This is a genomic window from Amycolatopsis solani (assembly GCF_033441515.1).
Lineage (GTDB): Bacteria > Actinomycetota > Actinomycetes > Mycobacteriales > Pseudonocardiaceae > Amycolatopsis > Amycolatopsis solani.
The window spans coordinates 1,422,451-1,537,793 of record NZ_JAWQJT010000002.1; the positions used below are offsets into that span (position 1 = coordinate 1,422,451).

Genomic DNA, 115,343 nt, shown 5'->3' on the forward strand with positions numbered 1-115,343 from the left:
AACTCCTTGTTCAGCGCGTCGGTCAGCGTGGTGGGCGCGGAGCCCGTCATCAGCCAGACCGTGACGTCGCCGGTGATCTGCGCGGGAGCACCGCTCGACGAAGCGGCCGTGTCCGAGCCGCTGGAACCCGCGCAGCCCGCGGTCGCGAGGGTGAGTGCGGCGGCGCCCGCCGCCAGCTTGAGCCAGCGTTTCACTCGATGCCGTCCTTTCGATACCCGGCCGCCACGGCCAGGCTCCCCAAATGGTGTAGACCAATGTTGGGGTTAGAGTGGTACGTACCACAGGCCCTGTCAAGGCGGTTGCCGGAACGTTGTAAACCCACCGGGGACTCTGACGGGGAGTAGCCGGACGGTCACCGGACGGCCTACACGGGCGGCGGAAGTCGTCCGAATAGGAAGATGTCCGGGCCGTTTTTCACCGCGAGGGAGCCGGAAATCCCGGCACGCGCGTTCCGGGGCGCGACGAAAACCGCCCTGGGAAAGGACTCCCGGGGCGGCGGTCTCGATCAGGCCGGCGTTTTCGCCGGTGGCACGGCGTGTCGGCGGGCGCGGTGCGCGGCCATCCGCACCGGCGCGTTGACCACGCCGAAGCCGCGGTAACCGCCGATCCGCTGGACCACCTCGAAGAACACCCGGGCGCCGGCCAGCGCCGTGTAGAAGTGCAGGAACTCGCCGTGCTCGTCACGGTCGTAGAGGACCGAGTGCGCCCGCAGCGCCGCCAGCCGCTCGGGCGGCAGGTCGAGGCGCGCGTCGAGGTCGTCGTAGTAGTTGCCGGGGATCTCCAGCAGCGGCGCGCCCGCGGCCCGCATCGCCGCGGCCGCCGCCGGCGCGTCCGCACAGGCGAACGCCACGTGCTGCGGTTCGGGGACGGCGGGCGCCCATTCGCCGCGGCGGACCAGGGCGCTGTCCAGCGTCAACCGGACGTCCCCCGCCACGACCGCGCGGCTGCGCACGAGGCCGAAGGGCGCCGCGAACTCGGCCACCGGCGACGGCACCAGCCCGAACACCGACCGGTAGAACAGCGCGGCCTCGTCGAAGTGGTCGAAGGGCTGGGTGAGGGCCACGTGATCGATTCCGAGGATCCCCGCGCCGCCCGCCGTTTCGCCGGTCGGGGCGAAGTCGTCGCGCCAGTCTTCGCCGCAGAGGAAGACCTGCGTGCCGTCCGGGGCCGCGACCGACGCCAGGTCCGCCTCGCGCGGGCCGCGCACGCGCGGCAGGACCGGGGCGAGCAGCGCTTCCGCCCGGCGGGCCGAGCGGGCCGGATCGGTGCTGGCCAGCGCCACCGCCCCGACGGCGCCGTGCGCCGCACCGCCTTCGTTGACCACCACCCGGGCTTCGCCCTGCTCCCACAGCTCGACCGGCTTGGTCCGGTGGACGCCGGTGCGCGCGAATCCGAGCGAAGCCAGGATCCGCCCCGCGCCCGGGTCGGTGACGACCTCGGCGAACGCGTGGCCGGTCAGCGCCGGCGCGGCCGGCACGTCCAGGACGCCGAGGGACTCCTTGAGCGCCAGCAGCGACCGCAGCGCGTCCACCGCGGCCGGCCGCGGGTCGGCCTGGCGGAACACGTCGTTGAAGACCTCCAGCGACAGCGGCCCGCGGTAGCCCGCGGCGAGCACGTGCCCGGTGAACGCCGTGAGGTCGAAGTCGCCCTGGCCGGGGAAGAGGCGGTGGTGGCGGCTCCACGGCAGGACGTCCATCGGCAGCTTCGGCGCGTCCGCGAGCTGCAGGAAGAAGATCTTCTCGCCGGGGATCGCGCGGATCGGCGCCGGGTCGTGGCCCTTCGAGAGGATGTGGAAGCTGTCGAGGCAGACGCCGAGCGCGGGGTGGGCGGCGCGGCGCACGATCCGCCACGCGTGTTCGTACCCGCTGACGTGCTTTCCCCAGGCCAGAGCTTCGTAGGCGACGCGCATCCCGCGCTCGCCCGCCAGCTCGGCCAGCGCGTGCAGCTGCTCGGCGGCCAGTTCGTCGTCGTCGATCGCGGCGGGTGAGACCGAAGAGCAGACCAGTACGGTGGCGGTGCCGAGCTCGGCCATGACGTCGAACTTGCGCGCCGCGCGGCGCAGGTTGGCCGCGTGCTGCTGCGGCGGGACGGCTTCGAAGTCGCGCAACGGCTGGTAGAGGTCGATCGACAGGCCGAGATCGGCGCAGCGGCGGCGGATTTCCGCCGGGCTCGACGGGGAGACGAGCAGGTCGTTTTCGAACAGCTCGACGCCGTCGAACCCGGCCGCGGCGGCCGCGGAGAGCTTGTCTTCGAGGGTGCCGGAGAGGCAGACGGTGGCGATCGCGGTGCGCGGTTCAGGCGGCACGGGCGGCCTCCCCTTCGAGGGCGTCGAAGTGACGCAGCATCCGCGCCGGGTCCGGTTCGACGCCGGTGAAGAGCCGGAACGACTCCGCGGCCTGCAGCACGACCATGCCGCCGCCGTGCAGCACGCGGCAGCCGCGGGCGCGGGCTTCGGCCAGCAGCGCGGTCTCCAGCGGCCGGTAGACGATGTCGGCCACCCACAGGTCCGGGCGCAGCAGCGCGGCCGGGACCGGCGAGCCGGGGTGCGCGGCCATCCCGGTCGGCGTGGCGTGCACCAGCCCGTCGGCGCGTTCGACCGCGCTCAGGTCACCGGTCTCCGCGCGGCCGGCGCCGAACCGGCGGCGGAGCGCCTCGACGAGCTTCGCGCTCCGGGCGGCGTCGACGTCGTGCACGGTGAGGCGCCCGGTGCCCAGCGAGAGCAGCGCGTGCGCGACCGCGGCCCCCGCTCCCCCGGCGCCGAGCAGGACGACGTCGTCCAGCCGGACGTCCGGCAGGCCGCGCGAAAGGCTGCGAGCGAAGCCGGTGGCGTCGGTGTTGTGGCCGACGGCGCGGCCCCGCTCGAAGACGACGGTGTTGACCGCGCCTAGCGCTTCGGCTTCCGGCGACAGGGCGTCGAGGTGCGCCAGGACCAGCTGCTTGGCCGGGTGGGTCACGTTGAGCCCGTCGAACCCGGCCACGCGGGCCGCTTCGAGGACGTCGGCGACCGGGCGGCGCACGACGTCGAGGTCGAGCAGGCGGTAGACGTAGCGGAGGCCGAGCTCGTCGGCCTCGCGTTCGTGCAGTGCCGGGCTGGCGGACGGCCCGATGCCCGTGCCGACGAGTCCGATCAGGTAGCTGGTCACGCGCGTCGCCCTCCGGATTAATGTACGAACTAGTACGTTCACGGTAGCGCGGCGTGCGCCCCAGCGGAAGGGCTGGGCTAGAGTGGGGCCGTTGACCTGCAGGGAGAGGAGCCCGGTGGCCGCACCATCGTCGGAGGCCGAGCGGCAGCGCGACAAGGAACGGACGCGCGCCGACATCCTCGCGGTGGCCACGCGGGAGTTCGCGGACAAGGGCTACACCGGCGCCCGGGTCGACGAGATCGCTGCCCGCACCAGCACGACCAAGCGGATGATCTACTACTACTTCGGCGGCAAGGAGCAGCTCTACCTCGCCGTGCTCGAACAGGCGTACTCGACGATCCGCAAGCTGGAAGCCCAGCTCGACGTCGACCACCTGGACCCGGAAGAAGCCCTGCGGCAGCTGGCCGGCCTGACGTTCGACCACCACGAGGCCAACCCGGACTTCATCCGGCTGGTCAGCATCGAGAACATCCACCGCGCCGAGCACCTGGCGCAGTCGCGGATCCTGGCCGGCCTGGCCGACCCCGCCCTCGGCGGCATCACCCGCATCCTCGAGCGCGGCCGCGCGTCGGGCCGGTTCCGCGCGGACGCCGACCCGCTCGACATCCACATGCTGATCAGCTCGTTCTGCGTGTTCCGGCTGGCGAACCGCCACACGTTCCAGGCGATCTTCGGCCGCGACATGCTGGACGCTTCGCGGCGCGAGCACTACCGGACCATGCTCGGCGACCTGGTGATCGACTACCTGACCGCTTGAGCGGACCAGCCTTCAGCCATCTTGCCCCGCGGGCTCGAGCAGGGGCGGCCCGCGCACCGGGCGACGCCGCCGTGGTCGCGAATGACTCATTCGGGACCGCCAAGGCCGCGAATGAGTCATTCGCGACCTTCGGGGCCCCGCCGAGGCGACGACGGACCGCACCGAACCGCCTCTTGACACCCGGGCCACGGTCTCGCACTCTCTATTAACTAACTAGACCGTACATTGCTTCCGCCGACTCTGAGCAACGAAGCACGGACGTCAGGAGCTCATCCCCGTGACCGGATCGATGCCCCGCAAGGCGGCGCTGGCCGCCTGGATCGGCAGCGCGCTCGAGTACTACGACTTCTTCATCTACGGCACCGCCGCCGCGCTGGTGTTCAACAAGGTGTTCTTCCCCGCCTCCTCCCCCGCCACCGGCACCCTGCTGGCGCTGGCCACGTTCGGCGTCGGGTACCTCGCCCGGCCGGTCGGCGCCTTCATCCTCGGGCACGTCGGCGACCGGTTCGGCCGCAAGCGCGTCCTGGTCTTCACCCTCCTGCTGATGGGCGTGGCCACGTTCTGCGTCGGCTGCCTGCCGACCTACGCGAGCGTCGGCGTCCTGGCTCCGGTGCTGCTCGTGATCCTGCGCCTGCTGCAGGGACTTTCGGCGGCCGGCGAGCAGGCGGGCGCGAACTCGATGTCGCTCGAACACGCCCCCGAGGGGCGCCGCGCGTACTTCACCAGCTTCACCCTCAGCGGCACGCAAGCCGGGCAGATCCTGGCCACCGCGATCTTCCTCCCGGTCGCCGCGCTCCCCCAGGCGCAGCTGCTGACGTGGGGCTGGCGGGTGCCGTTCTGGTGCAGCGCGCTGGTCGTGGTCGTCGGCTTCGTGATCCGCCGCAAGCTCGACGAGACGCCGGTGTTCGAGCGCACCGAGGTCGCGAAGCTCCCGGTCGCGCTGTTGTTCCGGCACCACTGGGTGGACGTCCTGCGGGTGGTCGTCGCGGCGACGATCGCTTCGGTGAGCACGATCTTCACCGTCTACGCGCTCAGCTACGCGGTCAACACGATCGGCCTCGCGCGCACCCCGATGCTGTGGGTGGGCGTGCTCGCCAACGTCGTCGCGCTGGCCGCGATCCCGCTGCTGGCCCGGCTCGCCGACCGCGTCGGGCGGAAGCCGGTGTTCATCGCCGGCTGCCTGGCCTGCGGGGTGCTGATCTTCCCGTACCTGTGGTCGATTTCGATCGGCTCGTACGCGCTGCTGTTCGTGCTCGGCATCGTGCTCTTCGGCGTCGCGTACTCCGGGGTCAACGGCGTCTGGCCGTCCCTCTACGGCGAGATGTTCAGCGCCCGCGTCCGCCTCTCGGGCATGGCGATCGGCACCCAGATCGGCTTCGCGGTCGCGGGCTTCGCCCCGAGCGTGGTGGCGGCGATCGGCTCGGGCAAGGAGGACTGGCTGGGCGTCGCGATCTTCACGGCCGCGGTCTGCCTGGTCGCGGCCGGCGCCGCGGCCACGGCGCGGGAGACCTACCGGGTGCCGACCGCCCAGCTGGGCGGCAAGGAGACCACCACGCCGTCACCGTCCACAGTGGTCGCCTCCACTGTGGACGGCTGACGGCGCGCCCGGCTGCAGCGGCCGGCGCCCGCACCGCGGTCCAGAACTCCGCGCCGACGGTCGCGAGGCCGCCGGGTTCCACACCCGCCCGGAGGCCTCGGACCTCGGCCGTACACGAGTTGCTGACCTCCAGCACGCCACCCCGCCGTCGGACCGAACGCGGTCACCAGACCGAACTCGAGCCGGTCGCCGTCACGCGGCGGGTGACCTTGCCACGGAGCCGGGCGCCGCCCGCGCCCTTCGCGACGTACCGAGGCGTGTGGCAGCGACGACTCGGATCGAAGGCAACTTCCATCGCCCGACCAGTCACGATTCCGCCGCACGGCCAACCGCGCACCGGCGCCACCGAGGGCCTCGAGGAAGGGCTGCGCGGCGGGCCGCCGGTATCGAGAACGGGCGAACCCGCTCACACATTCGATGCCAGCTCCCGGACTACGCACCTTCGTCGTACTCGGACCAAGGCGGGACGCGGCCGTTCCCGTTTCGCAGGAAGCTGTGCGGCTCGAGCAGCAGCGACTGGATCCGGGGGAAGAGGTTCGTCAGCGGCGTGCGGCAGCGGGCGTCCCAGGCCCACAGCCAGTCGACCATGTCGTCCACGGAGTTCAGCACCCGATCCTCCGGGCCGCCGTTGTCGAAGCGGGCGTGGAACCGCTGCGCCGCACCGTGGTCGCCGAGCTGCCGGAAGTACTCGTCCGCCTTTCCCATCACCATCACGAAGACTCGCTCGACCAGGTTGACGACGTTCTCCGAGGTGGCCGGCACACCCGTCTCGGTCAGCAGGTCGAGAAAGAAGCCCGGGTACAGGACCGGAACCGCCCGGGCGCTCGGTGCGGTCGTGGCGGCGGTGACCGGTGACCCTTTCCGGGCCAGCTTCTCGAGCGACTCACCCACCGAGTAGGCGACGCCGGGCCGCTGGAACTTCACGACGGTTCCGGGCCCTTCGACCACCAGGTAGTACGAGCCGGTCTGGGTCGGCCGCACGTCTACATCACGGATCTCCTCCGGTGTGACGGACCGGTGCAGCACCCGTCCGCCCTTGCGGGTGACGAGCAACCGGCGGTCGGTCACGACGAGGATGTAGGTCGCTGTGAAGTCCTCCACGGCGATGAGCTGGACGGTCTCGCCTTCCTGGAGATACGACCTGATCTCGTGCTGGCCCTTGGCGACCATCCGGCGGTGGTGTGACGCATCACCGACCAACGCCGCACGGAAGTCCTCCGACAACGATTCTCCGCCTCCGAAGAGTCCCACGACCATTCTCCTTCCCTTGGACAAGACAGCAAACCTCTGGTCAGTCGACGTTTCGGCAAGAGCTGTTACGATCACGGGGTCACGATTCCGGGACGACGGGAGGCTTGTGACCGTGCAAACTCGACCGGAAATCCTCTGGGGTCGCCGGGACCGGGTGCGGATCTCGTTCAGTGTCCTGCTCCGCCTCGCCGACGACGACCGTTTCGTGCTGTTCGACTCTCCCAAACGCCCAGGCGCTTTCGGACCGCCGGGCGGGGTCGTCAAATTCTTCCCGCCTGCCGGAAGAATTCTGGATGACCTCGGTTTCCAGCCCGAGCGCACCGGTTCCACGCCGCGAAAACTCAAAGCGGACCTTCGTGGCACCCTCCCCGCCGGTGCGTTGCGGCGATTCCGGACGTGGTTCGCCTCCGGCACGTACCGGGAGACAGCGGACGAGTGCCTGCGCCGCGAACTGCGCGAAGAACTCGCCGAGGTCGGCATCCAAGGCCTGGACCGCGCCGTTTCGGAATTGGAGTTCACCTCCGTGCGCACTGTGCGAGAGGGTCCGCACTCCGTGCCGGGAAAGAATTACCGGCAGCTGCGAGGGTTCGACATCCGCGATCTGGCGATGACGAATTCCGCCGCACAGCGCCTGAGCAGGGAGTTGACCGGAGCGGGTGAAGACGACGAGTACCCCGGCGTGCTGCTGGCCGGCTTCGACGACATCGCACACGGCAGGCTCGAGCGCGCCCTGATCGCCCCGCAGAGCGCATTCCTCACCGGTCCGTCGCGGCTCACGCCGGACCTGCCGCCGCTCCGATGACCCGATCCGAGAGCCGCTCCGCCGAGTTGCGGACCCCCTCCCGCAAACGCGCCCTCGGCGAGGTACGGCTCGGCCTGCCTTCCGCTCACGTGGCTGAACCGGACGAGCTGACCTCCGAAGTGCCCGCAGGTTCGGGACTGGTGGAGATCCGCCAGAAGTTCACCCTGGCGCTTTCCTGGCACCGCGCGCGGATCGCCGCTGCGTACCTGATCACGGAGTTCTCCGATCCGCGGGTACGGGTGCGGGAGCTCTCGGGTGTGACGACCGGTCCCGCCACGGAGATGGCCGTCTCGGAACTGCCGCAAGGCTGCGGGTGGCTCGTGGGCGATCCGCTCGGAGTGGCCGCAGCGGCTCAGGCCGGTGAAACCAAGGTCAAGCTGTGGGTACCCCGGGACCTCGCCGAGCTGACCGGTGTCAACCGGCTCGACAGCACGATCCTGCGCCCGGCCTGGAGCCGTCGGCGGCTTCACGCGGGCACCAGCCCGGTCCCGTTCTCGGTCGCACTGCCACCCGGGTGGGCGCAGCGACCGTTGCCCCAGCCGCAGCCGGTCAGCAGCCGGAGGCCGGCGGTGCGCCTCTGCATGGCCGCCGACACCGAGCACTACGGACGGTTCACGACAGGAGAAGCAGCGCGGTCGCAGGAACGGCTTGTGGAGGTTCTGGCCAAGGCACGCCGCAACGCCGGGATAGCCGAGCCGGATGTCGACCTCCAGCCCTCCGGCGATGGCCAGTTCGCCATCCTGCCGACAGGCCTCGACGAGACGACCGTCATCCCCCGGCTCGTCGACGGCGTTCGCGCCGCGCTGGCGACCGTCAACGCCGACCTGAGCGACCGGGCGCGGCTGCGGCTCCGAGTCGCGCTGCACCGAGGGCACGTCGCCCCCGGGGTGAACGGCTGGGTCGGTGCCGTGACGGTCGGCGTGCACCGGCTGCTCGACTGCGAGCCGGTGCGCAGCAGGCTCGCCCGGGATCGTGCCTCCGACGTCGCACTGATCGTTTCGGACGTGCTCTTCAACGACGTCATCGTCGCCGGCACCGAAGGTCTCGACCCGGCGGATTTCGAACCGGTCGAAGCGGTCCTGCCGGACAAGGACTTCGCCGAACGCGCGTGGGTGCTGGTGCCGCGACGCTGACCCGCTCACGGTTTTTGGTAGAGCACCGGGACGTACCGACTGTGCGGGCGCTCGTCGTCCAGCGCCATCGCGTTCCGGCCCTTCACGAACGCGCGCTCGATCGGCAGCCCGGCGGCCAACGCCTGGTAGAACCCGACGCTGAAGAGCGTCGCCGACTCGTCACCCACCCAACTGCGCATGCCGATGACGTAGCTGATGTGCTCGGCGAGCGCCTCGGCCAGCTGCGCGCTGTGGCAGGCGTTGACGATCACGCATTCCACGATCGCCGAGACGTCTTCGAACACCGCTGCCAGGCCCGGGACCGACCACGGCCGGCTCTCACCGCCCGCGCCCTGGCCCAGGAACCGGCCGTCGTCGTTGCCGTGCCCCGACATATGCACGATCCGCGGCGAAAAGTCGAGCAGTGCCTGGGTCAGATCCGGCGCACGCAGCGCACCCCGTTCGTGGATCACGAACCGATCCCGGTAAACGCCGCCACGGAGCGCGTTGCGCACGTCCCGCAGTTCCTCCTCCAAGCCCACGCGCTGACTGTCGGTCGGGTTCGCGGCCAGGAACAGGATTTCCACGCCCCCGGACTGTTCTTGCCCCAGGTGTCCCACCGCGATCGTACGGCGTACCTTGCGCTCGATCCGCCCGCCGGGCCCGCCCGCGCACACCGCCGTGAGGTGCACGGGCACGGCCCGTCCCGGTTCTCTGGCGAGGATGTGGAATTCGAACGGCTCGCGCTCACCAGGCGGGAGGTGACCGAGCGGGACTACGACGCCCTTCGGGTCGACGGAGAACGGCCCTTCGAGTCCGAGCCGTCCCCAGGTGATGGTCGCGGCTCCGGTGTTCACGATCTCGCCTTTGATGCTGTCCCATTCCCCGCACGCGACGCGCGCCGTGGACAGTTCGATCTCGAAGTTCGGCGGCGCCGACGGCGGAACCACCACGGGCGCCGCCACTTCGAGCACCGCCTCGAAATCGGTGATGCGGTGCCCCTCCCCGAATTCGTCGCGGAACGAGAAGTTCGTACTGGTCGCCGCCCAGGAGCCCGGACGCAGCGGCCGAACCTTGACCGTGGCCGTCCACTCGGCACCGGCTTCGAGCCGCGGCACCGCGAACTCCTTGTTCCCGCGCAAAGCCGGAACCTGGGCCGGCAGGCGCAGCACGAAGTGGATGTTCGTGCACATCCGCAGTCCGTCGTTGCGCAGCCGCACGACGATGGTGGCGTCCTCGTCGACGTGGAGCGCGGTCGCGGTGACTTCGGCGCGGATCACCGCGACGCCCAATCCATCAGCGGGGCCCGGGCGTGGTGCGCCCGACGACAGCTTTCGCAGTGGATCGCGATCCGATCCGTGGGGATGAGTCCGTCGGAGTCGGTCGCCGCGAAGGCATCGTCGACGACGGCCAGCTGATGCTGCCGGCAAAGCCGCTTGCCGCAGTGGTGACAGACGGCGTCGATCACCACGTTCCCCTCGTCGTCTTCCCTGACGTTGCAGTCACTGCACTCCCAGGCCATCTCACTCCTCCCAGTCCTGCGTGCCGCCGTACCCTTTGTCCAGCTCGGCGATCTCGGTGTCTATGTGTGCGATGAAATCGCGGCAGGCCTCTTCCGAGATTCGTCGGTCCAGCAGCGCGTCCTCGACCTTTTCCCGGCGCTTCTTCAGGTCCTGGATTCGCACATCCGAGGCGGCGTCCGCCGGCCCGGTCCCGCGTCGGACGTACCCACGACCCGACCGCCGCTCGCGCTGCTGCTGCAGCGTCTCCGTAACGATGCCCTGGAGCCCGTACCAGACGGACTCGATTTCGTCCTCCATCTCCTTGCTGGCGAACGCGCCTTTGACGTTGAGCCGCACCTTGGTGCTCCCCGCCTCGGCACGGATGTCGCTGCCGTAGACCTCTTCACCGGTGAGGACGATGTGGAAGTCCACCGGGTAGACGCCGTGGTAGCGGCGGCCGGCGATGTCCCAAGCCCGGTTGACGAGGTCGGCGCGGCCGCGATCGCGCGGGGGGTTCTCGATGACGCGCTTCACGTAGTAGTCATCCCCGCTCATCGCATCCGTCAGGGCGATGAGCGTCTCGTGATCCGGGATCACGCCGGGGAACTCGTACGTCTCGGGGATCCGCACGGGGTCGTCCTTGCGCGGGTCCGGCACGACCCGGACGTCTTGGTACCGGACGCCGCTCAGGCTCAGCTCGACATCCGCGGTGACCTCGGTCTTGACGTCGCTGTGCGCACCGCCGCGCCGCCGTCCGCCGAGCGGCTCGAACACGTCGATCCCCTCCACCCCGGACAGCGCCCCGCGGAACGAGACGACCAGTGATCCCTTGATCACGTCGGTGAGCCTGATCTGCTCTTCGAAGTGGACGGCGAACGTCAACCGGCGTTCTTCCTGGTGGAGGGAAACCTGCTTCCATTCGATGAGCCGGCGACCGGTGGCCGGGTCCACCCGGCCACCGACCGTCGCACCCTCGACGTACTCGACGTTGCCCCAGGCTGCCGGCACCTGCAGGGTCAAGCGTTCGACACGATCGGCGTCGAGGCTCGACTCGGCCGACGGCCAGTTGCCCAGCCACTGCAGGTCCAGCTGGAGGGTGCGTTGATCGGACTCCGGCATCAACGCCGGAGTGAGCCACAGGGGAATCTCGCTGCGACCCGGCACCCCGGTGACCCGATGTCCCCACCGAAGCTGCCACTTCGCGCTGACCGGACCGTCTTCGGAGGCCAAGAACGGTTGCGCCCCGACGACGTCTGCCAGCGGGACGACCGGACCGCCACCCACCCGATCGGTGAACTCGAGCCCGGCCGGACCGCGAAGCACCAAGTAGCCCGCTGAGAACCGGACGTCTTCGCGGTCGATCACCCGGAACTTCCGGCAGTACTCGCGAAGCCGGTCTTGATCCGGACGGCCGAACGTCATCTCCGCCTTGATGTGGCCGTCGACCGGCGTCACCGACGTCCGGTAGGTGCCGTTCGCCTCGAGGACGAGTTCACCGCGCAGGACCTCCCGCATTTCGATCGAGTCGATGCTCGGCACGACCGGCAGCGACGGCCGATCGCGCTGCGCGGCTCGTTCGCGACGGCGATCCTCGTACCGGATCAGTCCGGCAGCGCCGGCGCTCCCGGCCATGAGGATCACTCCGGCGAGCGGGAGCAGGAACAGCACCGCCAGGCCCGCGGCGGCGATGCACCCCACCACGTAATACAACTCCCGCAGCGATACCCGCACGACGTGGTCGTGCTCAGCGCAGTGGTGCGGCTGGGTCCTCGACAGCCCCAGCCCCTCGAATTCGCTCGTTCCCATCGGTCTGTGGGCATGGCGCCCGCACAGCGGTCGCCCGCAGTGGTGGCAAACAGCGGAAATCTTGGCCGAGCCACAGCTGTGGCAGCGAACGCGGGGAGCGCGCTCGCGGAGTTCATAGGGCATGTCGGTGGCACTCCTCGTCGAGTTCCCGGCTCACCGCAGCGCGCGGATCCGGTCGAACCGGTCGCGGACCGCAGCGTGGAGCGCGTTCATTTCCCGGGTGACTGCCCGGCTCGCGCGCGGCAGTTCGCCATACATGAAAACCTTCAGCTCTCCACTGGGCAGCTTGCTCGTGTACGAGTGGCCGCCCGGCTTGTGCACTGTGCGCTCGGTTTCGTGGTTGCTCCCCTCGACGAAGATGATCAAATTCATGGTCTCCGGCCCCTCGGTCCGCTTGGCGCGCCCCTGCCACCGCCGTACGCCGCCTTCTCCCGGCTTCTCGGTGAACGCGACGTCGAATCCCCGGTCGTTCAGCGCGTTCTCGATGTCGGCGATCCGGGCTGCCTCCGGGATGACCTCGTCGAAGTGCAGGTGCTGATGCGGTTTGAGCTTCCGTCTCGCGAAGGCTTCGCCCAGGATCACGTGGACTCGCGAGGTCAGCCGGCTGCACTCACGGTGGCTCTCTTCGGTCAACCGTCCGAGGCTGTCGAAGAGCCGGCTCCGCATGCCCGAAAGCAGGTAGTCCGGGATTTCGATCTCGACGGTGCCGTCGAGGCTGGGCTGTCGGTACAGCTCGCCGGGCTGGCGGATGGAAACCACCATGTCGTCGCTCACGAAGCGCAGCTCGTCGTCGCGTCGCTGGTTGTCGCGGTCCGCCTTCATGGGTACGTTCCGCCACTCGATGGTCCGATCGACCGGGTTGTAGATGATGGGCCGGTTCTCACTGCTCACACCACGCTGTTCGACCTGCAGCACGTGCAGCGAAGTGATCGTGGGCCAGTCCAGGGAGATCCTGTCGACCACCGGCTCCGGCACTGTCCGGCCGCCTTGCCAAGGGATGATCAGCGTCACACGTACCCGCAGCCACAGGTAGGGACGGAAGTTCGGCTGCTGCGAAACGTGGACGAAGTCCGGCGAGTCCTGCGTCGTGATAGTGCCGCCGGCCGTGTCCGGGTCGAGCAGGTCGATCCGGACGTTCACCGGCTCGACCTCGAGCAAGTCACGCCGGGGCCGGTACTCGTGCCAGATCACCCCGGCCTCGCGGTCTCGGCGCAGCTCGCGGCCCCCGCCCGGCGCGTCGGCACCGGTGACCGGTACTTCGATCGGCAAGGCCCCGTAACTGTCGTCGAGGCCCAAGACCTCACCCAGGTCGGTGTGCTGGTGCCCGCTGAAGGCGAGATGGCCGATCACCGCGCTCCGGGGCAGCCTTCCACCTGCTTCAAGGACGGGCTCGACGTCGGCACAGGCTTGCCGGGTGAAGTGGTCGGCGCCGTCGAAAGGCACCACGATCTCGATCCGTCCGGTCGGCGCGCCGACCGGACGGATCGACGGGTTACGAGAAATCTCCTGCTCGAACTGGTGGCTTTCGGTCACGGTGACCTGCTCCGGATGCGCCCTGGCGAACAACCGGTCGCCGCTCGCCGGGCCGGCGCGCCCGGTGGCGAGCGCGCTGACCACGGTGCGGAACTTTCGGCGGAACAGGTCGCGAGGATTCGGCATGTGCGCTCTCTTCGGACGGCTCTTTCGAGCAGCTTCACGCGGAGATGACGGGCGTGGCTCACCCGGAGGCGGGGTTCAGGTGTCCTCCCAATGGCGGTCGCGGCAGCGGCAGAAGACTGACGTGGATCACTCTGTGACAGATCGCGACGACCGACGCCGTACTAGTACGGGATTCCGCCCGGAAGTTCCCCGAATCGGCGGAGGCCGGGAAGATCGATGATCAATACGCGCCGGTAGTGGCGCCCGAGCACCCCTTCCGACTCGAGCCTGCGGAACGCCTTCTCGACCGTGCTCAGCCCAGTGCCCGCCATCGACGCGATCTCGGGCTGTGACAACGGAACCCCGACCTCCCACCCCGCGGCGGTGGTCGAGCCGTGCTGCTGGACGATGTCGAGCAGCACCCGCACCACGCGGATCGGCGCCGGGCACACGACGTAGTCGACGCTCCTGCGGTCCGCGGACCGCAGCCGCTCACTGAGCATCCGGGCAACCGCGAGGCACGTCTCGGCATTGCGGGCGAGGAAGTCGGCGAGCTCCGTGCTGCGGATGATCCGGGCCTGCACAGCCGAGCAGGTGATGACGTGCGCCGATCGTGGGCGATGCTCCAGGGTCGCCATCTCCCCCAGCAGGTCGCCCGGGCCACGCACCGCGATCACGACATCGCGGCCGCGCTCGGTGTCCACGACGACCTTGACGGCTCCGTGGAGGACCAGCAGCGAGTACCGAGCCGCGTCGCCCTGCCGGATGATGCGCTGCTGTGCCGGGTAGCTGACCGGGGTTCCCAGATCGAGCAGGGCGTCGGCGTCCCGCCGGCGAAGCCGGCCGAGGAGGGACCGTGGCGGCCAAGGCGGGGTCTTCACGGGACGTGACTGTGCCTGGCTCCGGCGTGGCGAACCCCGTGCAAGAACGGGATTGCCGGGCTCAGTCCGGCAGGCCCGCGAGAAGGCGCAGCCGCGGCAGGTCGAGGATCGTCATCTTCCGGTAGCCCGTCTCGAGCACCGACCTGCGCCGCAACTCGGTCAGCGACTTGTGGACGGTGGGCTCGGCGGCGCCGATCAAGGCCGCCAGCTCAGGTTGCGAGAGCGGGAACCCGATCTCCCAGCCACGCGTGGTCCGCGTCCCGTGAGACCGCGCCAGCGTGACCAGGACGCGAGCAACCCGGACCGGGACGTCGTACCCGCTGAAATCGATCCGCCGTTCGGTGGCCCATCGCAACTTCGCCGCCACGGAGCGGCTGACCGCGACGCCTGCATCGGGGTGGTCCCGCAGGAACGCCTGGAAAACGGCTTGGGTCATGACCCGGGTGTTCACCAAGCCGACCGCGGTGACGGTGGCCGAGCGCGGCGCGCTGTCCAGCCCGGCCAGCTCTCCGATCAGTTCACCGGGCAAGCGAACGGCGAGCAGCGCCCGGCCCCCGTCCGCGGTGTTCGCCGTCACCTTCACGCAACCGGACAAGAGCAGGATGACGTATGTCGTCAGCTCACCTTCGAAGACGAGGACCTCTCCGGGCCGGAACCGGCGTTCGACCCCGACCCCGAGCAATGCCTGGACCGTCGCCGCCGGCAGCGCGGCGAAAAGGCCCGGACCGGCCGGTGTCGTGTCCACTTCCGTCACCTCCCGCTCCGGCCACCCCAACAGGACCAGCCGGGCGATCACCAGGACCGCTACCCGTTCGGCGTAGCGCTAGTCCGGGAGCAAGGCACCGTGTCGGGTCTCCATCTCAACCACCAGCTCCTGGATGAGGGAGCGCTGTCCGGCCGAGAGCGCCGCATCGGCCAGCCGCTCTTTCAGCCACAACGCGATGGCACCGGGTTCGCGCAGGTGCGCGGGCGTCGCGGGACCGGGGACCCAGTCGCGCAGCGTGTTCTTGGCCGCGGCGTCCAGTCGTCCACCGTCGCCCGGCGCGGCTTCGACCACCGCGATCCAATCGCCGAGGTAGCCCAGGGCGATCGCCTTCCCCGCCGCGACGCTGGGGTGCAGGCCGACGGGGTCCACCCCTGCCAAGATCCGGCGTGCGGCGTCGCCGTTTTCGCTCTGCCGGGCGAGCTGCCCGTAGGCAGCCAGGATCTCGGCCAGGGGTGCGAGCTCGAGCAGACCGTACTGGCCCGAGAGAACCGTCGACGCCGACTCACCCAAGCTGCGGTCGGAGACGTACTCGACGATCTCCGGCAACCCTTCAGCCAATCCGGCCGAGCACAGAGCCAACGAACGAACGGCCGGTTCGTCGCTTCGGTCCGTCAGCAGGAACCGATGAGCCGCATCGCCGAGTTCTACGTGGTCGCCGGGGCCGCCGTCGAGGGCTGTGCAGGCGGCGGCCACTTCGGCGATCGCCCGGCCCTCTCCCTGCGCCAGCAAGGCGTCCAACTCGTCACCGCCGGGACGGGTGTGCGCCAGCATCGTGATCCACGGCCAGCACAGGCGAGCCTGGATCCCGCGTTCCCGAAGCCTGCGTGCGGCATCCCTGCTGACCCGGAACCCGATGGCCGGGTCGGCCTGCACCAGGGCATGCGCCAAGGCCGCGAGGCCTTCCATCCGGCCCCCGTCGTCCTGCTCGGCGAGCTGCTCGACCAGTCTGGACGCGTGTCCGACCGCCTCCGGGGATCTCACGGCTGCCGCGGCGATCAGCAACACCGCGATGCGTGAGCTGCTGTCGGCGACGAACACCAGTTCGTCGCGCAGCCGCGGGTGGTCGGCCAAGATCCGGTAAGCCAAGGTGTTGGCCGCTCCCGTGTCGAACTGCGCGAGACGCCGCACCGCGCTCAGGTCGACCGGGACATCGAGGGTGTCCCCGATCCGGTCGGCGACCTCGTACCGGATGCCGTAGGAGAACAGGCGTGGCACCAACGAGGCCAGGTCGTCGAGCCGTTCCAGCAGGCTGAGCCGTTCGGCCCGCGCCGCCTGGATCCGGTCATCCACTGACAGCTTGGGAAGCGTCCGCTCCACTTCCTCCAGACGTTCCGAGACCAGCACGGGGCGTCGAGCGCGAAGACTTCGGGGCAGCACGACGTGCAAATACGACAAGGCGTCGTCCGCTGCCTGGGCCACGCGGTGGTCGACTCCACCGGCAAGAGCGGCGAGCAGTGGATCGAGTCCTGGCAGCCGCCGGATCTTGACGATCCTTATCGCCTCGAGGAGGACATCTCGGGGCCCGTTCGCGTCGAGGATCCGGCCGAGCAGATCCTGAAGCCAGTCGGCCGGCAGCGAGATGTCAGCCGTTGTCGACGGCAACGGCTTGGTCAGCACGTCCAGCGCTGCGCAGATCAGGGCAGGCGACACTGTTCGGGAGGTGAACCACCGCGTGAGCCGCCACAGCGCATCGGGCGTTCCCAGCACCCTGAGCGCTCCGACGGCGCTCAGGCTCGCGAAGCGTCCTTGAGCGCGGTCGGCGAGGATGGCTGACTGGGTGCGGACGAACTCGGCGCAGTACGGCAGCGCGGGCCGCAGAGCCAGGAGGCGGGCGGCGAACCGCGGGTCACCACCAGCCACAGCGCGGACGACGAGGTCGACCACTGCGTCCGGTACTTCGGGCAGCAGGGCGGCCATGAGGGACACCGGCCGCCAGGCGAAGCTTCGGGCACGTTCACGCAGGACGTCCTCGGAAGCCTGCGTCAGGGAACTCGCCGCGAAGAAGTCACGCTCGATGCCCTGGGTGAACAAGACCTTCTCGCCATCGCGCCGGACCACGCCGCGTGCGAGGAACTCGTCGATCCCCGCCGGCGGAGGCACCGGTCCGCCGATGTCGATGCTCGCTTCCGCGGCTTCGACGAGACTGGACGTGTCGAGTCCGACCAGCCGGGCGTTGAAATAGTCGTGGTAGACCTCCGCGAGGCGAACCGTGTTCCTTCCGCTCTCGACGACGTCGAGGTACATCTTCAACAGGCCAGGGGTGGCGCCGCCGAGGGCGTTGAGTTCGCGCCTCAGGCGAGAATAGTCCCTGACGGGCAGCATCCTCGTCCCACGGAGCAGGCGCATCGAAAGACGTGGTGCCCAGGCACCGAGCTGCACGACTTCGAACCCGGCTCGGTCCGCCCGGTCCTGATTCCGGGACGCGATCACCAGCGGCGTGCGTGGAAACCGGTCATGCAGTTCGGCGAGGCGGTGGAACAAGTGTCCCCGCTCGGCCGGCGGGACGTCATCCTCCCCGTCGACCAGCAGCCGGACCGCGCCGAGTACGAGGGCTTCCCTCGCCACGCCCAGGCCATCCGCTCCCCCGGCGAGAATGCGGCGCGCCTCGATGAGCCGGGGCAACCGACGGGTGGTCGTCCCGTCTTCGGGACGGACGACGTCCATCGCGGACCGGTAGGCAAACTCCCGGAGCATGTGCGTCTTCCCGCTGCCCGCGCCGCCCACCAGGACGAACGACTCCGGCAGTTTCGCGGGGACGACGTCGACGAACTCGTCGTGCTCTCGCGACAGTTCGATCACGGCTTCGCGAGCCTCTGCCGAGAAGTGCCTGGTCACGTAACGGTCACGCAGCTCACGGAGATCCACGTCATCCGCCGGCCGGTTCGTGCGGTCGGCAGCGGACACCAGCCCGGCGATGACGTCGACGACGTCCCGCTCAGCCGGATCGGCGAAGCCGGCCACTCCCTCGAGCACATCGCCCGGATCCGGCCAGTAGGCGAACGGGTCGTCGTCCGCGAGCCATTCGGTCGCCACCGCCGCCGCGGCGTGCACCGCGCGGAGCTTGGCCGCGGTCTGGACCTCCCCGTCCCACTTCGCGGTCCGGTAAGCGGCGAAATGGAGCTGCGCCAGGTAGTCGCGCCACGCGACCACATCCGGCGGGTACGAACGAGCCGCGCTCGACCGGATCTTCGCCATGATCCGGAAGGCGACTTGTGCCCGCCCCTCGAGTAGATCCGCGAGCCGCTCGTCCGCCTCGGGTTCGTGCAGCCGGGCCGCCAGCGCCAGCAGCCGTTGCACCCGGACGAGCTCGTTGTAGGGCAGCTCCGCGAAGACGTCACGGATGAGGCTAGTCTCCAGCCACGCGGCGTCGGCGAACACCGGGTGCTCGTCGGTCGTCCTGGCGAAGTCGATCAGAACCGGTCGGCCATCCACGCACATGACGTTGCGTGCGTTCAGATCACCGTGCACGACGCCGCGGACCCTGCCGAGCTCGGGATCGGTCAACACGCGCAGTAGCCCGCGCGCCGGGTCGGCCGTGCGGGTGCCATCGGCCACGACCGCACCCCCCACCCGCTCGACGCGCTCGAAAGCCTGGTCGAACCGTGCGCGGCGGTCGGCGAACCTGGTGGTGACAACCGTACCGGCGATCGGGCCTTCGCCCGGTGGGCGCTGCACGACCCGCACCGCGGAATGAGCCGGGTCGGCCAGCCGGATCGGACTGCCTGGCGTGAAGCCCTCGCCGCCGAGGGATGACTGGAGGACATCCTCCGGGTAGGACAGCTGCGCGGTCACGGGGCCGGGCTCGACCACCAGGTCAGGTCCGAGCGCCGGGTTGAGGTCGCGCAGGCTTCGTTCGGCTCGCACCACCTGCCGGTTGTGGAAGGGCGTCGCCATCGCCGCGAACAGCGCCATGATCAGTTCCTGGGCGAGCACCAGCTCGTCCGCCCCGCCGTCGAACGCGGTCCCCACGACGTCCTCGAGGGTGATCGCGGGCACCTCCGACCGACCGGCGTAATCCTCGACGTGCGCGTAGACGACCGCCTCCGTTTCACCGGCCGGTTCACCGTCCCCGCCCGCGCCGTCCGTCACCTCTTGAATGGGCGCGCACACCGCGGCCGGGTAATCGCCGAGGAAACGGCGGAAGTTCGCGAACTCGCCGGCCATCTCGGCGGGGGGCCCGATTTTCACGACGCGCTGACGACGTTCGGAACCCGACCGCAAAACGACGTCGAGAACCAGGGCACCACTGCGGCCACCACCGATGACCCGACGTATCCTGACCGATTCCACCGGGCCGTGCCAGCCGTCCCGGGAAGTCGCGATCCGCAGTACGGCATCGTAGATCTTTCCCCTGGCACCGTCGGGAAACGGGAAGTCCCCGGGAACGATCTCGGGAATCAAGGACATCGACACCTCCCCGTGTGGTGTGCCACCTTACACAACGAAGAACCGTCGTACCCACGATCGGAGCCGAAGTGTCCGAAGAGCACAACCGCAAACTGTGGGCCGATATCTGCATCCGCCTGCCGCGGATCCGCGACGAGGCGAACGTGGTGCAGGAACGCGGCCGTTACGAGGAGCTGCTCGCGGACACGCGCGCGGGTCTCGACGCCTTGGCCGGCTGGAACGCACTGACGCAGAAGATCGACCGACTGCTGCGGAATGAGCGCACCCAGGTGATCCGCGAGGGCGACGCGACGGCCGGGAAGACGCCCACGTGGCTACGCGGACAATTCCGCATCGCGCACCGGTGCCCGCTCGGCCATTGCGGTCGCCGTGTCGTGGCCCCGCGCGGCAACGCTCCCCGGTGCGCCCTCTTCGAGACCGAGATGGAGCCCGACGACTCGTAGCGCGATGCTCCATCCGAGTGAGCCGGACCGGAGTCCGTTGCATCGCCGCGAGACCGAGCGACTGCCAGCCGCGAATGCCTCAGCGAATCGAGGAGCCCAGTGCCGGACAACGCCGAACCCGTCGATCCCATCGAAGAACTGATCCAGGCCCACCGCGCCACGGGTGACATCGAGCCTCTCCTCCGCGCGTGCGAAGAGGTCCGCGCGATGATCAGCGTGACTCCGCCGTCCGTTCTCCGCAACGTCCTGCACAACCAACTCAGCCGTGCGCTGCGGGATCTGGCGGCGGCAACCGCCGGCACGGCCCTGCTCGAGGAGGCCATCGCGGCGGCGCGAAAAGCCGTCGGCGGCGAGCCGCCCGACGATCCGTGGCGCTACGTCTACCTGAACAACCTCGCACAAGCTCTCGGCGACCGGTTCGACCGGACGTCGAACCTCGAGCACCTCGACGAAAGCGAACGGGCTTACCGAAAGGCACTGGAGGAAGTACCCGAAGCGGACACCCACGGACTCGCCACCATCCGAAGTGGGCTCGCGACGATCCTCACGCACCGGTACGACCACACCGGCGACCCCGGCGACATCGCCACAGCCATCGACCTCTGCCGTCCGACTGCTGCGATGGGGGAACCTCGCAGTTCGCACGAACTCGCCTCGCTGCTCGGCGCCTGGTTCGACCTCGAAGCCGACCCGTCCGTGCTCAGTGAGGCGATCGCAGCCGCCGAGCACGCCACGCGGGCCACGGACGAACCGGGTCTGAAGGTCATGGCGCTCACCACCCTCGGTGAACTCCGCACCAAGGCAGCGATCGCGCTCGACCAGCCGGGTGCGCTCGACCGTGCCGTTGCAGAGCTCACCGAGGCCGTCCGGCTCACCCCGAGCGGCAGCGTCCACCACCTCGGCCGGCTGACCGCCCTCACCAACACGCGTCACGAACAGTTCCGACGCACTGGCGACCGGGCACTGCTGGAGGACGTGACCGCACGATTCACCGAGATCCTCGACCGCACACCCGCCGGCGACGTCAACCTCCCCGGGCGAGAAACCAATCTCGCGCTCGCCCTGCTCGACCAGTTCCGGTACTTCGGGATCACCTCCGCGCTGGACTCGGCGTCGGGACACCTCCACCGAGCCCGCAGCCTGATACCACCGCACGACCCGTTCCGGCCGATGCTGCTGTCCATCCTGGGGTCGGTCTACCTCGACACGGCCAACGGGCTCGCCGGGAAAGACGAACGCGAGTGCGTGGACGAAGCGATCGCGACCCTACGCCAAGCGCTTTCGGTTGCGACGGCGCGGTTCTCGACGCGAGGTTTGCTGGTCAACACCCTGGCCGTCGCCCTCCGGCGGCACCCCGACCAGGTGGTCCGGGCCGAAGCCGAGCCGTGCTGTCGCGCCTGGCTGGCCACGGCGAGGCCGACCGATCCCGGCTACGACCTGGTGCGTTCGACGCTCGCAGCCGCGCTGCTCGACCGGCTCAGGACCGCGCCTGACCGTCCGGCGCTCGAGGAAGCCGAGCACCTGGCCCGCGCGCTCGCGATAGGGCCGGCCAGCGACCACCGGGTACCCGTCACAAACCAGCTCACCTTGGCACATCTGCTGAAGATCCGCGCCGAACAGTTCGGCACACCGGCCGCCCGCGCCGAAGCGGTGTCAGTCCTGCACGCAGTGGTGAACGCGCCCATGCCCCCGGACGAACGCGTCCGCGCCTACGCCACGCTCGGCGAGCTCCTCGCCGGCCACGACTGGTCCGGCTCCTGCCATGTCTACGCAACGGCGGTCGAGCTCCTCGCCCGAATGGTGCCGCGTACGTGGCGGCACGCCGACCGCGAGCACGGACTCAGCCGCTTCTTCGCGCTCGCCTCGGATGCCGCTGCCGCCGCGCTGTCCGCCGATGACCCGCACCTCGCCGTCGAACTCCTCGAGCGGGGCCGCGGGATCCTGCTCGGCGAGGCCCACGCCGACCCGGCCGCCCTCGAACGGTTGACCGCACGGCACCCTGGACTAGCGCAACGACTCAGAGAGGTCGATGCCCGGATCTCGGCACTCCGGGCGAGTTCAGAGTCGCCGGTCACACACGCCGAGCTCCTGCTGCGTCGCAGGCTGGAGGCCGAAGAGTCGGCGGTTCTCGCCGAAATCCGGGCCCAGCCGGGGTTCGAGCGGTTCCACCAGGGCCCTTCGTGCGCTGAGCTCCTTGCGCGGATGCCGGGCCCGGTCGTCATCGTGAACGCGTGCAAACACCGTGCCGACGCGCTCCTGCTGGCCGACGGCGTGCTCACGATCGTGCCCCTGCCCCGGCTGCGCCACGAGCATCTCGTCGACCAGACCGCTCGGTTCCTTCAGCACCGGGACCGGTTCGTCCTGGGTCCCGGACTCGCCGCGGTCGACGAAGCCACGGTGGACCTCCGGGTCCGCTCGCTGCACAACATCCTCGGCTGGCTCTGGGAGAGCGTGGCGGCGCCGGTGCTGGGCGCCCTCGGGCCACGGCGGCGCGTGTGGTGGTGCCCGACCGGACTGGTGACGCTGCTTCCGATCCACGCAGCGGGCAGGTATCGGAGAACCACCGATGACGAACTGCCGGAAGCAGTACTGGACTACGTGGTGCCGTCGTACGTGCCGACGCTGCGCTCGCTGCTGGCGCCCGAGGCACCTCCGGGAAACCAGCGGGTGCTGGCGGTGGGGGTCGGCGAAACACCGGGACAGGTACCGCTGGGGGCCGCGACCGGTGAGGCCCGGGCTGCGGCCGCTGCCCTCCAGGACAGCACCCTGCTTCTCGACGCCGAGGCGACGCGCCCCCGGCTGCTGGCCGAGCTGCCGCGGCACACCTGGTTCCACTTCGCCGGGCACGGTTGGCAGGACACCTACAGCTTCGAGAGCGCGTGCCTGGTCAGCCACGACCACGCCAGCACCGGTGGCCTTACCTTCGCCGACCTTCGTGCCGCTCGGCCCGCCCGGGCTCACTTGGCGTACCTCAGCGCCTGCCAATCGGCATCGGGACGGCTGGTGTTGCCCGACGAAGCGGTGCACCTCGCCGGAGCGATGCTGGCCGCGGGTTTCGATCGGGTCGTGGCCGCGAACTGGAAGGTGCGCGACAGCGTCGCGAAGAGGGTCGCGGAGCTCTTCTACCGATTCATCGTGGACCCGGTACCCACGGCCGGCCGGGCCGCGGAAGCGCTGCACGCGGCGGTGCAGCTCACGCGAAAGGAGCTCGCCAGGGACTTGGACGGCGCCGACCGCGATCTCGCGGTGCTCCTGTGGGGTGCCTTCGCGCACTTCGGCCGCTAGATGGGCAATCGCGGCAATGCCACTCGACGACGAGAAGAAGAAATGTGGCCGGCGTGGCAGGTTCGTGCGGGACGACAGGGTGAACGCGATCGCGAATCCCTTGACGGGGTCTCACGATCGTCGGCTGGGGCGGTTCTGCCAGGAGATGCACGAAGGCGACCTGATCGTGATGCCGTTGAAGAGCGTGCGGCAGTTCGCGGTCGTCGAGGTCACCGGCCCGTAACTGCACCGGTCGAGCTGGTGCCGGACGTCCAGCGCGCCCGGCCAGCTCGCTGGATCCGGACACAGCAGGGTGAACCGCCACGACGCCGCCGACCGGATCGGCCGGGTCGCCGCGGGGATCCCGGGCCGGCTGGCGACATTCCTCGGCGAACGTCGATCCCGACGCGACCCGGGCCGACCTCTAGGAAGCCGTCGCCAGTGGCGGCCTGGCCAAGCTCACCGTCCGTGAGCTCCTGGCGAAATGGGGCTACCGGCGCCGGACTGTCACCGTGCAGTCGGATCTGGCCGACCGCTGCGTGTCCACCAGGCCGCCGTTCACGATGGCACGGATGGACACCGTGGTCGAGCTGGTGCAGTCGCGGGAGAACCGGGCAGCGCCGCCGACGCCCGAACCGGAGAGCGCCGGCTGGGACGCCTTCTACGACCTGCCTGCCAGATGGTTGGTCCGGGCCCTGCTTCCGGAAGAGCACGGCATCGAGACGGTCACGACCGGTAAACCGCTCGCGGCCGCGGTCGCGATCATGCTCGCCAAGAACTACTCCCAGCTGCCGGTCGTCGACGAGGCGGGAAACTACGCCTTCGCGGTCAGCTGACCTCGTGCGTCAGTTCGGCACGCTCGCTACGTCCGGATCTCCGAGGCCCCGGCCACCTTCGCCCCCTCGGCTGGCCGTTCGACGAGACATTCCTCAGACTGCTCGAGGAAGCGCGCCGCATCCGCAACGAGTTCATGCACTTCTCCGGCGAGGAGGTCCCGGAGCAGGACCTCCTCGCCATCGAAGGTTTCTGCGCAACGATGAAGGCTGTCGAGCAGTTCGCGCTGAGGCCAGGGCGGGTGGAGGCGTCAGACCTTCGGTGCCGAACCGTCCGGCGTCTTCACCCGCTCCAGCAGCAGTTGCGCCACGTCGCGGACGTCGACGTTCTCCGCCTTCTGCTCGCTCTGGCGCTGGACCAGGCCGTCCGTCAGCATCACGCGGCAGAACGGGCAGCCGGTCACGATGGTCTCCGCGTCGGTCGCGATCGCTTCGTCCACGCGCTCCAGGTTGATGCGCTTGCCGATCTGCTCCTCCATCCACATGCGCGCGCCGCCCGCGCCGCAGCAGAGGGCGCGGTCCGCGTGGCGCGGCATTTCCGTGAGCTGGGCGCCGGCCGCGCCGACCAGGTCGCGGGGCGGGGTGTAGACCTTGTTGTGGCGGCCCAGGTAGCACGGGTCGTGGTAGGTGACGCGCGGGCCGTCCTCGACGCCCTTCACCGGCGTCAGCTGACCGCCGCGGACGAGGCGGTTGAGCAGCTGCGTGTGGTGCACGACCTCGTAGTGGCCGTACAGCTGCGGGTACTCGCGGCTGAGCGTGTTGAGGCAGTGCGGGCACGTGGTGACGATCTTGCGCAGCCGCGGCTCGCGGCCCTCGAACACGGCGTTGAGCGTCTCGGCCGTCTGCTGGGCCATCATCTGGAACAGGAACTCGTTGCCCGCGCGGCGGGCCGGGTCACCGGTGCAGGACTCCTCGTTCCCGAGCACGACGTAGTTCACGCCGGCGATGTTCAGCAGCTCGGCCGTGGCGCGGACGGTCTTGCGCGCCTGGTCGTCGAACGCGCCCGCGCAGCCGACCCAGAAGACGTACTCGACGTCTTCGCCCAGCTCCCCGTCGAACACCGGGACGTCGAAGCCGAGGTCCTTCGTCCACGCGAGCCGCTCGGAGTTGTTCTGGCCCCAGGGGTTGCCCTTGGTTTCCAGGTTCTTGAACAGCCCGCCCAGCTCGGTCGGGAACGCCGATTCGATCATCACCTGGTAGCGGCGCATGTCGACGATGTGGTCGACGTGCTCGATGTCCACCGGGCACTGCTCGACGCACGCGCCGCACGTGGTGCACGACCAGAGCACGTCGGGGTCGATGACGCCGCCGTCGGCCTCCGGGCCGACCAGCGGGCGCGCCTCCTCGTGCTCGGTGCCGGCGAGGATGTAGGGCGCCTCCTCGAAGAGGTTGTCGCGCAGGTTCATGATGAGCAGCTTGGGCGACAACGGCTTCCCGGTGTTCCACGCCGGGCACTGCGACTGGCAGCGGCCGCACTCGGTGCACGTGGCGAAGTCGAGCATGCCCTTCCACGTGAAGTCGCCGATCTTGCCGCGGCCGAACGTGTCGTCTTCGCCCGGGTCTTCGAAGTCGATCGCGACGCCGCCGGACTCCATCGGCAGCAGCGGGCCGAGCGCGTCCGGCAGCCGCTTCGCCGAGACGTTGATCGGCGCGACGAAGATGTGCAGGTGCTTGGAGTAGAGCACGATCGACAGGAAGACGAGCATCACGCCGATGTGCAGCAGCAGGCCGACGGTCTCCAGCACCTCCGTCGTCGAATGCCCGAGCGGTTCCAGCAGGTTCCCGACGCCGAGGGAGACGTAGGCGCCGTTGTCGTACGGGAAGTTGCCGGACGCCGAGGAGGCACCGCGGAAGAAGAACATCGTCCACACGACGTTGAAGATCATGACGAGGATCAGCCAGGCGCCGCCGGTGTGCGAGCCGTAGAAGCGCGACGCGCGGTCCTTGCGGGCGGGGGCGTTGCGGATCCGGATGATCGTGAACACGCCGAGCGAGACGGCCACCGCGACCGCGATGAAGTCCTGGAGGAAGCCGAGCACCGCCCAGTGCCCGATCCACGGGATCGCGAACTTCTCGTCGAACAGGGCGCCGTAAGCCTCGAGGTAGACCGAGGCCAGGATGACGAAGCCCCAGAAGGTGAAGAAGTGCGCGGCGCCGGGCACCGACCACTTCAGCAGCTTGCGCTGGCCGAACACCTCGCGCACCTGCGCGAGGAGGCGGGCGCCCAGCTCGTTCGACCGCTTGGCGTCGGGCTGGCCCGCCTTGATCAGCTGGTACAGGAAGGCCACGCGCTTCCCGGCGACGGCGAGGCCGACGACGGTCATGAGCAGGCCGAGGATGAGACGAACGAGCACGAGTCCTCCGCGTCGTGATGGAAGGACCGGCTCAGTGCGAGCCGGTGTAGTACCGGCACGCTTTGCACGCGTACCGCATCTTCGCGACCCGCCAGTGTTTCCGGTACAGATCGAGGTCGGCCGACCGGCGGACGCCGAGGCGCTGATAGCGCCCCGGCCGCCGCCGTCCGGTTTCGTACTGCTCGGTCGCGCGGCCGAGGTGGGCGCGCCGCAGCACGCACCCCCGCGTCCCGCAGCGGCCGAGCGCGCCGCGGCAGAAACGGTGCAACAGCACGAGGTCGCCGGTCACTTCTTCGACGACGCCGTAGCCGGGGTGGTCGCCCGGCCCGGTGAGCCGCACCGGCAGCCCGCAGTACGCGCAGGTGAGCGTGCACGAGAGGCAGCCGGTGAGGTGCCGGATCCGCAGTTCGCGCCGGTCTTCGGAGCCGGGTCCACGGACGCGCGACGCCATAGAGCCTCCCGGAACGACTGTGATCGGCACCACTGTCTGCTACTGGAGGGTAATGAGGAGATCACTTCGTGCGACAGGACCATTCGGCCCAGTTGTGCTGCGCTGTACGGCGTAAAGGATGACCTTACTGTCCGTAGAACGGACGCTTCACACCGCGGATCGTACGTTCGGCCCTGCTGCGGCGTACGTGTCCCGCGCCACAATCCGGGCATGAGCTTCCACCCGGTCCCCTACCGCCCCGCCCGGCTGCCCGACGACGAAGCCCTTGCCAGGGCCGCCGCGCTGCGGCAGCGGATGGAGGCCCGGCGTTCGGTCCGGATGTTCTCCGCCGACCCGGTACCCGAGCGAGCGGTGCTGGACGCGATCGCGGTCGCGTCCACCGCGCCGAGCGGGGCGCACCAGCAGCCGTGGACGTTCGTCCTCGTCACCGATCCCGAGGTGCGCCGCCGGCTGCGCGAAGCCGCCGAAGAGGAGGAGCGCATCTCCTACGGCGGCCGGCTCGGCGAGGCGTGGCTCGACGCGCTGCGCCCGCTCGGCACGGACGCGGTGAAGCCGCACCTGACCGACGCGCCGTACCTGATCGTCGTGTTCCAGCAACGGTTCGCCCTCGACGAGGACGGCGGCGTCCGCAAGCACTACTACGTCGACGAGTCGGTGGGCATCGCGGTCGGCATGCTGCTGACGGCGTTGCAGGTGGCCGGGCTGGCGGCGCTGACCCACACACCGTCGCCGATGCGCTTCCTGGGCGAGCTGCTCGGCCGCCCCCGCAACGAAAAGGCGTTCGCGGTGATCCCGGTCGGCTACCCGGCCGACGACTGCGTGGTGCCGGACCTGCGGCGAAAGTCCCTCGACGAAGTGCTCGTGCGGATCTAGAGCGTGGGGAGCTCGGTGAACGCCGGGCCCGAAAAGCGGTCCGCGCCGCGCTCTCGCCACCAGTCCGCCTGCTCCGCGTTCTCCACGCCCGCGACGCCGACCTGGGCGCCCGCCCGGTGCGCCGCTTCGATCAGCGCCGTCAGCGAAGGCTCGACCAGCGGGTGCGTGCGGCGGGCCACCAACGCCGGTGCCAGGCGGACCGTGCGGGCCGGGAACTCCGTCAGGCAGGTGACGTCGCCGACGCCGTGCAGTTCCGCCAGGACGCCGATTTCGGCCAGCACCTTGAGGTTGTCGGCCGCGTCGCCGGATTCGGCGAGCAGTGCCGCGGCCGGGAAGCCGGGGCGGATGGCGGCCGGTGCCAGTCCGGTCGACTCCAGGACGCCGCGGACCTCGCCGACCAGTTCCGGGTCGGCCGCCTGCTGCGGTGTGAGTTCGACGGTCAGCGGCAGTTCGCTCCCGGACCCGAGCAGCCGCTCGGCCGCCGTGCGCAGGAGCCACGTGCCCAGCGGCAGGGCCAGCCCGGTCTCCGTCGCCAGCCGCACGCACGTTTCGTGGGCCAGCTGCCCTTCGGACGGGTGGTTCCACTGCAGCCGCGCCTCGACGCCCTGCACGGCACCGCCGGCCGCGGACACCAGTGGCCGGTAGCAGACCTCGACGTCGCCGTTCTCCCACGCGCCCGCCATCCCCGCGGCCAGGCCGAAGTCGTGCCGGTCGCGGCGGTCCAGCTCCCGGTCGAACAGGCCCCACTGGCTGCCCGCGCGCTGCACGCGGCGCAGCGTCAGGTCCGACGCGCGCAGCAGCTCCACCGGCGTGATGTCGCGCGGCGGCCGGTGGACGACGCCGATCGCGGCCGACACCGCCACCCCGCGCTGCCCGTCGACGTACTCCGGCTCCGCGAGTTCGTGGGTGACGCGGCGGACCAGCGTCAGCACGCCCGGCGTCCCCGCCGCGTTCTGCACCAGCACGCCGAATTCGTCGCCGCCGAGCCGGGCGACGAGCGCCTTCTCCTCGTCGAAGATCGTCTTGAGCTTCGCCGCGACCCCGCGCAGCACGCGGTCGCCGAGCTCCTGGCCGAGCCCGCCGTTGATCTGGGAGAAGCCGTCGAGGTCGAGGTGGAACAGCGTGACCCCGCGGGACTGGTCGGCGTCGCGGAGCAGGGTTTCCAGGCGGGTGCTGAAGAACTGGCGGTTCGGCAGCCCGGTCAGGACGTCGTGCAGGGCCTGGTGGGACAGCCGCCGCTGCAGCAGCGAGACCTCGGTGTCGTCGTCGACGATGGTGATCAGCTGCCGGGGCGCGCCGACGGCGTCGCGGATCACCGACGCCGCGAACGTGGCCCACATCGGCTCGCCGTCCTTGCCGACCAGCCGCCGCCCGGTGCGCAGCCGGTGCAGCTTGCCCGCCACCAGTTCGCGGTAGCCGTCCCGCAGCTGCTCGACGTCTTCGGGGTGCACCAGGTCGAACAGGCTCAGCGCGCCGATCTCGGCCGGCGTGCGGTTGAGCGTCTTGGCCAGCGCCGCGTTGGCCCGCAGCACGCGGCCGTCCAGTTCGGTGAGGGCGACGCCGCTGGCCGAGCCGGCGAACACCTCCTCGAACTGCGCGCGCGTGATGACCTGCTTCTGCCGCGTCTCCTGCTCCACCTTCAGCAGCGCGCGGCTCAGGCCTTCCTGGCGCTTCTGGATGTCCTCGCGCAGCATCTCGCCGTAGCCCGAGCTGAGCGCGCCGAGCACCAGCACGACCCGCTCGGCGAGCCCTTCGACGTGGTGCAGTTCCGGCTCGCGCAGCAGCGCCTTGCCGAGCACTTCGAGGCTGCGGCGCAGGCTGTCGGTGCCGACGCACCGCAGCTCGACGAGCTTGCCGCCCGCGGTCGCGGCCGCGTCGAGGTCCGGCGGATCGCTGACGACGGCGTCGAAGACCGTCGCGACCAGGACACCCAGTTCGCGCTCGATCTCCTCCGGCGTGTGCGGCAGGTACGCCGTGGTGCTGATCAGATAGCCCCATTTGCGCGCGAGAGTGCCGAGCCGCCGCGCCGCTCGTTCGGCGGACGGCTTCTTCCGCGGGTGTTCGCCACGGGGTCGGGGAGCAGTCACGTCAGCCTGTCCTGGGTTCCACGCACGCACTCCGGTCGGTCAGCCGATTTATCTTGGCCCGAAATGGCGTCCGGCGCACGAAACAGCATTCATCCAATCGAGTGATAACCCTGCGGAGCGATCCCCAGGTCGCCCTGCAGCCACGATCGGGTGGCATCCCGATAATCCGCCGCGTTTTCGTGCAACGCAACGGAATGACCCGCGCCCGGGAGGACGTACATCGACAGCTTCGACGGGTCGGCGTAATACGGCGCCTCCTGCGCCCGCACCACATCCGTATGGGTGCAGTCACGCACCGCGAGCAGGCCGCAGAAAAGGACGTCCTTTTCCCCCACCACCTGCAAAACCGGTACGGAAATTCCCTTCGTCGCCGGCAGCACGATCCCGAACACCGCGACGGTGCCCATCCCGGGCACCGAAACCTGGTCCTTGGTGGCTTCGTCCGCCGCGATGACGGCCGGGTCGGCGTCCCCGGCCGCGTAGAACAGCCCGGCTCGCGCGCCCGGCCTCGTCGTGAAGTACAACGGATCGCTGCCGAGCTTGCCGAGCTGACCGTCGAGCAGGGCCGGCTGCAGGCCGAGTGCCGCGCCGAGCGCGAGCACCGGCAGGGCCGGCAGGTGCGTGATGCCGGTGAGGACGACGCCGTCGACGTCGTGGTAGGTCGACGCCTCCACGGCGACGACGCCGGACCCCACCGAGTGGCCGACGATGACCACCTTCGCGAACGGCGTCCCGCCCACGCGCCCGGCGCGCAGGTGCCCGACGACATCGTGCATCGACTCGGCCGCGGCCCACACCGAAAGCGGCAGGCTCAGCGGGTGGCTGCTGCGCCCGGCGCCGAGCTGGTCCGCGGCGAACGTCGCGTAGCCGTGGGCGGCCATGTCCCGCTGGTAGGAGTACCGCTGCGGTTCGTAGGGCAGGTCCCAGTACGCGCTGTTGTACGTCCCGCCGTGCACGAGCAGCTGGACGGTGTCCGGCGCCTCGCCGGCGGGCAGGCACAGCCGGCCGTGCAGGGTCGCGGGCGCGCCCGGCACCAGCGGCGGCAGGCCCGGGCCGGAGACCGGCAGATCCGTGTCGGTGCAGGAGATCGCGGCGGCCTCCGCCGGCACCGCGGCGGTCAGCGAGGCGAGCAGGACCCCGCAGGCGAACAACGCGGACGTCAGCTTGCTGATCCGACCAAAAGCAGGCCGCCCCGCGGGCGGCACGTGACCGTTGCTACGCAAGTCATTCGGCCGTGACTGTGGTCGGATTTGAAACAAACGGCACCGAAATCGGCAGTCTCACGCCGTACTCCTCCGGGTGGGGCGGGCTGTTCGGACCCGAGAACACTACACCCGGTAGTGGAACGGGTACCGTCAGGTCCGCGGCACCAGCGTCATCGGCAGGCGGTTCGGCTGCATCGTCGCCTTGAGCTGCGCGTACACCTTCTTGCCCGGCACCGGCACCAGGCGCCAGCGCGCCCCGATCGTCGCGGCGACGATGCCGATCTCCGTCGGCGCGAACACGTGCCCAGGGCACAGCCGGGCCCCCGCACCGAACGGGATGTACGCGCCCTTCGGCAGTTCCGCGGTGTGCCCCGGCGTCCAGCGGTCCGGGTCGAACCGGTCCGGGTCCGGGAACCACCGCGGGTCCCGGTGCAGCGTGTGCTGGCTGACCGCGACCTCGGTGCCCGCCGGGATCCGGACGCCGCCGAGCTCGACGTCTTCGCGGGCGCGGCGCATGAGGATCAGCGGCGGGGTGCGGCGGACGATCTCGTTGACGATCTGGTGCGTGTAGACCAGGTCCGGGAGGTCTTCGAAGCGGGCGGCGCGGCCGCCGAGGACTTCGTCGACTTCGGCGTGGAAGCGGCGCTCGACGTCCGGGTGCTGCCCGAGCTCGTGGAAGAACCAGGCCAGCGCGACGGCGGTGGTTTCCGCGCCGGTGGTGAGGATCGTGATGACCTCGTCGTGCACCTGGCGGTCGGACATGCCCTCGCCGGTGTCCTCGTCGCGGGCCAGCAGCAGCATCGAGAGCAGGTCGCCGTGGTCCGCGCCCTGTTCCCGCGCGGCGACGACGGTTTCGCCGATGACGTCCCGCAGGCGGGCGGCCGCGGCGTCGAACCTGCGGTTCGGCGGGATGGGCAGGCGCTCCACGAACTTCGGCGAGAACGCCCGGATCAGCACGTACTTGAGCATCACCGGGATCGAGCGCTGGATTTCCGACAGCGCGTCGTCGCCGAGCGCGGTCGAGAACAGCGTCTGCCCGGCGATGGTCAGCACGAGGTCCTGCATGCGCTGGTCGAACTCGACGACTTCGCCGGGCTGCCAGGAGCTCGTGAGCTCGTCGGCCAGCTTGGTCATCGTGTTCTCGGCGTAGCCCGCGATCCGGGCGCGGCCGAACGCGGGCATGACGAGGCGGCGCTGGCGGCGGTTCAGCTCCCCGTTGGAGGTGGCCAGCCCGTCGCCGAAGAGCGGGCGCATCTTGTCGAAGACCAAGCCCTTGTCGAACTTGTCGGCGTCGGTGGCGAGCACCTGCCAGGCCAGCTCGGGCGTGGTGACCACGTGGACCGGCAGCGGGCCCAGGTGGAGTTTGACGACTTCTCCGTGCGCAGGCAGGGAAGTGAAGAGTTTCAGCGGGTCGCGCAGCAGGGGCACGGTGTGCCCGAGCACGGGCCAGCGGCCGGGCACGTTCGTCATGGCCTCGTCTCCTCGTGACCGCGTCACCTTAGCGGGAGACGCGGGCCGGGAGCACGGCCGAGGGGCTAGACTCCGGCGCTCGGAGAGTCCGCGAGGGTGGGAGGTCCCGTGACCGGGGAACTGAGCTGGGTACCGCCGGAGATCGACACCTCGGTGCCGAACCCGGCCCGGGTGTACGACTTCTGGCTCGACGGCGACCACAACTTCGCCGCGGACCGCGCCCTCGGCGAGCAGATCCTCCGGATCATGCCGGGCGTCCGCGACGCGGCCCGCCTCAACCGGGCGTTCCTCCGCCGCGCGGCGCGCTACCTGGTCGGCCAGGGCGTACGCCAGTTCCTCGACATCGGCTCCGGCATCCCGACGGTGGGCAACCTGCACGAGATCGTCCAGCAGGCCGACCCGTCGTGCCGCGTGGTGTACGTCGACCGGGAGGCCGTCGCGGTCGCCCACAGCGAGTTGCTGCTGCAGGACAACGACAACTGCCTGGTCCTCCAGGCGGATCTGCGCGACGTCAACGACATCTTCGACGGCGCGGGCAAGCTGCTGGACCTCGACGAGCCGGTCGGCCTGTTCATGTTGCTGCTGCTGCACTTCGTCCCCGACTCGTGGGACCCGGTGAGCATCCTGGCCCGCTACCGCGACCGGCTCGCCCCGGGCAGCTTCCTGGCCGTCACGCACGTCGCGGCGGACTCGGAGTCCCAGCGCCTCGACGAAGCGGTCGAGGTGTACAAGAGCAACCAGGACCAGCAGAACCAGCCGGTCCCCCGCACCCACGACGAGGTCCTCGCCTTCTTCGACGGCTTCGAGGTGGTGGACCCGGGCGTGGTCGGCTGCGCGATGTGGAAGCCGGAGGGTGCCGGCGACATGTCCGACGACCCGGCGATCAACGCCCTGCCGTACGCCGGGGTGGGCCGGAAACCCTGATCACCGCAGGGAGAACGTCGCCAGGTTCACCGGGCCGTCGAACGTGAGGTAGACGTCGTGGCGGCCGGTCACCCCGGCCAGTGCCGCCGTCACCGTCGTGTAGGCGTACCGGTCCCCCGTGGACGGCACCGGTGCCGTGCCGAGGATCCGGCCGGTCGGCGAATCGAGGCGGACCGTGACGCGGGAAGACTCCACTGTGGACACCGATGCCGAGAACCGCGCCGGGGCGTTCAAGGCGGCGTCGCGGTACACCACCCAGCTCCCCGCCACGGCCGCCACCGAAGTGCCGGCCGTCTTGGCCGTGTCCGTCAGCGTGGTCCCCGAGTAGTCGTCGAAGTTCTCCGCTGGGGTCGGCCGGCTCAGGTCACGGGGCCGCGGCTGCTCCCCCGGCACGAACACCCGCTGCGCCGGGGAAAGGTCGACGGCGTTGCGGCCCACCGAGAACTCGCGCACCCCGGCCGCCACCACGGACCGTCCGCGAGAGGCGTCCCAGGCCGCCAGGTCCGCCACCGGGACCTCGAACCGGACCGTGCGGGTCTGGTGCGGGGAAAGCGTCACGCGCTCGAAGTCCCGTAGCCGCTGCGCGCCGGAATCCTTCGAGTACAGCTGGACGACGTCCGTCCCCGCGCGCGCACCGGTGTTCGTCACGTCCACGCTCACGTGGACCGAGGAGCCGGCGAGTGAAGCACGCGCCGGGCCGTACCGGAAACTCGTGTAGCTCAGCCCGTACCCGAACGGGTACAACGGCTTCCCGCGGTAGTACTGGTACGTCATCCCGGTCTTCGCGATGTCGTAGTCGAGGATGCTCGGCAGCCCGGCATCCGAGGCGTACCACGTCTGCGTCAGCCGCCCGCTCGGGTCGACGTCGCCGAAGAGCACGTCGGCCACCGCGTGGCCGGTTTCCTGGCCGGCGTGGCTCGTCCACACGATGCCCGGCACGGACAGCGTGTCCCAGCCGGTCGTCGGGTAGCTGTTCTCCACCACGACCACGGTGTGCGGGTTGACCTTCGCGACCGCCTCGATCAGCGCGCGCTGGGCCGGGGCGAGTTCGGTGCTCGTCCGGTCGTTCGCTTCGCGGCCGTTGATGAACGGCATGCTGCCCACCACGACGACGGCCGTGTCCGCGCCGCGGGCCGCCTCGACCGCCGACGAGATGCCGCTGCGCAGCACGTCGCGGCCGAACTTCGTGGCGTGCGCGGCGTCCGGGGCGGCGATCGTCAGGATCCCGTCGGCGCCGACGACGGCGAACCGGTTCGGGCCGAACCACGGCTCGGTCACCTCGTTGCCCGCGTATTCCAGCACGTAGCTGCCGTCGGGCTGCGGGTCGAGCTTCAGCTGCTGCGGCACGAACCAGCCCGACGGCTGGGCGGCGTCGTTCACCAGCGCGCCACCCGAGTAGCTCAGGAACTTGCCGTTCGCGGCGGCACGCAGGGTGTTCTTGCCCGCGCCCCAGTCGTAGACGTCGAAGGACTCCGCGGTGCCCGCGACCGTCCCGCCCGCGGTCACCTTGCCCGCCGTCGCGGGCGCCGTCAGGTACCGGCCCGTGGCGAGGTCCTTCAGCGCGATCCGGTCGACGCCTTCGGACGAGGCGACCGGGGCGCCGGGCCGCTCGGCGATGCCCTGCTTCGGCGTCACGCGGTACGGCATCGCGCCGCTGTACCAGTCTTCGTACAGCGTGTCCGACAGCGGGCCGACGACCGCGACCTGGCCGGCGTCGCTCAGCGGCAGCGCGGTGCCGGTGTTGCGCAGCAGGACGACCTGTTCGCCGGCGGCCTTGCGCGCGAGCGCCTGGTGTGACGGCGAGTTGATCACCGCGGGGGTGATCTTCGCGTACGGGTTGCGGCCCGGCGGGTCGAACTCGCCGAGGCGGAACCGCAGCGAAAGCAGGTGGCGGTCGGCCTTCTCGACGTCGGCCATGGTCAGCAGCCCGCGGTCCAGCGCTTCGTCGACCGCGGCGACGGTGATCGAGCCGTTGGTGTCGTTGTCGGTGAAGCTGTCGAGACCCGCCTTGAGCGCAGCCGCGGCCGCTTCGGCCTTGGTGGGGTAGTACTTCTCGGAGTTGACCAGGTTGGACGGTGCGCCGGCGTCGCTGACGACGGCGATGTCCTGGGGCGCCCACTTCCGCAGTACGCCGCCGAGGTCCGGGCTGACCGTGTTCGGGCGCCCGTTGACCAGGTTGTACGACGGCATGACGGCGTTGGCCGCCCCGGCGGCCAGGGGGATCTTGAACGCCTGCTCGTCGTAGTCGTGCCGGATCTTCGGCGGCACCGAAGAATTGCTGGTGTCGCGGCTGACCTCGTTGTTGTAGGCCAGGTAGTGCTTCAACGTCGGGGCGGCCTGCAGGTAGCGCGGGTCGTCACCCTGGATGCCGCGGCCGTACGCGGTCGCGAGCTCGCCGGTCAGGTGCGGGTCTTCGGAGTAGCCCTCTTCGTTGCGACCCCAGCGCGGGTCGCGCAGCAGGTTGACCACCGGCGCCCACAGGTTGAGGCCCCACAGCGTCGGGTTGCGCGCGTTGAAGCCGCGCGCCTCCTGCCCGACCGCCGAGCCGACCTGCTCGACCAGCGCCGGGTCCCACGTCGAAGCGAGGCCGATCGCCTGCGGGAACACGGTCCCGTCCGCTTTGACGACCGCGCCGTTGTCGTCGTAGTCCGTCGACCACGCCACGCCGTGCAGGGCTTCGGTGCCGGTCTTGAACACGCCGATGCCGAGCCGCGGGATCGCGGGCTGGTACTGGTGCAGCAGCGAGATCTTCTCGTCCGCGGTCAGCCGGGACAGCAGGTCGCCGATCCGCGCGGCCACCGGCAGCGCCGGGTCGCGGAACGGGAGCGGGGGTGCCGCGAGCGCCGGCGACGGGGCCAGCAGGAGGGTCGCGGTCACCACCGGGACGAGGGCGCGGCGGAACGGGGACGGGCGCACGGACGGCCTCCGGTTTCGTCGAATCGATTCGACGGCGCGGCGCGGAACATTCGCGTCGAGGGTGGGGATGCGGACGACTATTACAGCCGGGCCAACGGGAGGTCAAGAGTTGCTGGGTGCGCTCCCAGCGTCGCCTTGTGACCGGGCGGAACTGCGCTCTGAGCTGGGGGAAGAACCGTCATCAGCGGCGTTCGACAATTTCGACGAACACCGCCGCCGTCGAATGGGAATCGAATTGCCGGGAATCGCGAATCACGCTTGTGTTTCCGCCGGGTGTCACTTACCTTCATGCCATCGTCGATGCGCTTCGACAATGATCTCCCGCCCCGTCCCCAGGAGGCCGCCCGTGGTCACGATCAACGACGTCGCCTCCGCGGCCGGGGTGGCCCCCAGCACGGTGTCGTACGTGATCAGCGGCAAGCGCTCGATCTCGCCGAAGACCCGGCGGCTGGTCGAGGACAGCATCCGCAAGCTCGGCTACCACCCGCACGCCGGGGCGCGGGCGCTCGCCAGCAGCAAGACGAACGTACTCGCGCTGGTCGTCCCGCTGCGCACCGACCTCAACGTCGCCGTGGTGATGGAGTTCGTCGCCTCGGCGGTCACCGCGGCCCGCGCGCACGACCACGACCTGCTGCTGCTCACCAAGGACGAGGGTCCCGCCGCGCTGCAGCGGGTGGCGTCCTCGGCGATCGCCGACGCGCTGATGGTGATGGACGTCGAAGCCGCCGACCCGCGGGTGCCGATGCTGCTCGCGCTCGACCTGCCGGTGGTGCTCATCGGCGTGCCCGACCACCCGGCCGGGCTGAGCTGCGTCGACCTCGACTTCACCGCCGCCGCCTCGGCGTGCGTCGCGCACCTGGCCGACCTCGGGCACCGCTCGATCGGGCTGATCGGCCCCTCCCCCGCCGTCTACCGGCGCGGGACCAGCTACGCGACCCGGTTCCTGCGCGGGTTCGACGACGCGGCGAAGACGCGTGACGTGCGGGCGGCGAACCGGCCGTGCGCCCACTCCTACGAAGCGGTGAGCGCCTGCCTGGACGACCTGCTCACCGCCGACCCGGACCTGACCGGCCTGGTCGTGCACAACGAAGCCGTCCTGCCCGGCCTGCTGGCGGACCTGCGCCACCGCGGCCTGCGCGTGCCCGAGGACATCTCGGTCATCGCCGTCTGCCCGGACAGCATGGCCGAGCAGCACGCCGTCGCGCTGACCAACGTCGCCATCCCGGCCGAGGAGGTCGGCACCCAGGCGGTCGAGATGACCATGCGCCGGCTCGCCGGCCACGCCACCCCGGAGGTCCGGCTGCTCGGGCCTCGCCTCACCCGGCGCGAAAGCACCGCCGCGCCCCGCGTCTGACCGGTTCTGCTCCACCGAAGGAGAATCGCCATGTCGTCAGTCCGTCGCGCCCTCATGCTGACCGCCGGTGCCCTGCTCCTGGCCGCGTGCAGCCCGAGCGCCCCGGCCGGCAGTCCGGCCGGGGCCCAGCCCGCCGGCTCGATCACCGAACTCGACTACTACGCCGACGAGCAGGGATCGGCGGCGTGGCAGAAGATCCTCGACACGTGCGCGGCCCAGACCGGGGTCAAGATCGAACGGCAGAAGGTGCCGACCAGCCAGATGCTGCCGAAGGTCCTGCAGGGCGCGAGCTCGAAGACGCTGCCGGACCTGCTGTTCACCGACAACCCGACGCTGCAGCAGGTCGCCGCGACCGGCGCGCTGACGCCGCTGAGCGACTACGGCATCACGACCGACGGCTACTACGAGAGCATCGTCAAGGCCGGGACCTACCAGGGCAAGGTGTACGGCGTGGCCCCCGGCGTCAACGGGCTGGCGCTGATCTACAACAAGGACCTGCTCGCCGCCGCGGGCGTCCAGCCGCCGAAGACCTGGGACGAGCTCAAGGCCGCCGCGGCCAAGCTGACCAAGGACGGCAAGTACGGGCTCGCCTTCTCCGCCATCCCGTCCGAAGAGGGCACCTGGCAGTTCCTGCCGTTCTTCTGGAGCAACGGCGCCGAACTGTCCCAAGTGGACTCGGAGCCGGCGGTGAAAGCGCTTCAGTACGTCACCGACCTGGTGAACTCCGGGTCGGCGTCGAAGTCCGTGGTGACGTGGAACCAGAACGACGTCGCCGACCAGTTCGTCGCGGGCAACGCGGCGATGATGGTCAACGGGTCGTGGAACCTCGCCCGGCTCGATGAACAGCAGGCGCTGCACTACGGCGTCGTGCCGATCCCGGTGCCGGAGGCGGGCGCCAAGCCGGTGGTCGCCCTCGGCGGCGAGGTCGGCGCCGTCCCGGTCACGAGCGGGCCCACCCAGCAGGCCGCGGGCAAGGTGCTCTCCTGCGTCCTCTCGGAGCCGACCATGCTCGAGTGGAGCAAGGCGCACGCGTACATCCCGTCGAAGACGGCCACCGCGGCCAAGTTCGGCGCGGAGCAGCCCGCCATGCAGGCGTTCGTCGACGAGGTCGGCACCGCCCGCTCCCGCACCGCCGAACTCGGCGAGAAGTACCCGAAGGTCTCGCAGGCACTGGCCGACGCCCTCCAGGTGGCCCTCACCGGCAAGCTGCCCGCCGACCAGGCCCTCAAGGCCGCGCAACAGGCGAGCGGGTCGTGACCCTGGTCGCCCCGGCGGTCACGGCGTCCCCGCGCGCCGGCCGGAAACCCCGGCGGGAGAACCGGTTCGCCGCGTGGCTGTTCCTGCTCCCCGCGCTCGCCTACGTCGTCGTGTTCTTCGGCTACCCGCTGGCCGCGAACGTCGTGATGAGCACGCAGGACTACACGGTGAAGTCCTTCTACACCGGCGAAGCGCCGTTCGTCGGCCTCGCCAACTACGCGGCCGTGTTCGGCAACCCGCTGTTCTCGACGGCGGTGCTGAACACGGTCCTGTTCACCGCCGGGTCGCTGGTCTTCCAGTTCGGCATCGGCCTGGCGCTCGCGGTGTTCTTCAGCGGCCGTTTCCTCGGCAGCGCGCTGCTGCGGTCGCTGCTCTTGCTGCCGTGGCTGCTGCCCCTGGTGGTCAGCGGCGCGATCTGGCGGTGGATGTTCGACCAGGACCACGGCGTGCTCAACGCGGCGCTGCGGCTCGTGGGTTTCGACGCGGTGCCGTGGCTGAGCAGCACGGGCTGGGCGCTGCCGGCGGTGATCCTCACCAACATCTGGATCGGCATCCCGTTCAACCTGGTCATCCTGCACGGCGGCCTGCGCGCGATCCCCGCGTCGCTCTACGAAGCCGCGGCGCTGGACGGCGCGGGCGCGTGGCAGCGGTTCCGGCACCTGACCTGGCCGCTGCTGCGGCCGGTCACCGGGATCGTGCTCATGCTCGGGCTGGTCTACACGATCAAGGTGTTCGACGTGATCATGGTCGTCACCGGCGGCGGGCCGGCCAACGCGACCCAGACGCTCACGACGTGGTCCTACCGGCTGAGCTTCGGGGACTTCGCGTTCGGCCAGGGCGCCGCGGTCGGCAACGTCCTCATCCTGGTGGCGACGCTGTTCGGGCTGCTCTACCTGCGCTCGGCGAAGGCGACGCTGGCCGAGGCGGCGGCGTGAAAGCCCGGACGGTGGCCGGCGTCCTGATCGTCGCGGTGCTGCTGTTCCCGCTGTACTGGATGGTCAACGCGTCCCTGCAGCCCAGCGGCGCGCTGCTGCGCCCGGACCCGGCGTTCTTCCCGGCCGGGGGCACCCTGGACGGCTACCGGAAGGCCCTCGCGTCGCAGGGGCCGAACCTCCTCTCCAGCGTGGTCGTCGCGCTCGGCACGGTGCTCGTGTCGCTGGTGGTCGCGGCACCCGCGTCGTACGCGCTGGCCCAGCTCAAGGTCCGCGGCGGGCCGGCGCTGGTGTTCGTGCTGCTCATCGTGCAGCTGATCCCCGGTATCGTGATGGCCAACGCGCTCTACACCGTGTTCGGCAACCTGGGGCTGATCGACAGCTACCTCGGGCTGGTGCTCGCGGACTCGACCGCGACCATCCCGTTCGCCGTGCTCCTGTTGCGGGCCTTCATGATCTCGGTTCCGCGAGAACTCACCGATGCGTCCAGAGTGGACGGAGCCGGGTACTGGCGGACCTTCCGGTCGATCATCCTGCCCGTCAGCCGCAACGCCCTCGTCACCGCCGGGCTGTTCTCGTTCCTGTTCGCCTGGGCCGATTTCCTCTTCGCCGTCACCCTCACCACCGGCCGGTCGTTCGAGCCCATCACCGTGGGGATCTACCGGTTCGTCGGCAACCAGTCCGCCGACTGGAACGGGATCATGGCCACCGCCGTGCTCGCCGCGATCCCCGCGGCGGTCCTGCTCGTCGTCGCCCAGCGGTACGTCGTCGCCGGGCTGACCAGCGGCGCCGTCAAAGACTAAGGAGTGCGCTTGATCGCCACGACCGAAGACGGCCGCTCGCTGGAAGTCCGCGTGCGGCACGAGGTGCTGCGCGTCGAGCCGTGGGGCGACGGGAGCCTGCGCGTGCGCGCCGGGCGCCACCGGATCCTCGACGACGTGCCGGGCGCGCTGCTGCCCGCGAAGCCGTCCGCCGCGACGGCCTCGGCCGACGGCCGCTCCGGCCGGGTGGTCAACGGCGCGCTCACCGCGCTCGTGGCGATCGCCGACACCGACACCGGGATCGACGCGCAGCTGCGGTTCGTCCGCACGGACACCGGCGAGGAGCTGCTTTCCGAGCAGCGCGCGCACTTCTGGTGGCCCGGCGCGCGGCTGTTCATGCCGTCCCGCAACGGGTACGGCCGGCTCGAACAGCGGTTCACCGCCTACGACGACGAGCGCGTCTACGGTCTCGGCCAGCACACGCACGGGCGGCTCGACCAGAAGGGCCTCGTGCTCGATCTGGTGCAGCGCAACGCCGAGGTGTCGGTGCCGTTCCTGCTGTCCAGCCGCGGCTACGGGTTCCTGTGGAACAGCCCGGCCGTCGGGCGGGTCGAGCTGGCCGCCAACGGCACCCGCTGGGTCGCCGACGACGCCCGCCAGCTCGACTACTGGATCACCACCGGTGACGGCCCGCGCCAGATCCTGAGCCACTACGCCGACGCGACCGGGCACGCGCCGATGCTGCCCGGGTGGGCGGCCGGGTTCTGGCAGTCGAAACTCCGCTACGGCACCCAGGAGGAACTCCTGGGCGTGGCACGCGAGTACCACGCGCGGGGGCTGCCGCTGTCGGTGATCGTCGCGGACTTCTTCCATTGGACGCACCTCGGCGACTGGCGGTTCGACCCGGCCGAGTGGCCGGACCCGGCCGGGATGATCCGCGAGCTGGACGAACTCGGCGTCAAGCTGATGGTGTCGGTGTGGCCGTCGGTGAGCCCGCTGTCGGAGAACTACCGGGAGCTGCACGAACAAGGCCTGCTGGTCGCCGCCGAGAGCGGGGTGCCGGCGCACGCGCCCTGGAAGGACAAGGGGTTCGACGCCGAGCTGCCGGTCGCCTTCTACGACGCGACCAACCCGGCGGCGCGGCGGTTCGTCTGGGCGAAGGTCAAGGAGAACTACTACGACCTCGGCGTGCGCGCGTGGTGGCTGGACGGCGACGAGCCGGAGATCCAGCCCGGCCACCCGCACAACCTCGGCTTCCACGCCGGTCCGGGCGCGGAGGTCTTCAACCTCTACCCGCAGGCGAACGCGCAGGCGTTCCACGACGGCATCCGTGCCGAGGGCGACGACGAGGTGGTGCTGCTGTCCCGCTCGGCGTGGGCGGGCAGCCAGCGGTTCGGGGCCGCGCTCTGGTCGGGCGACGTCGCGGCGACTTGGGCGTCGCTGCGGGCGCAAGTGCGGGCGGGGCTGAACGTGGCGCTGGCCGGGATCCCCTGGTGGACCACGGACATCGGCGGCTTCCACGGCGGCGACCCGGCGTCGCCGGAGTACCGGGAGCTGATGGTGCGCTGGTTCCAGTACGGCGTGTGCTGCCCGCTGTTCCGCCTGCACGGCTTCCGCGACCCGCGCCCGCCGTTCGGTCCGGCGATGACCGGCGGGCCCAACGAGGTCTGGTCCTACGGCGACGCGGCTTACGCGGCGATCACGGCGTCCCTGCGGCTGCGGGAACGGCTGCGGCCGTACCTGATGGCCCAGATGCGGGTGGCGCACGAGCAGGGCATCCCGCCGATGCGGCCGCTGTTCGTCGACTTCCCCGCCGACCCGGCGTGCTGGACGGCCGAGGACTCCTTCCTGCTGGGCCCGGACCTGCTGGTCGCGCCGGTGCTCGAGCCCGGGGCCACCGCGCGGGAGGTGTACCTGCCCGACGGTGCCGGGTGGACGGACGCCGTGACCGGAAACCGTTACGCAGGCGGGATTTCCGTCGATGCACCCGCTCCCCCGGACCGGATCCCGCTGTTCCTGCGCGACGACGCCCAGCTGCCGATCCTCGGGTGATTCAGGGCCGCACGGCGTCCGCGACGAGGTCCAGCAGCCGCCCGATCCGCTCCGGCTCGTGCCCGGTCGAGAGGAAGGCGCCCAGCAGCAGGAAGGTCACGTCCTCGGGGTCGGCGCCGGCGCGCAGGGTGCCCGCCTCGGCGCCGGCTTCGAGGATCGCGCCGATCGCCGCCGCGATGCGCCGCCGGGTCTCGGCCGTGACGATGCGCCCGGTCCCCAGGCTGACGCGGAGGGTGTCGGCCATGCTCAGCTTGGTGGCGAAGAAGGCGGCGTAGCGGTCCATCCACGCGCGCAGCGCCACCGCGGGCGGGTGCTGCTCGAGCAGGGCCGGAGCGCTGGCGGTGACGTCGTCGAGCTCGGCCGCGTAGACGGCTTCGACGAGCGCCTCGCGGGTCGGGAAGTGCCGGTAGAGCGTCCCGATGCCGACGCCGGCCTCGCGGGCGATGGTCTCGAGCGCGACGGCGCCGTCGGTGGCGAACGCGGCGCGCGCGACCTCGACGAGCTTGTCGCGGTTGCGGCGCGCGTCGGCGCGCACCGGGCGCCCGGTTTCGGACGAAGGCAAAGCGGAGGTCCCTCCGTTTGTGCTACGGTCGGTTTAGCGGAGGCTCCTCCGCTTCACCATCATCGCACGAAAGCGGGACAACCATGACTTCCAGTCAGCTCGCCGGCCGCACCGTCTCCCGCGTCGGGTTCGGCGCGATGCAGCTCGAACGCCTCCACGAGGACCGCGCCGCGGCCGTCGCCCTGCTGCGCCGGGCCCTGGACCTGGGCGTCGACCACATCGACACGGCCGAGTTCTACGGCGACGGCTTCGTCAACGACGTCATCCGCGAAGCCGCCGGCGACGACGTCCTGGTGGCCACCAAGGTCGGCGCCACCCCCGACTCCGGCGGCCCGATCCCGCTCCGCCTCGCGCAGCGGCCCGAGGAGCTGCGGGCGAGCGTCGAGGACAACCTCCGCAGCCTCGGCACCGACCGGCTCGCACTGGTCAACCTGCGCCGCGCGGAACTCCGCCCGGGCCTGCTGGCCGAGGGCGACCAGCTGGTCGACGTCGACGACCAGCTGGCGGTGCTGACGGAGCTGCGCGACGAAGGCAAGATCGGCGCGATCGGGCTCAGCAGCGTCGGCCTCGACACGTTCCGCCGTGCCCTGCCGGCCGGCATCGCGTGCGTGCAGAACGCCTACAGCCTGGTCACCCGCGACGACGAGGAGATGCTGGCGCTGTGCCTCGCGCAGGACATCGCGTGGGTCCCGTTCTTCCCGCTGGGCGGGGCGTTCCCGGGCGTGCCGAAGGTGACGGACGAGCCCGCGGTCCAGGCCGCGGCGTCCGCCTTGGGGGTGACGCCGGCGCAGGTCGGGCTGGCGTGGCTGCTGCACCACGCGCCGAACGTCCACCTGATCCCGGGCACGGCGAGCGCGGCGCACCTGGAGGCGAACATCGCGGCGGGTTCGGTGGCCCTGGACGCGAAGACGCTGGCGGCGCTGGACGCGGTGCCGTCCCGCTCGATGGACGTCTCCCTCGCCTGACGACCGCCCCCGCCCGGGTGCCGGCAAAGGGGTGGGCGCGGCCGCCCGGGGGTCGCCGAGGTCGCGAATGACTCATTCGGGACCTCGGTGGTCCCCAATGAGTCATTCGCGACGCTCGGCTCAGGTCCGGGAGGGGCGGGATCGGACTCGCCCACCAAGCGGCCGGCGGATGCGCCCCAATGTGGCATTGGGTGCGCTGGACGCACCGAACGCCACATTGGGTGCGTCCAGCGCACCGAACGCCACATTGGGTGCGTCCGGGCCCGGAACACCAGACCCAGTGGCCACATCGATCGCAGCTGCCCGCCCCGCTCCGGGCCCTGGCGGCGTCAGCGCACGAGGGCGTCGTGGCCCAGGAGGTCGCCGAAGACCGAGACCGCGCGGTCGACCGCGTCGTCGTCGACGCCCGCGTGGGTGACCGCGCGGATGCGGTCGTGGCCCAGTTCCTCCACCCGGATGCCGCGGCGCCGGGCCGCCTCGATCAGGGTGCGGGTCGTGTAGCGGTCGTCGCGGACCTTGAAGAACACCATGTTCGTCAGCGGCGGGCCCGGGTCCAGCCGGACGCCCGGGATGCGGGACAGGCCGCGGGCCAGGCGCGCCGCGCGGGCGTGGTCGTCGGCCAGGCGCTCGGTCATCTCCGTCAGGGCCACGATGCCGCAGGCGGCGATCATGCCGGCCTGGCGCATGCCGCCGCCGAGCATCTTGCGCATGCGGCGGGCCGCCGCGATCGTCACGCGGTCGCCGACCAGTACCGAGCCGATCGGCGCGCACAGGCCCTTCGACAGGCAGATCTGCACGGTGTCGGCGTGCTTGGCCACCTCCGCCGCGCTGACGCCGAGCGCGACCGCCGCGTTGAACAGGCGGGCGCCGTCGAGGTGCAGGGCGACGCCGTGGGAGCGGATCAGCCGGGACACCTCGCTCAAGTAGTCCAGCTGCAGGGGCAGCCCGCCGCAGCGGTTCTGCGGGGTCTCCAGGCTGAGCACCGCGGGCGGCGCGATCTGCGGGTCGCTGCGGTCGACCGCGCACGCCTCGGCGATCGCCGCCGGGTCGATCGTGCCGTCGGGCAGGTTCGGCAGCGGGTCGTAGACGATGCCGCCGCACAGCGACGCGCCGCCGGCTTCGTAGACGTACACGTCGGATTCGTGCCCGACGATCGCCTTGCCGCCCCGCGGGCAGTGCGCCAGCAGCGCGGTCAGGTTGGCCATCGTGCCGCTCGGCATCAGGCAGCCGGCCTGCTTGCCGAGCAGTTCGGCGGAGAGCTGCTCCAGCCGGTCCACGGTCGGGTCCTCGCCGTAGACGTCGTCGCCGAGCGGGGCGCGCGCGGCGGCTTCGAGCATCGTGGGCGTGGGCAGGGTGAAGGTGTCGCTGCGGAGTTCGACGTGCGCGCCCTGCGCGGCGGTGGTTTCCGGGCGCAGCGTCGCGAGGTCGTCGGCGAAAGTGGTCACAACAGGCTCCTTGCGGGTCAGCGGGTGAGGGTTCGGACGGCGTCGTCGAGGCCGATTTCGGCCTGGCTCCAGCGCCAGCGGCGTTCGTCGGCCGCGGCGCGGATCCGGGCGAACGCGGTTTCGGCTTCGGTGACGGCGGCGAGCACGGACTCGCGGGCCGGGCCGCCGCCGTAGGCCGCGTGCTGCGCGACTTCGGCCGGGTCGAGCGCGGCCAGGACGTGCGGCGGCTGCCCGGCGAGCCGGACGCGGGCGACCTCGTGCAGCGGCCGGTTCCCGGCCAGCGCCTCCTTGGCGATCGCGCCGACGTCGTGGTGGGCCTGCCGGAACGGGACGCCGGCGGCGACCAGCCGTTCGGCGAGGTGGGTGGCCGCGGTCTGGCCGTCGGCCGCGCGTTCGGCCATCCGCTCCGGCACCGGCTCGGCGCCCTCGACGACCAGCCGGAGCAGCACGACGGCGTCGGTCGCCGCTTCGAGCGCCGCCCACGCCGGGGCGACGGCTTCGGTGCCGACCGCGATGGCGTTGGTGAAGCGGGCGGTGGCCATGGCGCCCGCCGACGCGGTGAACGCGCCGAGCGGCGCCAGCGCCCGGCCCTGGACGTGCTCCAGCAGGAAGGGGTTGCGCTTCTGAGGCATCATCGAGCTCGACCCGACGACGTCGTCGGCGAGCCGCAGCAGCCCGGCCTCGGCGCTGGTCCACGCCTGCAGGTCGTGCGAGACGCGGCAGAGGAGCACGCCGAGCACGGTGGCCGCGGACAGCTGGCGCAGCACCAGATCCCGCGAAGCGACGGCGTGCAGGGAATTCGCCAGCGGCGCGGCGAACCCGAGCAGCGCGGTGGTGCGGTGCTGGTCGACCGGCAGCGACGTGCCGCCGACCGCGCCCGCGCCGAGCGGGTTCTGGTCCAGCTCCGCCCCGGCCTGCCAGACGCCTTCGACGTCCCGGACCAGCGCGCTCGCCACGCCCGCCAGGTAGTGGCCGTAGGTGATCGGGACGGCGGGCTGGTGGTGGGTGTAGGCGGGCATGGTGACGCCGGCCCAGCGCCGGGCCCGCTCCAGCAGCGCGCGGCCGAGTGCGTCGGACTCGGCGAGCAGCCGCTCGTGCGGCTCGCGCAGCCGGAGCCGGACGACGGTGGCGTTGAGGTCGTTGCGGGACCGTCCACTGTGGAGGACTCCGCCGACGTCGGCGCCGAGTGTGTCGATCAGGTGGGACTCGTAGGCGAGGTAGCGGCCGCGCGGCGCGGGGACGTCGTGCAGTGGTGCGAAGCGTTGCCTGCGCAGGCTTTCGATGCCGCGGAGGAGCTCGCCGGCCCGGGCGCGGTCGACGATGCCGCGTTCGGCGAGCATGACGACGTGGGCGCGGTCGACCTGGCTGATCAGCCCGAGTTCCGCGGCGACGGGGTCGGGCGCCGGGGCGGTGTCGCGGTCGAAGAGGATTTCGCGGGCCGCGGCGGAGATGGGGCTGGTGAGCCGGCCGGTCCCGCCTGGGGCGATGGTCATCGAGGTGCTCCTTCCGGGGTGTCCGGGTGGGGTGCGGTGGCTCGCCCGGATGACGTGAATGACTCATTCCTGTCGTCGGACGACAGGAATGAGTCATTCACGTCGTGGGCGGGGCGGGCGGCGGCGGTCTGGGCGACCGTCGTTATGAGGAACCGCAGGGTCATCGGCGGGCTCCGTCCGGGATCAGGGCGGCACGCAGCCGGTCCAGCCCCGCCGCCGCGGCCGCGCGGGCGCCGCGGGGGCGGTCCGAAACCGCGAGGACGTACCCCGCGCGGTCGCGGTAGTCCCGGGCCGGGCGGACGAGAGTGCCGTCCGGGCGGGACAGCCGGGCGTCCACCACAGCCGGCACCGCGGACGCCTTCGCGACCGCGTCCCCGGCCGCCAGCACCGAGGTGGCACTCGCCGTGAGGAAACGCAGCGACGCGCACGCGCGCCGGGTGGGACGCAACGAAGGCGGCAGCCCCAGCACGGCGGAAACCTGCGCCGCCACCAGGTCGACGCCGGTCGCCGCGCGGACCAGTTCCGGGATCATGCCGCCCGCCGGGCGCGGGTTGACCTCCATCAGCCGCGGGCCGTCCGGGGTCAGCCGGATCTCGACGTGGGCCGCGCCGAAGCCGAGGCCCAGCGCGGTCACCGCCGACCGGGCCGTGTCGATCAGCGCCGTCTCGTCCGACGGGGGCAGCGACGCCGGGACGTCGTGGCCGACTTCGACGAAGTACGGCGCCGGGCCGAGGTGCTTGCGCACCACCGCCACCACGACGTCGCCGAACAGCTCCACCGAGTACTCCGGCCCGCTCGCGTACGGCTCCACGAGCACCTGCGGCGGCACCGGCAGGCCGCGTTCGTTGTGCGTCACCGAAAGCAGCGCCGCCGCCTGGGAAGCGACCGCTTCCGGCGTCTCGCACCGCAGCACGCCGACGCTGCCCGAGCCTTCGGCCGGCTTGAGCACGACCGGGAACTCGGCCGCGGCCGCCACCGCCTCCTCCACCGACATCGCGACCGTGCACGGCGCCGCGAGCACCGCCCGCTGGTGCGCCTTGTTCCGGCAGTCCGCCACGGCGACCGGGTCGGGCCCGGGCAGGCCGAGCTTCGCCGCGATCCGCGCCGCCACCGGGATGAAGTACTCCGAACTGGTCGTCACGCCCGCGGGTTCGCCGATGTCCTCGGCCAGCACCGCGCACGCGTCCGCGGTGTCGCAGCGGACGACGCGGACGCCGTCCTCGGCCGCGTACGGGTAGTGCGCGGGGTCGGCCGCGGCCAGCACCGGCTCGAACCCGAGCGAACGGGCCTGCCGGGCGAACAGCCGCCCGGTGCCGGTCGTGTTGCTCTCGACGAGCAGCAGCGTGCGCATCACGACGCGTCGGCGAGCGAACGCCGGCCCCAGTTCAGCCACGTCCACGAGCCGCCGGGCTCGTTGGGCGCGACCACTTCGTACGGCTCGGCCGCCCCCGCGTGCGCCAGTCCCTGCGCGCGCAGCCACTCGTCGGAGTAGACGGTGTCCTGGTAGCGGTAGCCCTCGTCGGGCAGCAGCGCGACGACCGTGGCGTCCGGGTTCCGGCGGGCGAACCAGTCCGCGACCTTGAACGCCGCGCCGCTGGTCGGTCCCATGAAGAGGCAGTGGCGCGCGTACAGCTCGCGCGTCGCGGCGAACGCCTCGGCCGCGCCGATCCAGTGCACCTGGTCGTAGCCGGTGTGCTCGACGTTGGGCGGCACCAGGCTGTTGCCGAGCCCGCGCAGCACGCGCGGTCCGTCGGGCTGGCCGAAGATGGCGCTGCGCTGGGTGTCGACGCCGATGAGCGTCAGCTCCGGGACGAGCATCCGCAGGAACGAACTCGTGCCGGACGTCGAGCCGCCCGAGCCGACCGCGCCGACGAGGCAGTCCGGCACGCCGATCGTCTCGGCCAGCTGCTCGGCCACCAGCGCGTACGACCGCGGGTTGTCGGGATTGCTGTACTGGCCGGGAACCCAGTGGTTCGGGTACTCCGCGCGCAGCTCCTCGAGCCGGTCCAGCCGCGCGCGCTGGTAGCCGCCGACCGGGCTGGGCTCCGGGCAGATCTCGACGCGGGCGCCGAGGTGCTCGAGGCGGCGCTTGAGCGGCGCGTCGATCGCCGGGTCACCGACGATCGTGAGCGGGTAGCCGCGTAGCCGGCAGACCATGGCGAGGCCGAGGCCGAAGGTGCCCGACGACGTCTCGAGCACGGTCGTGCCCGGGCCGACTTCGCCGCGCTCCTCGGCGCGGTCGAGCATGAACCGGGCGGGCAGCAGCTTCATCAGGCCGAAGGCGGCGACGTGGAAGTTGGGCCGGACGCGGATGATCCGGGGCAGCTCGGTCGCCTCCACGACGGACCGGCTGACGGGGGCGGCAAGGGTCATCGGACTCACCTCTCGGTTTCGAACTGCCAGGTTTCGGTCACGTCGAGCCGCGCCGCGGCGAACTCCAGCCGCGCCGGGGTTTCGGCGTCGGTCGCGTCGAAGATCAGGCCGGCGACATCGCCGCTGTGGGCGACCTGCACGCCGGCGGCCCCGGCGGCACGGGCGACGGCGAGGATGCCGTCCAGTCCGGGGACGGGCAGGTGCCGCTGGTTGAGCAGGGTGCTGGCGGTGGCGACGCGGCCGAGCAGGCCCGCGTCCCGGTCGGCCACGGCCCGGCGCAGCAGGCCGCGCAGCGGGCGGAACGCCTCGATCTCCCACGACGTGTAGCGCGCGGGCGTCAGTTCCAGGGTGTCGACGCCGCGGCCGCCCGGGCTGGTGCCGAAGCCCAGCACGGCCAGCGGCATCAGCTCGCCGAGGTCCTCGATCGGCTCGCCTTCGCGGTGGGCGAAGACCACCGCGCGGCCGCCGTACATGAGCGAGTCGGACGCGGTCTCGGCTTCGACGGCCAGCGCACCGACCTCGGCGGGCGGGAGCCGGCGGCCGGTCGCGGCGAGGACCGCGCCGATCGCCGAGGTCACGTCCGCGGTCGAGGAGCCGAAGCCGCGGCACAGCGGGATGTCGCTGGTGATGTCGAGCAGGCCGCCCGGCACCGGGTGGCCGAGCCGGGCCAGCGTCAGGTCGGCGGCGCGGCGGGCCTTGGTGCGCCACGCCGGCCGCACGGTCGTGCCGCTGTCTTCGGTGGGCAGGAAGGTGGCGCGGGTGCTGTAGAGCGGGCACGGCAGGGTGACCAGGCCGCGGCGCAGCCGGCCGCCGGCGACGAACACCCCTTGCAGGATCTCGCCGTGGTGGGCGTCGACCCGGAAGCTCCCCGCGCGGGGGTCGGTGACGGTGGCGGGGGCCGGTGCGGCGACCGCGAGGTCTTCGGTCATGGCGTTCTCCTTCACTCGTCGGCGGTCACGGCGAGCCCGGCCAGCACGGCCCGGGCCAGCTCCGCCACGTGCGGCGGTTCGACCATGTCCCAGTGGTGTCCCGGCACCGGTGTCACCGTGAGCTCGCCGCGCGTGCGGGCGCGCCAGCTCTCCGGCCGCACCTCCGGGCGGCCCTTCACCGGGTGGGTGCCGGTGGAGGTGATGAGGTGGATCCCGGTGTCGACGACGGCCCGGCAGCGGTAGGCCTCGACCGCGTCCTTGCCGGCGAGGTAGACGCGGGCCATCTGCTCGACGACGGCGTTGCCCGCGACTTCCGAGACCATGCCGCGGTCGCGGGCCTCGGCGAGCATCTCGTCGAGGGTGTCGACGGCTCCCGGCGCCAGCTTCAGCACCGCTTCGCCGAACCACGCGAGGGGGTCACTGGTGTCGACGTCCGGGAGCGGGTTGCCGTAGTCGTCGACGCCGAGGACGGTCGCGTCGATGACGCACAGGTGCTCGACCGCGCGGCCCGCCTTTTCCAGCTGGGCCGCCATTTCGAACGCCACCGAGCCGCCCTGCGACCAGCCGGCGAGCCGGATCGGGCGGTCGCCGACCACCGGCAGCAGGTCGGCGACGAACGCCGCGGCCAGCTCTTCGATGGTGTGCACCGGGTCCTCGCCGGGCGCGAACCCGGGTGCCTGCAGGCCGAACACCGGCAGCGCCGGGTCCAGTTCGGCCACGAGCTGCAGGTACGGGAACGGGCTCCCGGCGGTCGGCGGCAGCAGGAACAGCGGGGCGACACCCGCGCGGCCCGGTGAGAGCGGCACGACCAGTCCCCCGCCGCTGCCGCCGGCGCGGATGAGGTCGGCCAGCGCCCGGACCGTCGGCGCGCGGAACACCTCGGCCAGCCCGACGGTCGCGCCCAGCTCGGCCTGGATCCGGTCGACCAGCACGACCGCCAGCAGCGAGTGCCCGCCGACGTCGAAGAAGCCGTCGGTGACGCCGACGCGGCGGCCGAGCAGGTCCTCCCACAGTTTGGCCAGCGCCATCTCCAGTTCGTCGCGCGGGAGCACGCCGGACGTCGAGACCGGCGCGGCGTCCGGCGCGGGCAGCCCGACCCGGTCCACCTTGCCGTTGGACGTCAGCGGCAGAGTGGCCAAAGTGGTCAGGGTCGACGGGACCATGTACTCCGGCAGCCGCTCCGACAGGTGCGCGCGGAGCTCGTCGACGTCCACAGTGGACGGAGCGACGTACCCGGCGAGGGCGCCGTCGCGGACCACCGCGACCGCTTCGGTGACGCCGGGGCCGCCGACCAGCGCCGCTTCGATCTCGCCCAGCTCGATCCGGTAGCCGCGCACCTTGACCTGGTGGTCGGTGCGGCCGACGAACTCCAGGCGCCCGTCCGGCAGGTAGCGGGCGAGGTCGCCGCTGCGGTAGAGGCGGCCGGGGCCGAACGGGTTGGCCACGTACTTCGCCGCGGTCAGGCCGGAGTTTCCGGCGAACCCGCGGGCGACTCCCGCGCCGCCGGCGTACAGCTCGCCGGTGACGCCGACCGGGACCGGCCGCAGGTGCTCGTCGAGGAGGTAGACCTCGGTGTTCCAGATCGGCCGCCCGACCGAGATCGGCGTGGTCACGCACTCGGCGGCGGGCAGCAGGTTGATCACGTTCGCCACGGAAGTCTCGGTGTGGCCGTACTCGTTGGCCACCACGACGTCGGGGGCGTTCTCCCGCCAGAACTCCAGGGCTTCCGCGGTGAGCTGCTCGCCGCCGACGACCAGGTGCGCGGCCGCCGCGGCGGCCTCCGGTGCGAGGCAGCGGCGCAGCGGTTCGAGGTGGGCCGGGGTGAGCTTGACGAAGCTGAACTTCCGGCCACTGGACAGGACGTCGGCGAGCCCGGCGACCGGGTGTTCGTCCTCGGGCACCAGCGTCACCGTCGTGCCGCACAGCAGCGGCAGGAACAACCCGGTGACGGTGAGGTCGAAGGCGAGCGACGAGTGCACGGGGGCGCCGTCGCCCTCGTCGGCGCGGTAGGCCTGGCGGCACCAGTCCAGGTAGTGCAGCACCCCGCGGTGGCTGATCATCACGCCCTTGGGGCGGCCGGTCGAGCCCGAGGTGTAGATGACGTAGGCGAGGTTTTCCGGGTCGACGACCGGGTCGGTCCACGGCACCGGGTCGTCGGCGACCGGCTCGTCGGCGAGGAGCTCGACCTCGCCGAGGTTCTCCCCGGCGTACCGGCGGGTGGTGACGAGCACGCGGGCGCCGGCCTGGCGGAGCATGTACTCCTTGCGGTCCTGCGGGTACGCGGGATCCAGCGGGATGTAGTGGCCGCCCGTCTTGAGGATGGCCAGCAGCACCGGCAGCAGCAGCGGGCCGCGCTCGCAGAGCACGCCGACCGGGGTCTCGACGCCGACGCCGTGGGCGCGCAGCCGCTGGGCCAGCCGGGTCGCGCGGGCGTCCAGCTCGGCGTAGGTCAGCTCGGTCCGTCCACACCGGACGGCGATCGCGTCCGGGGTGGACACCGCCTGCGCGGCGATCCGGCCGTGCACAGTGCCGCGCAGGTAGGGCTCGGCGGTGTCGTTCCACTTCCCCAGCAGCAGTTCCCGCTCGTCCGCGCCGAGGATGTCCACTTCGGACAGCCGCGCGCCGGGGCGGGCGGCGAGCGCGGTGAACAGCCGGACGAAGTGCTCGCCCATCCGTGCCATCCGGACTTCGTCGAAAAGCGCGGTCGCGTACTCCAGGACACCCGCCACGGACCCGTCGGCCTGGCGGACGAACGAGATCATCAGGTCGAACTTCGCCGTCGTCGACGGGAGTTCCACGCCGGACACCCTCAGGTCACCCAGGTCCGGCGAGCCGGACGAAGAGTCGTAGACGGCGAACATGACCTGCACGACCGGGGTGTGCGCGAGGTCGCGTTCCGGCGCCAGCTCCTTGACCAGCCGCTCGAACGGCAGGTCTTCGTGGGCCTGGTCGGCCAGCCGGGCCACCCGGACGCGGTCGGCGAGCGTGGCGAAGTCCGGGTCGCCGGAGAGGTCGCCGCGGGCGACGACGGTGTTCACGAAGAACCCGACCATGTGCTCCAGCTCGGCCCGGCCGCGGCCGGCGACCGGGGTGCCGACGGCGATGTCCTCGCGGCCGGTGTGCCGCCCGAGCACGACGTACGCGGCGGCCAGCAGCGTCATGAACGGCGTCGCGCCCGTCTGCTTTCCCTGATCAAGCACCGCTTCGGCGGCGGCCGCGGGGATGGTGAAGCGGACGGAGGCACCGTGGTGGTCGCGCTGGGCCGGGCGCGGGCGGTCGGCGGGCAGTTCCAGGGTCTCCAGCCCGGCGAGCCGCTCCTTCCAGTACGCGAGGCCGGCCGTGTGGGCGTCCACCCGGGACTGTTCCCAGACGGCGAAGTCCGCATAGGACAGTTCGACCGGGGGCAGGTCCTCGCCGGCGTAGAGCTTGCGCAGGTCGGCCATCAGGATCGGCAGGGACCAGCCGTCGCAGGCGATGTGGTGCACGTTGAGGGCGAGCACGTGCCGCTCGGGTGCCTCGCGGACCAGCAGCGCCCGGAACACCGGGCCGGCGGCCAGGTCGAACGGGCGGCCGACGTACTCCGCGAGGAGCGTGTCCAGGTCGCCCTCGACGACCGGCAGGTCGACCGGCGCCGGGTCCTCGATCACCTGGCGCGGCCGGTTGTCCCGCGCGGTGTAGGTCGTGCGCAGGATCTCGTGCCGCGCCACCAGCGCGTCGAGCGAGCGCCGGAGCGCCTCGACGTCGAGGGGGCCGTCGAGCCGCAGGAGCAGCGGCACGGCGTACTCGGCGCTGTCCGGGTCGAGCCGGTCGAGGAACCACAGGCGCTGCTGCCCGGCCGAGAGCGGCAGCGGCGCGCTCCGGTCGGCCCGGCCGAACGCCCGGACCGGTGCGGTCGCGCGGCCGCGCAATCGCTTCGCGAGCACCGCGGCTCGGAGCCGCGCGGCGCGCTCGGCGTCGGCCTCCGGGCGGATGTCGAACGTGGTCATGCGCTGGCCTCCTCGGTGAGGGAGTCGAGGAGCTCCTGCTCGGACATGCCGGCGAGCTCGGCCTCGATCTCGGTGTGGACCACGGCGGCGAGCGCGGCGACCGTGGTGGTCTGGAAGAGCACGGGCAGGGAGAGGTCCACCCCGAACGCGGCCTGCAGCCGCATCCGGACCTTGGCGGCGAGCACGGAATGCCCGCCGAGGGCGAAGAAGTCGTCGCCGAGCCCGACGCGGGGCACGCCGAGCACCTCGCTCCAGATGTCGGCGATCAGCTGCTCCTCGGGGGATTCGGGCGCGACGTAGTCCGCCGTTTCCCCGTCCGGTTCGGGCAGCGCGGCCCGGTCGAGCTTGCCGCTGGCGTTGACCGGCAGCGCGTCGAGCACGACGAACGCGCTCGGCACCAGGTGCTCCGGCAGCCGCTGCCCGAGGAACGTCCGCAGGTCCGCGGCCGTCACCTCGCCGGTGACGTAGGCGACCAGGCGTTTCTGGCCCGCCGGGTCGGGTTTCGCGAGGACGACCGCCGCGGTGAGCGCCGGGTGGGCCCGCAGCGCGGACTCGACTTCGCCGAGTTCGATGCGGAACCCGCGGATCTTGACCTGGTCGTCGGTCCGGCCCAGGAACTCCAGCTCCCCGGCGCGGGTCCGGCGGACGAGGTCGCCGGTGCGGTACATCCGCCCGCCCGCCGGGTTCGCCACGAACCGGCTCGCGGTGAGCCCCGGCCGCCCGAGGTAGCCGCGGGCCAGACCCGGGCTCGCGACGTACAGCTCGCCCGCCACGCCCGGCGGCACCGGCTGGAGCCGGTCGTCCAGGACGTAGGCCCGCGTGTGCCGCAGTGCCTGGCCGATGGTGACGCCGGCGCCCACTTCTAGGGGTTCGGAGACCGTCGAGACGACGGTGGCTTCGGTCGGGCCGTACATGTTGAGCATCCGGCGCCCCGGCGCCCACTTCGCCACGAGGTCGGGCGGGCAGACGTCGCCGCCGACCACGACCGTCCGGAAGTCCGGCAGGTCCGGGTCCTCGACGGTGGCGAGCGCGGCCGGCGGGATCAGCGCGTGCGTCACCCGGCCTGCGGCGAGGACGTCCCGCAGCTGGTCGCCCAGCAGCGGACCGGGCGGGGTGACGACCAGCGCCGCGCCGGTCATCAGGGACGCGCACAGCTCGAGGATCGAGGCGTCGAAGCTCGGGGACACGTACTGCAGCACCCGGTCGCCCGGGCCGACCTGGTAGGCGGCGACGGTGTTGGCCACCAGCGTGCCCAGGCCGGCGTGGCTGACGACGACCCCCTTCGGCCGTCCGGTCGACCCCGAGGTGTAGATCACGTAGGCCGCGTTCTCCGGCCGCACTTCGACGCCGAGCGGGCTGCCGTCCCTTGTGGACTCAGGCAGCTCGTCGAGCGTCAGCACGGGGTTGGCGTCGTCGAGCATGTACCGGATACGTTCGGCGGGGTAGCCCGGGTCGATCGGGAGGAACGCGGCCCCGGTCTTGACCACCGCGAGCTGCGCGATCACCAGGTCGGCCGAGCGCGGCAGCAGCAGCGCGACGACGGTCTCCGGGGCCGCGCCGCGGTCGCGCAGCACCCGGGCCACCCGGTTGGCCGCCGCGTCGAGTTCGCCGTAGGTCAGCGAGTCCGCTCCGGCCACGACGGCCGGGGCGTCCGGGTTCCGCCGGACCTGGGCTTCGACGAGCCCGGCGAACGTGCCGCCCGGGGCGCCTTCGGCCACCGGGGTCAGCGTGGCCGCGTCGAGCATCGGGACGCGGTCGACCGGCCGCGCCGGGTCGGCGGCAAAGCCGGCCAGCAGGCGCAGGTAGCGTTCGGCGAACGCGGCGACCGTGTCCTCGTCGAACAACGCCACCGGGTACTCGAGGACCCCGCCGACTTCGCCGGAGGGCTGCTCGCGCAGCACCATCGCGAGGTCGAACTTGGCCGCGCCGGTCTCGACGCCGAGCGGCTCGCACTCGAGCCCCTCGAACTCCCAGCCGCCCGAGGACACCGTCTGCAGCGCGAACATCAGCTGGATCAGGGGGTTCCGGCTCGGGTCGCGGTCGGGCCGCAGCTCGGCGACGACCCGGTCGATCGGGACTTCCTGGTGGCTGAACGAGTTCAACGCCGTCTCGCGCACCCGGCCCAGCAGCTCGGTGAAGCCGGGCGAGCCGGTGAGGTCCGCGCGCAGGGCGAGGGTGTTGACGAACTGGCCGATCAGCCGCTCGGTGTCGGGGTGGTCCCGGCCGGCGACCGGGCTGCCGATCGCGAACTCCCGCAGCCCGGTGTGCCGCGAGACGAGCACCTGGAACCCGGCGAGCAGCGTCATGAACAGGCTCGCCCGCGCTTCCGCGCCGACCTCGCCGAGCCGCACCGCCAGCTCCGCGGGCACGGTGAACGCGTACCGCGCGCCCCGGGGGTCGCGCACCGGCGGCCGCGGCCGGTCCGCCGGCAGCTGGACGACCTGGGGCACGCCCGCGAGCTGCGTCCGCCAGAACTCGACGTCGGCCTCGGTGGGCTGGGACCAGGCCGCGACGTCGGCGTACTGCACCGGCAGCGGGGGCAGCTCGGCGCCCGCGTAGAGGTCGCGCAGCTCCTCGGCGAGGAGGCCTTCGGACCAGCCGTCCAGCACGATGTGGTGCGCCGAGAGGACCAGGACGTGGTCGTCCCCGGCCAGCCGCCCGAGGGCCGCGGCGAAGACCGGCCCGGTGGCGAGGTCGATGCCGCGCACCCGGAGGAACGGCGTGATCTCGGCGATCTCGGTGACCGGCAGCGGGACCGGACCGGCCGGGTCGACGACCTGGCGGGGCTCGCCGTCGACCTCGACGAACCGGGTTCGCAGGACCTCGTGCCGTTCGACCAGCTTGGTCAGCGCGGCCGCCAGTGCGTCGACGTCCAGCGGGCCGCGGAGGCGGACCGCGTTGGGCACCAGGTACTCCGCGCTGGATGGCGCCATCCGGTCGGCCAGCCACATGCCGGTCTGGACGCCGGCCAGTGGTGCCGGGCCGCCCGCCCGCTTCGGGATGGCTTCGAACGCGCGCTTGGTGGCGCGGGCGACGGCGGCGGCGAGCTCCGCGACCGTGGGCGAGTCGAAGATCAGCCGGATCGGGATGTCCGCCGAGAGCCGCTTGCGCAGTTCGGCGACCACCCGCACGCCCAGCAGGGAGTGCCCGCCGAGGTCGAAGAAGTTGTCGTCCGCGCCGACCCGCTCGACCCCGAGCACGCTGCCGAGCACCGCCGCCACGAGTTCCGCCACCGGTCCTTCCGGGGCGCGGTACTCGGCCCCGGCCGCGGCCGGCGCGGGCAGCGCCTTGCGGTCGATCTTGCCGCTCGTGGTGGTCGGGAACTCGGGCAGCACGCTCAACGCCGTCGGCACGAGGTAGACGGGCAGCCGCTCGCGCAGCTGTTCGCGGATTTCGCCCTCGGTGAGCGTGACGCCGGCCTGCGGGGTGACGTACCCGGCGAGCCGCTTGTCGCCCGGCACCGGCTGCCACACCGTGACCGCGGCTTCGCGCACGCCGGGCAGTTCCAGCAGGACCTGCTCGACCTCGCCGGGCTCGACGCGGATGCCGCGGATCTTGACCTGCGAGTCCTGCCGGCCGAGGAAGGTCAGCGCGCCGTCGGGGGTGCGCAGGCCGCGGTCGCCGGTGCGGTAGAGCCGCTCGCCGGGCACGAACGGGCTGGCGAGGAACGCCGACGCCGTCTTGCGCGCATCACCCAGGTATCCCCGGGCCAGGCCGACGCCGCCGATGAACAGGTCACCGGGGACGCCGACCGGAACCGGCCGCAGGTGCTCGTCGAGGACGTGGATCTGGTTGTTGGCGATCGGCGAGCCGACGCTCACCGAGCCCGCACCGTCCACATCGGACCGGAGGCACTCGCGCATGGTCGAGTCGATCGACACCTCGGTGGCGCCCCACTGGTTGTGCAGGGTCGCGTGCCCGCCCATGCGGTCGAAGAACAGCTTGAGCAGTTCCGGCTGGAGCGCCTCGCCACTGGTGATGACGTTGCGGACCGCCTGCAGCGCGGCCTGGTCGGCCGGGGTCAGCTGCTCCAGGAACAGCGTCAGCATGCTCGGCACGAACTGCAGGTTGACCACCCGGTGCCGGATCGCGCCGGCCAGGATCGCGGCCGGGTCGCGGTGCAGGCCCGGCGGGATCAACGCGACCCGGCCGCCGACGAGGAGCGGCCACAGGCATTCGACGGCGGCGTCGTCGAACACCAGGGTCGTCTTCTGCAGGACGGCCTCGCCCGGCTGGAGCCGGTAGGTGTCCTGGTGCCAGCGCAGCCGGTTGACCCAGCCGCGGTGGGTGCTGGCGACGCCCTTCGGCTTCCCGGTGGAGCCTGAGGTGTAGTAGATCGACACCAGGTTGTCCGGGTGGGTGGTGTCGGTCAGGCCGGGCGCTTCACCGTCCAAAGCGGACACTTCCAGGAAGGTGACCTCGCTGCTCGACGGCGTCGAGGCGCCCGCGTTGACCAGGCAGACCGGGGAGTGCGCGTCGCCGAGGATGCCGAGCACCCGCGGTTCGGGCGCGTCGGTCTCGATCGGGACGAACGCACCACCCGCTTTGAGGATCGCGACCAGGCCGACGATCAGGGCGATCGATCGGTCCATCCGCAGGCCCACCGGGACGTCCGGGCCGACGCCGTGCGCGGCCAGCCGCGCGGCGAGCACGCCCGCCCGGCGTTCCAGCTCGGCGTAGTCGATGCTCTCGTCGAGGTACTCGACGGCGGTCGCGTCCGGGGTCTTCCGCGCTTGTTCGGTGATGAGGTGGTGCAGACAGGCGGACTCGTCGTAAGCGACTTCGGTGTCGTTCACGCCGTGGACGAGGTGGTCCCGCTCGGCCTCGCCCAGCAGGTCGAGCTCGCCGACCGGGGTGCCCGGCGCGTCGGCGATGCGGGTGAGCAGCGTGGTGAAGTGGCCGGCCAGCCGCTCGATCGTGGTGGCGTCGAACAACGCGGTCGGGTACTCGAAGATGCCGCTCAGCGCGCCGTCGGCGTCCTGGGCGAGCGCGAGTTCGAGGTCGAACTTGCTCACCCGGGTGTCGACGGCCAGCTTCTCGACGGCCAGTCCGGGCAGCGCCCAGCCGGCCTCTTCGTTGTTCTGCAGGGCGAACACGATCTGCACCAGCGGGGTGCGGGTGAGGTCGCGCTGCGGGCGCAGCAGCTCGACGATCCGGTCGAACGGGACGTCGTCGTGGTCGAACGCGGCGAGCGTGCTCGTGCGGACCCGGCGCAGCAGCTCCGTGAACGCCGGGTCGCCGGTCAGGTCCGCACGCAGCGGCACGGTGTTGACGAAGTGCCCGATGAGCGGCTCGGTCTGCGGGTGGGCACGGCCGGACACCGGGGTGCCGATCGCGAAGTCCCGCATGGCGGTGTACCGGCCGATCAGGACCTCGAAGGCGGCGAGCACGGTCATGAACAAGCTCGCGCCGTGCTCGGCCCCGAGTGCGGCCAGCTTGCGCACCACGGGCGCCGGGATGTGGACCGGGGTCTTGGCACCGGCGATGTCCCTGGTCAGCGGGCGCGGCCGGTCGGCGGGCAGCTCGGCGACGTGCGGCATGCCGTCGAGGGCCTGACGCCAGAAGGCGAGCCCGGCTTCGTCGGACGCGCTCGCCTGCCACGCGGCGACGTCACCGAACTGCACCGGCAGCGCCGCGGGCTTCAGCCCGGCGTAGTGGTCGCGCAGTTCGGCGGCCAGGACGCCCATGGACCACCCGTCGGCGACGATGTGGTGCAGGAGCAGCACGAGCACGTGGTCAGCGCCCGGGGGTCGTGAGTGTTGAGTCGGGTTAGAACCCGACTCAGCACTCACGACCGCCAGCGCGGCGCGGAAGACGGGGCCGTGCTCGAGGTCGAGCGGGGTGTCCACCTCGGAGCGGACGAACGCCTCGACGTCGGTCACCTCGGTGACCGGCAGCGGCACGGGCCGCACCGGGTCGACGACCTGCACAGGCTCGCCGTCCAGCTCCACGAACCGGCTGCGCAGCACCTCGTGCCGCGCCACCAGCGCGGACAGCGCGGTACCCAGCGCCGGCACGTCGAGGTCGCCGCCGATCCGCAGGGCCAGCGGGACGAGGTACTCGGCCGATCCCGGGGCGAGCCGTTCGGCGAACCAGAGTCCGCGCTGCACCGGCGAAAGCGGCGTCCGGGCAACGGGCGCCCGGACCGGGATCGGCTCGAAGTCCACCGTGGACGCGGCCGGCACGAGCCGGGCCAGCGCCGCGATCGTGGGCGCTTCGAACAGGGCACGGACGCTCAGCCGGACTCCGAACTCGGTGCGCATCCGGCCGGTCACCTTGGCCGCCAGCAGCGAATGGCCGCCGAGGGCGAAGAAGTTGTCCTCCACGCCCGGCTCCGGGATCCCGAGGACGTCGCCCCAGATCGCGGAAAGGGCCGTCTCCACCGGGGTGCGCGGAGCGACGTGCCCGGCGACGACCCGCTGTGGCGCCGGCAACGCGGCCCGGTCGAGCTTGCCGTTCGCGGTCCGCGGCAGCTCGGCCAGCGGCGTGATCACCGACGGCACCAGGTACTCCGGCAGCCGCGCGGCGGCGAACTCCGCGACCGCGGCCGGGTCGGCGGTGCCGACGACGTAGGCGGCCAGCAGCCCGTCGCGGACCACGACCGCGGCCTGCGTGACGCCGTCGTGCGCGGCCAGCACGGCCTGCACTTCGCCGGGCTCGACGCGGAAGCCGCGGATCTTGACCTGGTCGTCCGCGCGGCCGGCGTACTCGAGGACACCGGCCTTCCAGCGCGCGAGGTCACCCGTGCGGTACATCCGCTCCCCCGGGACGAACGGCGAGGCGAGGAACCGCTCCGCGGTGAGCCCGGGCTGGCCGAGGTAGCCGTGGGCGGTGCCGACGCCGGAGAGGTACAGCTCGCCGACGACCCCGGCGGGCACCGGCCGCAGCCGGGTGTCGAGGACGTAGGCGTGCTTGCCGGTCAGCGGCCGCCCGATGGGCACCGGCCCGGCCACCGCCGTGACGGCGTGGAAGGTGCTGAAGCCCATGGTCTCGGCCGGGCCGTAGCCGTTGATGACCGCGACGTGCGGGTACTCCCGCAGCACCTTCGCCAGGTGCGCGGGCGACGCCGCCTCGCCGCCGGTCATCGCGCGGCGGACCGTCGCGAACACCGCCGGGTGCTCGTCGACCAGGAAGTTGAACAGGCTGGCGGAGACGTCCAGGACCGTGACGCCGTGCGCCAGGACGAGCTCCTCGATCAGCGCGGGCTCGGGCCGCTGGCCGGGCTGGAGCACGACCGTGCCGCCGGCCAGCAGCGAGCCGAGCAGCTGCGTGCCGAACGCGTCCCACGACACCGGCGCGCACTGCAGCCAGACGTCGTCCGGGCCGAACCCGGCGTAGTCCTGGCCGGTCAGCGTGCCGACGACCGCGCGGTGCGGGGCCGCGACCGCCTTCGGGACGCCGGTGGAGCCGGACGTGAACATGACCACGGCCAGGTCGTCCGGGCTGCCGGGCAGGCCGAGGACACCGCCGTCCCGGACCGCGATCGCGGCCGCGTCTTCGACGACGTCGATCCGCTTCCACGGCAGGTCGCGACCGTCGGTGAGGACGACCGCGGCCGACGTCCGACGCAAGGCACCGACCAGGCGTTCGGCCGGGAAGTCCGTGTCGAGCACGGTGTAGGCGGCGCCGGCCTTGAGCACGGCCAGCAGCGCGACGGCCAGCCGCGGCGAGCGTCCGATGTGGACGCCGACCAGGTCGCCGCGCCGGACGCCCTCGGCGACCAGGTGCCGGGCGAGCCGGTTGGCCTCGGTGTCGAGCTGCCCGTAGGTGAGCGGCGAACCTTCGAAGACCAGTGCGGTCGCCTCCGGCGCCCACTGCGCCTGGCGCTCGACCAGTTCGTGCAACCGCATCGCGGGCGCGGTGACCTCCGTCGTGCCCTGCGCGACCAGCGCCGCCCGCTCGCCGGCGGCGAGCAGGTCGAGGTCCAGGACGGACACGTCCGGGGTCTCGACGGCGGCGGTGAGGAACCGCGCGAACCGCTCCGCGATCGAGGCGGCCGTGGCCGCGTCGAACAGGTCGGCGGCGTACTCCAGCTGGCCGGTCAGCCCGGCCGGGCTGCCATCCGCCGCGTGGTTCTCCTCGATGCCCGCGGTCAGGTCGAACTTGGCGACGTCCCGGCGGACCGCGACGCCTTCGGTGGCCAGCCCGGGCAGGCTGAGCTGAGCGGTGGCGTTGTTCTGCAGCACCAGCATCACCTGGAACAGCGGGTGCCGGGCCGCCGACCGGGCCGGGTTCAGCTCCTCGACGACCCGCTCGAACGGGACGTCGGCGTGCGCGAGCGCGGCCAGCCCGGCGTCGCGGACCCGGGCCAGGAGCTGCCGGAACGTCGGCTGCCCGGAGACGTCGGTGCGCAGGACGAGGGTGTTGACGAAGAACCCGGCGAGGTCGTCCAGCGCGGTGTCGCCGCGGCCGGCGACCGCGGTGCCGAGCGGGACGTCGTCGCCCGCGCCGAGCCGCGCCAGCAGCGCCGCGAACCCGGCCTGGAGCGCCATGAACAGCGTCGCACCATCGCGGCGGGCCAGCTCGGCCAGTCCCTTGTGGACATCGGCCCCAAGCGCGAACTCCACCGAGCCGCCGCGGTGGCTCGCCACGGCCGGGCGGACCCGGTCGGCGGGCAGGGCCAGTTCTTCGGGTGCGCCGGCGAGGGCATCACGCCAGAACGCGAGCTGGCCCGCGATCTCCGGCTCGTCGAGGACTTCGCGCTGCCACAGCGTGTAGTCCGCGTACTGCACCGGCAGCGGCGCCCAGCCCGGGGCCTCGCCGTCGAGGCGGGCCGCGTAGGCGGTGGCCAGGTCGTTCCACAGCGGCGCCGCTGACCAGCCGTCGGACGCGATGTGGTGCAGCACCAGCAGCAGCACGTGGTCGTCGGCGCCGACCTCGACCAGGTGGGCCCGGATCGGCAGCTCGGTGCGCAGGTCGAAGACGTGCGCGGCGGCCTCCGCGAGGACGTCGTCCAATCCGTCCTCAGTGGACCGGGTGAACGTCCACGGCACTTCGAACGCGGTCAGGATCTCCTGCCACGGCTCGCCGTCCTGGGCCGGGAACACCGTCCGCAGCGACTCGTGCCGCTCGACGACGTCGGCCAGTGCCGCTCGCAGGGCGGCCACGTCGAGGGCACCGCGCAGGCGCAGGGCCCGCGGCACGTCGTAGCCCGCGTTGGCCTCCTCGGCCTGGTCGACGAACCACAGCCGCTGCTGCGCGAACGACAGCGGCAGCCGCTCCGGCCGCTCCCGGCGGGCCACCGGCGGCCGCGCCGGAGCCGCGTCGCCGAGGACCTCGGCCAGCCCGGCGACGGCCGGGGTGCGGAACAGGTCGCGGATGCCGAGTTCGACACCGAGCACCGCGCGGACGCGGCCGATCAGCCGGGCCGCCAGCAGCGAATGCCCGCCCAAGTCGAAGAAGCCGTCGTCCAGACCGACCTCGGCCAGGCCGAGCACCTCGGCGAACAGTCCGCAAAGGACGTTCTCGGTGACGGTCCGCGGCCGCCGCCGGGACGCCGCCGCGAAGTCAGGGGCGGGCAGCGCACGGCGGTCCAGCTTGCCGTTCGCGGTGCGGGGCAGCTCCGGCAGCGGCACGATCGCCGACGGCACCAGGTAGTCCGGCAGCCGCTCGGCCAGGTACGCCCGCAGCGCGGCCGGCTCGGCGGCGCCGACGACGTACCCGATCAGGCGCCCGTCGCGGACGACGACCGCGGCCTGCTCGACGCCGTCGTACCGGGCCAGCACCGCGCGCACCTCGCCGGGCTCGACGCGGAAGCCGCGCACCTTGACCTGGTCGTCGGCGCGGCCGACGTACTCCAGCACGCCGTCGGCGCGCCAGCGGACCAGGTCGCCGGTGCGGTACATCCGCTCCCCCGGGACGAACGGCGACGCCACGAACCGCTCGGCCGTCACGGCGGGCAGGCCGCGGTAGCCGTCGGCGAGGCCGTGGCCCGCGAGGTAGAGCTCACCCGTGACGCCGGGTGCGGCCAGGGCGAGCTGCGCGTCGAGGACGTAGGCGCGCTTGCTGGCGACCGGGCGGCCGATCGGGATCGCCATGCCGCCGAGGTCGGCGGCGGTGATCGGGTGGAACGTCGTGTAGCCCATGCTCTCGGCCGGGCCGTAGCCGTTGATCAACTCGACGTCCGGGTACTCGCGCAGCGCCTTCGTGACGTGCTCGACCGAAGCCGGCTCGCCGCCGGTCATCGCGCGGCGCAGCACCGTGAAGACCTGGGGTTCGGAGTCCAGGAGGTAGTTGAACAAGCTCGCCGATGCGTGCAGGACGGTGACGCCGTGCTCGGCGATGAGCGACGCGATCCGCTCGGGCTCCGGGTTCTGGCCGGGCTGCAGGACCGTGCGGCCGCCGTAGAGCAGTGCGCCGAACAGCTGGAGCGCGAAGCCGTCCCACGACACCGGTGCGCACTGCAGCCACACCTGGTCGGCGTCGAAGGTGGCGTAGTCCTGGCCCATCGTGGCGACGACCCCGCGGTGCGAAGTCGCGACGCCCTTGGGGACGCCGGTCGAGCCGGAGGTGAACATGACGCAGGCCAGGTCGGCCGGGGTCAGCTCGACTCCGGGGTTCGTCGTGTCCGGGTGGCCCGGCAGGGCCTTCAGCACCCGCTTGACGCCCGCCTGCTCGGTGACCGCGGCCAGGCGTTCGGCCGGGTAACTCGGGTCGAGGAGGGTGTAGGCGGCACCGGACTTGAGCACGCCGAGCACCGCGATCGCGAAGTCGAAGCCGCGCTCGATCAGGACCCCGACGACCTCGCCGCGGCGGACGCCGTCGTCGAGGAGGTGGTGGGCGACCTGGTTGGCGCGGGCGTTGAGCTCGCCGTAGGTCAGCGACTCGCCCTCGAAGAGGATCGCCACGGCACCGGGGTCCTGCCGTTCGACGATCGTGTGCAGGCAGTCCACCGGCGCGGCACTCACCCGGACCGCGTTCCCCGCGGCCGAAACGAGGGCGCGTTCGTCGGCGGTGAGCACGTCGTACGCCGTCACCGGCTTCGCGGGTGCGTCGGCGATCTGCTCCAGCAGCCGCACGAACGCCGTCGCCAGCCGCTCGGCGGTGGCGGCGTCGAACAGCGCGGTCGCGTACTCGAAGGCACCGGTGATCCCGCCGTCGCGGTGTTCCTCCAGCGCGGCGGTGAGGTCGAACTTGGCGACCGCGCGGGCCACCTCGTACGGCTCGCACTCCACTCCCGGCAGCACCGGCGCCGGGGTGTCCTGCTGCAGCACCAGCATCACCTGGAACAGCGGGTGCCGGGCGGCCGAGCGGGCCGGGTTCAGCTCTTCGACCAGGCGCTCGAACGGGACGTCGTCGTGCTCGAACGCGCTCAGGTCGGCCTCGCGGACCCGGTCCACCAGCTCGGTGAACGCCGGAGTACCGCTGAGGTCGGTGCGCAGCACGACGGTGTTGACGAAGAAGCCGACGAGACCGTCGAGGGCCGGGTCGGGCCGCCCGGCGACCGGGGTGCCGATCGGGATGTCGTCGCCGGCGCCGAACCGCGCCAGCAGCGTGGCGAGCGCGGCCTGCAGCACCATGAACAGCGTCGCGCGCTGCCCGGCCGCCAGCTCCAGCAGCCGGGCGTGCAGGCCGGCCGGGATCGTGATCGCGGCGGAGCCGCCGGTGTGGTCGGCGGTGGCGGGCCGGACGCGGTCGTAGGGCAGCGCCAGTTCCTCGGGCAGCCCGGCGAGCGCGTTCGCCCAGTAGGCGACGTCGGTTTCGAGTTCCCGTTGCCACAGCGCGTAATCCGCGTACTGCACCGGCAGCGGAGTCCACTTCGGAGCTTCACCGCCGAGCCGGGCCGCGTACGCCTCGGCGAGGTCGCCGAGCAGGACCGGGATCGACCAGCCGTCGCCGGCGATGTGGTGGGTCAGCACCAGCAGCACGTGCTCGTCGCCTTCGCCGAACAGCCACGACCGCACCGGCGGCGCGGCGGCCAGGTCGAACGGCGTCCGCGCGGCCTCGGCGACCGAGCCGGTCGCCACCTCGAACGGGACCTCGAAGGAGTCCAGGACCACCTGGTACGGGCCGGTTTCGTCTTCGGCGTAGTACGTGCGCAGGGCTTCGTGCCGACCGGCCACATCGGACAGTGCCGCGGCCAGCGCCGCGGTGTCGACGTCGCCACGCAGCCGCAGGGCGATCGGCATGTGGTACGCGGTGTCCTCGCGGTCCATCCGGGCCAGGAACCACAGCCGCTCCTGACCGGGCGCCAGCGGCAGCCGGTCCGGCCGCTCGCGCCGCGTCACGGCCGGGCGGGCCGCGACGGCGTCACCGAGGCTTTCGGCCAGCCCGGCCACGGTCGGGTTGGCGAACAGCGCCCGCACGGTGACGTCGAGGCCGAGCACCGCCCGGATCCGCCCGGTCAGCCGGGTGGCGAGCAGCGAATGCCCGCCCAGGTCGAAGAACCCGTCGTCGATGCCGACCGCGGGCACGCCCAGTACCTCGCCGAACAGCTCGCACAGCGCGTGCTCGGTCGCGGTCCGCGGCACCCGGCCCGCGCCGGTCTCGACCTCGGGCGCGGGCAGCGCCTTGCGGTCGAGTTTGCCGTTCGGCGTCCGGGGAAGCTCGTCCAGCGCCACGATTGCCGAGGGCACCATGTACCCCGGCAGCGCGGCGGCCAGGTGGCGGCGCAGCTCCTCGGCCTCGACCGGGGACGCGGGCACGACGTAGGCGACCAGGCGCTTGTCGCCGGGCCGGTCCTCGCGGACGACGACCGCGCGCAGCGCGACCGCCGGGTGCGCGGCCAGCACGGCCTCGATCTCGCCCAGCTCGATGCGGAACCCGCGGATCTTGACCTGGTGGTCGACGCGGCCGAGGAAGCGGAGCTCGCCGTCGCGGCGGCGGGCGGCCAGGTCGCCGGTGCGATACATCCGCTCGCCTTCGGCGAACGGGTTCGCGACGAACCGGTCGGCGGTCAGGCCGGGCCGGCCGAGGTAGCCGCGCACGACGCCGTCGCCGGCGAGGTACAGCTCGCCCGGCACGCCCGGCGGCACCGGCCGCAGCGCCCGGTCCAGCACGTAGACCTGCGTGTTGGCGATCGGCGTGCCGATGGTCGGCGCGCCTTCGCCGACGCGGGCGGTGGTCGACCAGATCGTCGTCTCGGTCGGGCCGTACATGTTGGTCACCGACGCGGCCCGGGCCCGCAGCGCGACCGCGAGGTCGTCGGGCAGGGCCTCGCCGCCGACGAGGACGTGCACGCCGGAGAGGTCGACGGGCTCGGCCAGGAGGGCGTGGAACAGGCTCGGCGTGGCCTGCAGGAGCGTGACGCGGTCCTCGGCCAGCGCGGCCAGGGCGCGGGAGTCGCGCACGTCGTCGCGGCTCGCGAGGACGACGGTCGCCCCGGCCAGCAGCGGCGCGAAGATCTCCAAGCCGGCGATGTCGAAGCCGACGGTCGTGACGGCCAGCAGCCGGTCGCCCGCGGTGATGCCGAACCGGTCCACCATGTCCAGGAGGAAGTTCAGCAGCGGGCGGCGCGGGACGACGACGCCCTTGGGGCGGCCGGTCGAGCCGGACGTGAAGATCACGTACGCCGGGCTGTCCGGCGACGCGGTGTGCGCGAGGTTCCCGCCGTCCCCGTCGAAGACGAGCTCGTCCGGGGTCAGGACGAGGGCCGGATCGGCGTCCTCCAGCATCATCGCGATGCGGTCGGCCGGGTAGTCCAGGTCGAGCGCGAGGTAGCCGGCCCCGGTCTTGAGCACCGCGAGCATGGCGACGATCAGCTTTTCGTCGCGGGGCAGGGCGAGGGCGACGTACCGTTCGGGCCCGGCCCCGCGACCGGCCAGGTGACGGGCGAGCCGGTTGGCCCGGGTGTTCAGCTCGGCGTAGGACAGGGTCGTGGCGCCGAACTCCAGCGCGGGCGCGTCCGGGGTGCGGGCGGCCTGGGCTTCGAACAGCTCGATCACCGAGGTGTCCGGGACCGGGACCGCCGTGCCGGCGTTGGCGGCGTCGATCGCCGCGGCTTCCGCGGGGGCCAGCAGGTCCACTGTGGACAGCGGGGCCGCGGGGTCCGCGACCGCCGCCGTCAGCAGCCGGACGAACCGGTCGGTGAGGTCCGCCGCGGTCCCGGGCTCCAGGAGGTCGGTCGCGTACTCGAGGTAGCCGCCGATGCCCGCGGGAAGCCCGTCGGCGCCGGTGGTTTCCTCCAGGTTCAGGGTGAGGTCGAACTTCGCGGTGGCCGTGGCGACCGGCACGTCCGCCGTGGTCAGGCCGGGCAGGGCCAGGTTGGCCGCGACGTTGTTCTGCAGCGCCAGCATCACCTGGAACAGCGGGTGCCGCGCGGTCGAGCGGGCCGGGTTGAGCCGCTCGACGATCCGCTCGAACGGGACGTCGGCGTGGTCGAACGCGGTCAGGGCGCGCTCGCGGACCCGGTGCACGAGCTCGGTGAAGCTCGGGTCGCCGGCGAGGTCGGTCCGCAGCACGAGCGTCTGCACGAAGAAGCCGACGAGGTCGTCGAGCGCGGCGTCCGGCCGGCCCGCCGACGGCGTGCCGATCGCGATGTCGTCCCCGGCGCCGAGACGGGACAGCAGGGCGGCGAACCCGGCCTGCAGCACCATGAACAGCGTCGCGTGCTCGCCGCGGGCCAGCTCCAGGAGCCGGGCGTGCAGGTCCGCGTCCAGTGCGACCGGCAACGTCGCACCGCGGTGCGTGGCGACCGGCGGGCGCGGGTGGTCGAAGGGCAGGTTGATCTCGTCGGGCAACCCGGCCAGTACCTCGGCCCAGTGCTCGAGCGAGTCGGCGGTGAGGTCCTGCTGCCACAGCGCGTAGTCCGCGTACTGCACCAGCAGCGGAGTCCACTTCGGACCTTCACCCTCGGCGCGGGCGGCGTAGGCAGTGGAGAGGTCGCGCAGCAGCGGGGCGAACGACCAGCCGTCGCTCGCGATGTGGTGGGTGACGACGAGCAGGACGTGGTCGTCGCCTTCGCGCACCAGCGCGGCGCGGATCGGCAGGTCGGCGGCGAGGTCGAACGTGCGGGACGCGAACTCGGCGACGTCCACCGGGCTTTCGGTCCACGGCAGCTCGGCGAGCGGGCGGACCTCCTGGCGGGGCACGCCGCCGGTGTGCGGGAACACCGTCCGGAGGGCCTCGTGGCGCTCGACGACGTCGGCGAACGCCTGCCGCAGCGCGGCCACGTCGAGCGGGCCGGTCAGCCGCAGCGCGCGGGGCACGTTGTAGGTGGCGCCGGCCTGGTCCAGCTGCTCGACGAACCACAGGCTGCGCTGGGCTGCCGACAGCGGCAGGACCTCGGGCCGCGGCCGGGCCACGACGGCCGGGCGGGCTTCCTTGGCGCTGTCCAGAACCGCGGCGAGGGCGGCGACGGTCGGCGCGCGGAAGACGTCCGCCACCCCGATCCGGGCGCCGAGCACCGCGCCGATCCGCGCGACCAGCCGGGCCGCGAGCAGGGAATGCCCGCCGAGCGCGAAGAACCCGTCGTCGACCCCGACGTCGGCGGCACCGAGCACGTCGGCGAAGAGTCCACGGAGGACCTCTTCGCGCGGGGTGCGCGGGGCGCGGCTCGTGCTCGTGCGCTCCGGCGCGGGCAGCGCGCGGTGGTCGAGCTTGCCGTTGGCCGTCAGGGGCAGCGCGTCGAGCAGCACGAACGCCGAGGGAACGAGGTGTTCGGGCAGCCGTTCGGCGAGGTACGCGCGGAAGTCGGCCGGCTCGCCCACGACGTAGGCGACCAGGAGCTTCTGCCCCGGCCGGTCCTCGCGGACGACGACGGCGGACTCGGTGACGGCCGGGTGCGTCCCCAGCGCGGTCCGGATCTCGCCCGGCTCGACGCGGAACCCGCGGATCTTGACCTGGTCGTCGGCCCGCCCGACGTACGCCAGGACGCCGTCGGCGCGGCGGCGCACCAGGTCGCCGGTGCGGTACATCCGCTCCCCCGCCGCGAAGGGGTTCGCGACGAACCGGACGGCGGAGAGGTCCGGGCGGCCCGCGTAGCCGTCGGCGATCCCGCCGCCGGCGGCGTACAGCTCGCCGACGACCCCGGGGGCGACCGGGCGCAACCGCTCGTCCAGCACGTACGCGCGCTTGCCGTGCAGCGGCACCCCGATCGGGATCGGCGCGCCGGTGAGGTCGGCGGCCGTGACGCGGTGGGAGCTCACGAAGATCATGTTCTCGACCGGGCCGTAGGCGTTGGTGAAGGCCACGTCCGGGAAGGTCTCGACGGCCCGCGTGAGGTGCGCGACCGACGCCGCTTCCCCGCCGGTGTAGACCTCGCGGAGGTGCTCGAACACGCCCGGGTACTCGTCGAGAAGGAAGTTGAACAGGCTGGCGGAGAAGAACGCCGTCGTGACGCGGTGGCGCGCGACCAGCTCGGCGATCAGCGCGGGCTCGGGCTTCGGGCCCGGCTGCAGCACGCAGGCGGCGCCGGTGAGCAGGGCGCCGAACAGCTCGAACGCGAAGGCGTCCCAGGAGACGGGCGCGGTCTGCAGCCAGACGTCCCCGCCGTAGCCCTGGCCGAGGATCGTGGTGGCGACGGCTTCGTGCGAAGCGACGACACCCTTCGGGGTGCCGGTGGAGCCGGAGGTGAACATGACGCAGGCGGGGCCGGCCGGGGACACCGCGCGGCCCGGGGCGGTCGTCGTGGGCGTCACGAACGACAGGTCGTCGAGCACGAACGGCGCGTCGACCTGCTCGGCCAGCAGCTGCCGGCGCTCGGCGGGGAACGAGGGGTCGAGGAGCGTGTAGCCGCAGCCGGCCTTGAGCACGCCGAGGATGGCGGCGACCAGGTCCGGGCCGCGGTCGAGGCAGATCGCGACGATCCGCCCGGCCGGGACGCCGGTCAGGAGCGCGGCGACGCCGTTGGCGCGGGCGTCCAGCTCGGCGTAGGTGACGGCCTGGTCCTCGAACAGCAGCGCGGTGCGGTCCGGGGTGCGGCGGGCGTGGGCTTCGACGGTTTCGTGCAGCGTGACAGCCGGCTGAGCGGGCTCGCGCAGGCCGCCCGTCGTGGCGAGGACGTGTTCGGCGGCGTCGAGGACGTCGAGGTCGCCGAGCCGGGTGTCGGGGTTCTCCGCCACTTCGCCCAGGACGCGCAGCAGGCGTCCGGCCAGCGCGGCGGCCGTCTCGCGGTCGAACAGGTCGCTCGCGTACTCCAGGAGGCCGGTCAGCGCGCCGTCGCGCTCCTCGAAGATCGCGGCCAGATCGAACTTCGCGTAGCCGATGTCGACGCGTTCGCCGGCGGCGCGGACACCGTCGAGGGCCAGCTCGGCGGCAAGGTTGTTCTGCAGCACCAGGAGGACCTGGAACAGCGGGTGGCGCCCGAGCGAGCGGGCCGGGTTCAGCTCCTCGACCACCCGCTCGAACGGCACCTCGGCGTGCTCGAACGCGGCCAGGCACGTCTCGCGGGCCCGCTCGAGCAGCTCCCGGAACGTCGGGTCGCCGCCGGTGGCGGTGCGCAGGACGACGGTGTTGACGAAGAACCCGACGAGGTCGTCGAGGGCGGCGTCGGTGCGCCCGGCCACCGGCGAGCCGACCGGGACGTCGTCGCCGGCGCCGAGCCGGGTCAGCAGCGCGGCGAACGCGGCCTGCAGCACCATGAACAGGGTCGCGCCTTCGGCCGTGGCGAGGGCCGCGAGCTTCCGGTGAATGCCGGCGGGCACGTCCATGGCGACGACGCCGCCGCGGTGGCTCGCGACGGCCGGGCGGGGCCGGTCGGTGGGCAGGGGCAGCTCTTCGGGTGCTCCGGCGAGCGCGTCACGCCAGTAGGCGAGGTCGCGCTCGACGGGCAGTTCGCGTTGCCACAGCGTGTAGTCCGCGTACTGGACCGGCAGCTCGCTCCACTGTGGAGTGTTTCCGGCAACGCGAGCGGCGTAGGCGGTCGACAGGTCGCGCAGCAGTGGGGCGAATGACCAGCCGTCGCTCGCGATGTGGTGCACCACCAGCAGCAACACCGCTTCGCCCGCGCCCAAGGTGAAGAGCGTGGCGCGGATCGGCAGTTGGCGGGCGAGGTCGAACGCGGCCTCGGTGGCAGCGGTCAGGTCCCGGTTCAGGGTGTCCTCTGTGGACGTCTCGACGGTCCAGGGGACTTCGCCGCCGGGCAGGATCCGCTGCACCGGCTCGTCGCCGTCGCGGGTGAAGACCGTGCGGAGGGCTTCGTGGCGTCCGACGACGTCATCCAGCGCGGCCCGGAGCACGTCGGCGTCGACCGGGCCGGTGAGGCGGACGGCCTGCGGGACGTGGTAGCTCGCGTTCCAGGTGTCGGCCTGGTCGAGGAACCACAGCCGGCGCTGGGCGAACGAGAGCGGCATCGGCTCGGGCCGCCGCCGCGGGGTCAGCGGCACGCGGGCCGGGGCAGCACTGTCGAGGAGCTCGGCGAGGGCGGCCGGGGTCGGCGCGCGGAAGACGTCGCCGATCGCCGCTTCGAGGCCGAGGGTGGCGCGGATGCCGGAGACGAGCTTCGCGGCAAGGAGGGAGTGGCCGCCGAGGGCGAGGAAGCCGTCGTCGATGCCGACGCCGTCGACGCCGAGGATCTCGGAGAACAGCGTGCACAGCGCGGCTTCCCGCGGGGTGCGCGGGGCGCGGCCGGTGCGGGCGGCGGCCCAGTCGGGGGCGGGCAGTGCCTTGCGGTCGAGCTTGCCGCTCGGGGTCAGCGGCAGTTCTTCGAGGACGACGAACGCGGCCGGGACCATGTACTCCGGCAGGTTCTCCGCGAGGGCGGCACGCAGGGCGTCGAGGTCCGGGGTGCCGTCGGGGACGAGGTACCCGACCAGGCGCTGGTCGCCCGCGCGGTCTTCGCGGGCCAGCACGCACGAGCCGCCGACACCGGGCTGGCGGTCGAGGACGGCCTCGATCTCGCCGAGTTCGACGCGCAGGCCGCGGATCTTGACCTGGTGGTCGGTGCGGCCGAGGTAGTGCAGCGCCCCGGTTTCGTCCCAGCGGGCGAGGTCGCCGGTGCGGTAAAGCCGCTCCCCCGGCTCGAACGGGCTGGCCACGAACCGCTCGGCCGTCAGGCCCGGCCGGCCGTGGTAGCCGCGGGCCAGCTGGATCCCGGCGAGGTACAGCTCGCCCGCCTCGCCGGGCACGACCGGCTGGAGGCGCGCGTCGAGGACGTACGTGCGGGTGTTCCACACCGGACGTCCGATGGGGACGGTCGCTTCACCGGGTGCGCAGGCCCAGTACGTGACGTCGACCGAGGCTTCGGTGGGGCCGTAGAGGTTGTGCAGCTCGACGCCGGGCAGGGTGGCGAAGAAGCGGGCCTGCAGCTCGGCGGGCAGGGCTTCGCCACTGCAGAGGACGCGGCGCAGGCCGGTGCAGGTCGCGGCCGCGGGGTCGAGCAGGAAGGCCTGCAGCATCGACGGGACGAAGTGGACGGTCGTGATCCGCTCGGTGCGGATCAGTTCGGCCAGGTAGGCGGGATCGCGGTGGCCGCCGGGGCGCGCGACGACGAGCGTGGCGCCGGTCAGCAGCGGCCAGAAGAACTCCCACACGGAGACGTCGAAGCTGGACGGCGTCTTCTGCAGCACGCGGTCTTCGGGGGTGAGGCCGTACTGGGCCTGGGTCCAGGCGAGGCGGTTGACGATGCCTTCGTGCGGCACGAGCACGCCCTTGGGGCGGCCGGTCGAGCCGGACGTGTAGATGGCGTACGAGAGGTCCTTCGTGGATGCTTCCGCTTCGGTTTCCGGCCCGGTCGTCAGGTCGAGCTCGTCGAGGAGGATGGTCCCGGCGGTGAAGAGTCCACTGTGGTGGGTCTGCGTGAGGACGACCGGCGCGGCGCTGTCGGCGACCATGTAGGCGAGGCGGTCGGCCGGGTAGTCCGGGTCGAGCGGGACGTAGGCGCCGCCGGCCTTGAGCACCCCCAGCAGGGCGATCACCAGCTCAAGGGACCGGTCGGCGCAGACGCCGGTGAGGACGCCGGGGCCCACGCCCCGCTCGACCAGGAGATTCGCGAGCCGTCCGGCTCGTTCGTGGAGTTCGCGGTAGGTGAGGGTCTCACCCTCGAACACCAGCGCCGTCGCGTCCGGGGTGCGGGCCGCCTGCTCGGTGAGCAGCCGGGTGAGCGTGCGGCCCGCCTCCGGGACGTCGGTGGTGGTGTCGTTCCAGGCCGCCAGCAGCTGCCGGGCGTCGTGGTTCACGGTGATCAGCTCCAGTTCGTTCACTGCCGGCGGGGAAGGTTCAGCGCATCGCGGCGACGAGGCTCGCCGGGCGCAGGTCGGTCCAGTTCTGCTCGACGTACTCCAGGCACGCGGCGCGGGTGTCCTCGCCGTGCACGGTCCGCCAGCCCGCCGGGACGTCCACAGTGGACGGCCAGAGCGAGTGCTGGTTCTCGGCATTGACCAGGACCAGGAAGGTGCCGTTCTCGTCTTCGAAGGGGTTGCTCATGATTTCTTCTCCTCTGTGAGGGCGGCCCGGCCGAGTGCCGGGGTGGCGACGAGCAGGGCGAGCGCGACGAGCGCGACCGCGGCGTGGGCGAGCATGGTGAGCGGGACGCCGAGCGCCTCGACCATGACGCCGATCAGCAGGTTCCCGACCGGCGTGGCGGCCAGGGTGAACAGCGCGAGGATCGACATCACGCGCCCGCGCATCTCCGGCGTGGCCCATCGCTGGGCGAGGCTGACGAGCACGAGCGCCGTCAGGCCGGCGACGAGCCCGAGCGCGAAGAAGGCGGCGATGCCGACGGCCGTCGACCCGGTGGCGAGCAGCGCGAGACACCCGGCCTGCGCGGCGAGCCCAGCGGTGGCGAGCCGCCCGGCCTTCTCGCGCGGCGGCCACTTGACCGACACGACGAAGGCGAGCGACGCGCCGAGCGTCATGGCGGTGAGCAGCCAGCCCGCTCCCTGGCTCCCGCCCAGCAGGACGAGCCCGAGGTTGATCGGCCCGGCCCCGCTGAGTTCGAGCAGCCCGGTGACGATCATGGCGGTCCGCAGGGCAGGCCGTTTCGCGACGTAGCGGCAGCCTTCGCCGACGTCCTTCGCGAGCTGCCGGACCTTGACCCGCTCCCGCGGTTCTTTGCTGGTCAGCGTCTTGGTGTTCCCGGCGGCGACGGCGGAGACGAGGAAGCTGACCCCGTTGACGACGGCGACGGTGACGAGCCCCCCGAGCCCGGCCAGCCACGACCCGAGTGCCCCACCCCCGGCCTGCCCCCCACGCACGGCGGCGAGGTAGACGGCGTTGCCCCGCACCAGGTGCTCGGGCGGGAGCAGGTTAGGCCGCAGCGCGTCGGAGGCGGGGATGAAGAAGGCACTGGCGACGGCCATGACGACGATCAGCCCGGCGAGGAGCGGAACGGAGGGCCCGGCCACGAGCACGGCGGCGGCCCCACCGAGCATGGCCCCGGCCCGCAAGAGATCGGTGGTGATCAGCACCCGCCGCGGCCCGGTCCGATCGGCGACGGCGCCGCCGACCAGGAGGGTGAGGACTTTGGGGAGGGACCCGAGGGCGAGGACCAGGCCGGCGAGCGCGGGCCCGGCGGTGCCGACGAGCGTGACGGAGAGGGCGATGAGCCAGACCGCGTCCCCGAAGGAGGACAGGCCCATGGCGAAGACGAGACCGAGGAAGGGCGCGGGCAGCGCGCGAGGCTTGACGGCGGTGCTCGGTTCGAGAGTGGCCGACCGGGTCTCGGCCGCGGCGGCGGGCAGCGCTTTGCCCGCGCGGCTCGCTTCCGGGCCGGGCGCCACGCCCGCCGCATCGCGAGGCTCGGTCACCGCACCCGGCTCGGCCACGCCCGCACCCGATCCGGCCACCGCGACACCCGGCCTGGCCACCACACCCCGCCCGACCACAGCATCCGGCCCAGCCGCCGCACCGCGAAGCTCGCTCACCGCGACACCCGGCCTGGCCACCACACCCCGCCCGACCGCAGCATCCGGCCCAGCCGCCGCACCGCGCGGCTCGGCCACGGCGCTCATCCCGGCCGCCACCACACCCGGCTCCGCCGCAGCCGCGCGGGGCTCCTCGACGGCAGTCACGACACACCCCCGACCGCGGCGACCCCGGGTCGTGAGTGATGAGTCGGGTTAGAACCCGACTCATCACTCACGACCGGCCGCGCCGGACCTGCCGAGCCGCGCGTCATGACAGCACCTGCTCGCGGACCGGGACGGACGTGCCCGGGAACCAGACGTCCTCCGGGGTCAGCGCGTCCGGCTGGTACTGCCCCAACGCGCTCAGCAGCAGCCGCAGCTCCAAGGCCAGCGCCTCCGCGAACCGCACCAGCCCGGACTCCGGATCCGTGTCGACCGCCAGCAGCGCCGCCCGGCCGAGGCCCGCCGCGCGGGCGCCCAGCGCCAGGACCTTCGCCACCCGGGTGCCTTCCCACATCCGGCCCGACGCCAGCAGGCACCCGGCCGGTGCGCCGATGCGGGACAGGCACTCACCCAGCGGGAGCCCGACCGGGCCGAACGACAACGGCGTCCAGCCCGAACCACCCTCCGCGCCGTCGACCGTCACCGCGTCCGCGCCGGCCTCCCACGCCACCGAAGCCGCCGAAGCGACGTCGCGGCCTGGCGGGAGCTTCACCCACACCCCGGCGCGCGGAAAGTTGTTGCGCATCAGGCGGATCTGCTGCCGCAGGATCTCCGGCGTGAACGTCCCGGGCGAACTGCTCCGCAGCACCGAAGACCCCAGCGTCAGGTCCACCGCATAAAGAGAAGCGAGCGAAGCAGCGTCAGAAGGCGAAACCAGCGTCATCCCACCCAGCCCGGGCTTCGCGCCCTGCCCCACCTTCAGCTCGAACGCCAGCCGCCCGGACTCGAGCAGCGAAGCCGCCGACGGGTCGGAATACACCAGGTTCCAGACCTCCGCGTCGGCGTCCTCCGTGCTCTGCTGCACGACGACGCCGCCGAGGCCGTCCGGGACCGCGTCGCCGTACGCGCGCAGGCGCTCCAGCAACGTGCCCGCCGACGGACCGCCGGCCCGGCCGTGGCCGTGCACCGGGACGACGTTCTCGCCGATCACCATCGGGATCCCGAGCCGGCCGGCCTGCGCCGAAGCCGCCGCGCCGAGCCCCGCGCCCGCCACCTGCGTCGAACCGAACGCCGACAGGTACACCGGCAGCGAGGACGCGAACCCGCCGATCGACGTCGACAGCGAGACGTCGCCGTACAGCGGCTCGCGGCCCAGCTCGATCAGCTTCTCCAGCCGCCGCGGCACGAACACCGGCGGGACCAGCCGCGCCGACTCCAAGAGATCCGCGGAATCGGACGAAGACCCGCCGAACAAGGAAGTCCCATACGAAGTAGCCGAAGGGAACACCGCCGCGGCCCCGGATCGGGCCCGCTCCCGGACGAGATCCTCGGGGAACCCCGAAGCCTGCAACGCGGTCACGGCGAGACCACCCCCGGCAGCTTCGGGAACGCGGTCGCCTGCCACACCGCGTCCAGCCCGGCGACGTACCGCGTGAACCGCTGCACGCCCAGCCCGAACCCGGCGCTCGCCGGGATCCCGGCCCGGACCAGGTCGAGGTACCACGCGTACTTCGCCGGGTTCTCGCCCGTCTCGCGCATCCGCGTGACGATCCGGCCGTAGTCGTGCTCGCGCTCGCTGCCGGAACACAGCTCGCCGTACCCCTCGGGCGCGATCAGGTCGAAGTTGCGCAGCACCCCCGGCGTGGAAACGCTTTCCCGGTCGTAGAACCCGCGCGAGCCCTTCGGGTAGTCGACGAGGAAGAACGGCCGCGCGTGCTTCTCCGACAGGATCGCCTCGCCCGCCCAGTCGATCTCGGCGTCCGCGCTCTGCGGGTGCCCGAGCTCGCGCAGCGTCTCGACGGCGGTCGCGTGCGACAGCCTGCCGAACGCGCCGCCGAGCAGATCGGTGAACGCGCCCGAGTCGCGGCCCAGCGCTTCCAGCACGTCGCCCGCGTCCTCGACGACCCGGCGCACCACGTGCGCCACCAGGTCCTGCAGCAGGTCGAGCACGTCGTCGCGGGACGCCCCCGCGACCTCGACGTCGAGCTGGTGGAACTCGGCCAGGTGCCGGCTCGTGTTCGCCGTCTCCAGCGGCTCGAGCCGGACGTTCGGCGCGACGTAGAAGATCTTCGAAAAGCCCAGCAGCGACGCCTGCTTGTACAGGATCGCGCTGGTCATCAGCTTGTAGCGGTGACCGTAGAAGTCGACGTCCACCTGCTTCGCGCCGCGGCCGCCCGGATCGGTGACCGGGCCGATCACCGGGGGCAGCAGCTCGGTGAAGCCGCGGGCGCCGAGGAACGCGCGTGCCTCGGCGAGCAGCTTGTGCTGGAGGCCCAGCACGTGCCGCGTGGTCTCGGAGGTCAGGTGCGTGCGCGGGTCCGGCGGATCGGTGTACTCCATGGCGTTCTCACTCCCAGCTGGTCGGGCGGTTCAGGACAGGACCGGGTCGAGCCGTCGGCGGTGGTAGGACAGGTCGGCGAGCAGCCGGGTCGCGCTGACCCGGTCGTGGCCGCGGCGGCCGCCCAGCGCGGGCGGCAGCGGCATCCGGCCGGTGTGCCACCACTGGAGGCGGCCTTCGTCGTCGAGCACGCACCGGGTTTCGCCGCCGTTGTCGGGGTGCAGGCAGTACGGGACGTCGAGCAGGCCGCGCTCGAACGCCGCCGGCAGCGCCTCGGTCAGCGTCGGGGCGAGCGAGCGCACCTCGTCGACGAGCAGCCGCGCCTGGGCGTAGACCTCGGTCTCGCCCGGCGGCGCGCCCGGCGCGGGCTGCTCCAGCGCGGTCGCGTGCGCCAGCCGGAGCGCCGAGACGTTCTCTTCGACGGTCGGGATCCGGTGCGCTTCCGCGGTGGTCTTGACGATCAGCCGCTCGGTGCCGGTGCGCACGGCCAGCCGCACGCTCTCGGCGACCAGCTCCCGCGCCCCGGCCGCGGACTCGGGGAACAGCCCCATGTAGGTGTAGAGCACGATGTGGTGGTCCACAGTGGACAGTTCCTCGGCGCACAGCCGCCGCATCGCCCACAGCGCTTCGGCGTCCTGCTCGGGGCTCGTCTGCTGCGCGTAGCTGGCCGACACGCTGCGCACGCCGTGCTCGGCGAAGAACAGGCACTCCAGCACCGACAACGCGACGAGCAGGCCCGGCGGGCACAGCTGGCCGAGCATGCAGCCGCCGAAGCTCTCCAGGTGGCAGTCCACGGCCTGCCCGGCCAGCAGCGACGCCGAGCGCGACCACGACTTCGCCGCCGTCCGCAGCGGCACGCTGCTGTAGGGCAGGCAGTAGGACACCGGCCCGCCTTCGGAAGCGTCGAGACCGGATTCGAGCATCACGGCGAAGATGTCTTCGGGCTGCGCCGAGCCGTGCCGGACCTGGACGGGGAAGCCGGGCAGGTCCGCGACCAGCTCGGCGGTGACGGCCGGGCCCAGCGCCACCAGCGGGTAGCCGTTGAGCGGGACCCCGGACTGGATCGACATCGCGGCGAGGTCGTGCTGCCCGGTGCGGGTGTAGCTGTCGAGCGTCACGGTGCCGACGGCCGGGACGCCGGCCCCGGCCACCGCGTGCAGCCCGCGGCGCATCGCGGCCGGGTCGGAGAACCCCATCCGCGGCTGGACGACGAGCGTCCGGCGGCGGCGGTGCTCGGCCACGAACGCGCTGAACACCGACCGGGCAGCGGTCACCGCAAGGTCCGGATGTTCGCGGCGACGAACTCGCGGAAGGACTCGATCGCCTGGCCGGAATCGCCGGCGCCGACGTGGAAGACCGCGTCGTAGCCCAGCGCCAGCAGCTCGGCCTCCAGCGCGCTGTTCGCGTCGCCGTGGACGCCGAGCTTGCCGCCGATCACGGCGGGCAGGCCGGCCAGGACGGCGTCGGCGCGCAGCGCGGAGATCACCCGGGCGCCGTCGACGTGGCCGTGGCCGTTGATGGTGCTGATCACCAGGCAGTCCGGCCGCTCGGCGCGGCACGCTTCCAGCAGCCGGCCGACCGGGACGCAGGCGCCGAGGTTGACCACCTCGTGGCCCATTTCCTCCATGATCAGCTGGAGGGCGACGAGGTTCCACATGTGCGAGTCGGACTGGACGCTGGACAGGACGAACTTCAGCGCAGGTTCCGCGGACACGGCGGGCCGGTCCGGGGTCTGCTCGATCTGGAAGGTGGTCATCGTGCGTCGCTCCCTGTGCGTTCGGGGAACGTCCGCGGTGCGGGCCGCGAACTTCTCACGACGAATCGTCATCGGCCGGAGCCCGGCGCACATGGGTGCGGCGGCCCCGCATTCCCGCGCCGGCCGCCCACCCCGGTCCGCCTCGCGCGCGGGCGTCGCGGCCCCGCGCGCGAGCGCGGAGTCCGGTGCGCTCCAGGTGCCCCGCATGGGGGATCCCGCCCTCGCCGCGCCCCTCGAACCCCCGGCCGGCCCGCCCGCCGGACGGCCCAACCGCCACGTCCGTCCGGCCTAATCCCCCACTGCGCGACCAGGCGTTTCCCCGCCGGACCCCCCATGAACCCCCAGAACGCCCCCATGCCGGGCGGGAATGCGGGCGTAGCACCCCCATGTAACCGGCGTCACCCGCTGGCATGCTCGATCCCGTGATTCCCCCGCAGCCGAACCCGGCGACCACGACGCTCCCGCCCACCTGGTGGGCGGCCGGGCTGACCCCGCACGAGCGGCGCCCCGACGGCACCCGCCCCGCGTGGGTGGACTTCGCCGAGGCCGCACTTTCACGTGAAAGTGCCGACCTGGGAGCCGCACTTTCACGTGAAAGCGGCGCTTGGCGCGAGGCGTTCGCCGCGGTGTTCCGTCCCTTCACCGACGCGGCCCGTGCCGCGATCGCGGCTGCCGCAGCGGGCTCGCCCGCCGTCGACGCCGCGCCGGTCGCGGACGGCTGCGCCGCGCAGCTCGGCCACCAGCTGGCCGGCCTCGCCGCCCGCACCCTGGTGCTGGAGCTCGGCCGGGCGCGGCACAAGGGGATCCTCGAAGGCGAGACGCCGGAAGCGCGCTTCGCCGACTTCGTCCGCCGGACCGGCACCCCCGCGGGGCTGACCGACCTGCTGCACCGCTACCCGGTGCTCGCCCGGCTCGCCGCGCAGGCGTCGCTGCACGCCATCGCGGCCACCACCGAGCTGCTGGCCCGGTTCGACGCCGACCGCGTGGCCCTCACGGCGTTCACCGGCACCGACCCGGGGCCGCTCGTCGAGGTCAGCGGCGGCACCGGGGACGCGCACCAGCGCGGCCGCTCGGTCCGCGAACTGCGGTTCGCCGGCGGCGCGCGGGTCGTCTACAAGCCGCGCCCGCTCGACCTGCACACGGCGTTCACCGCGCTGGTCGGCTGGCTCAACCCGCGCGTGCCCGGTCTCGAACTGGCGTCCGTCGACGTCCTGGCCCGGCCCGGCTACGGCTGGCTGCGGTTCGTCGAGCACCGGCCGTGCGCGGACCTCACCGAGGTGGACCGCTTCTACCGCCGCCAGGGCGTGCTGCTCGCCCTGCTGCACGCCCTCGACGGGACCGACGTGCACTTCGAGAACATCATCGCGGCCGGCGACCAGCCGGTGCTGATCGACATCGAGACGCTGTTCCAGCCTGTGCTCCCGGCCGAAAGCACCGAAACCGACCCGGCCGCCGAGCTGCTCGCCCGCTCGGTGCACCGGACCATGCTGCTGCCGCAGATGATCGTCGGCGAGCACGGCGCGGTGGACATCTCCGGGCTGGGCGGCGGCCGCGCGGCGGCCCCGGCGCTGGAGCGCGTCGACTGGCTCGACGCCGGCACCGACCGCATGCGGCTGGTCCGGGTGCCCGGCGGTGTCGGCACCGGCGTCAACCGGCCCACCCTCGGCGGCATCGACATCGAGCCCGCCGAGCACGGCGCCGCGCTGCTGGCCGGGTTCCGCGCCGGGTACGACGCCATCGCCGCCGGCGCGACCGAGTTCGCCGCGCTGCTGGAAAGCTGCGCCGGCGCCGGGATCCGCGTCCTGGTCCGCCCCACCAGCTTCTACACCCGGCTGCTCGACGAAACCACGCACCCGTCGCTGCTGGCCGACGCGGCCGCGCGGGACGAAGCGTTCGGGCTGCTGCACGACGACAGCACCGACGACGTCCGCCGCGCGCTGGTGGCCGCGGAGCTGACCGACCTGTGGGCCGGCGACGTCCCGATGTTCACCGGCGAGCCCGGCTCCGCCGACGTCTGGGACGCCGAAGGCAACCGGCTGGCCGGCCTGCTCGGCACGACGCCGCTGGCGACGGTGCGGGCGAAGGTCGCCGGCATGACCACCATCGACCGCCGCGACCAGGAGTGGCTGATCACCGCCGCGCTGGCCACCCGGCCCGACGCCGAGACGCACACGGGCTGCGGGGTCAGCGACGGCATCCTCCCGAGCAAGACCCCCGAGCCCGCGCACCTGCTTTCGGCCGCGTGCGGCGTCGCCGACGCCATCATCGCCCGCGCCTCGACCTCCGGCGGGCGCGTCAACTGGGTCGGGCTGGAACTCGTCGACGAGAAGTACTGGACCGTGCTGCCGATGGGCGGCGGGCTCGGCGAGGGCTACCCCGGCGTGGCGCTGTTCCTCGCCCAGCTCGCCGAGCTGACCGGCATCGACCGCTACCGGGACCTGGCCGGGAAGGCGCTTTCCGGCCTGCCGTCGCTGGTTTCCGCGCTCGAAGCCGACCCGGACCTCGCCGAGGCGGCCGGGCCGGGCGGCCTGCTCGGGCTGGGCGGCGTCGCCTACGCCGCGGCCCGCCTCGCGCGGCTGCTCGACCGGCCGGACCTGCTGGACCTCTGCGCCCGCACGGTCGCGGTGATGCCGGCCCCGACGCCGCGGACGTCACCGCGGTTCACCACCGGGCTGGCCGGCGGCCTGGTTGCGCTGCGCTCGGTCGCCACGCAGACCGGCCTCGAACCCGCCACCGCGCTCGCCGGCGCCTACGCCGCCGAGCTCGCAAGCCGGTCCATCGACCCCGATCTGGCCGACCCCGGGTTCGCGCACGGCGCGGCCGGCGTCGACTGGGCCCTGTCCGGGCACCCGCGCGAGACCGCGACCCTGCCGCCCGCGAAGGCCGCGACCGGGCACGGCTGGTGCTCCGGCCTGGCCGGCCAGGTGCTCGCCTACGCCGGCGACCCCGACGTGCTCGGCGGCCTCGACGAGCAGGTCCGGCGCCTCGCCGCCCAGGAACCGCTGCGCGACCTTTCCCTGTGCCACGGCGAAACCGGCATCACCGACGTCCTCGGCGTGCTGGCCGAGACCGGCCACGCCGGCGCGGAAGCCGCGCTCGCCACCCGGACCGGCCTGCTGCTCACCGCCGTCGAACAGGACGGCGCGCGCTGCGGCACCCCGGACGGCGTGCCCTCCCCCGGCCTGCTGACCGGCCTGGCCGGCATCGGCTACGGCCTGCTGCGCCTCGGCTTCGGCCCCCGCGTCCCGTCCGCCCTGCTCCTGCAAGCCCCGACCCGCTGATCCGCCCCACCTTCACGAGGAGAGAACCACCGATGCGCGAAACCACGACCGAGACCGCCGAAGCCACCGTCGGCGCCCTGGTGCTCCCGCGGGCGAACCACGCCGGCTCGCGCAACCAGGCGCTCGCGGGCACCCGGCCCCGGCTGTCCGGCGTCACGCTCGACACCTTCGGTTCGCCGACCGTCGTCACCAACGGCACCTTCGCCCTCTGATCCCCTCCCCGTCCCCCGCACCCGAAAGCGATCCCCCATGACCGAGCCCGAGTTCCCCGAGAACCCCGTCGGCGACCTGACCCTCCCCGTCTCCGCCCGCACCGGCGCCCGCAACCGCGCGCTGTCCGGCCAGGCCCCGCGGCTGAGCCAGAACAGCCTGAGCACCCTCGACATCACGCCGGTCTTCACCGTCGCCTTCGCCGAATAGCTTCCGTTTCACCCCGCACGACTACCGAGAGTGGAGCCACCTGCATGACCGAGCACGACTTCGCCGGCCTGGACAACCCGATCGGCGACTTGACCCTCCCGGCGTCCGCCCGGACGGGCGCGCGCAACCACGCCCTGTCCGGCAAGGCGGCGCGGGTCAGCCAGAACTCGCTGACGACGATGGACATCACGGTCGTCACGGGCGCTTTCCCCGGATAGTGAGACGATCACCGCGTCGGTAATTCGACCTACGCCCGGAGGACGCCCGTCCGGTTATAGTGACCGCGATGGGCATCCGATCGACGCGCCTGATCGGGCGCGACAGGGAGCTCGGCGCGCTGTCCCAGGCCCTGGAGAAGGCCCGCACCGACCACGGTGGGGCCTTCTTCCTCGTCGGTGAAGGCGGGATCGGGAAGTCCCGGCTCGCCGCCGACGTCGCCGCGCGGGCACTGGCGACCGGGCTCCCCGTGCTGCGCGGACGAGCCAGCTCGATCGGGCCGATGGTGCCGTTCCGGCCGCTGGCCGAAGCCCTGCTTTCGCACTTCCGCGGCGGCCACCCGCCCGCGGCGCCCGAACTCGACCCGCTCGTGCCGGTGCTGGCCCGGCTCGTGCCCGACTGGTACCGCGGCGACCGCCCGCACGACAACGGCAACCTCCTCGTCCTCGCCGAGGCGGTGTTCCGGCTGCTGTCGGTGGCGGGGCGCGAAAGCGGCTGCCTGATCGTCCTGGAAGACCTGCACAACGCCGACGCCGAAACCCTGTTCATCGTCGAGTACCTCGTCGACAACCTGGCGTCGAGCCGGGTGATGCTGATCGGCACCCTGCGCAACGAACCGGGCGAGGCGCTCCGGCTGGCGACCGCGGCGGCGCAGCGCTCGGCCAGCCACACCTTCGAACTGACCCGGCTCGACGCCGCGAGCACCCGCGAGTTCGCCGCCGCCTGCCTGGAGACCGAGCCGGCCGCGGTGCCCGCCGCCGTCGCGAACCTGTTGTGGCAGAACAGCGAGGGCGTGCCCTTCGTCGTCGAAGAGCTGCTGCACGGCATGGTCAGCGACGGCCTGCTCGTCGGCGGCGCGAACGGCTGGCAGGTCGTCGGCGAACTGCAGGCCCGCGTGCCGGAGGCGCTGATCAGCAGCATCGCCGCGCGCGTCGACGCACTCGGCGCGGACGGCGAGACGCTGCTGTCGGTGGCCGCCGTGCTGGGCAGGCGGTTCCCGCTGTCGGTGGTGCAGGCGGTCACCGACATGGACGACCGCATGCTGCACAACCACATCAGCGCGAGCGTCGCCGCGCACCTGGTCACCACCGACGAGACCACGCCCGGCTGGTACGCCTTCCGCCACCCGCTCACCGCGGAGGCGCTGCTGGCGCGGCTCGTGCCGTCGACCAAGGCGAACCTGGCTCGCCGGGCCGCCGACGCCGTCGAGCTGCTGCACCCGGGCCTGCCCGGTGAGCTGTGCGCGCTGGCCGCGGCGCTGCGGCTGACCGCGCTGGACCACCCCGGCGCCGGGCGGCTGTTCGCCGAAGCCGGCCGCCGCGCGCTCGACGGCGGCGCCGCCGACTCGGCGGTGACCATGCTGACCCGCGCCGTCGACCTGATGGCCACGGCGAGCCCCGACGACCGCGCCGACGCGCTCGAGTCCCTGCTGCACGCGCTCGGGCAGACCGGCCAGTTCGACCGCGCGGTCGGGTTTTCCGCCCGGTTCGCCGAGATCGGCCGCCTGGAGCGGGCGGTCGACCTGCACGTCCAGCTGGCGTGGGCGGCCTACATCGGCGGGCGGCACGACGAGTGCCTCAACCAGATCGAGCAGGCCCGCGCCCCGCTCGGCGGCGAGATGACCGAAGAGCAGAAGGCGGGCCTCGACGCCGTCGAAGCGACGCTGTGGCTGGACATCCCGGGCCCGGCGCACACCGAACGCGCCCGGCAGCTCGCCGAACAGGCGTGGCAGGTGGCCGAGCGCGTGGGCGTGCCGTTCGTGTCGTGCCAGGCGTTGCAGGTGCTCGGGATGGTGGCGCTGGAAACGGATCTGGCGGAGGCCGAGCGCTACCTGCAGCTGGCGCGGCGGCTGGCCGAACGCCACCAGCTGACGCACCTGCGCACCCAGGTGCTGGTCCGCCTCGGCGGGCACCGGATGCTGGCCGAGGGCGACGTCCGCACGTTCGACCTCGCCCGCGCCGAAGCCCAGCGCACCGGCGCGATCACGCTGACCTGCGCGGTCGACGCGAGCCGCGCGGTGCACGCGGTGATGCGCGGAGAGTTCGCGCAGGCCGATCGCATTCTCGACGAAAACCTCGCGGTGCTGGGCCGGCTCCGGCTGGTGGCGCTGCTGCAGTACACGCACATGACGCGCGCGATGGTGGCCGCGCACCAGGCGGACCGGCCGCGGATGGAAGCCGCGCTCGACGACTTCCGCGCCGAGGGCGGCAACAGCGCGCAGGAGATGGTGCTGAGCGTCGGGCTGGCGCAGGTGTTCTGCTCGCTGCTGGAGGAGGACGCCGAACGCGCCCGCCGCGAACTCGCGCAGGTGCTGGCTCTGGAGGAGCGCCAGCCGAGCCGCTTCCACCTGGCGGGCCAGCACGGCCTCCGGCTGCTGTTCGAGGCGCTCGACGGCACGGCCCCGCCGGAACGGCCCCCGGCCGCGGTGAGCGGCATGCGCTGGAACCGCCAGTTCGTCCTGCTGGGCGACGCGGTCCGCCACGGCCGCGCCGGCTCCCCGGAGCTGGCCGACGAAGCGGTGGCGGCGGCGATCGAGGCCGCGTCCCCGTTCCCGGTGAGCAGGCACCTCGGCCTGCGCATGGTGGCGGAGTCCGCCGCGGCCGACGGCTGGGGCGACCCGGTGACGTGGCTCAAGGAGGCCGAGGAGTACTTCCACCAGGCGGATGTGACGGCGGTGGCGAGCGCGTGCCGCGGGCTGCTGCGCAAGACCGGCGTCGCGGTCGGCCAGCGCCGCACGGGTTCGGACCGCCTGCCGGCGGGCCTGCGCTCGGCGGGGGTGACGGTCCGCGAGTACGAGGTGCTGCAGCTGCTGGCGGACAACATGGGCAACAAGGACATCGCCCGGCGGCTGCACATCTCGCCGCGGACGGTGGAGAAGCACGTGGCCAGCCTGATGGCGAAGTCGAACCTGCAGAACCGCAGCGCGTTGACCGAGTACGCCCGCAACACCCCGCACTGACGCGCCCGCGCCCCGGCCCGAACGTAGTGAATGACTCATTCCTGTCGTCCGGCGACAGGAATGAGTCATTCACGGCGTTCAGGTGCCGATCGGGATCTCCGCCCAGACCGTCTTGCCGCCGTCGGCGCGGTGGAAGTGGCCCCGGCGGCGGCTGCACGCGGCGACCAAGGCCAGCCCGGTGCCGACCGGCGCCACGTCGGGCGCGGCCGGGTCGAACCACGCCGTCGCGCCGCCCGAGTCCTCGATGCCGATCCACACCGCCGAATCCGCGCACGTCAGCAGTGCGCGCACCGGGCCCGTCGCGTGGCTGACGGCGTTCGCGGCCAGCTCCCCCGCGATCAGCACGACGTCCGCCGCGACGTCGTCCGGTACCTCGCCGGCCGCGGCCAGGCGTTCGCGCACCCAGGCGCGGACCTCGCGGACCTGGGCGGGCTCCCGGTCGAAAGCGAACTTGTCCAGCAGCATGCTTTCCCTCCCCTGGCCGGGAAAACGATTCCCCGTTCGAGGGGTTTCGCACACCCTTCCGGGCCGGAATCGCCCGAACGGACTAGATTGGACTCGTGAGTCCAGTCACCAGGAAGCTGACCGCCAAGGGCGCCGCGACGCGGCAGCGGATCGTCGAGGGCGCGGCACAGGAGATCCGGGAACGCGGCGTCGCCGTCACGACGCTCGACGACGTCCGGGCGCGGACGGGCACGAGCAAGAGCCAGCTCTTCCACTACTTCCCCGACGGCAAGGAAGAACTGCTGCTGGCGGTGGCCGAGTTCGAAGCGGCCCAGGTCATCGAGGTCCAGCAGCCGCAACTGGGCGTGCTGACGTCGTGGGCGGCGTGGCGGCGGTGGCGGGACACGGTCGTCTCGCACTACACCCAGCGCGGGCAGCACTGCCCGCTCAACGTGCTCATTTCCCAGCTGGGCCGGGCGACCCCGGGCGCGCAGAAAGTCGTCGGCGGGATGCTGGAGCGGTGGCGGCGGGAAATCGCGGCCGGCATCCGGCACCTGCAGGCGGCCGGCGAGGTCGCCGCGGGCCTGGACGCCGAACGCACCGCGGCCGCCCTGCTGGCCGGGATCCAGGGTGGGGTGCTGGTGATGCTGTCGACCGGCCGCATCGATCACCTCGAAGCGGCGCTCGACGTCGGGATCGAGAACCTGCGGGCGAGCGGGAACCGGTGAGCCCGGTTCCCGCTCCCGGGCGTCAGGCGTTCTTGATCGCGGAGATCTCGAACTCGAGGGTGACCTTGTCGCTCACCAGCACGCCACCGGTCTCGAGGGCGGCGTTCCAGGTGATGCCGTAGTCCTTGCGGCTGATCGTGGTGGAGCCCTCGAAGCCGATCCGGTCGTTGCCGAACGGGTCCTTCGCGGAGCCCTCGAACTCGAACGGGATGGTCACCGAACGGGTGACGTCCTTGATCGTCAGGTCGCCCGTGACCTCGAAGGAGGTCTCGCCGGTCTGCTTGATCTCGGTGGTGGTGAAGGTGATGGTCGGGTACTCGTCCATCGACAGGAAGTCGTTGCTCTTCAGGTGCCCGTCGCGGTCCGCGTTGCGGGTGTCGATGCTGTGCGCCTGGATGGTCACCTGGGCGGACGACTTCTCCGGGGCGTCGCCGTCGATCGTGGCGGTGCCGGTGAACTCGTTGAAGCTGCCGCGCACCTTGGTCACCATGGCGTGACGGGCGACGAACCCGATCCGCGAGTGGGCGGCGTCGAGGGTGTACTCGCCGGTCAGCTGGGGGTAGGAGGTCGCGCTGGTCATCGCTGTTCTTCTCTCGTAGTAGTGGTCGTCCCCAGTGATTGAGGGTTCAACGACACTGTACTCAGCTTTGCTGGTTGCGCAAGCAAGCTTTAGGTAGAGTCGCCGATATGGGTGATCTGAGGGAGCTCGACAGCGAGGAAGCCGCGTTCTGGCGGTCGCTGATCCGCGTGACAACCGTACTGCCGCGCGCGCTGGAGGACCATTTCCTGCCGGAGACCGGCCTCACGGTCAGCGACTACGGCGTCCTCGTCGCGCTGTCGGAAGCACCGGATCACCTGCTCCGCATCTCCGCGCTGGCGGCGACGACCGCGTTGTCGCTCAGCCGGATCAGCCGGGTGGTCGACGACCTCACCCGCCGCGGGCTGATCGAGAAGCGGCGCTGCCCGGAAGACGGGCGGGCGTCCAACGCCGTGCTGACCGGCGCCGGATTGGCCAGACTGGAGGCGGCCTACCCGAGCCACCTGGCCCGCGTCCGGGCTTCGGTGTTCGACCACCTGAGCGCCGAAGAGATCCGGACCGCCGGACCGGTGCTGGCCCGGCTGGCCGCGGCGCTCGACGCCGCTCCCCCGACCGACGAGGAGCAAAGGACGCGATGAGCGACAAGGGCGAATACCAGCGGGACCTGAACTACCTCCCGGACCGCATCACCGCCGACGGCCGCGACGGCTGGCCGGTGGAGCCGGGTCGCTACCGGCTGATCGTCGCGCGCGCGTGCCCGTGGGCGAACCGCGCGGTGATCGTCCGGCGGCTGCTGGGCCTGGAACCGGTGCTGTCCATGGGCATCGCCGGGCCGGTGCACGACGAGCGCAGCTGGAGCTTCGACCTCGACCCCGGTGGCCGCGACCCGGTGCTCGGCATCGAGCGGCTGCAGGAGGCGTTCTTCAAGCGCGACCCGGAGTACCCGCGCGGGATCACCGTGCCGGCGTTCGTCGACGTCCCGAGCGGGAAGGTCGTCACCAACGACTTCGCGCAGATGACCCTCGACATGTCGACCGAGTGGACGGCGTACCACCGAGACGGCGCGCCCGAGTTGTACCCTGAGAAGCTGCGCGACGAGATCGACGACGTCGCGCAGAAGGTGTTCACCGACGTGAACAACGCGGTGTACCAGTGCGGGTTCGCCCGGTCCCAGGAGGCGTACGAGCACTCCTACCGCAAGCTGTTCGCCCGGCTGGACTGGCTTTCGGAGCGGCTCGCGGACCAGCGTTACCTGGTGGGCGAGACGATCACCGAAGCCGACGTCCGCCTGTTCACCACGCTCGTCCGGTTCGACGCGGTGTACCACGGCCACTTCAAGTGCAACCGGCAGAAGCTCACCGAGCTGCCGGTCCTGTGGGCCTACACGCGGGACCTGTTCCAGACGCCCGGGTTCGGCGACACGATCGACTTCCCGCAGATCAAGGAGCACTACTACGTGGTGCACCGGACCGTGAACCCGACGGGGATCGTCCCGCTCGGCCCGGACGTCTCAGGCTGGCTGACCCCGCACGACCGCGAGCAGCTCGGCGGCCGGCCGTTCGGCGACGGCACCCCGCCGGGCCCGCCACCCGCCGCCGAGCGGGTGCCCGCGCTGTAGGTCCCGGGCTACGGTGATCGCCATGGAACGCCTGCGCGATCGCCGCATCCTGGTCACCGGCGCCGGTTCCGGCATCGGACGGGCCACCACGCTCCGCCTGCTGGAGGAGGGCGCGCGGGTCGTCGCCACCGACGTCAAAGGCCACGACGACCTGCCCGCCACCGCGGTGCTGACGATGGACGTCGCCGACGAGGCCGCGGTGACCGCCGGGGTTGCCTCGGCGATCGACGTCCTGGGCGGCCTCGACGTCCTGGTCAACGCGGCGGGCATCCTGCTGGCGTCGCACACGCACGAGACGTCGCTGGCGCTGTGGAACCGGGTGCTGGCGGTGAACCTGACGGGCACGTTCCTGGTGACCCGCGCGGCCCTGCCCGCCCTGCTGGCTTCGGAGAAGGGCGTGGTGGTGAACTTCAGCTCGACGTCGGCTTCGTTCGCCCACCCGTACATGGCGGCGTACTGCGCGAGCAAGGGCGGGATCCAGGCGTTCACGCATTCGCTCGCCTTGGAGTACGGCAAGCAAGGCCTGCGCGCGGTCAGCGTCGCCCCGGGCAGCGTGAAGAGCGGCATCACGGACTCGGCGGCGAGCTGGCTCCCCCAGGACGTCGACTTCACCCTGTTCGGCCGGCTGCTGCCGCTGTTGCCGACCGGCCTGACGACGGAGGTCGGCAACGCGGTGGCCCGCCCGGAGGCGGTGGCGGGAGTGGTGGCGATGCTGGCTTCGGACGACGGCGAGTTCATCACGGGCACGGAGATCCGCGTGGACGGCGGAACGCACACCTGAGCCCGGCGGCGTAACGCGGATCGCTCCCCACCCGACTCTGGGCATGCCCGGAGAACGGTCACCGCAGTCGCCTCGAGGTACGCCGATGACGCCATCGCCGCCTTGTCCGAGGTTTGCGCACACGCAGCTTCGCGATGGTAGTCGCAGCACCAGCCGCCGCGGTCATGCACTGCAGCAGCTGCAAAGCGAAATCGAGGTAAGTGGGCACCGTCGGACTCCGTTCTCCGAAAGCTGGGGTGCAACCACGTTCGCCCACCGACGCCGCCCAGCCGCCGAACGGCGATACCGAGGTGCGAAACCGCAGTTCAGGGCCAGTGGCCGGGAACCATCGCCGCGATATCGCCCCGGGAGCGCTCATGCCTGAACGAGACACTTGGGCCCAGAACATGATCAACCTGGGCATCGATCTGCGCGAGCTGCGCATCTCCGCTCGCTTGACCCAAGAAGAGCTGGCCAAGCGCCTCGGCGGCCGACAGCAGGGCTGGGTTTCGGAAGTCGAGAACGGGAGCCGGCGTGGCCGGCCGATCACCTGGGACGACGTGTCGAACTGGCTCAAGGCTTGCGGAGTGGACGCCGCTCTGCGCGAGGAATGGCGGCTCCGCTACACACCCATCGAGATGGCCTCCGATCTGCGAAACCGCAAAGGAGCCGGGAAAAGAGGCCAAGCCGGCGAAGAACGTGCGGCCCTCCCCTCGGAGACGACCCGGATCACGGATGAGGTCCGGAAATTCAAAGCACTCTTCTGGGAGGAGTTCGATGCAGCCAGGGAGCAGGCACGCCGGCTGAAGGGCCGCGAGGAGCAGCTGACCTCCGAGCTGGCCGAAATCACGGGCAAGATCGACGACCTCAAGCTGCAATGCCACCAGGCCGAGCAGCAGATCGCCACGGACGGCCGGAGGGAGCAGCACTTGCGTCAAAGGATCCGCGGGCTCAGGGAGCAACTGCGGTCGGACGACGAGACCATCCACGTCCTGGAGAAAGAGATCCAGTTCACGCGTGAACAGCGGCGCATCGCCGAGGAGACCTCGCTGCGGATGGGCCGACGGACCGCCGAAGTCGCGCTGCGCTCCCGAGCTGCCTCGGATCTCCTGTCAGTGCTGCTCGAAGCCACCTGGGCGGATCGGCGCGAGGAGCCGGAAACGAAGACGGCAGCGGACGCCGACCGGAAGAAGTCCGTTCCCGAGATCCGGAAACTGGAGCCCGTGACCACCCGGTGGCCTGGCGAAGTGGGACGGCCAAGGACGCTGGTCTCGACGTTGTCGATCATCGCCCTGGCCATCCTGCTCGTCGTCAGCCTCGTCGCGCTGATCTTCTGACGTTCGGCTCAGGCGGCCGCCGGCTCCTCCTGCTTCCGCTCCGGCGCGGCCATCACCCTGGCGTTCAGCACCACCGCGCCCAGCACCGGGAGCAATCCCGCCAGCGTCCAGCCCAGCGTGGTCGCCTCGGCGAACCACCCGATCAGCGCCGGACCGATCAGCCCGCCCGCGTAGGTGAACGTGGTGAACCGGGACAGGAACGTCGCCGCGTCCGCTCCTTCGCCGGCGCGGCCGACCGCGCTGAAGATCAGTGGCAGCAGGACCGAGCCGCCGAGGCCGAGGATCGCGAAGCCCGCGACGCCGGCCACCCACGACGGGACCATTACCACGATCGCGAGCCCGGAGGCCGCCACCGCGCCGCCGATGCGGAACAGCGCCGGGGCGCCGTAGCGTTCGGTCAGCCGGTCGCCGACGAGGCGGCCCGCGGCTTGGCAGGCGGAGAACGCCGTGAAGCCCAGTGCCGCCGCGGCGAGCGTCGCGCCGCGGGAGTCGTGGAGGAAGACGCCGCTCCAGCTGATCACCATGGCCTCGAGGATCATCGCGGTGAACCCCATCGCCCCGAACACACACACCCGCCGCGTCCAGCCGGTGCGCCGGCTCACCCGCGCCCGGCCGCCATCGGCCGCCGCTCCGGCCCGGTCGGCCGAGGCCGGGAGCAGTCCGGTGGTGGCCGCCAGGCCGGCGACGACGAGCACGGCGCCGACCCACACGTAGTGCTCCGCCACCGGGCTGCCCGCCTTGGTGAAACCGGCGCCGGCCAGCGAAGCCGCGACGGCGCTGATGCTCCAGGCCGCGTGGCAGCCGTTCATGACCGACCGCTTGCGCACCTGTTCGACCAGCACCGCGTGGGCGTTCATGGCGACGTCCAGCGTGCCGTGCACCACGCCCATCAGCAGTACCGCGGCGCCGAGCTGGACGGCGTCGCCGGCGAAACCGATCCCGGCCAGCACGAACGGCGACGCGGCCACGGCCGGCCGGATCACGCGGGCGCTGCCGAACCGGGCCACGAGCGGGCCGACGAACTGCATCGTCACCAGCGCCGCCAGGCCGAACAGCGTCAGGATCGCCCCGAGCCGTCCGTCGCTGAGGCCGTGGTCGAGCTTCAGCGACGGCACGCGGCTGATGAACGTGGAGAACAGCGTGCCGTTGAAGAAGAACACGGCCACCACGGCCCACCGGGCCCGCGCCGCCGCGACGCCCTCAGTCATGCACGCCACCGAAGCCGGCGGGCACGACGACTTCGCGGCCGATGCGCCGGGCTTCGGCCAGCAGCTCGTCCTGCCAGCGGTCCCACAGCCCGGCCATCCGGGACGTGATGATCACGGTGTCCACGCTCTGCTCCGCCAACGGCGTGCGCAGGCCCATGGTGTGGTGCCCGACGTGCCGTCCGGACGCGGTCGCCCGCGCCACCAGCGAGGCGTCGAAGTCCAGCACGATCGCGGGCGGCATCGACGGCGGGATGTCCGCGCCCGCACCGAGAATCGCGATCTTCGCGCCCGGCGGGACGTGGCGCACGGCCTCGGCCAGCTCGGCCGCCACGTCCCTGTCGCGCACCCGCTCCTGCCACGTCACCAGGCCGCGGTAGTCCTCTTCGTAGCTCCAGAACAGGTGCTTGATGGCCAGCGCCAGCCCGATCTCGACGACGGGTTCCCGGTGCTGCGCCAGGAAGTGGAGCATGTTCCGGGCGAGCTGCTCCCACAGGTCGAACTGCTCGCGCTCGTGCGGCAGGTCGACCACCCAGGCGTCCTCGGCGACGTGGAAGCGCACGCCGTGGCGGGACAGCCGGAACGCGAGCTCGGTGTCCTCCCCGCCCCAGCCGTGGAACTCCTCGTCGAAACCGCCGACCGCGCGGAAGTCCTCGGTGCGGACCGAACAGTTGATGGTGAAGAAAAGCCGCCACGGCAACAGGTCGGCCCCGGAAACCACGTTCTGCAGCTGCGGGTGCCGGACGTCCTGGAACTCCGGATCGTCGGCATAGCGCGCGACGGTGGCTTCCGGCCCCAGCCGCTGCACGGCGTCGGTGATCCAGGACATGTCCTTCTCCGGCCGGTACCCGTACGCGTACCCGATGACGGCCCGGCGCACGTCGTCGTCACCGTGCGCCTCGAGGTGGCGGAGCAGGAGGTCCGGCCCGAACAGCGGTCCGGTGTCCAGGAAGACCAGGATGGGAGCGTCGGCCAGCCGCGCGCCGGCGTTGCGGGCGGTGCCGGCGCGGAACCCGAGGTCCTCCTGGAAGTGGTACTTCACCCGCAGCCGGTCCGCGAAGGACTCCACGACTTCCCGGGTGGCGTCGGACGACCCGTCGTCCGCGACGATCACCTCGAAATCCCCGGCCGGGAGCCGCTGCCGCGTCAGGTGCTCGAGTGAAGTCCGCAGCATCTCGCACCGGTTGTACGTGGGAATGACCACCGACACCCGCGGGCGATCCCCGTCCGAACCCATCGTCCCTAACCTCCCAGTCGAAGCCACCGGCGAACGACTCGACGCCCGCCCGCGGCGCGCGGGACGAGCGGAGCCGGACAGGACGCGGCGCACGATCACTCGGCCGCATGGCGAGCGTGGCACCGGTGGCCGCACCGGGCGTCTTCAAGAATGCGCTTTCCGGGAGCGCGCTCAGATTTCGCGGCGGCGGCGCCGGTCGACGGCGCCGTCGAGGAGGGGACGCAGTTCCTCGACCACCGTCTCGAGCGGCGCGATGTCCCGGTGCGCCCTGGCCAGGACGATCGCGCCCTCCAGCGTGCTGAGCATCAGGACCGCGAGCGCCGCGCTGCGCGACGGCGGCACGCCGAGCTGTTCGAGCGCCGTGGCGACCGGGCGCTGCCAGCCGTCGAAGGCCTTGCCGACGGCTTCGCGCAGGGTGTCGCTGGTGGCCGCGGTGTCGGCGACGGTCGCGACCAGCGGGCAGCCCGCGTCGAAGCCGTCGTCGGTGAACTGGTCGCGCCACTGGCCCGCCATCGCCGCGAAGAGCTTGCCGGGGGTCGGGTCCTCGATCTTGGCGACGACGCGAGCCACCCGCCGGGCAGCGTAGTCGCCCGCCCACGCGACGGCCTCGGCCATCAGCTGGTCCTTACCGCCGGGGAAGTAGTGCTGCAGGGATCCCCGCGGGGCTTCGGCGTGGACGGCCACGTCCCGCATGCCGGTCGCCCCGACACCGTGGATCCGCACCAGTTGCGCGGCGCTGAGCACCATCCGCTCGCGCGGCGTCCTCGTCATCGACTGCCTCCTTCATGACATCCGTCATGATAGCCCAGTCGGGGACGACCAGCGTGAAGTCGCGCTCGCCCCGTTCGTACGACGGCACCGGCTTGAAGCCCTGCCGGGACAGAAGTGCTTCGGCACCGGTGTTCCCGGCTTGGACGGTGGCCCGCACGGTCCAGCCCGGCCACCGCCCGGAGGCCCACAGCCAGCGGCTCAACGCGCTGCCGATCCCCTGGCGCTGCCACGCGTCGGCGACCAGGATGCCGATTTCGGCGGTGCCGGGGGTTTCCGAGACGAAGTTGAGCAGGCCGACGGGGTTGGCGGCGCGGTACGCGAGCAATGCGACGCCGTGTGGCGGGCCCGCGAGCAGGAAGCGGTGGTAGCGCCGGAAGACCTCAGCCGGCTCGGCGGGACCGCCCATGATGAAGCGGCGCCGGAGACTGGCGGGCGAGCAGGCCGCGACCAGCTTGCCGACGCAATCGCGATCGGCGTCTCTGGCTTCGCGGATCTCTATGACGGTTGTCATAATTCCATGAGAGCACATTGTGGGCGGCGGCACACTATGATGGGTGTCATAAGGCGCCGCTGGAACCCACTATGACGGGAGACATAGCGCCTGCGCGGGCGAGCGGCGGACGGTTCCCGGCGCGTTGTCGGCGGCCCGGCCGAATCGGCGGCACTCGGCGAGGCGGCTGAGTGAGGCGGGCTGCACGCCGAGGGAGGGGTGGCACGGCGGCGGGCCGCAGTGCGGCAGTCAGCCTGATGGAAGGGCAGCGGGACGGTGGGCAGCGAGCCGGCGGAGCGGGACGGCAGGGCTGCACGCCGGCAGGGCTGCACGCTGGCGGGGTGGCACGGCGGCGGGCCGCAGGGGCGACGGTCAGCGTGGCGGTGGGACGGCGGGCAACGGTGCGGCACAGTTGCGGACGGCGGGCGCGGCGGTGGGAGGGCGGGCAACGCTGTGGCACAGCGGCGGGGCGGGGCGGCGGGGCGGCGGGATGAGAGTGGCAGGGCGGCCGGGCCCCCGGTTCGACGGATCGGCCCCCGGGTACGTTGCCGTGGCCGCGCTCCCCCACCGCGAAAGGCGTCCCCCGATGCAGCTCTACGCCGAACGGCCGATCCGCCGCACCGCTCAGCTCGTCGCCGACCTGCTCGCCCTGCTGCTCGTCGTCTTCGCGGTGTGGCTGGCGACATCGGTGTACGACCAGGTGATGAAGCTGCGCGCCCCGGGCGACGGCCTCGTCAACGCGGGCACGGGCCTGCGCGGCACCTTCGACGGCGCCGCGGACTCCGCAGGCGGCATCCCCTTGGTCGGCGACGCGCTGGCAAACGCCCTGCACGGCGGTTCGAACGTCGGCAACCAGCTCGCCGACGCCGGCCGCTGGCAGATCGAAGGCGTGGAAAACCTCGCCTGGTGGCTGGCGGCGATCATCGTCGTGCTGCCGGTGCTGACGCTGCTCGTGACCTGGCTCCCGCTGCGGTGGCGCTTCGCCCGCCGCGCGACAGCCGCCGCGCAGCTGCGGGCGCTCGGGGATGAAGGGCTTGACCTGCTCGCCTTAAGGGCGCTCGCCACGCAACCGTTGCGGCGCCTGGCTTCCGGGACCAAGCCGGCGACGGGGTGGCGGGAGCGCGACCGGGACGTCATCGAGGAACTCGCGGGCCGCGAACTCGCCCGCCACGGCCTGGTCTCCTGACCCGGGCCCGGCACGGCGTCAGCGCGGGCCCTGCCGCCGTCCGACCGAACGGCCGAGGAAGAAGCCCAGGAGCAACCCCACGACCAAGCCGATCGCGATGAAGAAGATCACCGTTGCCGCGGCGATCTTGCCCACCGTGCCGAGGAAGCCCTTGGCTTCGAACTCCCCGACCGCGACCATCGTCTGCGCGAGAACGTAGTGCGTCATGATCACCAGGGTGGCACCGCCCACCGTCCCGCGCACGGCGAAGGTCCCCCCACCGCGGCTCAGGACGCGGGTGGGGGGACCTCCGTTCTCCGCCGCGCGGACTCAGCCGACGGAGGGGCCCATTCCGAGGGACTGCGGGGTGCTCGCGTCCGGCGAAGGCTGGTGCAGGCCTTCGTCCAGCGGCCCGAACTCGGTCATCAGCGCCGGGCTGCCACCCCACGGGGTCTGCTCCTCGGCGATCAGGGAGTTCGTCGTGAGCAGCAGCCCGGCCACCGAAGCGCCGTTCTGCACCGCCGACCGGCAGACCCGCAGCGGGTCCACCACCCCCATCTCGACCATGTTGCCGTAGCGGTCGTGCAGGGCGTCGAACCCTTCGTCGTCGCCGAGCTCCCGGGTGCGCGCGACGATCTCGTGGGCCGGGTGGCCCGCGTTGTGCGCGATGAGGAACGCCGGCTCGGCCAGCGCCCGCCGGACGATCTCGACGCCGATCGCCTGATCACCCGAAAGGCCCAGGTTCTCCAGTGCCCTCTCGGAATGCAGCAGCGCCGCTCCCCCGCCGGCCACGATGCCTTCGGCCATCGCCGCGCGGGTCGCCGAGAGCGCGTCCTCGACGCGGTGCTGCAGCTCCTTCAGCTCCGCCGGGGTCGCCGCGCCGACGTGCACCACCGCGACTTTCCCGGTCAGGGCGCCGATGCGCTCGGTCAGGACGTCTTCGTCGACGCCGAACTGCGCGCGCTCCAGCTCCGCGCGCAGCTGGCCGACCCGGAAGTCGACCGCCTCCGCAGCACCCGCGCCGCCGACGATCGTCGTGCGGTTCTCGGTGACGCGGACCTGCTTCGCCCGGCCCAGGTGCTCCAGGGTCATCGTCTCCATGGTGAACCCGGACTGTCGCGAAAGGACCGCGCCGCCGACGATGGCGGCCAGGTCCTCCAGCTTGTGCAGCCGCCGGTCGCCGAAGCCGGGGGCGCGGATCGCCACCGACTGGAACGTGCCGTTCATGTGGTTGTGCACCAGCATGGACAGCGCCGTGCCTTCGACCGTCTCGCCGATCACCACGAGGGGCCGCGGCGCGCGCATCACCTTGTCCAGCAACGGCATCAGCTGCTGCACCTTGGTGATCTTCTCCGCGCACATCAGGATGTAGGGGTCGTCGAGCACCGCCTCCAGCCGGCCCGGGTCGGTGACCAGGTACGGCGAGAGGTAGCCGTTGTCGAACTCGAACCCCTCGACGAAGTCCACGCCCATGCCGATCGACGGCGACTCCTCGACCGTCACCACCCCGCCGTCGCCGACGGTGTGCAGTGCCTTCGCGATCACCGCGCCGACGGCGTCGTCGTCGTTGGCCGAGATCGCCGCGACCCGCGCGTAGTCCTGTTCGGACACCACCGGGTGCGCCTGCTTCTCCAGGTGCGCCACCAGCAGCCCGACGGCGTGGTCGATGCCGCGCTTGACGAGCACCGGGTTGCCGCCGCTCGCGATCGCCCGCATGCCTTCGTGCACGATGGCCTGGGCGAGCACGGTGGCGGTGGTGGTGCCGTCGCCGACGACGTCGTTGGTCTTGATCGCCGCTTCCTTGACCAGCTGCGCGCCCATGTTCTCGAACTGGTTCTTCAGGTGGATCTCGCGCGCGATGGTGACGCCGTCGTTGGTGACCACCGGCGAGCCGGTGATCTTCTCGATGATCACGTTGCGGCCTTTGGGGCCGAGGGTGGACTTGACCGCTTCCGCCAGCTTGTCGACGCCCGCCAGCAGCAGGTCGCGGGCGTCCGAGCCGAACCGCAGTTCCTTCGCCATGTGCCTGCTCCTAGGGGGTGAGGATGGCCCGGCCGCGCACGCGCCCGGCGTCGAGGTCGGCCAGCGCGTCGAGCGCCGCGTCCAGGGGGTACTTCTTGGTGTGCAGCGTGACCTTCCCGGCCTGGGCCAGCACCATCAGCTCCGCGAGGTCGTTGTAGGTGCCCACGAGGTTGCCGATGATGTTGCGCTCGGTGGAGATGATGTCGATCGTCGGGATCTCGATGTTCGAGCCGTAGCCGATGACGAAGTGCGACCCGGCGCGCCGGGTCATCGCGAACGCGTCCTGCTGGGCGCCCTGCTCGGCGACGAAGTCGAGCACGACCTCCGCGCCGTCCCCGCCCGTCAGGTCGAGCACCGCCTCGACCTGCTTGCCGTCGGCCAGCACGGTTTCGTCGGCGCCCAGGGTGGCCGCCAGCTCCAGCGCGTCGGCGTTGCGGTCGACCACGATCACGCGGGCGGCCGTCAACGCGCGAAGCGACTGGATGCCGATGTGCCCGAGCCCGCCGGCGCCGTTGACGACGCAGGTGGTGCCCGGGTACAGGTGCGCGGCCGCCTTGCGCACCGCGTGGTAGGCGGTGATGCCCGCGTCGGCCAGCGCGGCCACATCGGACGGTTGCGTCGCCGGATCGAGCTTGATGCACGCCCGCGCCGACGTCAGCAGGTATTCGGCCATCCCGCCGTCGGTGTTGATGCCGGGGAAGCTCCCGTTCGGACAGTGCATGTCGTCGCCGGCGCGGCAGGCGTGGCACAGCCCGCACGTGGGCGTCGGGTGCAGGATGACCGTGTCGCCGACCTCCACATTGGACACCGCGGGACCGACCTCGTGCACCCAGCCGGCGTTCTCGTGGCCGATCGTGTACGGCAGCGCGACACCGGACTTCTCGGCCCACTGCTCTTCGATGATGTGCAGGTCGGTGCGGCACACGCCGGCGCCGCCGATCTTGACCACGACGTCGAAGGGTCCGGTCGCGCGCGGCTCCGGGACGTCTTCTATCACCGGGTGCTGGTGGTACTTCTGCAGCCGCACGGCCTTCATCCCGTGCCCTCCTCGTCTTCGGTCAGCGAGTACCGCGCGCGCAACATGCCGCGGCACACGCCGGAATTGGCCTCCATGCTCGTGCGGGTCAGCCGTGCGAAGGCGAGATACCGCTTCGCGTCGGCCGGGGTCGTGCCGGTAGCCGGGTCGAGCAGCAGCGGGTCGCCGTCCTCGGCGGGCAGGCCGAGCTCGCGGCGGCGGGCCCGGAGCCGGTCCAGATCCGGGCTCGGCGGGACGTCACCGAGGGTCAGCGACCGCGGGTCGCGGCCCAGGGACCGGCACACGCGGTCGGTGCCGGCCAGCACCGCCTTGCGGACGAAGTCGTACCGCAGCGTGTCGAGCTCGTCGACGGCCTCGCCCTCGAACGAAGCGACGAACCCCTGCCGGGCCGCCACCCCGCGGTTGATGACGTCGGACGCGAAGTGGTCGTCGAGCCGGATGTCGAGCCCGGTCAGGCCCGGCACCCCGGCCACGGCGTCGTAGGCGTCCGCCACCATCAGGAACGCGAAGTTGGGCGCGCAGAAGTACGTCGGCAGCCGCAGCCGGATGACGGCGTGCCCGTCGTCGTCCACCTCGCAGCGGGCGACGAACCCGAGGTCGGTGAGGGGTTCGTCCAGTTCGGGATCGCGGACGGTGCCCAGCGCCGCCCACACGGCGGCGCGGGCACCGAGCACCAGGGTGGTCATGAGTTCGGCACGCCGACCGGCTCGACCGATTCCGGGTCCTTGAGCCGCAATTCCGCCGGCACGTCGATGTCGTAGAGCCGCGCGGCGTTCAGCCCGAGGATCTTCTTCTTCTGGTCGACGGTCAGCGGCGGGAAGTCCGACAGCTCCTCGTCGGCCGGCATGTTCCAGTCGACGAAGCCCTCGACCTGCCACTTGGGTTCCCAGATCGCGTAGTCCGCGCCGAAGATCAGCTTGTCCTCGCCGAGCCAGAACATCAGCTCGCCCATGACCTTCGCGAAGAACTTCGGCCGGGCGTGCATCAGGCCGCCGACGACCACGGCCAGCCCCGCGTAGACGTTGCGCTCCTGCGTGGCCATGAAGCAGAAGTCCTCGATGCGCGGCAAGCCGACGTGTTCGACGATGAAGTTGAGGCCCTGGAAGTCCGTCGCCACGTGGTCCACATCGGACACGTCGAACGCGTCCTTGTCGAGCGGCCAGATCGTCGGTCCCTTGTGGATGTGGATGTTCTTGACGCCCAGTTCCTCGCACTTCTCGAGGTACTTCGCCGCTTCCGGGTCCTTGAGGCTCCAGCCCCGCGAGTCGCCGCGCCACTCGGCGGTGTAGAGCTTGACGCCCTTGCAGCCGTAGCGCTTGACGCGTTCCTCGAGCGCCTTCAGGCCTTCGTCGCCTTCACGCGGGTCGAAGGTGGTGTTCACGAGGAACTTGCCGGGGTGCTTCGCGGCGAGTGCGGCGTCGGCTTCGGTGGTGTTGAAGCCGTTCTTGTACCACTGCCGCAGGTTCGTCGGCTGGAAGATGGCGGTGTCGACGTGCCCGACCTCGAACAGGTCGTGCATCATCAGCTCTTCCGAGTACTTCTGGAACCGGTCGATCGGCCAGTGCGTCTCCTTCGGGCCGAGGCCCTGGTAGGCGTGGAAGCACTCGATCCAGCCCTTGGCGTATTCCTCCTGGCCCTTGACCCAGTTGTCCGGGCTCGCGTCCCAGAAGTGGGTGTGGGCGTCCACCACGAAGTATTTTTCGCCGTCTTTTTCGTACATGGTTGATCCTCCTGAGCGGATCGAGTGCTTCCTTGCCGGACTACTGAACGGGCTTGAGGTCGAAGTCGAGGTACTCGGCCGCGTCCTCGGGGTTGGCGAACATGATCGTGCGGTCGTCTTCGTGGATCATCCGCCCGTAGTGGGTGGACATGCTCTCCTCGAACTCCGCCGCGTTGAACCAGCCCTCCTCTTCGCCGGCGGCCTCGTCGACCTCGGCGTAGACGACGTCCATGCGGCCGACCGCGTCGACCCGGATCATCGACGGCAGCGGGGTGATCGTGACGTTGTCCTTGGTGCCCATCACGTCCGCGATGATCGCGCCGACCTGGTTGTTCATCAGGGTGAAACCGCACATGTTGGACGCGGTGTTGTTCGTCTTGAACGGGCTTTCCGCCGTCTTGAAGATGGTCACTGGCCCAGCTCCTCCGGTGCTTTGAGGCCCAATTCGGACAGGATTCCGGCGAACCGGCTCTTCACGCGGTCGAGGCCGTCCTCGAACCGGATCGGCTTGGCGTCGGGCTGCGACCACAGCGGCTGCAGCGCGCGGGCGGCGGCGATGCTCCGCGGCACCCAGTCCTCGAGCCACTTCTGCAGCAGCGCCTTGTTGTGGTCGGCGAACTCCTTGTCGTTGATCAGCAGGTGGAACAACGGCTTCGTGTAGCGGAGGTCGCGTTCGGAGAAGTCGAACTCCTCGGCGCCGATCAGCGTCGGGGTGACGAAGTCGCCGTTGGCCGGCGCGGCCTGCTGCACCAGGTTGCTGCGGAACAGCTCGCCGACGAGGGGCTCGAAGACGACGTTCGCGGCGAAGATCGCCTCGCCCCAGTCCCAGATCCCGGTCAGCTGCTCCGCGGTCTCGCGCACGCCCTGCCACGCCGGGTCTTCGTTCCAGGTGGACAGGTGGGCCGTGCCGTCGAAGCCCTCGACCTCTTCGGTGAGGGTCAGGTTGTACAGCGCCAGGTCCTGCGCCGCGCGGATCCGGTGCATGCTGTTCACCGAGATCGCGTTGTTGTGCATGTTCGTCGGCGCCCGGCGGTTGGCATTGGCGAACAAGTACAGGCCGAGGCCGTGGTCGACGTGCATCCAGGCGCCGATGTGCTTGGCGACGAACTCGACCCAGTTGCGGTTCCACTGCTCGAACGCCTTGGCCTGGCGCGCGGCGTCGATGTTCTGGTTGAGCTGGCGCACGACGTTGGCGTTGTAACGGTAGAGGGTGAGTTCCCACTCCTCGTTGGGGTCGCGGAACTCGTGCCAGCCGTGGGCCGGCCAGTCGTAGCCCTTGCCGCCGGAGCCGGGACTGCGTTCGGGCACCGGGCGGTCCGATCCCCACGCCTTCAGCGCGGTCCACTCCAGCGGGTACCCGGCCTTGCCGTCGGCGAAGGCGTAGAGCCAGCCCTGGGACAGGTAGTGCCGCGGGTCGGGCTGGACCTCGACGGTGACGTCCTCGTAGTGGCTCTGCTTGCGCTTGGCCGGGGTGAAGTAGTTGTACTGGCGGGCGGTGGAGTCCGGGAAGACCTTGGCGCCCGCTTCGGCGTCGGTGAACGTCGGTTTCGGCACGCTGCGTTCGGAGGTGGCTGTCATGGGTTCCTTACCCTTCGCCCGTGGTGGTGAACTTGTCGTAGAAGACGCGCTTGTCGGCGACGCCGAGCGCGGGCAGCAGTTCCAGCGCGGCTTCCACCATCGGCGGCGGCCCGCAGACGTAGGCGTCGGCGCCCTTCAGGTCGAGGCCGGCCCGGCGCAGGACGTCGGTGATCAGGCCGGTCTCGCCGTCCCAGCCGTCGTCGCCCGGCTCGGAAAGTGCTGGGACGTAACGGAAGTGCGGCAGTTTCTCTTCGAGCTCCCGCAGCTCGGCCTCGAAGCAGAGGTCGTGGCGGCGGCGGGCGCCGTAGTAGAAGACCGCCTTCCGGTCGAGGCCGCGCTCGGCCATGGACCGCAGCAGCGCCAGGATGGGCGCCATGCCGGCCCCGCCGCCGACGAACACGAGGTCCGCGCCCGGGTTGTCCCGGAGGGTGAACACCCCGAACGGGCCGGTCACCCGGAGCCGGTCGCCGACCGCGACATCGGTGTCGAGGAACCGGGAGAACAGCCCGTCGGGGTAGATCTTGATGACGAACTCCAGCAGCCCGTCGCGCGCCGAGGTGTTGGCCATCGAGAACGAGCGCGTCTCCTCGGTGCCCGGAACCGCGAAGTCCAGGTACTGGCCGGGGAAGAACTTGAGTTCCTCGCCGAGCCGGACCACCAGGTGCCGCAGGTCGTGCGTGACGTGCTCGTTCGACACGACCTCGACGGTCGCCTCCTGGATCGGCAGCCCGGACTGGATCATCTCCTCGTCGTAGTTGAGCAGCTCGATGGTCAGGTCTTCGTAGGCGTGAGCCCGGCACAGCAGCGTGAAGCCTTCCTCCTTTTCGTAGTCGGGGAGCGCGAAGGTCGAGTACCGGTCGTGTTCGACGTCGTCGCCGTCGAGGATGAACGACTTGCAGGCCGCGCACTGCCCTTCCTTGCAGCCGTGCATGAGCATGACGCCCTGCTCGGCGGCGGCGCGCAGGATCGTGGTGTCCTCGGCGACGTCGATCTCGATCCCGACCGGCTCGAACCGGACGCGGTGCTTCTCTGCCATCCCAGCCCCGTCTCGCTCGGTGCGGGGTCGTGAGTGTTGAGTCGGGTTCTAACCCGACTCAACACTCACGACCGGTTCGTGTCAGGCCGTCTGGGGGGCCGGGCGCCCGGCCGGGCCTTGGCGGTTGTAGTCGGCCACGAAGGCGGCGCGCTGCTCGTCGGTCATCTGGTTCAGCAGCACGTTCGGCGACTGCACCTCGGGCATCCGGCGCAGGTGGTCGAGCGTCCACATCTTCTTCGGGTCGAGGTTCAGGTGCGGCTGCGCGACCATGGTCTTGCCGTCGTCGCGCACGAAGCCCATGTCGGAGACGACGTCGGCCCAGTTCCAGCCGTGGTAGAGCGTCTCCCACTCGCGGGCGCCGACCAGCTGGCCCATGTTCGGGGTGTTGCGGCCCTGGTAGGTGGGCCGGAACGCCTCGGCGTCGGTCCAGCGGCACGTCTCCGAGCAGTACGTCCGGTGCTGGCCGTCGACCTCGTCGACCACCATGTCCTCGCGGATGAGGCACGGCACCATGCACGTCCAGCAGCGGTGCGGGTACACGTAGTCGACGTCTTCGGCGACGATCGGGTGGTGCCCGTTCGGCGTCGCGAGCCGGGCGTAGTTCTCCCACCACTTGCCGTACTTGTCGTACCAGCCCGGGTACTTGTACTCGAACCACTCGAAGTCCTCGTCGGTCATCGGGTCGATGCGCCAGTAGTTGGCGAGCCACCCGGTGGCGAAGAACTGCGCGACTTCGTGGACGTAACCCTTGTTCCAGATCCGGTTCCACGCTTCTTCGATGAGGTCGTGCGGGATGACGAGCCCGTACTTCTCGAGCGGGACCAGGTAGCTGCGGTAGTAGTCGTCGTAGATCCAGCGGCGCCACATTTCCGCGTAGCTTTCGCGGTCCTTGCGGCGATCCTTGGTGCCGTATTCGATGAACGTGCCGATCGCGGCGTCGACGACGGCGTGGTTGTTCCACCACGCGTACCGCAGGTCGCGTTCGAGCAGCTGGTGGTTGCTCTCGTCCGACAACGCCATCAGCAGCGTCGCGTAGCCGTTGCTGATGTGGCGCGACTCGTCGGACTGCACCGAGTGGAACACCGTCGGCAGCAGGTAGTCGCCGTTCGCGGCCGCTTCGGCGGGCATGGCGACGAACAGCGTGTTCGTGAACGCCGTTTCGGCGACGATGGTCAGGTAGATGCTCGCCGCGGTGATGGCGTCACCGGTGATGAAGCCCTCGGCGAACTGGCGGCCGATGGTGCCGCAGTAGTCGTTCTGGAAGTTGCGCAGGCTCGAGTTGAACCCGGCCGGGTCGATGTAGTTCTGCATGTACAGGCGCTTGAGGTTCTGCTGGATCGTCGAGTGGCGGACCTCGTCGATCATCTGGATCGCCTGCCCGTTGTGCAGTTCCGGGTTCGGGACCGTGCGGAACAGCAGCGGCATCGCCCGCGCGGCCGAGATCTCCGGCAGCGGGATGATCGACAGGAACAGCTTCTGCCATTCCAGCCAGCGTTCCTGGACCTGGCGGAACATGTTGCCGCGGATCGCGCCGTCCTCGGCGCCGTAGACCCGGTGGTCCTTTTCCTCCTGCATCGGGAAGTACGAGCGGAGGACCTGCTTCAACGGGTCCTTCTTCTTGGCCTTCCGGAAGGTGTAGTCGGTGCCGTAGTGCGAAACCGGGGTGTGGTACGCCGGTTCCCACGACAGTTCCTGGATCTTCTGGTGGGCTTTCGCCACACTCTGGCGACTCATGGATCACTCCTTATCTCCTGAGCTCGCCGCCCAGGGCGTCCTGCGGTGACCATTGAACGGGCGACCCGCGGGTGACGCGGGTCTCAATCTGAGACAGAACCGCTGCTCAGGGCGTTTCGTCCGCGCCGAGCACCCGGGCGCGGAGTGCGGCGAGCTCCTCGTGGACGCCGGCCTGCACGCGCGCGTCGCCCTCGACGGTCGGGACGATGCCGAGCGCGCGCAGCAGCGCGGCGGCGGGTTCGCCGGGGTGGCCCTCCGCGCCGAGGGTCGGGTGCAGGCCCGCTTCGGCCAGGTGGGTGAAAACCAGGTTGACGATCGTCCAGGGGTTGTACGTCTCGGCGGCCATCCCCCCATGTCACCGCCGTGGCGCGGGCGGGAACGTCTCAATTTGAGACACCGCCGCGGGCGGGAGGCGCTTAGGCTGGACGGGCGGCACAACGGGTGTGCCCGCACCCACGTGGGCCGCGGGAAGCTGGAGGTCACGTGGACGAGAACGCGCCCGGAACCCTGCTCGCCGACGACGAGCTCGCCCGCACCCGGGTGCGTTTCCTGACCGCCGAACCGGTGTCCGCCGGCGTCGTGCGGCAGACGATCCTGGCCTCCTGGCGGCGTTCACGGGAGTTCCGCGTCGAGGCCGACCGGATCGACCCGCTCTACCTCGGCGACCAGAACCTCGACATCCCGCTGATGCGCGGCGCCGAGCCGGTGCTGCACAAGCTCGGCGAGCAGTTCGACGGCCAGCCCATCAGCCTCATCCTCACCGACCCGGCCGGCGTCGTGCTCACCCAGCGGACCGGCGACGCCGACCTGCGGCGGCACCTCGAACGCGTCGAGCTCGTGCCCGGGTTCAGCTACGGCGAGCAGTCCGTCGGGACCAACGGCATCGGCACCGCGCTCGAGGACGGCCGCGCGACCACGGTGTTCGGCCACGAGCACTACGCCGAGCACCTGGAGAACCTCGCGTGCGCGGGCGTGCCGATCCACCACCCGATCTCCGGCAAGAAGGTCGGCGCGGTCGACCTCACCTGCTGGCACAAGGACGCGGGCGGGCTCCTCATCGCGCTGGCCCGCTCGACCGCCGAGCAGATCCGCCAGGCCCTGCTGCGGCACAGCGACCTGCGCGAAATGATCCTGTTCCAGGCCTACCTGCAGACGTGCCGCCGGTGGACGGGCATCGTGCTGGCGTTCAACGACGACATCGTGATGATGAACGACCGCGCCCGGCAGCTGCTCGACCCGGCCGACCAGTCGGTGCTGCTCGGCCACGCCACGGAGGCGCTGGCCGAGGGACGGCGGACGCCGGCGACGCTGTCGCTGTCCAGCGGCCTGCGGGTCCGGGTGTTCTGCCGCCGCGTCCCGGGCCAGCGCGCGACCGACGTCGCGGGCGGCGTGCTGTCGGTGAAGCTGATCGAGGCCGAAGAGACCTTGGCGGCGGCGACGCCGATGCTGCCGATGTACCTGCCGGGCGTGGTCGGCTCGGCCCCGCTGTGGCTGCGCTGCGGGCACGAGCTGGACGCCGGCCACCAGCGCGGCGAGTGGGTCGCGCTGGAGGGCGAGGCGGGCACCGGCAAGCTGACCCTGACGAAGGGCCTGCACCAGCGGCACCACCCGGCGGCCCGCCTGGTCACCGTCGACGCGGCCGGCCCGCTGGACGGCGAGGCCCTGCTGCGCGAGCACGCCGACGCCCCGATCCGCACCCTGGTGATCCGCCACGCCGACCAGCTGACGGCCCCGGCGGCGAGCGCGCTGGCGGCGTTGCTGCGCCGGCTGCGCGAAGGTCCCGCCGCGCCCTGGGTCGTGCTCACGCTGGTCCCCGAGGCCGAGACCGAGCCGGCGCTGGCCGAGCTGCTCAAGGCGTTCCCGCGGACGGTCCGGGTGCCGCCGCTGCGCCACCACGTCGAGGACCTGGCGGAGCTGGTCCCCCTGGTCCTGAGCAAGCTCGGCTACGGCGGCCGCCTCACCTGCTCGGCCGCGGCCCTGCACCTGCTGATGCGCGCGGAGTGGCCGGGCAACACCGGCCAGCTGTACGCGGTGCTGCGCAAGGTCGCCCAGCGCCGCCGCGCGGGCACCATCCGCCCCGGCGACCTCCCGGCGGAGTTCCACGCGGTGGCCCGCCGCCCGCTCAACCGCTTCGAGTCGATCGAGCGGGATGCGATCGTGCGGTGCCTGGAGGACGCGGACGGCAACAAGGTCCGGGCGGCGAAGCTGCTCGGCATTTCACGGGCGACGATCTACCGCAAGATCCACGAATACGGCATCGTCCCCCCGACGCGCTGAGCCCACCAGCTCGCCGAACTGCGGCCGCGCGGGGAGTGCCATCCTGGACGGCATGCCGACCCGCTGGACGTGCCCGCGCTGCGACCGCGAGTTCGCCCGCGCCCGCCAGGGCCACACCTGCGTCCCCGGCTGCACGGTCGAGGAGACCTTCGCCGGGAAGGCGCCGTGGCAGCGCGCGGTCTACGACGCCGTCCTCGAGCACCTGCACGCCCTCGGTGACGTCCACGAGGACGCCGTCAAGGTCGGCGTGTTCCTCAAGCGCGACCGCAAGCTCGCCGAACTGCGGCCGCGGTCCAAGGACGTCCTCGTGTACCTGTGGCTGCCGCACCCGGTGGAGACCGCGCGGATCGCGCCCGCGCGGTGGGCGACCGGACCGCGGGTGGGGCACCAGTTCAAGCTGAGCGAAGTGTCCGATGTGGACGACGAGGTCCGCGGCTGGCTGACGCTGGCCTACGAAACGTCCTGACCCGAGACCGGCGCCAGGAGCAGGCCGGTGATCGCGTCGATCAGGCCCGTGCCGGCGTCGTCCCAGCTCGCCCTCGGCGTCGCCGTGCCCTCCGCCAGCGCGCGTTCGCGCTCGGCCGTCATGTGGATCATCAGCTGGCGGGCCATGTCGCCGCGCTCGGCGCGGACGTCCGGGGGCAGGCCGTCCAGGCAGCGGTTCAGGCCCTCGACCGCCCGGGCCAGCGCCGGTGAGGACAGCGATTCCTCGGCGATGATCGCCCGCAGCGCCGGGTCGGTCATCACCTGAGCGCTGAACCGCGCGAACCACGTCGGCGCGCCCAGCTCCCGCAGGTGGCTCGTGCTCGGGCGGACGAGGCAGGCCACCCAGTCGCGGAGCTCGCCGTCGCCGCCGATCGCCTCGACCAGTTCCGCGCGCAGCCGCTCCATGGGCTCCGCGTGCTTGCGGACGATCGCGCGGACCAGGTCGACCTTCGTGCCGAAGTGGTAGTTCACCGCCGCGTTGTTGCCCTGCCCGGCCGCCTCGCTGATGTGCCGGTTGGACACCACATGCACCCCGTGCTCGGCGAAGAGCCGTTCCGCCGTGACGAGGATGCTTTCCCGCGTCGCACTCGCGCGGTCCGCCTTCACGTTCATCCAACCCACCCTGATCGTTCCCCCTGTCACTTTACGGAGCGGGCCGCGCTGGCGAGAATCCGGCGGAGCCTGGCCGGACAGCCACTGGCCCGGCGGACCGCCGGTTCCTAGCGTTGCCCACCGTGATCGAGATCCTCGCGCCGATCCTGATCGGCCTCCTCTACGCCGGGCTCAACTCGTTCGTCCCCGAAGCGCACCGGCGGCGGTTCAACGCCGTGGTCGTCGGCGGCGCGGGGGCCGCCTACCTCTCCGGCGGCGCGCTCGGGCCGTGGGAGCTCGCGTTCTGCGCCGTCATGACGTACGTCGCCTTCCGCGGGCTCGACTCGTGGACGTTCATCGGCATCGGCTGGCTGCTGCACACCGGCTGGGACGTCGTGCACCACCTCAGGGGCCAGCCGATCCTGCCGTTCGCGCACGACTCGTCGTTCGGCTGCGCGCTCTGCGACCCGGTCATCGCGATCTGGTGCTTCACCGGCGGCCGGCCGGTCCCGGGTTGGCGCACCGCCGTCAGGGGTACTCCGGCGTCATGAGCGCCGACGTCGAACGCGCCGCCCACGCCTACTGCCCCCGGTGCCACCCCGACCCGCGGCCCGGGGACGTGCTCACCGCGCTGTGCGGCGCCCGCCACCCCTACTACGGCCGCCGCGACCGGCCGGTCAACACCTGTCCCGCCTGCGTGGCGCTCGCTTCGGCGAACGTCTACGCGTGCGGTCACCCGGGCGCCTGATCCGGCGCCGCGGAAAGAGGAAATCGGGAGTTCCGGAACCAGCGGGCGAACCGACCACCTACGCTGACCGGCATGAAGAGGGTGGGGATCGCCACGGCGACCGCGGCGATCGCCGCGCTCGTGCTGGCGCTCGTCCTCGGTCTGCTGGGCGGCACACCGACCGGCGCCGGGGACAACGGGGACGGTTACCGGCTGTTCTGCGGGCCCGGCTTGACGCCGGCCACGCCGGACCACAAGGCGAGCTGGCTGGGCGGCGTGGTGCTCGACTTCGGGCGCGGTACGCCGTGCCCGGACCCGCAGCCGTCGAGCGCGGCGGTGCTCTTCGAGAGCGTCGCGGGCGGGGACGGCTCGTTCAGCCTGGTCAAGCTGGGCTGGCTGTACGTGCTGCTGGTCTTCCTGGTCACGCTGCCGGCGGCGTGGGCGGTGCAGGCGCGCGGCACCCGGCGCCTGCTGTTCCTGCTGCCGCCGCTGCTACCCCTGCTCGAACCGTCCTTCGCGCGGCTGTTCATCTCGACCTTCGCCGAGCCCGCGGGGCTGTTCGGCGCGTACACGCTGCTGTGCGGGCTGGCCGTCATCGCCGCGACCAAGGCCGAGGACGGCTTCGCGCGGCTGGCGGCACTCGGCCTCGTCGCCGCCGGCGGGGTCGTGGGCGGCTTGGCGAAGATCGGCTTCCTGCCGCTGTTCGTGCTCGCGGTGCTCGTGTGCGCGGTGACCGCGGCCCGCCCGGGCCTCGGCCGCTGGTGGTCCGGCCGGATCGTCGGGCCGGTGCTCGCGGTGCTGCTGGTGCTGGAGCTGATCGCGCCGATCCGCGCGAACCTCGCCTGGCAGGACCGCAACTACGCCGACGTCAACGCGGTCAACGTGGTCTACACGCTCGGCCTGGTCGAGTTCCCGGGTTCGGCGGCCGCGCTCGGCCTGCCGGCGGAGGCGCAGCAGAGCGCGGGCCACGCGTACTACCCGGACGGCCCGGAGGCGCTGGCCGGCGCGGACGTGCTGCTGGAGGAGCCGGCGACGGTCAAGCACAAGGTCTGGGACCTGCTGCTGACGCACCCCGGCGCACTGGCGTCCGCGATCGGCACCGGCCTGCAGGCCACGCTCGGGCGCAGCCTCCCCTACCTGCCGGACGACCCGTGGACGGCGGAGACCCGTCCCCCGGACAACTCGGCCCCGGTGAGCGGCGACATGGGCGGCGACGCGACGACGTTCCAGGCGTGGCTCGACAGCATGGGCCTGTGGTGGTGGCCGGTCCTGCTCGTTCTCCTGGGCCTGGCCGCGGCGGTGGTGGCCCTGCGGCGCGGCCGTCCGCCGACCACTCGCTACGGCGTGGTGGCGGGCGTGGCGGTGGCGAGCGCGCTCGGCATCGTGACGATGTCGGTGGTCGGCGACGGCTACTTCGAGATCGCCAAGCACGTCTGGCTGGCGGCGTACCTGCTGGACGTCGCGGCGCTCTCGCTGTGCGTGGTGGCGGCGCCGGTGGTGTTCCGGTGGGGCAAGGCGCGGTGGGACCGGCGCCGGGCGGGCGCGACGCCGCCGGAGCCGGACCGCGAGCCCGACCCGGCACCGGTCGCCTGACGCCGTCCCCAAGCGCCCCAATGTGGCGTTCGGTGCGTCCAACGCACCCAATGTGGCGTTCGGTGCGTCAGACGCACCCAATGCCACATTGGGGCGCATTCCCGGCCGCCGGCGAAACCGGGGGCGCGCGACGCTAACCCAGCGACGTCAGCGGCACCGCGAACACCGACCGTCCGCACGTCTGGCCCTGCGCCTTGCAGTCCGCCGTCGACCACTCGGACTGGGACCAGACCAGGCCCGTCGCCCAGTCGTACGTCAGTGCCTCCGGGTGGACCGCCCAGCAGGCCGTCGTGGTGCCGCAGGTCGCCGACGTGCTCGCCGTCGTCGTCTGGGCCCAGAGCTGGCCGTTGAGGGTCGCCGAACTGTGGGCCACGTACCACTTGCCGTCGTGGGACAGCACGCCCTGCATGTTGCCGACGGAGCTGCGGAACGCCTCCGACGCGGTCCCGGTCAGCAGGTAGTCCGTGCCCATCGGGAAGCGGTAGAGGCGGCCGTGCAGGGACTGGTCGGAGAAGTACTCCGTCGTTACCACCGACGCCGGTGACGTGCTGCGGTCCAGCGACAGCGACGAGAAGCACGGCACGCCCGTGTCCGACGACATGCTGCACGTGCCGCCTGCGTAGGAGTAGTAGCCGATCTGCATCATCGCGTACTTGTACGTGTAGGCCGCGTACCCGCCGGACGTCTTGCCGATCGCGTTCGACGTCGTGTCGCTCAGCTGCAGGATGTGCTTCGTGCTGAACACGCGGATCGCGGTCGACGTGTTGCCCACCGCGGTCACGTAGATCTTGTCGCCGTACCAGGCCATCCCGCCCATGTGCGCCTGCGCCGACGAGAAGCTGCTGCCGGTGCTGTTCGGCACGGCCAGGTACATCATCCGGTGGGCGGCCGACGCGGGGTCGTCGTAGTTGATCGCCTGGATCCGCGCGTCGTTGTAGCGGCCGAGGTCGGTGGTGCCGTGCCAGCCGGACAGGATGATCTTGTCCGCGCCCCACAGGCCGTCGTCGTCGGCGTCGCCGGACGTCGTGATGCCCTGCGGCACCCAGCTCGTGCTGCCGGCCCGCTCGCTGTCCCAGCACAACGACTTCGTGGCCACCGGCGCCTTGGGCAGCGCGGCCTTCTCCGCGCTCGTGCAGCCGGTCATCGCGTAGCTGGTGTCGTTGACGACGGTGTTGAGGCTGACGTTCGGCAGCGCGGCGTCCAGCGCGGTGAGCGCGGCGGCGGGGGTCGCGTGCCAGACCAGGTTCTGCTTGGTCGTCGTGGTCAGCGGATCGCTGTAGGCGGCGCTCGCCGTCCCGGGCAGCGCCAGTGCGCCGGCCACCACGGCCAGCACGAGGACGATCGCTTTCGGAGTTCGCATGGGCGCCAGTGCGCCACACGCGGGTCCAAAATCCGTACAACGCCCGTACTACTCGGCCAGGGACAGCACCGTCCGCGCCTGCTCGACCATGGCGACGTCGAGGAAGCTCCCGTCGGGCAGCGCGACCGCGCCCACCCCCGCCGCCGTCGCGCCGGCGACCCGGGCGATGACCTCGCGGGCCCGCGAAACCTCTTCGCGGGTCGGCAGGAACGCGGTCCGGATCGTCGCCAGCTGCACCGGGTGGATCGCCGTCCGGCCGCGGAAGCCCAGCGCGCGGCCCGCCCGGCACGACGCCGCGAGCCCGTCGAGGTCCCGGACGTTCGGGTACGCGGACATCGCGGGCGGCGCGAGCCGTGCGGCCCGGGCCGCGACGATCACCCGGCTGCGCGCCCACGTCAGCCCGGCGTCGTCGGCCACGCCGAGGTCCGAACGCAGGTCGGCCTCGCCGAGCCCGATCGACGCCACCCGCGGCGCCGCCGTCGCGATCTCCAGCGCCCGCTCCACGCCGAGGGCGGACTCGATCAGCGGGTGCAGGTCCCGGTCCGGGAGCGCCGCGGCGACGGCCCGGATTTCCTCCGGCGCCTCGACCTTCGGCAGCCGCACGCCCACCGGAGACGGCAGGCCGGCCACCGCCGCGAGGTCGGCCTCGTGCCACGGCGTGCTCGGGTGGTTGACGCGCACCTGCACCGGCCTGGCCACCGACGCGAGCAGCTCCAGAACGTGCGAACGGGCTTCGTCCTTGCGGGCCGGGGCGACGGCGTCCTCGAGGTCGACGAGCACGACGTCGGCCGCCGACGCCAGGGCCTTGCCGACCCGGTCCGGCCGGTCCGCGGGTGCGTAGAGAAACGTGAGCGGCGGGGTCACACCGCACCCCGGTCCCGCAGCTCGGCCACCCGCTCCGGCGCGAACCCGAGCTCGTCCAGGACGGCGTCGGTGTCGGCGCCGTGCGGGCGCCCGGTGAACCCGATGACGCCGTCGTGGCCCGACAGCCGGAACAGCGGGCCCTGCATGAGCATCGGCCCCAGCTCCGGGTCGTCGATCTCGTGGATCGTGCCGAGCGCCTGGAACTGCGGGTCGGCGACGACGTCGGCGGCGTCGTAGATCGGCGCCACCGCGGCCTGCGCCGCTTCGAACGCCTCGACGACTTCGGCGCGCGTGCGCTGCCCGATCCACTTGCCGACGGCCTCGTCGAGTTCGTCGGCGTGCCGGGCCCGCTCGGCCCCGCTGGCGAACCACGGCTCGTCGGCCAGGTCGGGGCGGCCGACCAGCCGGACCACGCGCTCGGCGATCGACTGGGCCGAAGTGGACACCGCGACCCACTGGCCGTCGGCGGTGCGGTAGGTGTTGCGCGGCGCGTTGTTGATCGAGCGGTTGCCGGTGCGCGGCTGGACGGTGCGCAGCTGGTCCCAGCGCGTGATCTGCGGGCCGAGCATGGCGAGCATCGG

The 115,343-nt window shown here is 71.9% G+C and carries 82 protein-coding genes and 1 pseudogene (2 of these 83 only partly in view); 32 read left to right on the forward strand and 51 right to left on the reverse strand.

The features are described 5' to 3' along the window. The 3 genes from SD460_RS27075 to SD460_RS27085 form a co-directional block, all read right to left on the reverse strand. Positions 1–194, reverse strand: the 5' portion of a protein-coding gene (locus tag SD460_RS27075) for an extracellular solute-binding protein (RefSeq protein ID WP_290062702.1). It extends 1,111 nt beyond the left edge of the window; only the first 194 of its 1,305 coding nucleotides appear in the window; it begins with the start codon at positions 192–194; the stop codon falls past the left edge of the window. A gap of 311 nt (positions 195–505) precedes the next feature. Continuing rightward, on the reverse strand, positions 506–2,305 hold the full coding sequence (locus SD460_RS27080) for a sugar phosphate isomerase/epimerase and 4-hydroxyphenylpyruvate domain-containing protein (RefSeq protein ID WP_318306905.1): 1,800 nt from the start codon (positions 2,303–2,305) through the stop codon (positions 506–508). Next, the gene (locus tag SD460_RS27085; RefSeq protein ID WP_318306906.1) at positions 2,295–3,143 is read right to left on the reverse strand and encodes a shikimate dehydrogenase; all 849 of its coding nucleotides are present in this window, start codon (positions 3,141–3,143) and stop codon (positions 2,295–2,297) included. Before SD460_RS27085 ends, SD460_RS27080 begins: the two co-directional genes overlap by 11 nt. A 115-nt stretch (positions 3,144–3,258) precedes the next feature. Here SD460_RS27085 and SD460_RS27090 point away from each other — a divergent pair, with 115 nt between their 5' ends. Together SD460_RS27090 and SD460_RS27095 are read left to right on the forward strand one after the other, a co-directional pair. Next, entirely contained in the window at positions 3,259–3,900 is a 642-nt protein-coding gene (locus SD460_RS27090) for a TetR/AcrR family transcriptional regulator (RefSeq protein ID WP_290054892.1), read from the forward strand. A 277-nt stretch (positions 3,901–4,177) separates the two neighbouring features. Then, on the forward strand, positions 4,178–5,497 hold the full coding sequence (locus tag SD460_RS27095; protein WP_290054894.1) for an MFS transporter: 1,320 nt from the start codon (positions 4,178–4,180) through the stop codon (positions 5,495–5,497). 432 nt (positions 5,498–5,929) lie between these two features. Here SD460_RS27095 and SD460_RS27100 read toward each other — a convergent pair whose 3' ends face one another. Next, a complete protein-coding gene (locus SD460_RS27100) occupies positions 5,930–6,748 on the reverse strand; it encodes a hypothetical protein (protein ID WP_290054896.1) in 819 nt (272 codons plus the stop codon). A gap of 16 nt (positions 6,749–6,764) precedes the next feature. Here SD460_RS27100 and SD460_RS27105 point away from each other — a divergent pair, with 16 nt between their 5' ends. Both SD460_RS27105 and SD460_RS27110 read left to right on the forward strand, forming a co-directional pair. Further along, positions 6,765–7,550 (forward strand): SMODS-associated NUDIX domain-containing protein, encoded by a 786-nt coding sequence (locus tag SD460_RS27105; protein ID WP_318306907.1) that lies wholly within the window; start codon positions 6,765–6,767, stop codon positions 7,548–7,550. An 89-nt stretch (positions 7,551–7,639) separates the two neighbouring features. Beyond that, a complete protein-coding gene (locus SD460_RS27110; RefSeq protein ID WP_290054900.1) occupies positions 7,640–8,683 on the forward strand; it encodes a hypothetical protein in 1,044 nt (347 codons plus the stop codon). A 5-nt stretch (positions 8,684–8,688) separates the two neighbouring features. Here the strand turns inward: SD460_RS27110 and SD460_RS27115 are convergent, their stop codons facing one another. From SD460_RS27115 to SD460_RS27145, 7 genes are all read right to left on the reverse strand, one after another. Beyond that, on the reverse strand, positions 8,689–9,942 hold the full coding sequence (locus SD460_RS27115; protein WP_290054902.1) for a CHAT domain-containing protein: 1,254 nt from the start codon (positions 9,940–9,942) through the stop codon (positions 8,689–8,691). Next, positions 9,939–10,133: a hypothetical protein gene (locus tag SD460_RS27120; RefSeq protein ID WP_290054904.1), complete on the reverse strand. Its 195-nt coding sequence runs from the start codon at positions 10,131–10,133 to the stop codon at positions 9,939–9,941. Before SD460_RS27120 ends, SD460_RS27115 begins: the two co-directional genes overlap by 4 nt. A gap of 52 nt (positions 10,134–10,185) precedes the next feature. Continuing rightward, a complete protein-coding gene (locus SD460_RS27125) occupies positions 10,186–11,970 on the reverse strand; it encodes a hypothetical protein (RefSeq protein WP_318306908.1) in 1,785 nt (594 codons plus the stop codon). Between the two features lie 153 nt (positions 11,971–12,123). Further along, positions 12,124–13,629: a hypothetical protein gene (locus tag SD460_RS27130; protein WP_318306909.1), complete on the reverse strand. Its 1,506-nt coding sequence runs from the start codon at positions 13,627–13,629 to the stop codon at positions 12,124–12,126. A gap of 161 nt (positions 13,630–13,790) precedes the next feature. Beyond that, positions 13,791–14,489 carry a Crp/Fnr family transcriptional regulator gene (locus SD460_RS27135; RefSeq protein ID WP_290054914.1) on the reverse strand — a complete coding sequence of 233 codons (699 nt, stop codon included), beginning with the start codon at positions 14,487–14,489 and terminating at the stop codon, positions 13,791–13,793. 61 nt (positions 14,490–14,550) lie between these two features. Further along, positions 14,551–15,234 carry a Crp/Fnr family transcriptional regulator gene (locus SD460_RS27140; RefSeq protein ID WP_290054917.1) on the reverse strand — a complete coding sequence of 228 codons (684 nt, stop codon included), beginning with the start codon at positions 15,232–15,234 and terminating at the stop codon, positions 14,551–14,553. A 78-nt stretch (positions 15,235–15,312) separates the two neighbouring features. Then, complete coding sequence (locus SD460_RS27145) at positions 15,313–19,662, reverse strand: hypothetical protein (RefSeq protein WP_290054920.1); 4,350 nt, start codon at positions 19,660–19,662, stop codon at positions 15,313–15,315. 68 nt (positions 19,663–19,730) lie between these two features. Between SD460_RS27145 and SD460_RS27150 the strand changes: the two genes are divergently transcribed. The 4 genes from SD460_RS27150 to SD460_RS27165 all read left to right on the forward strand — a co-directional run bounded on the left by SD460_RS27150 (position 19,731) and on the right by SD460_RS27165 (position 24,205). Continuing rightward, the gene (locus SD460_RS27150; protein WP_290054923.1) at positions 19,731–20,105 is read left to right on the forward strand and encodes a hypothetical protein; all 375 of its coding nucleotides are present in this window, start codon (positions 19,731–19,733) and stop codon (positions 20,103–20,105) included. Between the two features lie 99 nt (positions 20,106–20,204). Next, positions 20,205–23,390, forward strand: coding sequence for a CHAT domain-containing protein (locus SD460_RS27155; RefSeq protein ID WP_290054926.1), 3,186 nt, complete (start codon positions 20,205–20,207; stop codon positions 23,388–23,390). 16 nt (positions 23,391–23,406) lie between these two features. After that, a complete protein-coding gene (locus SD460_RS27160) occupies positions 23,407–23,613 on the forward strand; it encodes a hypothetical protein (RefSeq protein ID WP_318306910.1) in 207 nt (68 codons plus the stop codon). A 328-nt stretch (positions 23,614–23,941) separates the two neighbouring features. After that, entirely contained in the window at positions 23,942–24,205 is a 264-nt protein-coding gene (locus SD460_RS27165) for a CBS domain-containing protein (RefSeq protein ID WP_290054932.1), read from the forward strand. A gap of 248 nt (positions 24,206–24,453) precedes the next feature. Here SD460_RS27165 and SD460_RS27170 read toward each other — a convergent pair whose 3' ends face one another. Then, positions 24,454–26,556 (reverse strand): (Fe-S)-binding protein, encoded by a 2,103-nt coding sequence (locus SD460_RS27170; protein WP_290054935.1) that lies wholly within the window; start codon positions 26,554–26,556, stop codon positions 24,454–24,456. Positions 26,557–26,587: 31 nt separating this feature from the next. Beyond that, positions 26,588–27,007 (reverse strand): hypothetical protein, encoded by a 420-nt coding sequence (locus tag SD460_RS27175; protein ID WP_290054939.1) that lies wholly within the window; start codon positions 27,005–27,007, stop codon positions 26,588–26,590. Positions 27,008–27,217: 210 nt separating this feature from the next. Between SD460_RS27175 and SD460_RS27180 the strand changes: the two genes are divergently transcribed. Further along, on the forward strand, positions 27,218–27,880 hold the full coding sequence (locus tag SD460_RS27180) for a nitroreductase family protein (RefSeq protein WP_290054942.1): 663 nt from the start codon (positions 27,218–27,220) through the stop codon (positions 27,878–27,880). Here the strand turns inward: SD460_RS27180 and SD460_RS27185 are convergent. The 3 genes from SD460_RS27185 to SD460_RS27195 all read right to left on the reverse strand — a co-directional run bounded on the left by SD460_RS27185 (position 27,877) and on the right by SD460_RS27195 (position 32,642). Continuing rightward, the gene (locus tag SD460_RS27185) at positions 27,877–29,967 is read right to left on the reverse strand and encodes a putative bifunctional diguanylate cyclase/phosphodiesterase (RefSeq protein WP_318306911.1); all 2,091 of its coding nucleotides are present in this window, start codon (positions 29,965–29,967) and stop codon (positions 27,877–27,879) included. The two genes, SD460_RS27180 and SD460_RS27185, sit on opposite strands and share 4 nt — an antisense overlap. Positions 29,968–30,056: 89 nt before the next feature. Continuing rightward, positions 30,057–31,172 (reverse strand): alpha/beta hydrolase, encoded by a 1,116-nt coding sequence (locus tag SD460_RS27190; RefSeq protein ID WP_318306912.1) that lies wholly within the window; start codon positions 31,170–31,172, stop codon positions 30,057–30,059. Between the two features lie 150 nt (positions 31,173–31,322). After that, a complete protein-coding gene (locus SD460_RS27195) occupies positions 31,323–32,642 on the reverse strand; it encodes a cytochrome P450 (protein ID WP_290054951.1) in 1,320 nt (439 codons plus the stop codon). Between the two features lie 108 nt (positions 32,643–32,750). Between SD460_RS27195 and SD460_RS27200 the strand changes: the two genes are divergently transcribed. Beyond that, positions 32,751–33,566 carry an SAM-dependent methyltransferase gene (locus SD460_RS27200; protein ID WP_290054954.1) on the forward strand — a complete coding sequence of 272 codons (816 nt, stop codon included), beginning with the start codon at positions 32,751–32,753 and terminating at the stop codon, positions 33,564–33,566. Here SD460_RS27200 and SD460_RS27205 read toward each other — a convergent pair whose 3' ends face one another. Beyond that, the gene (locus SD460_RS27205) at positions 33,567–36,482 is read right to left on the reverse strand and encodes a glycoside hydrolase family 3 protein (RefSeq protein WP_290054956.1); all 2,916 of its coding nucleotides are present in this window, start codon (positions 36,480–36,482) and stop codon (positions 33,567–33,569) included. 346 nt (positions 36,483–36,828) lie between these two features. On the opposite strand from SD460_RS27205, the gene SD460_RS27210 reads away from it, so the two are divergent. The 5 genes from SD460_RS27210 to SD460_RS27230 are packed head-to-tail and all read left to right on the forward strand — an operon-like array spanning position 36,829 to position 42,838. Continuing rightward, positions 36,829–37,836 carry a LacI family DNA-binding transcriptional regulator gene (locus SD460_RS27210; protein ID WP_318306913.1) on the forward strand — a complete coding sequence of 336 codons (1,008 nt, stop codon included), beginning with the start codon at positions 36,829–36,831 and terminating at the stop codon, positions 37,834–37,836. Positions 37,837–37,866: 30 nt separating this feature from the next. Then, on the forward strand, positions 37,867–39,093 hold the full coding sequence (locus SD460_RS27215; protein WP_290054964.1) for a sugar ABC transporter substrate-binding protein: 1,227 nt from the start codon (positions 37,867–37,869) through the stop codon (positions 39,091–39,093). After that, complete coding sequence (locus tag SD460_RS27220; RefSeq protein WP_438860592.1) at positions 39,090–40,028, forward strand: carbohydrate ABC transporter permease; 939 nt, start codon at positions 39,090–39,092, stop codon at positions 40,026–40,028. The genes SD460_RS27215 and SD460_RS27220 overlap by 4 nt, the downstream gene beginning before the upstream one ends. Then, the gene (locus SD460_RS27225; RefSeq protein WP_290054967.1) at positions 40,025–40,828 is read left to right on the forward strand and encodes a carbohydrate ABC transporter permease; all 804 of its coding nucleotides are present in this window, start codon (positions 40,025–40,027) and stop codon (positions 40,826–40,828) included. Before SD460_RS27220 ends, SD460_RS27225 begins: the two co-directional genes overlap by 4 nt. A gap of 9 nt (positions 40,829–40,837) precedes the next feature. Then, positions 40,838–42,838, forward strand: a complete 2,001-nt coding sequence (locus SD460_RS27230) for a glycoside hydrolase family 31 protein (RefSeq protein WP_290054970.1) — start codon at positions 40,838–40,840, stop codon at positions 42,836–42,838. A 1-nt stretch (position 42,839) separates the two neighbouring features. Here SD460_RS27230 and SD460_RS27235 read toward each other — a convergent pair whose 3' ends face one another. Continuing rightward, positions 42,840–43,400 carry a TetR/AcrR family transcriptional regulator gene (locus SD460_RS27235; RefSeq protein ID WP_290054973.1) on the reverse strand — a complete coding sequence of 187 codons (561 nt, stop codon included), beginning with the start codon at positions 43,398–43,400 and terminating at the stop codon, positions 42,840–42,842. 83 nt (positions 43,401–43,483) lie between these two features. Between SD460_RS27235 and SD460_RS27240 the strand changes: the two genes are divergently transcribed. Next, positions 43,484–44,365 (forward strand): aldo/keto reductase, encoded by an 882-nt coding sequence (locus SD460_RS27240; RefSeq protein ID WP_290054976.1) that lies wholly within the window; start codon positions 43,484–43,486, stop codon positions 44,363–44,365. A gap of 329 nt (positions 44,366–44,694) precedes the next feature. Here the strand turns inward: SD460_RS27240 and SD460_RS27245 are convergent, their stop codons facing one another. The 13 genes and pseudogenes from SD460_RS27245 to SD460_RS27305 all read right to left on the reverse strand — a co-directional run bounded on the left by SD460_RS27245 (position 44,695) and on the right by SD460_RS27305 (position 80,569). Beyond that, positions 44,695–45,810: a GntG family PLP-dependent aldolase gene (locus tag SD460_RS27245; RefSeq protein ID WP_318306914.1), complete on the reverse strand. Its 1,116-nt coding sequence runs from the start codon at positions 45,808–45,810 to the stop codon at positions 44,695–44,697. A gap of 17 nt (positions 45,811–45,827) precedes the next feature. Beyond that, positions 45,828–47,303, reverse strand: a complete 1,476-nt coding sequence (locus tag SD460_RS27250) for an argininosuccinate lyase (protein ID WP_318306915.1) — start codon at positions 47,301–47,303, stop codon at positions 45,828–45,830. A gap of 160 nt (positions 47,304–47,463) precedes the next feature. Then, a complete protein-coding gene (locus SD460_RS27255) occupies positions 47,464–48,702 on the reverse strand; it encodes an ATP-grasp domain-containing protein (protein WP_318306916.1) in 1,239 nt (412 codons plus the stop codon). Next, positions 48,654–49,676, reverse strand: a complete 1,023-nt coding sequence (locus SD460_RS27260) for a pyridoxal-phosphate dependent enzyme (protein WP_290060105.1) — start codon at positions 49,674–49,676, stop codon at positions 48,654–48,656. Before SD460_RS27260 ends, SD460_RS27255 begins: the two co-directional genes overlap by 49 nt. A gap of 5 nt (positions 49,677–49,681) precedes the next feature. Beyond that, positions 49,682–50,605 carry a GHMP family kinase ATP-binding protein gene (locus tag SD460_RS27265; RefSeq protein ID WP_318306917.1) on the reverse strand — a complete coding sequence of 308 codons (924 nt, stop codon included), beginning with the start codon at positions 50,603–50,605 and terminating at the stop codon, positions 49,682–49,684. A gap of 11 nt (positions 50,606–50,616) precedes the next feature. Beyond that, positions 50,617–54,591: a non-ribosomal peptide synthetase gene (locus SD460_RS27270; protein ID WP_290060107.1), complete on the reverse strand. Its 3,975-nt coding sequence runs from the start codon at positions 54,589–54,591 to the stop codon at positions 50,617–50,619. Next, positions 54,588–74,669, reverse strand: a pseudogene (locus SD460_RS27275) (non-ribosomal peptide synthase/polyketide synthase); the annotation flags it as partial. The gene SD460_RS27270 and the pseudogene SD460_RS27275, both read right to left, overlap by 4 nt. Before the next feature lie 16 nt (positions 74,670–74,685). Next, positions 74,686–74,892 (reverse strand): MbtH family protein, encoded by a 207-nt coding sequence (locus SD460_RS27280; RefSeq protein ID WP_166639700.1) that lies wholly within the window; start codon positions 74,890–74,892, stop codon positions 74,686–74,688. Then, on the reverse strand, positions 74,889–76,253 hold the full coding sequence (locus tag SD460_RS27285) for an MFS transporter (protein WP_318306919.1): 1,365 nt from the start codon (positions 76,251–76,253) through the stop codon (positions 74,889–74,891). Before SD460_RS27285 ends, SD460_RS27280 begins: the two co-directional genes overlap by 4 nt. Positions 76,254–76,581: 328 nt before the next feature. Further along, positions 76,582–77,835 (reverse strand): glutamate synthase-related protein, encoded by a 1,254-nt coding sequence (locus tag SD460_RS27290; protein ID WP_290062717.1) that lies wholly within the window; start codon positions 77,833–77,835, stop codon positions 76,582–76,584. Then, positions 77,832–78,815: an asparagine synthetase A gene (locus tag SD460_RS27295; protein WP_290062716.1), complete on the reverse strand. Its 984-nt coding sequence runs from the start codon at positions 78,813–78,815 to the stop codon at positions 77,832–77,834. The genes SD460_RS27290 and SD460_RS27295 overlap by 4 nt, the downstream gene beginning before the upstream one ends. A 30-nt stretch (positions 78,816–78,845) precedes the next feature. Beyond that, entirely contained in the window at positions 78,846–80,087 is a 1,242-nt protein-coding gene (locus SD460_RS27300) for a methylaspartate mutase (protein ID WP_290062715.1), read from the reverse strand. Further along, positions 80,084–80,569, reverse strand: coding sequence for a cobalamin B12-binding domain-containing protein (locus tag SD460_RS27305; protein WP_290062714.1), 486 nt, complete (start codon positions 80,567–80,569; stop codon positions 80,084–80,086). Before SD460_RS27305 ends, SD460_RS27300 begins: the two co-directional genes overlap by 4 nt. A gap of 422 nt (positions 80,570–80,991) precedes the next feature. On the opposite strand from SD460_RS27305, the gene SD460_RS27310 reads away from it, so the two are divergent. From SD460_RS27310 to SD460_RS27330, 5 genes are all read left to right on the forward strand, one after another. Then, positions 80,992–83,850, forward strand: a complete 2,859-nt coding sequence (locus SD460_RS27310) for a type 2 lanthipeptide synthetase LanM family protein (RefSeq protein ID WP_318306920.1) — start codon at positions 80,992–80,994, stop codon at positions 83,848–83,850. Positions 83,851–83,882: 32 nt separating this feature from the next. Continuing rightward, positions 83,883–84,062 carry a hypothetical protein gene (locus SD460_RS27315; RefSeq protein WP_290057306.1) on the forward strand — a complete coding sequence of 60 codons (180 nt, stop codon included), beginning with the start codon at positions 83,883–83,885 and terminating at the stop codon, positions 84,060–84,062. Positions 84,063–84,099: 37 nt separating this feature from the next. Continuing rightward, complete coding sequence (locus tag SD460_RS27320; protein WP_290057307.1) at positions 84,100–84,270, forward strand: hypothetical protein; 171 nt, start codon at positions 84,100–84,102, stop codon at positions 84,268–84,270. Positions 84,271–84,314: 44 nt separating this feature from the next. Continuing rightward, entirely contained in the window at positions 84,315–84,488 is a 174-nt protein-coding gene (locus SD460_RS27325; RefSeq protein WP_290057308.1) for a hypothetical protein, read from the forward strand. 68 nt (positions 84,489–84,556) lie between these two features. Then, on the forward strand, positions 84,557–87,445 hold the full coding sequence (locus tag SD460_RS27330; RefSeq protein ID WP_318306921.1) for a helix-turn-helix transcriptional regulator: 2,889 nt from the start codon (positions 84,557–84,559) through the stop codon (positions 87,443–87,445). A gap of 78 nt (positions 87,446–87,523) precedes the next feature. Here SD460_RS27330 and SD460_RS27335 read toward each other — a convergent pair whose 3' ends face one another. Next, on the reverse strand, positions 87,524–87,910 hold the full coding sequence (locus SD460_RS27335) for an ATP-binding protein (protein ID WP_290057310.1): 387 nt from the start codon (positions 87,908–87,910) through the stop codon (positions 87,524–87,526). A 95-nt stretch (positions 87,911–88,005) separates the two neighbouring features. On the opposite strand from SD460_RS27335, the gene SD460_RS27340 reads away from it, so the two are divergent. After that, complete coding sequence (locus SD460_RS27340; RefSeq protein ID WP_290057311.1) at positions 88,006–88,617, forward strand: TetR/AcrR family transcriptional regulator; 612 nt, start codon at positions 88,006–88,008, stop codon at positions 88,615–88,617. A gap of 22 nt (positions 88,618–88,639) precedes the next feature. On the opposite strand, the gene SD460_RS27345 is transcribed toward SD460_RS27340, so the two are convergent. Continuing rightward, the gene (locus SD460_RS27345; RefSeq protein WP_290057312.1) at positions 88,640–89,197 is read right to left on the reverse strand and encodes a YceI family protein; all 558 of its coding nucleotides are present in this window, start codon (positions 89,195–89,197) and stop codon (positions 88,640–88,642) included. Between the two features lie 107 nt (positions 89,198–89,304). On the opposite strand from SD460_RS27345, the gene SD460_RS27350 reads away from it, so the two are divergent. The 4 genes from SD460_RS27350 (at position 89,305) to SD460_RS27365 (ending at position 92,870) form a co-directional block, all read left to right on the forward strand. Then, positions 89,305–89,793, forward strand: coding sequence for a MarR family winged helix-turn-helix transcriptional regulator (locus SD460_RS27350; protein ID WP_290057313.1), 489 nt, complete (start codon positions 89,305–89,307; stop codon positions 89,791–89,793). Then, positions 89,790–90,773: a glutathione S-transferase family protein gene (locus SD460_RS27355; RefSeq protein WP_318306922.1), complete on the forward strand. Its 984-nt coding sequence runs from the start codon at positions 89,790–89,792 to the stop codon at positions 90,771–90,773. The genes SD460_RS27350 and SD460_RS27355 overlap by 4 nt, the downstream gene beginning before the upstream one ends. A gap of 22 nt (positions 90,774–90,795) precedes the next feature. Continuing rightward, positions 90,796–91,554 carry an SDR family NAD(P)-dependent oxidoreductase gene (locus SD460_RS27360; RefSeq protein ID WP_290057315.1) on the forward strand — a complete coding sequence of 253 codons (759 nt, stop codon included), beginning with the start codon at positions 90,796–90,798 and terminating at the stop codon, positions 91,552–91,554. Between the two features lie 356 nt (positions 91,555–91,910). Further along, the gene (locus SD460_RS27365) at positions 91,911–92,870 is read left to right on the forward strand and encodes a helix-turn-helix domain-containing protein (protein ID WP_318306923.1); all 960 of its coding nucleotides are present in this window, start codon (positions 91,911–91,913) and stop codon (positions 92,868–92,870) included. 8 nt (positions 92,871–92,878) lie between these two features. Here the strand turns inward: SD460_RS27365 and SD460_RS27370 are convergent, their stop codons facing one another. The 4 genes from SD460_RS27370 to SD460_RS27385 all read right to left on the reverse strand — a co-directional run bounded on the left by SD460_RS27370 (position 92,879) and on the right by SD460_RS27385 (position 96,594). Continuing rightward, on the reverse strand, positions 92,879–94,078 hold the full coding sequence (locus SD460_RS27370; protein ID WP_290057317.1) for an MFS transporter: 1,200 nt from the start codon (positions 94,076–94,078) through the stop codon (positions 92,879–92,881). After that, positions 94,071–95,312 (reverse strand): glycosyltransferase family 2 protein, encoded by a 1,242-nt coding sequence (locus SD460_RS27375; protein ID WP_290057318.1) that lies wholly within the window; start codon positions 95,310–95,312, stop codon positions 94,071–94,073. Before SD460_RS27375 ends, SD460_RS27370 begins: the two co-directional genes overlap by 8 nt. 171 nt (positions 95,313–95,483) lie before the next feature. Further along, positions 95,484–96,056 (reverse strand): LmrA/YxaF family transcription factor, encoded by a 573-nt coding sequence (locus SD460_RS27380; protein WP_438860853.1) that lies wholly within the window; start codon positions 96,054–96,056, stop codon positions 95,484–95,486. Next, a complete protein-coding gene (locus tag SD460_RS27385) occupies positions 95,938–96,594 on the reverse strand; it encodes a GNAT family N-acetyltransferase (protein ID WP_290057320.1) in 657 nt (218 codons plus the stop codon). Before SD460_RS27385 ends, SD460_RS27380 begins: the two co-directional genes overlap by 119 nt. Before the next feature lie 565 nt (positions 96,595–97,159). Between SD460_RS27385 and SD460_RS27390 the strand changes: the two genes are divergently transcribed. Beyond that, entirely contained in the window at positions 97,160–97,759 is a 600-nt protein-coding gene (locus tag SD460_RS27390) for a hypothetical protein (protein ID WP_290057321.1), read from the forward strand. An 18-nt stretch (positions 97,760–97,777) separates the two neighbouring features. On the opposite strand, the gene SD460_RS27395 is transcribed toward SD460_RS27390, so the two are convergent. The 10 genes from SD460_RS27395 to SD460_RS27440 all read right to left on the reverse strand — a co-directional run bounded on the left by SD460_RS27395 (position 97,778) and on the right by SD460_RS27440 (position 107,210). Then, on the reverse strand, positions 97,778–97,966 hold the full coding sequence (locus SD460_RS27395) for a hypothetical protein (RefSeq protein WP_290057322.1): 189 nt from the start codon (positions 97,964–97,966) through the stop codon (positions 97,778–97,780). A 102-nt stretch (positions 97,967–98,068) separates the two neighbouring features. Beyond that, positions 98,069–99,760 carry a chaperonin GroEL gene (gene groL, locus SD460_RS27400; RefSeq protein ID WP_290057323.1) on the reverse strand — a complete coding sequence of 564 codons (1,692 nt, stop codon included), beginning with the start codon at positions 99,758–99,760 and terminating at the stop codon, positions 98,069–98,071. Positions 99,761–99,770: 10 nt separating this feature from the next. Then, the gene (locus tag SD460_RS27405) at positions 99,771–100,796 is read right to left on the reverse strand and encodes an NAD(P)-dependent alcohol dehydrogenase (RefSeq protein WP_290057324.1); all 1,026 of its coding nucleotides are present in this window, start codon (positions 100,794–100,796) and stop codon (positions 99,771–99,773) included. Then, positions 100,793–101,482 carry a metal-sulfur cluster assembly factor gene (locus tag SD460_RS27410; protein WP_290057325.1) on the reverse strand — a complete coding sequence of 230 codons (690 nt, stop codon included), beginning with the start codon at positions 101,480–101,482 and terminating at the stop codon, positions 100,793–100,795. The genes SD460_RS27405 and SD460_RS27410 overlap by 4 nt, the downstream gene beginning before the upstream one ends. Beyond that, positions 101,479–102,516 carry an amidohydrolase family protein gene (locus SD460_RS27415; protein ID WP_290057326.1) on the reverse strand — a complete coding sequence of 346 codons (1,038 nt, stop codon included), beginning with the start codon at positions 102,514–102,516 and terminating at the stop codon, positions 101,479–101,481. The genes SD460_RS27410 and SD460_RS27415 overlap by 4 nt, the downstream gene beginning before the upstream one ends. 40 nt (positions 102,517–102,556) lie before the next feature. Further along, positions 102,557–102,928, reverse strand: coding sequence for a propane 2-monooxygenase effector subunit MimD (gene mimD, locus SD460_RS27420; protein WP_290057327.1), 372 nt, complete (start codon positions 102,926–102,928; stop codon positions 102,557–102,559). Continuing rightward, positions 102,925–104,094, reverse strand: a complete 1,170-nt coding sequence (locus tag SD460_RS27425) for a ferritin family protein (RefSeq protein ID WP_290057328.1) — start codon at positions 104,092–104,094, stop codon at positions 102,925–102,927. Before SD460_RS27425 ends, mimD begins: the two co-directional genes overlap by 4 nt. Positions 104,095–104,101: 7 nt before the next feature. Next, complete coding sequence (locus tag SD460_RS27430; RefSeq protein WP_290057329.1) at positions 104,102–105,130, reverse strand: NADH:ubiquinone reductase (Na(+)-transporting) subunit F; 1,029 nt, start codon at positions 105,128–105,130, stop codon at positions 104,102–104,104. 81 nt (positions 105,131–105,211) lie between these two features. Beyond that, on the reverse strand, positions 105,212–106,864 hold the full coding sequence (locus SD460_RS27435; protein ID WP_290057330.1) for a ferritin family protein: 1,653 nt from the start codon (positions 106,862–106,864) through the stop codon (positions 105,212–105,214). A gap of 106 nt (positions 106,865–106,970) precedes the next feature. Then, positions 106,971–107,210 (reverse strand): hypothetical protein, encoded by a 240-nt coding sequence (locus SD460_RS27440; RefSeq protein ID WP_290057331.1) that lies wholly within the window; start codon positions 107,208–107,210, stop codon positions 106,971–106,973. 137 nt (positions 107,211–107,347) lie between these two features. Here SD460_RS27440 and SD460_RS27445 point away from each other — a divergent pair, with 137 nt between their 5' ends. Then, positions 107,348–109,141, forward strand: coding sequence for a sigma-54-dependent Fis family transcriptional regulator (locus SD460_RS27445; protein WP_290057332.1), 1,794 nt, complete (start codon positions 107,348–107,350; stop codon positions 109,139–109,141). Positions 109,142–109,193: 52 nt separating this feature from the next. Beyond that, positions 109,194–109,607 (forward strand): DUF5655 domain-containing protein, encoded by a 414-nt coding sequence (locus tag SD460_RS27450; RefSeq protein WP_290057333.1) that lies wholly within the window; start codon positions 109,194–109,196, stop codon positions 109,605–109,607. Here SD460_RS27450 and SD460_RS27455 read toward each other — a convergent pair. Beyond that, complete coding sequence (locus SD460_RS27455) at positions 109,592–110,239, reverse strand: TetR/AcrR family transcriptional regulator (protein WP_290057334.1); 648 nt, start codon at positions 110,237–110,239, stop codon at positions 109,592–109,594. The two genes, SD460_RS27450 and SD460_RS27455, sit on opposite strands and share 16 nt — an antisense overlap. Before the next feature lie 122 nt (positions 110,240–110,361). Here SD460_RS27455 and SD460_RS27460 point away from each other — a divergent pair, with 122 nt between their 5' ends. The 3 genes from SD460_RS27460 to wsfD all read left to right on the forward strand — a co-directional run bounded on the left by SD460_RS27460 (position 110,362) and on the right by wsfD (position 112,538). Then, a complete protein-coding gene (locus SD460_RS27460) occupies positions 110,362–110,769 on the forward strand; it encodes a DUF6010 family protein (RefSeq protein ID WP_290057335.1) in 408 nt (135 codons plus the stop codon). Further along, positions 110,766–110,966, forward strand: coding sequence for a hypothetical protein (locus tag SD460_RS27465; protein WP_290057336.1), 201 nt, complete (start codon positions 110,766–110,768; stop codon positions 110,964–110,966). Before SD460_RS27460 ends, SD460_RS27465 begins: the two co-directional genes overlap by 4 nt. Positions 110,967–111,038: 72 nt before the next feature. After that, the gene (gene wsfD / locus SD460_RS27470) at positions 111,039–112,538 is read left to right on the forward strand and encodes a glycan biosynthesis hexose transferase WsfD (protein WP_318306924.1); all 1,500 of its coding nucleotides are present in this window, start codon (positions 111,039–111,041) and stop codon (positions 112,536–112,538) included. A 133-nt stretch (positions 112,539–112,671) separates the two neighbouring features. On the opposite strand, the gene SD460_RS27475 is transcribed toward wsfD, so the two are convergent. The 3 genes in view from SD460_RS27475 to SD460_RS27485 are tightly spaced (at most 48 nt apart) and all read right to left on the reverse strand, a layout consistent with a single transcriptional unit that may run on beyond the window. Continuing rightward, entirely contained in the window at positions 112,672–113,898 is a 1,227-nt protein-coding gene (locus SD460_RS27475) for a hypothetical protein (RefSeq protein WP_290063196.1), read from the reverse strand. Positions 113,899–113,946: 48 nt separating this feature from the next. Continuing rightward, positions 113,947–114,762: an HpcH/HpaI aldolase/citrate lyase family protein gene (locus SD460_RS27480; protein ID WP_318306925.1), complete on the reverse strand. Its 816-nt coding sequence runs from the start codon at positions 114,760–114,762 to the stop codon at positions 113,947–113,949. Then, a protein-coding gene (locus tag SD460_RS27485) for a CaiB/BaiF CoA transferase family protein (RefSeq protein ID WP_290062557.1) crosses the window boundary here: on the reverse strand, positions 114,759–115,343 show its final stretch. 624 nt of this gene lie beyond the right edge of the window; the window shows 585 of its 1,209 coding nt (coding positions 625–1,209); the start codon falls outside the window, past its right edge; the stop codon is at positions 114,759–114,761. The genes SD460_RS27480 and SD460_RS27485 overlap by 4 nt, the downstream gene beginning before the upstream one ends.

Excerpts from the sequence above, each read along its gene's own strand:
- SD460_RS27125 (WP_318306908.1), bottom strand. The coding sequence starts at position 11,970 with ATGGGAACGAGCGAATTCGAGGGGCTGGGGCTGTCGAGGACCCAGCCG.
- SD460_RS27130 (WP_318306909.1), bottom strand. The coding sequence starts at position 13,629 with ATGCCGAATCCTCGCGACCTGTTCCGCCGAAAGTTCCGCACCGTGGTC.
- SD460_RS27145 (WP_290054920.1), bottom strand. The coding sequence starts at position 19,662 with ATGTCCTTGATTCCCGAGATCGTTCCCGGGGACTTCCCGTTTCCCGAC.
- SD460_RS27160 (WP_318306910.1), top strand. The coding sequence starts at position 23,407 with ATGCCACTCGACGACGAGAAGAAGAAATGTGGCCGGCGTGGCAGGTTC.
- SD460_RS27165 (WP_290054932.1), top strand. The coding sequence starts at position 23,942 with ATGGACACCGTGGTCGAGCTGGTGCAGTCGCGGGAGAACCGGGCAGCG.
- SD460_RS27175 (WP_290054939.1), bottom strand. The coding sequence starts at position 27,007 with ATGGCGTCGCGCGTCCGTGGACCCGGCTCCGAAGACCGGCGCGAACTG.
- SD460_RS27180 (WP_290054942.1), top strand. The coding sequence starts at position 27,218 with ATGAGCTTCCACCCGGTCCCCTACCGCCCCGCCCGGCTGCCCGACGAC.
- SD460_RS27195 (WP_290054951.1), bottom strand. The coding sequence starts at position 32,642 with ATGACGAACGTGCCCGGCCGCTGGCCCGTGCTCGGGCACACCGTGCCC.
- SD460_RS27215 (WP_290054964.1), top strand. The coding sequence starts at position 37,867 with ATGTCGTCAGTCCGTCGCGCCCTCATGCTGACCGCCGGTGCCCTGCTC.
- SD460_RS27240 (WP_290054976.1), top strand. The coding sequence starts at position 43,484 with ATGACTTCCAGTCAGCTCGCCGGCCGCACCGTCTCCCGCGTCGGGTTC.
- SD460_RS27250 (WP_318306915.1), bottom strand. The coding sequence starts at position 47,303 with ATGACCATCGCCCCAGGCGGGACCGGCCGGCTCACCAGCCCCATCTCC.
- SD460_RS27260 (WP_290060105.1), bottom strand. The coding sequence starts at position 49,676 with ATGACCCTTGCCGCCCCCGTCAGCCGGTCCGTCGTGGAGGCGACCGAG.
- SD460_RS27265 (WP_318306917.1), bottom strand. The coding sequence starts at position 50,605 with ATGACCGAAGACCTCGCGGTCGCCGCACCGGCCCCCGCCACCGTCACC.
- SD460_RS27270 (WP_290060107.1), bottom strand. The coding sequence starts at position 54,591 with ATGACCACGTTCGACATCCGCCCGGAGGCCGACGCCGAGCGCGCCGCG.
- SD460_RS27280 (WP_166639700.1), bottom strand. The coding sequence starts at position 74,892 with ATGAGCAACCCCTTCGAAGACGAGAACGGCACCTTCCTGGTCCTGGTC.
- SD460_RS27295 (WP_290062716.1), bottom strand. The coding sequence starts at position 78,815 with ATGGAGTACACCGATCCGCCGGACCCGCGCACGCACCTGACCTCCGAG.
- SD460_RS27305 (WP_290062714.1), bottom strand. The coding sequence starts at position 80,569 with ATGACCACCTTCCAGATCGAGCAGACCCCGGACCGGCCCGCCGTGTCC.
- SD460_RS27315 (WP_290057306.1), top strand. The coding sequence starts at position 83,883 with ATGCGCGAAACCACGACCGAGACCGCCGAAGCCACCGTCGGCGCCCTG.
- SD460_RS27320 (WP_290057307.1), top strand. The coding sequence starts at position 84,100 with ATGACCGAGCCCGAGTTCCCCGAGAACCCCGTCGGCGACCTGACCCTC.
- SD460_RS27325 (WP_290057308.1), top strand. The coding sequence starts at position 84,315 with ATGACCGAGCACGACTTCGCCGGCCTGGACAACCCGATCGGCGACTTG.
- SD460_RS27330 (WP_318306921.1), top strand. The coding sequence starts at position 84,557 with ATGGGCATCCGATCGACGCGCCTGATCGGGCGCGACAGGGAGCTCGGC.
- SD460_RS27335 (WP_290057310.1), bottom strand. The coding sequence starts at position 87,910 with ATGCTGCTGGACAAGTTCGCTTTCGACCGGGAGCCCGCCCAGGTCCGC.
- SD460_RS27345 (WP_290057312.1), bottom strand. The coding sequence starts at position 89,197 with ATGACCAGCGCGACCTCCTACCCCCAGCTGACCGGCGAGTACACCCTC.
- SD460_RS27350 (WP_290057313.1), top strand. The coding sequence starts at position 89,305 with ATGGGTGATCTGAGGGAGCTCGACAGCGAGGAAGCCGCGTTCTGGCGG.
- SD460_RS27355 (WP_318306922.1), top strand. The coding sequence starts at position 89,790 with ATGAGCGACAAGGGCGAATACCAGCGGGACCTGAACTACCTCCCGGAC.
- SD460_RS27360 (WP_290057315.1), top strand. The coding sequence starts at position 90,796 with ATGGAACGCCTGCGCGATCGCCGCATCCTGGTCACCGGCGCCGGTTCC.
- SD460_RS27365 (WP_318306923.1), top strand. The coding sequence starts at position 91,911 with ATGCCTGAACGAGACACTTGGGCCCAGAACATGATCAACCTGGGCATC.
- SD460_RS27370 (WP_290057317.1), bottom strand. The coding sequence starts at position 94,078 with ATGACTGAGGGCGTCGCGGCGGCGCGGGCCCGGTGGGCCGTGGTGGCC.
- SD460_RS27375 (WP_290057318.1), bottom strand. The coding sequence starts at position 95,312 with ATGGGTTCGGACGGGGATCGCCCGCGGGTGTCGGTGGTCATTCCCACG.
- SD460_RS27385 (WP_290057320.1), bottom strand. The coding sequence starts at position 96,594 with ATGACAACCGTCATAGAGATCCGCGAAGCCAGAGACGCCGATCGCGAT.
- SD460_RS27390 (WP_290057321.1), top strand. The coding sequence starts at position 97,160 with ATGCAGCTCTACGCCGAACGGCCGATCCGCCGCACCGCTCAGCTCGTC.
- SD460_RS27395 (WP_290057322.1), bottom strand. The coding sequence starts at position 97,966 with ATGACGCACTACGTTCTCGCGCAGACGATGGTCGCGGTCGGGGAGTTC.
- groL (WP_290057323.1), bottom strand. The coding sequence starts at position 99,760 with ATGGCGAAGGAACTGCGGTTCGGCTCGGACGCCCGCGACCTGCTGCTG.
- SD460_RS27405 (WP_290057324.1), bottom strand. The coding sequence starts at position 100,796 with ATGAAGGCCGTGCGGCTGCAGAAGTACCACCAGCACCCGGTGATAGAA.
- SD460_RS27410 (WP_290057325.1), bottom strand. The coding sequence starts at position 101,482 with ATGACCACCCTGGTGCTCGGTGCCCGCGCCGCCGTGTGGGCGGCGCTG.
- SD460_RS27415 (WP_290057326.1), bottom strand. The coding sequence starts at position 102,516 with ATGTACGAAAAAGACGGCGAAAAATACTTCGTGGTGGACGCCCACACC.
- SD460_RS27425 (WP_290057328.1), bottom strand. The coding sequence starts at position 104,094 with ATGACAGCCACCTCCGAACGCAGCGTGCCGAAACCGACGTTCACCGAC.
- SD460_RS27430 (WP_290057329.1), bottom strand. The coding sequence starts at position 105,130 with ATGGCAGAGAAGCACCGCGTCCGGTTCGAGCCGGTCGGGATCGAGATC.
- SD460_RS27435 (WP_290057330.1), bottom strand. The coding sequence starts at position 106,864 with ATGAGTCGCCAGAGTGTGGCGAAAGCCCACCAGAAGATCCAGGAACTG.
- SD460_RS27440 (WP_290057331.1), bottom strand. The coding sequence starts at position 107,210 with ATGGCCGCCGAGACGTACAACCCCTGGACGATCGTCAACCTGGTTTTC.
- SD460_RS27450 (WP_290057333.1), top strand. The coding sequence starts at position 109,194 with ATGCCGACCCGCTGGACGTGCCCGCGCTGCGACCGCGAGTTCGCCCGC.
- SD460_RS27455 (WP_290057334.1), bottom strand. The coding sequence starts at position 110,239 with ATGAACGTGAAGGCGGACCGCGCGAGTGCGACGCGGGAAAGCATCCTC.
- SD460_RS27465 (WP_290057336.1), top strand. The coding sequence starts at position 110,766 with ATGAGCGCCGACGTCGAACGCGCCGCCCACGCCTACTGCCCCCGGTGC.
- wsfD (WP_318306924.1), top strand. The coding sequence starts at position 111,039 with ATGAAGAGGGTGGGGATCGCCACGGCGACCGCGGCGATCGCCGCGCTC.
- SD460_RS27475 (WP_290063196.1), bottom strand. The coding sequence starts at position 113,898 with ATGCGAACTCCGAAAGCGATCGTCCTCGTGCTGGCCGTGGTGGCCGGC.